105 protein-coding genes, 5 pseudogenes and 1 riboswitch (2 of these 111 only partly in view) are annotated in these 114,537 nt (G+C 68.7%); of the genes and pseudogenes, 60 read left to right on the top strand and 50 right to left on the bottom strand.

Translation table 11 applies throughout. The features are described from left to right. Together QM774_RS09755 and QM774_RS09750 are read right to left on the bottom strand one after the other, a co-directional pair. Positions 1–773 carry the 5' end (the start) of an SDR family oxidoreductase gene (locus QM774_RS09755; RefSeq protein ID WP_414975690.1) on the bottom strand. It extends 1,006 nt beyond the left edge of the window, so the window shows 773 of its 1,779 coding nt (coding positions 1–773); its start codon is at positions 771–773; its stop codon lies off the left edge, out of view. Positions 774–892: 119 nt separating this feature from the next. Continuing rightward, the gene (locus QM774_RS09750; protein WP_414975689.1) at positions 893–2,155 is read right to left on the bottom strand and encodes a pyridoxal phosphate-dependent aminotransferase; all 1,263 of its coding nucleotides are present in this window, start codon (positions 2,153–2,155) and stop codon (positions 893–895) included. A 55-nt stretch (positions 2,156–2,210) separates the two neighbouring features. On the opposite strand from QM774_RS09750, the gene QM774_RS09745 reads away from it, so the two are divergent. After that, on the top strand, positions 2,211–3,104 hold the full coding sequence (locus tag QM774_RS09745; RefSeq protein ID WP_414975688.1) for an exodeoxyribonuclease III: 894 nt from the start codon (positions 2,211–2,213) through the stop codon (positions 3,102–3,104). Here the strand turns inward: QM774_RS09745 and QM774_RS09740 are convergent. The 4 genes from QM774_RS09740 to QM774_RS09725 form a co-directional block, all read right to left on the bottom strand. Further along, positions 3,096–3,746: a DUF1361 domain-containing protein gene (locus QM774_RS09740; RefSeq protein ID WP_414975687.1), complete on the bottom strand. Its 651-nt coding sequence runs from the start codon at positions 3,744–3,746 to the stop codon at positions 3,096–3,098. The two genes, QM774_RS09745 and QM774_RS09740, sit on opposite strands and share 9 nt — an antisense overlap. Positions 3,747–3,768: 22 nt before the next feature. Next, positions 3,769–3,984 carry a hypothetical protein gene (locus QM774_RS09735; RefSeq protein ID WP_414975686.1) on the bottom strand — a complete coding sequence of 72 codons (216 nt, stop codon included), beginning with the start codon at positions 3,982–3,984 and terminating at the stop codon, positions 3,769–3,771. Positions 3,985–4,053: 69 nt separating this feature from the next. Then, positions 4,054–7,413, bottom strand: a complete 3,360-nt coding sequence (locus tag QM774_RS09730; protein WP_414975685.1) for a (Fe-S)-binding protein — start codon at positions 7,411–7,413, stop codon at positions 4,054–4,056. Positions 7,414–7,666: 253 nt separating this feature from the next. Then, positions 7,667–9,070, bottom strand: coding sequence for a WS/DGAT/MGAT family O-acyltransferase (locus QM774_RS09725; RefSeq protein WP_414975684.1), 1,404 nt, complete (start codon positions 9,068–9,070; stop codon positions 7,667–7,669). A 266-nt stretch (positions 9,071–9,336) separates the two neighbouring features. Here QM774_RS09725 and QM774_RS09720 point away from each other — a divergent pair, with 266 nt between their 5' ends. Further along, positions 9,337–10,878, top strand: coding sequence for a hypothetical protein (locus QM774_RS09720; protein ID WP_414975683.1), 1,542 nt, complete (start codon positions 9,337–9,339; stop codon positions 10,876–10,878). Between the two features lie 62 nt (positions 10,879–10,940). Here QM774_RS09720 and QM774_RS09715 read toward each other — a convergent pair whose 3' ends face one another. After that, positions 10,941–12,284, bottom strand: coding sequence for a hypothetical protein (locus QM774_RS09715; RefSeq protein ID WP_414975682.1), 1,344 nt, complete (start codon positions 12,282–12,284; stop codon positions 10,941–10,943). Positions 12,285–12,534: 250 nt separating this feature from the next. On the opposite strand from QM774_RS09715, the gene QM774_RS09710 reads away from it, so the two are divergent. Then, positions 12,535–13,155: a SanA/YdcF family protein gene (locus QM774_RS09710; protein ID WP_414975681.1), complete on the top strand. Its 621-nt coding sequence runs from the start codon at positions 12,535–12,537 to the stop codon at positions 13,153–13,155. Between the two features lie 13 nt (positions 13,156–13,168). On the opposite strand, the gene QM774_RS09705 is transcribed toward QM774_RS09710, so the two are convergent. From QM774_RS09705 to QM774_RS09680, 6 genes are all read right to left on the bottom strand, one after another. Further along, the gene (locus QM774_RS09705) at positions 13,169–14,389 is read right to left on the bottom strand and encodes an acyltransferase (RefSeq protein ID WP_414975680.1); all 1,221 of its coding nucleotides are present in this window, start codon (positions 14,387–14,389) and stop codon (positions 13,169–13,171) included. A 127-nt stretch (positions 14,390–14,516) separates the two neighbouring features. Continuing rightward, positions 14,517–16,673, bottom strand: a complete 2,157-nt coding sequence (locus QM774_RS09700) for an acyltransferase family protein (RefSeq protein ID WP_414975679.1) — start codon at positions 16,671–16,673, stop codon at positions 14,517–14,519. 100 nt (positions 16,674–16,773) lie between these two features. Continuing rightward, a complete protein-coding gene (locus QM774_RS09695) occupies positions 16,774–18,684 on the bottom strand; it encodes a DUF2339 domain-containing protein (RefSeq protein WP_414975678.1) in 1,911 nt (636 codons plus the stop codon). A gap of 102 nt (positions 18,685–18,786) precedes the next feature. Next, complete coding sequence (locus tag QM774_RS09690; protein WP_414975677.1) at positions 18,787–19,419, bottom strand: response regulator; 633 nt, start codon at positions 19,417–19,419, stop codon at positions 18,787–18,789. Positions 19,420–19,456: 37 nt separating this feature from the next. Continuing rightward, complete coding sequence (gene macS, locus QM774_RS09685) at positions 19,457–20,623, bottom strand: MacS family sensor histidine kinase (protein WP_414975676.1); 1,167 nt, start codon at positions 20,621–20,623, stop codon at positions 19,457–19,459. A gap of 4 nt (positions 20,624–20,627) precedes the next feature. Then, entirely contained in the window at positions 20,628–21,422 is a 795-nt protein-coding gene (locus QM774_RS09680; protein ID WP_414975675.1) for a crotonase/enoyl-CoA hydratase family protein, read from the bottom strand. A gap of 396 nt (positions 21,423–21,818) precedes the next feature. Between QM774_RS09680 and dnaK the strand changes: the two genes are divergently transcribed. The 4 genes from dnaK to QM774_RS09660 all read left to right on the top strand — a co-directional run bounded on the left by dnaK (position 21,819) and on the right by QM774_RS09660 (position 25,933). Next, entirely contained in the window at positions 21,819–23,669 is a 1,851-nt protein-coding gene (gene dnaK / locus QM774_RS09675; RefSeq protein WP_414975674.1) for a molecular chaperone DnaK, read from the top strand. Positions 23,670–23,755: 86 nt separating this feature from the next. Further along, positions 23,756–24,289, top strand: coding sequence for a nucleotide exchange factor GrpE (gene grpE / locus QM774_RS09670; protein ID WP_414976635.1), 534 nt, complete (start codon positions 23,756–23,758; stop codon positions 24,287–24,289). An 84-nt stretch (positions 24,290–24,373) separates the two neighbouring features. Next, a complete protein-coding gene (dnaJ, locus tag QM774_RS09665) occupies positions 24,374–25,534 on the top strand; it encodes a molecular chaperone DnaJ (RefSeq protein WP_414975673.1) in 1,161 nt (386 codons plus the stop codon). Between the two features lie 6 nt (positions 25,535–25,540). Then, positions 25,541–25,933, top strand: coding sequence for a heat shock protein transcriptional repressor HspR (locus QM774_RS09660; protein ID WP_414975672.1), 393 nt, complete (start codon positions 25,541–25,543; stop codon positions 25,931–25,933). Between the two features lie 159 nt (positions 25,934–26,092). Here QM774_RS09660 and QM774_RS09655 read toward each other — a convergent pair whose 3' ends face one another. Both QM774_RS09655 and QM774_RS09650 read right to left on the bottom strand, forming a co-directional pair. Beyond that, the gene (locus QM774_RS09655; protein ID WP_414976634.1) at positions 26,093–26,380 is read right to left on the bottom strand and encodes a GIY-YIG nuclease family protein; all 288 of its coding nucleotides are present in this window, start codon (positions 26,378–26,380) and stop codon (positions 26,093–26,095) included. 258 nt (positions 26,381–26,638) lie between these two features. Beyond that, on the bottom strand, positions 26,639–27,763 hold the full coding sequence (locus QM774_RS09650; RefSeq protein ID WP_414975671.1) for an amidohydrolase family protein: 1,125 nt from the start codon (positions 27,761–27,763) through the stop codon (positions 26,639–26,641). Between the two features lie 114 nt (positions 27,764–27,877). Here QM774_RS09650 and QM774_RS09645 point away from each other — a divergent pair, with 114 nt between their 5' ends. Beyond that, positions 27,878–29,038 carry an FAD-binding oxidoreductase gene (locus QM774_RS09645; protein WP_414975670.1) on the top strand — a complete coding sequence of 387 codons (1,161 nt, stop codon included), beginning with the start codon at positions 27,878–27,880 and terminating at the stop codon, positions 29,036–29,038. Positions 29,039–29,057: 19 nt separating this feature from the next. Here the strand turns inward: QM774_RS09645 and QM774_RS09640 are convergent, their stop codons facing one another. Then, complete coding sequence (locus QM774_RS09640; protein ID WP_414975669.1) at positions 29,058–30,791, bottom strand: acyl-CoA dehydrogenase family protein; 1,734 nt, start codon at positions 30,789–30,791, stop codon at positions 29,058–29,060. A 23-nt stretch (positions 30,792–30,814) separates the two neighbouring features. On the opposite strand from QM774_RS09640, the gene QM774_RS09635 reads away from it, so the two are divergent. Continuing rightward, positions 30,815–31,708: an oxygenase MpaB family protein gene (locus QM774_RS09635; protein WP_414975668.1), complete on the top strand. Its 894-nt coding sequence runs from the start codon at positions 30,815–30,817 to the stop codon at positions 31,706–31,708. Positions 31,709–31,812: 104 nt separating this feature from the next. Here the strand turns inward: QM774_RS09635 and QM774_RS09630 are convergent, their stop codons facing one another. From QM774_RS09630 to QM774_RS09615, 4 genes are read right to left on the bottom strand one after another with little or no spacing between them, the layout of a single operon-like run. Next, positions 31,813–32,934 carry an LLM class flavin-dependent oxidoreductase gene (locus QM774_RS09630; RefSeq protein WP_414975667.1) on the bottom strand — a complete coding sequence of 374 codons (1,122 nt, stop codon included), beginning with the start codon at positions 32,932–32,934 and terminating at the stop codon, positions 31,813–31,815. After that, on the bottom strand, positions 32,931–33,686 hold the full coding sequence (locus QM774_RS09625; RefSeq protein WP_414975666.1) for an ABC transporter ATP-binding protein: 756 nt from the start codon (positions 33,684–33,686) through the stop codon (positions 32,931–32,933). The genes QM774_RS09630 and QM774_RS09625 overlap by 4 nt, the downstream gene beginning before the upstream one ends. Next, a complete protein-coding gene (locus tag QM774_RS09620; protein ID WP_414975665.1) occupies positions 33,683–34,555 on the bottom strand; it encodes an ABC transporter permease in 873 nt (290 codons plus the stop codon). The genes QM774_RS09625 and QM774_RS09620 overlap by 4 nt, the downstream gene beginning before the upstream one ends. Beyond that, complete coding sequence (locus tag QM774_RS09615; RefSeq protein WP_414975664.1) at positions 34,552–35,559, bottom strand: ABC transporter substrate-binding protein; 1,008 nt, start codon at positions 35,557–35,559, stop codon at positions 34,552–34,554. Before QM774_RS09615 ends, QM774_RS09620 begins: the two co-directional genes overlap by 4 nt. Positions 35,560–35,744: 185 nt before the next feature. Here QM774_RS09615 and QM774_RS09610 point away from each other — a divergent pair, with 185 nt between their 5' ends. Next, positions 35,745–36,596: a sulfurtransferase gene (locus QM774_RS09610; RefSeq protein ID WP_414975663.1), complete on the top strand. Its 852-nt coding sequence runs from the start codon at positions 35,745–35,747 to the stop codon at positions 36,594–36,596. A gap of 81 nt (positions 36,597–36,677) precedes the next feature. On the opposite strand, the gene QM774_RS09605 is transcribed toward QM774_RS09610, so the two are convergent. Both QM774_RS09605 and ykgO read right to left on the bottom strand, forming a co-directional pair. Further along, positions 36,678–36,974 carry a hypothetical protein gene (locus tag QM774_RS09605; RefSeq protein WP_414975662.1) on the bottom strand — a complete coding sequence of 99 codons (297 nt, stop codon included), beginning with the start codon at positions 36,972–36,974 and terminating at the stop codon, positions 36,678–36,680. An 84-nt stretch (positions 36,975–37,058) separates the two neighbouring features. After that, entirely contained in the window at positions 37,059–37,181 is a 123-nt protein-coding gene (gene ykgO / locus QM774_RS09600) for a type B 50S ribosomal protein L36 (protein ID WP_414975661.1), read from the bottom strand. A gap of 150 nt (positions 37,182–37,331) precedes the next feature. Here ykgO and QM774_RS09595 point away from each other — a divergent pair, with 150 nt between their 5' ends. Beyond that, positions 37,332–39,380: a neutral/alkaline non-lysosomal ceramidase N-terminal domain-containing protein gene (locus QM774_RS09595; RefSeq protein ID WP_414975660.1), complete on the top strand. Its 2,049-nt coding sequence runs from the start codon at positions 37,332–37,334 to the stop codon at positions 39,378–39,380. Positions 39,381–39,394: 14 nt separating this feature from the next. After that, positions 39,395–40,609 carry an oxygenase MpaB family protein gene (locus tag QM774_RS09590; protein ID WP_414975659.1) on the top strand — a complete coding sequence of 405 codons (1,215 nt, stop codon included), beginning with the start codon at positions 39,395–39,397 and terminating at the stop codon, positions 40,607–40,609. 12 nt (positions 40,610–40,621) lie between these two features. Here QM774_RS09590 and QM774_RS09585 read toward each other — a convergent pair whose 3' ends face one another. The 3 genes and pseudogenes from QM774_RS09585 to QM774_RS09575 all read right to left on the bottom strand — a co-directional run bounded on the left by QM774_RS09585 (position 40,622) and on the right by QM774_RS09575 (position 42,579). Further along, positions 40,622–41,044: a hypothetical protein gene (locus tag QM774_RS09585; RefSeq protein ID WP_414975658.1), complete on the bottom strand. Its 423-nt coding sequence runs from the start codon at positions 41,042–41,044 to the stop codon at positions 40,622–40,624. Next, positions 41,041–41,692 (bottom strand): annotated as a pseudogene (locus QM774_RS09580) (SDR family oxidoreductase). The gene QM774_RS09585 and the pseudogene QM774_RS09580 overlap by 4 nt, the downstream one beginning before the upstream one ends. Before the next feature lie 26 nt (positions 41,693–41,718). Further along, positions 41,719–42,579 carry an LLM class flavin-dependent oxidoreductase gene (locus tag QM774_RS09575; protein WP_414975657.1) on the bottom strand — a complete coding sequence of 287 codons (861 nt, stop codon included), beginning with the start codon at positions 42,577–42,579 and terminating at the stop codon, positions 41,719–41,721. Positions 42,580–42,679: 100 nt separating this feature from the next. Here QM774_RS09575 and QM774_RS09570 point away from each other — a divergent pair, with 100 nt between their 5' ends. After that, complete coding sequence (locus tag QM774_RS09570) at positions 42,680–43,537, top strand: SDR family oxidoreductase (RefSeq protein WP_414975656.1); 858 nt, start codon at positions 42,680–42,682, stop codon at positions 43,535–43,537. 521 nt (positions 43,538–44,058) lie between these two features. Here QM774_RS09570 and QM774_RS09565 read toward each other — a convergent pair. Further along, positions 44,059–45,267 carry a glycoside hydrolase family 3 C-terminal domain-containing protein gene (locus tag QM774_RS09565; RefSeq protein ID WP_414975655.1) on the bottom strand — a complete coding sequence of 403 codons (1,209 nt, stop codon included), beginning with the start codon at positions 45,265–45,267 and terminating at the stop codon, positions 44,059–44,061. A 280-nt stretch (positions 45,268–45,547) separates the two neighbouring features. After that, positions 45,548–46,339: pseudogene (locus QM774_RS09560) on the bottom strand (glycoside hydrolase family 3 N-terminal domain-containing protein); the annotation flags it as partial. Positions 46,340–46,480: 141 nt separating this feature from the next. Here QM774_RS09560 and QM774_RS09555 point away from each other — a divergent pair. Together QM774_RS09555 and QM774_RS09550 are read left to right on the top strand one after the other, a co-directional pair. Further along, a complete protein-coding gene (locus QM774_RS09555) occupies positions 46,481–46,843 on the top strand; it encodes a hypothetical protein (protein ID WP_414975654.1) in 363 nt (120 codons plus the stop codon). Beyond that, positions 46,836–47,285, top strand: a complete 450-nt coding sequence (locus tag QM774_RS09550) for a hypothetical protein (protein WP_414975653.1) — start codon at positions 46,836–46,838, stop codon at positions 47,283–47,285. Before QM774_RS09555 ends, QM774_RS09550 begins: the two co-directional genes overlap by 8 nt. Positions 47,286–47,315: 30 nt before the next feature. On the opposite strand, the gene QM774_RS09545 is transcribed toward QM774_RS09550, so the two are convergent. From QM774_RS09545 to QM774_RS09525, 5 genes and pseudogenes are all read right to left on the bottom strand, one after another. After that, positions 47,316–47,996, bottom strand: coding sequence for a type 1 glutamine amidotransferase domain-containing protein (locus tag QM774_RS09545; RefSeq protein ID WP_414975652.1), 681 nt, complete (start codon positions 47,994–47,996; stop codon positions 47,316–47,318). Further along, entirely contained in the window at positions 47,993–48,601 is a 609-nt protein-coding gene (locus QM774_RS09540) for a TetR/AcrR family transcriptional regulator (protein WP_414975651.1), read from the bottom strand. The genes QM774_RS09545 and QM774_RS09540 overlap by 4 nt, the downstream gene beginning before the upstream one ends. Beyond that, positions 48,601–49,440, bottom strand: coding sequence for an SDR family NAD(P)-dependent oxidoreductase (locus QM774_RS09535; RefSeq protein ID WP_414975650.1), 840 nt, complete (start codon positions 49,438–49,440; stop codon positions 48,601–48,603). The genes QM774_RS09540 and QM774_RS09535 overlap by 1 nt, the downstream gene beginning before the upstream one ends. 44 nt (positions 49,441–49,484) lie before the next feature. Continuing rightward, the gene (locus tag QM774_RS09530; protein WP_414976633.1) at positions 49,485–50,285 is read right to left on the bottom strand and encodes an NAD(P)H-quinone oxidoreductase; all 801 of its coding nucleotides are present in this window, start codon (positions 50,283–50,285) and stop codon (positions 49,485–49,487) included. 129 nt (positions 50,286–50,414) lie between these two features. Continuing rightward, positions 50,415–50,624: pseudogene (locus tag QM774_RS09525) on the bottom strand (alcohol dehydrogenase catalytic domain-containing protein); the annotation flags it as partial. Between the two features lie 373 nt (positions 50,625–50,997). Between QM774_RS09525 and clpB the strand changes: the two are divergent. Further along, positions 50,998–53,556, top strand: coding sequence for an ATP-dependent chaperone ClpB (clpB, locus tag QM774_RS09520; protein WP_414975649.1), 2,559 nt, complete (start codon positions 50,998–51,000; stop codon positions 53,554–53,556). A gap of 154 nt (positions 53,557–53,710) precedes the next feature. Here clpB and QM774_RS09515 read toward each other — a convergent pair whose 3' ends face one another. Beyond that, entirely contained in the window at positions 53,711–54,652 is a 942-nt protein-coding gene (locus QM774_RS09515; protein ID WP_414975648.1) for an alpha/beta hydrolase, read from the bottom strand. Positions 54,653–54,801: 149 nt separating this feature from the next. On the opposite strand from QM774_RS09515, the gene QM774_RS09510 reads away from it, so the two are divergent. The 4 genes from QM774_RS09510 to QM774_RS09495 all read left to right on the top strand — a co-directional run bounded on the left by QM774_RS09510 (position 54,802) and on the right by QM774_RS09495 (position 59,558). After that, positions 54,802–55,182: a PPOX class F420-dependent oxidoreductase gene (locus QM774_RS09510; protein ID WP_414975647.1), complete on the top strand. Its 381-nt coding sequence runs from the start codon at positions 54,802–54,804 to the stop codon at positions 55,180–55,182. A 96-nt stretch (positions 55,183–55,278) separates the two neighbouring features. Further along, positions 55,279–57,114: an ABC transporter ATP-binding protein gene (locus tag QM774_RS09505; RefSeq protein WP_414975646.1), complete on the top strand. Its 1,836-nt coding sequence runs from the start codon at positions 55,279–55,281 to the stop codon at positions 57,112–57,114. Beyond that, complete coding sequence (locus tag QM774_RS09500) at positions 57,111–58,871, top strand: ABC transporter ATP-binding protein (protein WP_414975645.1); 1,761 nt, start codon at positions 57,111–57,113, stop codon at positions 58,869–58,871. The genes QM774_RS09505 and QM774_RS09500 overlap by 4 nt, the downstream gene beginning before the upstream one ends. Positions 58,872–58,895: 24 nt before the next feature. After that, positions 58,896–59,558: a TetR/AcrR family transcriptional regulator gene (locus QM774_RS09495; protein WP_414975644.1), complete on the top strand. Its 663-nt coding sequence runs from the start codon at positions 58,896–58,898 to the stop codon at positions 59,556–59,558. A gap of 90 nt (positions 59,559–59,648) precedes the next feature. On the opposite strand, the gene QM774_RS09490 is transcribed toward QM774_RS09495, so the two are convergent. Beyond that, entirely contained in the window at positions 59,649–60,968 is a 1,320-nt protein-coding gene (locus QM774_RS09490; RefSeq protein ID WP_414975643.1) for a hypothetical protein, read from the bottom strand. A gap of 138 nt (positions 60,969–61,106) precedes the next feature. After that, complete coding sequence (locus QM774_RS09485; RefSeq protein ID WP_414976632.1) at positions 61,107–62,330, bottom strand: M20 family metallopeptidase; 1,224 nt, start codon at positions 62,328–62,330, stop codon at positions 61,107–61,109. Positions 62,331–62,394: 64 nt separating this feature from the next. Between QM774_RS09485 and QM774_RS09480 the strand changes: the two genes are divergently transcribed. Genes QM774_RS09480 through QM774_RS09470 form a run of 3 tightly spaced genes read left to right on the top strand, consistent with a single transcriptional unit; the run spans position 62,395 to position 64,746 of the window. Then, positions 62,395–63,474, top strand: coding sequence for a hypothetical protein (locus tag QM774_RS09480; RefSeq protein ID WP_414975642.1), 1,080 nt, complete (start codon positions 62,395–62,397; stop codon positions 63,472–63,474). 14 nt (positions 63,475–63,488) lie between these two features. Beyond that, positions 63,489–64,043 carry an orotate phosphoribosyltransferase gene (gene pyrE / locus QM774_RS09475; protein WP_414975641.1) on the top strand — a complete coding sequence of 185 codons (555 nt, stop codon included), beginning with the start codon at positions 63,489–63,491 and terminating at the stop codon, positions 64,041–64,043. Between the two features lie 13 nt (positions 64,044–64,056). After that, a complete protein-coding gene (locus QM774_RS09470) occupies positions 64,057–64,746 on the top strand; it encodes a TrmH family RNA methyltransferase (protein WP_414975640.1) in 690 nt (229 codons plus the stop codon). Between the two features lie 19 nt (positions 64,747–64,765). Here the strand turns inward: QM774_RS09470 and QM774_RS09465 are convergent, their stop codons facing one another. From QM774_RS09465 to QM774_RS09445, 5 genes are all read right to left on the bottom strand, one after another. Further along, the gene (locus tag QM774_RS09465) at positions 64,766–64,936 is read right to left on the bottom strand and encodes a VOC family protein (RefSeq protein WP_414975639.1); all 171 of its coding nucleotides are present in this window, start codon (positions 64,934–64,936) and stop codon (positions 64,766–64,768) included. Positions 64,937–65,013: 77 nt separating this feature from the next. Continuing rightward, on the bottom strand, positions 65,014–65,667 hold the full coding sequence (locus QM774_RS09460; RefSeq protein ID WP_414975638.1) for a DUF305 domain-containing protein: 654 nt from the start codon (positions 65,665–65,667) through the stop codon (positions 65,014–65,016). Further along, on the bottom strand, positions 65,664–67,106 hold the full coding sequence (locus QM774_RS09455; protein WP_414975637.1) for an LVIVD repeat-containing protein: 1,443 nt from the start codon (positions 67,104–67,106) through the stop codon (positions 65,664–65,666). Before QM774_RS09455 ends, QM774_RS09460 begins: the two co-directional genes overlap by 4 nt. A 236-nt stretch (positions 67,107–67,342) precedes the next feature. Further along, complete coding sequence (locus tag QM774_RS09450; RefSeq protein ID WP_414975636.1) at positions 67,343–67,654, bottom strand: hypothetical protein; 312 nt, start codon at positions 67,652–67,654, stop codon at positions 67,343–67,345. Between the two features lie 69 nt (positions 67,655–67,723). Beyond that, the gene (locus QM774_RS09445) at positions 67,724–68,407 is read right to left on the bottom strand and encodes a DedA family protein (RefSeq protein ID WP_414976631.1); all 684 of its coding nucleotides are present in this window, start codon (positions 68,405–68,407) and stop codon (positions 67,724–67,726) included. Positions 68,408–68,568: 161 nt separating this feature from the next. Between QM774_RS09445 and fbaA the strand changes: the two genes are divergently transcribed. Continuing rightward, entirely contained in the window at positions 68,569–69,606 is a 1,038-nt protein-coding gene (gene fbaA / locus QM774_RS09440) for a class II fructose-bisphosphate aldolase (RefSeq protein WP_414975635.1), read from the top strand. 159 nt (positions 69,607–69,765) lie between these two features. On the opposite strand, the gene QM774_RS09435 is transcribed toward fbaA, so the two are convergent. Beyond that, a complete protein-coding gene (locus QM774_RS09435; protein WP_414975634.1) occupies positions 69,766–71,430 on the bottom strand; it encodes a hypothetical protein in 1,665 nt (554 codons plus the stop codon). A 122-nt stretch (positions 71,431–71,552) separates the two neighbouring features. Here QM774_RS09435 and QM774_RS09430 point away from each other — a divergent pair, with 122 nt between their 5' ends. Next, on the top strand, positions 71,553–71,993 hold the full coding sequence (locus QM774_RS09430; RefSeq protein ID WP_414975633.1) for a DUF3151 domain-containing protein: 441 nt from the start codon (positions 71,553–71,555) through the stop codon (positions 71,991–71,993). A 10-nt stretch (positions 71,994–72,003) separates the two neighbouring features. After that, complete coding sequence (locus tag QM774_RS09425) at positions 72,004–73,176, top strand: FUSC family protein (RefSeq protein WP_414975632.1); 1,173 nt, start codon at positions 72,004–72,006, stop codon at positions 73,174–73,176. Between the two features lie 101 nt (positions 73,177–73,277). Here QM774_RS09425 and map read toward each other — a convergent pair whose 3' ends face one another. Continuing rightward, entirely contained in the window at positions 73,278–74,045 is a 768-nt protein-coding gene (gene map, locus QM774_RS09420; protein ID WP_414975631.1) for a type I methionyl aminopeptidase, read from the bottom strand. 87 nt (positions 74,046–74,132) lie between these two features. Here map and QM774_RS09415 point away from each other — a divergent pair, with 87 nt between their 5' ends. The 3 genes from QM774_RS09415 to QM774_RS09405 all read left to right on the top strand — a co-directional run bounded on the left by QM774_RS09415 (position 74,133) and on the right by QM774_RS09405 (position 75,781). After that, the gene (locus tag QM774_RS09415; protein ID WP_414975630.1) at positions 74,133–74,399 is read left to right on the top strand and encodes a helix-turn-helix domain-containing protein; all 267 of its coding nucleotides are present in this window, start codon (positions 74,133–74,135) and stop codon (positions 74,397–74,399) included. A gap of 63 nt (positions 74,400–74,462) precedes the next feature. After that, positions 74,463–75,416, top strand: coding sequence for a cation diffusion facilitator family transporter (locus QM774_RS09410; protein ID WP_414975629.1), 954 nt, complete (start codon positions 74,463–74,465; stop codon positions 75,414–75,416). A gap of 23 nt (positions 75,417–75,439) precedes the next feature. Continuing rightward, positions 75,440–75,781 carry a hypothetical protein gene (locus QM774_RS09405; protein ID WP_414975628.1) on the top strand — a complete coding sequence of 114 codons (342 nt, stop codon included), beginning with the start codon at positions 75,440–75,442 and terminating at the stop codon, positions 75,779–75,781. Positions 75,782–75,925: 144 nt separating this feature from the next. Here the strand turns inward: QM774_RS09405 and QM774_RS09400 are convergent, their stop codons facing one another. Then, the gene (locus tag QM774_RS09400; RefSeq protein WP_414975627.1) at positions 75,926–76,726 is read right to left on the bottom strand and encodes a site-2 protease family protein; all 801 of its coding nucleotides are present in this window, start codon (positions 76,724–76,726) and stop codon (positions 75,926–75,928) included. Beyond that, a pseudogene (locus tag QM774_RS09395) lies at positions 76,723–77,413 on the bottom strand (hypothetical protein). Before QM774_RS09395 ends, QM774_RS09400 begins: the two are co-directional and overlap by 4 nt. A 62-nt stretch (positions 77,414–77,475) precedes the next feature. Here QM774_RS09395 and QM774_RS09390 point away from each other — a divergent pair. The 3 genes from QM774_RS09390 to purT are packed head-to-tail and all read left to right on the top strand — an operon-like array spanning position 77,476 to position 82,098. Further along, a complete protein-coding gene (locus tag QM774_RS09390) occupies positions 77,476–78,762 on the top strand; it encodes an adenylosuccinate synthase (RefSeq protein WP_414975626.1) in 1,287 nt (428 codons plus the stop codon). 8 nt (positions 78,763–78,770) lie between these two features. After that, entirely contained in the window at positions 78,771–80,381 is a 1,611-nt protein-coding gene (locus QM774_RS09385; RefSeq protein ID WP_414975625.1) for an adenylate/guanylate cyclase domain-containing protein, read from the top strand. Between the two features lie 10 nt (positions 80,382–80,391). Next, positions 80,392–82,098 (top strand): formate-dependent phosphoribosylglycinamide formyltransferase, encoded by a 1,707-nt coding sequence (gene purT, locus QM774_RS09380; protein WP_414975624.1) that lies wholly within the window; start codon positions 80,392–80,394, stop codon positions 82,096–82,098. A gap of 85 nt (positions 82,099–82,183) precedes the next feature. Here purT and QM774_RS09375 read toward each other — a convergent pair whose 3' ends face one another. Further along, positions 82,184–83,134: a type IV toxin-antitoxin system AbiEi family antitoxin domain-containing protein gene (locus QM774_RS09375; protein WP_414975623.1), complete on the bottom strand. Its 951-nt coding sequence runs from the start codon at positions 83,132–83,134 to the stop codon at positions 82,184–82,186. 277 nt (positions 83,135–83,411) lie between these two features. On the opposite strand from QM774_RS09375, the gene QM774_RS09370 reads away from it, so the two are divergent. The 4 genes from QM774_RS09370 to QM774_RS09355 all read left to right on the top strand — a co-directional run bounded on the left by QM774_RS09370 (position 83,412) and on the right by QM774_RS09355 (position 85,853). Next, a complete protein-coding gene (locus QM774_RS09370; RefSeq protein ID WP_414975622.1) occupies positions 83,412–83,945 on the top strand; it encodes a hypothetical protein in 534 nt (177 codons plus the stop codon). A 93-nt stretch (positions 83,946–84,038) separates the two neighbouring features. After that, complete coding sequence (locus tag QM774_RS09365; RefSeq protein WP_414975621.1) at positions 84,039–84,512, top strand: hypothetical protein; 474 nt, start codon at positions 84,039–84,041, stop codon at positions 84,510–84,512. A gap of 196 nt (positions 84,513–84,708) precedes the next feature. Continuing rightward, on the top strand, positions 84,709–85,173 hold the full coding sequence (locus QM774_RS09360; RefSeq protein WP_414975620.1) for a hypothetical protein: 465 nt from the start codon (positions 84,709–84,711) through the stop codon (positions 85,171–85,173). Between the two features lie 173 nt (positions 85,174–85,346). Further along, complete coding sequence (locus QM774_RS09355) at positions 85,347–85,853, top strand: hypothetical protein (RefSeq protein WP_414975619.1); 507 nt, start codon at positions 85,347–85,349, stop codon at positions 85,851–85,853. A 61-nt stretch (positions 85,854–85,914) separates the two neighbouring features. On the opposite strand, the gene QM774_RS09350 is transcribed toward QM774_RS09355, so the two are convergent. Continuing rightward, positions 85,915–87,297, bottom strand: coding sequence for an FAD-dependent oxidoreductase (locus QM774_RS09350; RefSeq protein ID WP_414975618.1), 1,383 nt, complete (start codon positions 87,295–87,297; stop codon positions 85,915–85,917). 204 nt (positions 87,298–87,501) lie between these two features. On the opposite strand from QM774_RS09350, the gene QM774_RS09345 reads away from it, so the two are divergent. The 3 genes from QM774_RS09345 to QM774_RS09335 are packed head-to-tail and all read left to right on the top strand — an operon-like array spanning position 87,502 to position 89,659. Continuing rightward, entirely contained in the window at positions 87,502–88,008 is a 507-nt protein-coding gene (locus QM774_RS09345; RefSeq protein WP_414975617.1) for a hypothetical protein, read from the top strand. Beyond that, a complete protein-coding gene (locus QM774_RS09340) occupies positions 88,005–88,418 on the top strand; it encodes a rhodanese-like domain-containing protein (protein WP_414975616.1) in 414 nt (137 codons plus the stop codon). The genes QM774_RS09345 and QM774_RS09340 overlap by 4 nt, the downstream gene beginning before the upstream one ends. A 20-nt stretch (positions 88,419–88,438) precedes the next feature. Continuing rightward, entirely contained in the window at positions 88,439–89,659 is a 1,221-nt protein-coding gene (locus QM774_RS09335; RefSeq protein ID WP_414975615.1) for an O-succinylhomoserine sulfhydrylase, read from the top strand. On the opposite strand, the gene QM774_RS09330 is transcribed toward QM774_RS09335, so the two are convergent. Further along, on the bottom strand, positions 89,577–90,869 hold the full coding sequence (locus QM774_RS09330) for an isochorismate synthase (protein ID WP_414975614.1): 1,293 nt from the start codon (positions 90,867–90,869) through the stop codon (positions 89,577–89,579). The two genes, QM774_RS09335 and QM774_RS09330, sit on opposite strands and share 83 nt — an antisense overlap. Before the next feature lie 114 nt (positions 90,870–90,983). Then, a riboswitch (SAM riboswitch) is annotated at positions 90,984–91,097 on the top strand. A 15-nt stretch (positions 91,098–91,112) separates the two neighbouring features. Here QM774_RS09330 and QM774_RS09325 point away from each other — a divergent pair. The 3 genes from QM774_RS09325 to QM774_RS09315 all read left to right on the top strand — a co-directional run bounded on the left by QM774_RS09325 (position 91,113) and on the right by QM774_RS09315 (position 94,675). Beyond that, positions 91,113–92,375 carry an aminotransferase class V-fold PLP-dependent enzyme gene (locus QM774_RS09325; protein ID WP_414975613.1) on the top strand — a complete coding sequence of 421 codons (1,263 nt, stop codon included), beginning with the start codon at positions 91,113–91,115 and terminating at the stop codon, positions 92,373–92,375. A gap of 126 nt (positions 92,376–92,501) precedes the next feature. Next, positions 92,502–92,975: a MarR family winged helix-turn-helix transcriptional regulator gene (locus tag QM774_RS09320; RefSeq protein WP_414975612.1), complete on the top strand. Its 474-nt coding sequence runs from the start codon at positions 92,502–92,504 to the stop codon at positions 92,973–92,975. Further along, on the top strand, positions 92,972–94,675 hold the full coding sequence (locus QM774_RS09315) for an MDR family MFS transporter (RefSeq protein ID WP_414975611.1): 1,704 nt from the start codon (positions 92,972–92,974) through the stop codon (positions 94,673–94,675). Before QM774_RS09320 ends, QM774_RS09315 begins: the two co-directional genes overlap by 4 nt. Positions 94,676–94,736: 61 nt before the next feature. Here the strand turns inward: QM774_RS09315 and QM774_RS09310 are convergent, their stop codons facing one another. Beyond that, positions 94,737–95,216, bottom strand: coding sequence for an inorganic diphosphatase (locus QM774_RS09310; protein ID WP_414975610.1), 480 nt, complete (start codon positions 95,214–95,216; stop codon positions 94,737–94,739). 106 nt (positions 95,217–95,322) lie between these two features. Here QM774_RS09310 and dacB point away from each other — a divergent pair, with 106 nt between their 5' ends. From dacB to QM774_RS09235, 15 genes and pseudogenes are all read left to right on the top strand, one after another. Continuing rightward, positions 95,323–96,714 carry a D-alanyl-D-alanine carboxypeptidase/D-alanyl-D-alanine-endopeptidase gene (gene dacB / locus QM774_RS09305; protein ID WP_414975609.1) on the top strand — a complete coding sequence of 464 codons (1,392 nt, stop codon included), beginning with the start codon at positions 95,323–95,325 and terminating at the stop codon, positions 96,712–96,714. Continuing rightward, positions 96,707–97,771, top strand: coding sequence for a zinc-dependent metalloprotease (locus QM774_RS09300; RefSeq protein WP_414975608.1), 1,065 nt, complete (start codon positions 96,707–96,709; stop codon positions 97,769–97,771). Before dacB ends, QM774_RS09300 begins: the two co-directional genes overlap by 8 nt. Further along, the gene (gene tilS, locus QM774_RS09295) at positions 97,750–98,766 is read left to right on the top strand and encodes a tRNA lysidine(34) synthetase TilS (protein ID WP_414975607.1); all 1,017 of its coding nucleotides are present in this window, start codon (positions 97,750–97,752) and stop codon (positions 98,764–98,766) included. The genes QM774_RS09300 and tilS overlap by 22 nt, the downstream gene beginning before the upstream one ends. A gap of 71 nt (positions 98,767–98,837) precedes the next feature. Next, positions 98,838–99,395 carry a hypoxanthine phosphoribosyltransferase gene (gene hpt / locus QM774_RS09290; protein ID WP_414975606.1) on the top strand — a complete coding sequence of 186 codons (558 nt, stop codon included), beginning with the start codon at positions 98,838–98,840 and terminating at the stop codon, positions 99,393–99,395. 70 nt (positions 99,396–99,465) lie between these two features. Next, positions 99,466–101,730, top strand: a complete 2,265-nt coding sequence (gene ftsH / locus QM774_RS09285) for an ATP-dependent zinc metalloprotease FtsH (protein WP_414975605.1) — start codon at positions 99,466–99,468, stop codon at positions 101,728–101,730. Between the two features lie 14 nt (positions 101,731–101,744). Then, positions 101,745–102,356, top strand: coding sequence for a GTP cyclohydrolase I FolE (gene folE / locus QM774_RS09280; protein ID WP_414975604.1), 612 nt, complete (start codon positions 101,745–101,747; stop codon positions 102,354–102,356). After that, positions 102,356–103,228, top strand: coding sequence for a dihydropteroate synthase (folP, locus tag QM774_RS09275; protein ID WP_414975603.1), 873 nt, complete (start codon positions 102,356–102,358; stop codon positions 103,226–103,228). Before folE ends, folP begins: the two co-directional genes overlap by 1 nt. Further along, on the top strand, positions 103,221–103,598 hold the full coding sequence (gene folB / locus QM774_RS09270) for a dihydroneopterin aldolase (protein WP_414975602.1): 378 nt from the start codon (positions 103,221–103,223) through the stop codon (positions 103,596–103,598). Before folP ends, folB begins: the two co-directional genes overlap by 8 nt. Beyond that, positions 103,595–104,104: a 2-amino-4-hydroxy-6-hydroxymethyldihydropteridine diphosphokinase gene (gene folK / locus QM774_RS09265; RefSeq protein ID WP_414975601.1), complete on the top strand. Its 510-nt coding sequence runs from the start codon at positions 103,595–103,597 to the stop codon at positions 104,102–104,104. Before folB ends, folK begins: the two co-directional genes overlap by 4 nt. After that, positions 104,101–104,643: a DUF3180 domain-containing protein gene (locus QM774_RS09260; RefSeq protein WP_414975600.1), complete on the top strand. Its 543-nt coding sequence runs from the start codon at positions 104,101–104,103 to the stop codon at positions 104,641–104,643. The genes folK and QM774_RS09260 overlap by 4 nt, the downstream gene beginning before the upstream one ends. Before the next feature lie 72 nt (positions 104,644–104,715). After that, positions 104,716–105,864, top strand: a complete 1,149-nt coding sequence (locus QM774_RS09255) for a DUF6779 domain-containing protein (protein ID WP_414975599.1) — start codon at positions 104,716–104,718, stop codon at positions 105,862–105,864. Positions 105,865–105,989: 125 nt separating this feature from the next. Next, entirely contained in the window at positions 105,990–106,871 is an 882-nt protein-coding gene (locus QM774_RS09250) for a Rossmann-like and DUF2520 domain-containing protein (protein ID WP_414975598.1), read from the top strand. Then, complete coding sequence (gene panC, locus QM774_RS09245; protein ID WP_414975597.1) at positions 106,868–107,857, top strand: pantoate--beta-alanine ligase; 990 nt, start codon at positions 106,868–106,870, stop codon at positions 107,855–107,857. Before QM774_RS09250 ends, panC begins: the two co-directional genes overlap by 4 nt. 15 nt (positions 107,858–107,872) lie before the next feature. After that, positions 107,873–108,283 (top strand): annotated as a pseudogene (gene panD, locus QM774_RS09240) (aspartate 1-decarboxylase); the annotation flags it as partial. Positions 108,284–108,405: 122 nt separating this feature from the next. Further along, positions 108,406–109,230, top strand: coding sequence for a type III pantothenate kinase (locus QM774_RS09235; protein WP_414975596.1), 825 nt, complete (start codon positions 108,406–108,408; stop codon positions 109,228–109,230). Between the two features lies 1 nt (position 109,231). On the opposite strand, the gene QM774_RS09230 is transcribed toward QM774_RS09235, so the two are convergent. Beyond that, positions 109,232–109,969: a hypothetical protein gene (locus QM774_RS09230; RefSeq protein ID WP_414975595.1), complete on the bottom strand. Its 738-nt coding sequence runs from the start codon at positions 109,967–109,969 to the stop codon at positions 109,232–109,234. A 183-nt stretch (positions 109,970–110,152) separates the two neighbouring features. Here QM774_RS09230 and QM774_RS09225 point away from each other — a divergent pair, with 183 nt between their 5' ends. Then, on the top strand, positions 110,153–110,560 hold the full coding sequence (locus QM774_RS09225) for a rhodanese-like domain-containing protein (protein ID WP_414975594.1): 408 nt from the start codon (positions 110,153–110,155) through the stop codon (positions 110,558–110,560). Between the two features lie 290 nt (positions 110,561–110,850). Beyond that, positions 110,851–112,368, top strand: a complete 1,518-nt coding sequence (lysS, locus tag QM774_RS09220) for a lysine--tRNA ligase (protein ID WP_414975593.1) — start codon at positions 110,851–110,853, stop codon at positions 112,366–112,368. Here lysS and QM774_RS09215 read toward each other — a convergent pair whose 3' ends face one another. Next, positions 112,369–113,355, bottom strand: coding sequence for an oxygenase MpaB family protein (locus tag QM774_RS09215; RefSeq protein WP_414975592.1), 987 nt, complete (start codon positions 113,353–113,355; stop codon positions 112,369–112,371). It lies immediately after the preceding gene. Positions 113,356–113,482: 127 nt separating this feature from the next. On the opposite strand from QM774_RS09215, the gene QM774_RS09210 reads away from it, so the two are divergent. Next, on the top strand, positions 113,483–114,537 hold the 5' portion of the coding sequence (locus QM774_RS09210; RefSeq protein ID WP_414975591.1) for an aldehyde dehydrogenase family protein. It continues 451 nt past the right edge of the window; 1,055 of the gene's 1,506 nt are visible here — the first part of the coding sequence; its start codon is at positions 113,483–113,485; its stop codon lies off the right edge, out of view.

Here is a 114,537-nt window from a genome sequence, read left to right as displayed (position 1 = left end):
CGCAGTGCGATGTCGGTCTCGTTGACGATCTCGAGCGTGGGCACGGTGGTCGGGTGCGGATCGGGGTGGGCCAGCTTCTCGCGGATGTTGGCGCTGTAGAAGCGCAGGCCCGACACCATGTCTTCGCGCAGGGTCGGCGAGAACGACACGTTCTCCCGCGGGGTGCCCTCGATGGCGTGCAGGAACTCGGTCCAGTTGCGCTCGGAACCGAAGGTGTTGAAGAACGCCTTCGGCAGCACCGGCAGCTGGAAGAAGGCGGTGTACGCCGACGACGCGGCCTGCGAGAGGGCGCGGCCCAGATTGCCGGGCGTCGGGTGGGCCACGTTCTTGCGGGCCCATTCACCGAGGTAGTCGAGGTTGGGGCCGGACACCGAGGTGAACGACGCGATGCGTTCGTCGGCCCCGGGGGTGGTGACGGCCTCCCAGGTCTGCACCGAGCCCCAGTCGTGCGCGACGACGTGGACGGGCTTGCCGCCGCCGACCGCGTCGATCACCGCGAACAGGTCGGCCGCGAGGTTCTCCAGGCGGTAGGCCTCGACGGCGTCGGGCCGGCTGCTTTCGCCGTAGCCGCGGGTGTCGTAGGAGATGACGCGGAAGCTCTCGCCCAGGGTGGGGGCGACGAGGTCCCAGAGGTGGTGGGTGTCGGGCCAGCCGTGCACCAGGACGACGGTCGGCTTCTTCTTCTCGGACCCGCCCAGTTCGAAGACGGCCAGCTCGATGTCACCGTTGGTGACCGTCGAGCGGTTCCACTGGGGCTGGTTCGGCTGCGGCACAGGATCTCCTCGGCTGACTACCCGACCGACCGTACCATCGAGCATTGGCATATACCAATGCCTGTTGGCACGATTTCGGAGGGTTCGGCCGGCGCCCCGGCCGCGCCGGGATCAGCCGGTCACTGCCGGTACGACGAGAGGAAGTTGCCGATCCGCTCGATCGCATCGGCCAGATCCGCAGCCCATGGCAGGGTGACGATCCGGAAGTGATGGGTGTCGGGCATGTTGAAGCCCGAACCCTGCGTCACCAGGATCTTCTCCTGCAGCAACAGATCCTGCACGAACTGCTCGTCGTTGTGGATCTCGTGAACCTCGGGATCGAGCTTCGGGAACGCGTACAGGGCGCCCATCGGCTTCACGCAGCTGACACCCGGGATCTCGTTCAGCTTCTCCCAGGCGGTCGTCCGCTGGTCGTACAGACGGCCGCCGGGCGCGACCAGCGCATCGATGCTCTGGTAGCCGCCGAGCGCCACCTGGATGGCGTGCTGGCCGGGCACGTTCGCACACAGTCGCGTCGACGCCAGCGTGTTGAGGCCCTCGATGAAGCCGGCCGCATGATCCTGCGGGCCGGTGATGACCACCCAGCCGGCACGGTAACCGCACACCCGGTACGCCTTCGACAGACCGTTGAAGGTGAGCACCAGCATGTCCGGCGCCAACTCCGCGATGCTCGTATGCCGCGCGTCGTCGTAGATGATCCGGTCGTAGATCTCGTCGGCCAGGATCAGCAGCGAATGCTTGCGCGCCAGCTCGACGAGCTGCTGCAGCACCTCACGCGAGTAGACGGCGCCCGTCGGATTGTTCGGGTTGATCACGACGATCGCCTTGGTGCGGTCGGTGATCTTGGACTCGATGTCCTCGATATCCGGATTCCAGTCGTTGGCCTCGTCGCACCGGTAGTGCACCGGGGTGCCGCCGGACAGGGCGGTCATCGCCGTCCACAGCGGGTAATCGGGGGCGGGGAGCAGCACCTCGTCGCCGACGTTGAGGAGAGCCTGCATGGTCATGGTGATGAGCTCGGAGACACCGTTGCCCAGCAAGACGTCGTCGACGTCGAAGTACGGGAAGTCCTCGATCATCTCGTAGCGGGTGACGATCGCGCGCCGCGCCGGAAGGATGCCGGCCGACTCGGAGTAGCCCTGCGAGTAGGGGAGGGCATGGATCATGTCGCGCATGATGACGTCCGGCGCCTCGAAACCGAAGATGGCCGGATTGCCGATGTTGAGCTTGAGGATGCGATGACCCTCGGCCTCCATGCGCGCGGCATGCTCGTGCACCGGCCCCCGGATCTCGTAGCAGACGTTCTTCAGCTTGTCGGACTGGTCCAGGGGTCGCAGATTCTGATTCAGATGCGATACATGCGGTCGGCTCACGGGATCCATTCTTCCAGCCGGGGGCAAATCGATTAGCGGGTATGGGGTGCGGCACAGTGGTGACATGCCTGACAGCGCGTTCACGGTGGCGTCGTTCAACGTCAACGGGATCCGCGCATCGCGGCGCCGTGGGTTCGACGAGTGGCTGGCGCGTCGCTCGCCGGACGTCGTCGGTCTTCAGGAACTGCGATGCGGGATCGGCGACGTCGGCGGCTTCGAGGGATACACCGCGGCGATCGACACCGGCACGATCCCCGGCCGCAACGGGGTGGCGCTACTGGCCCGGACGGCGCCGACGGCCGTGCGGTCCTGGGCGACCCATCCGCCGGTCGCGCGCGGCCTGGGGCGGTTCGCGCACGAGGGACGGTACATCGAGGTGGATCTGGCCGACCGGCCGGTCACGGTCGCCTGCCTGTATCTGCCGAAGGGCGGGCTTCCCGACCATCTGCAGCGTCCCGGATCGATGCGCGAGAAGCCGGACGGCGGGGCCAAGTTCGCGCGCAAGATGCGGTTCCTCGACGCTTTCGCCCGGGAACTCGACCGGAACCGGAAGGCGGCGCTGCGCGCGGGCCGCGAGTTCCTGCTCCTCGGTGACCTCAACATCGCGCATCTCGAACACGACGTCACCAACTGGCGGCCGGCCCGCAAGATGGAGGGCTTTCTGCCGGAGGAGCGTGACTGGTTCGGCTCGATCACCGGTCCGCGGCGCCTGGTGGACGTGGTGCGCGCCCTGCACGGCGATCGGCCGGGCCCGCTCACCTGGTGGAGTTGGGCGGGGGACTCGTTCAGCAAGGACGTCGGCTGGCGCGTCGACCATCAGCTCGCCACCCCGGCGCTGGCCCGCCGGGCGGTGTCGGTGACCGTCGACAAGGAACCTTCCCCGGACGCCCGCCTCTCCGACCACGCCCCGCTGATCGTCGAGTACACGCTTCCGAGGGAAGGTCCGGCCTCAGTCTGAGAGGGACTCGTAGGCCCAGACCGTGAGGTAGGCGAAGGCCAGGAAGACCGCGACCGCCAGGGCGACGCCGGTGGACTGCACGTGCGAGAAGGGGTCGCTGACCCAGTTCAGGGTCTCGGTCACCACCGCGTCGGGACGATGGAGGAGATCCCAGGAGTTCCAGCGCTGGAAACGGCCGATCACCACGCCGACCGCGCAGAGGGCGATGGACGCCGCGATGGTGGCCCAGCCGGCCCAGCGGCCGAATTCGATGGTCATCCGGCGATGCACCAGACGCATTGAGACCACTCCGAGCATGATCCCGGTCCAGGCGGCGAATCCGTACTGCAACACGTGGCGCCACAGGTCGTAGCCGTCGCGCAGATGAACGAGGTCGGTCACCAGGTACGGCGCGTTCGGCAGGAATGCGAGCCAGCCCAGCCCGAGCGGGATGAGCCAGAACCGTCCCTTCACTTCGGCGAAACCGACTGCGAAGACGAGTGGGATCCAGGCGAGGAACAGATTCCAGATGAGGAACCGGCTCGGATACGAGAGGGGTGCGGCCGGGTCGGTGATCCCGAGGATCACGGTCAGCACCGTGGACCCGGCGAGTGCCGCGAACAGGACGACCACCCGAGGATCGGTCAGACGGACGGCAGTCATCGGGTCACCCGCCGAAGCGGTCTCAGTCGATGAGCCCGCCGTCGGTCTCGACGGCACCGGCCTCCGCGACGGTCCCGAGGGCGTCCGGGCCGTCTTCGGTGGTGTCCTGCGACGGCTCGTTCTCCACCGAGGTGTCGGCGTCGAGGTGGGTGGCGGGCGAGACGCCGCCGTCGACCATCGCCTCGATACCCGGGTCGACGGCTTCGAGGTTCTCGGCGTTCTTCTTGTCTGCGCTCATACGGCAAATGGTAGTCGAACGACGACGGCCCCGGACTCGTGTCGAGTCCGGGGCCGTGACGTTTCGGGGCTACTTGCCGCCCGGCTTCATCTTGCCGGGCTTCATGCCGAAGCCCTTCGCCTTGCCTTCGGTCGCCTCGGTGGCGGCAGCGCCGGCGGAGGGCCCGGCGGGAGCGTCGGCCTGTACCGCGCCGGCCTCGGCGACCGCCTCGAGCACGCTGTCGGCGCTCTCCTCGGCATCCGCGGGAGGAGCGGTGTCCTCGGACGGGGTCTCCTCGATCGAGGCGGGTGCCTCGACGGGCTCGGCCGGCGTCGAAGGCGCGGCGGCACCGGGCTTCTTCAGCCCGCCGCCCGGCTTCTTGAGTCCGCCCTTCATACCGAAGCCTGCAGACTTCGCCTCCCGGGCCTCGGTGGTGGCCGGAGCCTCGACCATGCCTTCGATACCGGGGTCGACGGCCTCGAGCTCTTCGACGACGGATTCGGTGGCCGGTGCCGCCTCGGCGGCAGGTGCAGCCGGAGCGGCCGGTGCGGCGGCTCCCGGCTTCTTCAACCCGCCACCGGGCTTCTTGAGTCCGCCCTTCATACCGAAGCCTGCGGACTTCGCCTCAGTCGGCTCAGTGGCGGCCATCGGTGCGGCAGGCTCGGCGGGTGCGGCCTCGGCAGCGGCGGGCGCGGCGGCCGCCGGAGCGCCGGGCTTCTTCAGCCCGCCACCGGGCTTCTTGAGTCCGCCCTTCATGCCGAAGCCTGCGGACTTCGCCTCGGTCGCCGCGGTCGGTGCGGCCTCGGTGGCTTCGACGGCCTCGGCCGGCGCCGCCGATTCGGCGGGTGCCGCCGGAGCACTGGTGCCCGGGGTGGGGGCGCCGCCCGGCTTCTTGAGGCCGCCGGGCTTCTTGAGTCCGCCCTTCATGGCCAGACCACCGGAGGCCGGAGCCGCCGGAGCGGTTTCGGCGGCCGGCGAGGATGCCGGCGCACCGCCCGGCTTGAGTCCGCCCGGCTTCTTGAGTCCACCCTTCGGTGCACCCAGTCCGCCCGCGGCGGGAGCCTTCGGCGCGACGGTGGTCGCGGCGGCGGTGGCAGCGGCTGCGGCCGGAGCGGCGGCAGCGGCGACCGGTTCGGGTTCGGGTGCGGGGGCGAGCTCGGACTGGATCGGATGGGTCACGCCGCCGACACGCTTGGTGCCGCCCGGCTGGCCGCGCTTGACGCCCTCGAGAAGCATCTGAGCGACGTCGACGACCTCGATCTTGTCTTCCTGCTCGGTACCGGCGGTCTGCGCGGTCACGCCGTCGGTGAGCATGACGCGGCAGAACGGGCAGCCGGTGGCGATCTTCTTGGTCGGGCCGTCGGTGGGCTCCGGAGTGCCGGACAGGACGTTCAGCGCTTCGTCGACGCGGTCGACGTTGATGCGCTTACCGATCTGCTCCTCCATCCACATGCGGGCACCGCCGGCGCCGCAGCACATGGAACGCTCGCCGTGGCGAGGCATCTCGGTGAGCGTCGAACCCGACGACTCCATCAGCTCACGCGGGGCGTCGTAGACCTTGTTGTGGCGGCCCAGGTAGCAGGGATCGTGGTAGGTGACCGACTGGCCGCCGACCGGGGCCACCGGCACCAGACGCTTCTCCCGGACCAGGCGGTTCAGCAGCTGCGTGTGGTGGACCACCTCGTATTCGCCGCCCATCTGCGGGTACTCGTTGCCGAGGGCGTTGAAGCAGTGGGCACAGGTGACGACGATCTTCTTGCGCTGGTTGGGCGCGGTCGCGAACAGTTCGTCGAACTGCTCGATGTTCTGCTGAGCCAGCATCTGGAACAGGAACTCGTTGCCGGCACGACGAGCCGAGTCGCCGGTACAGGTCTCGCCCTCGCCCAGGACCAGGAAGTCGACGGCGGCGATGTCGAGCAGCTCGGCCACGGCCTTGGTGGTCTTCTTGGCGCGGTCCTCGAAGGCGCCGGCACAGCCGACCCAGAACAGGTATTCGTAGCCCTCGAAGGACTCGACGTCCTGGCCGTAGACGGGGATGTGGAAGTCCAGTTCACTGATCCATGCGGAACGCTGCTGCGAGGGCTGACCCCACGGGTTGCCCTTGTTCTCGAGGTTCTTGAACATGCCGGCTAGCTCGGTCGGGAAGTCCGACTCGATCAGCACCTGGTAGCGGCGCATGTCGACGAAGTGGTCGACGTGCTCGATGTCCACCGGGCACTGCTCGACGCAGGCGCCGCAGGTGGTGCAGCTCCAGAGTGCTTCGGCGTCGATGACGGCGCCGGAGTCGCCGGTCGACTCGCCGACCAGCGGACGCTCGGCTTCGGCCTTGGCGGCATCGGAGATCGCGGCGAGCTTGTCGTCCAGAACGTTGCCGTCCTTGTCGACGAGACCCACCTCGTCGCCGCCCATGTCTTTGCGGCCGCCGGCGATCAGGTACGGGGCCTTGGCCTGCGCGTGGTCGCGCAGCGACATGATCATCAGCTTCGGCGACAGCGGCTTACCGGTGTTCCAGGCGGGGCACTGGCTCTGGCAACGGCCGCACTCGGTGCAGGTGGTGAAGTCCAGCCAGCCCTTCCAGCTGAAGTCCTCGATCTTGCCGGCGCCGAAGGCGTCGTTGTCGGGGTCGGCGGTCTCCATGTCGAGGACCTTGCCGTTGGACTCCATCGGCTTGAGGGCGCCGAGAGCGACGGTGCCGTCGGACTCGCGCTTGAAGAAGATGTTGGGGAACGCGGCGAAGCGGTGCCAGGCCACACCCCAGTCGATGTTGCGGCCGACCACGAACAGCCAGATCATGCCGGACATCAGCTTCACGACGGCGGCGGCGGTGACCCAGTATTCGGAGCAGCCGGAGAACAGTTCGGCGAAGTAGTGGGTGAAGAACGACGTCCAGACGGGCGGGTTCTCGAGGCCTGCCGCGATCTTGAAGGTCTTCACGAAGATCATGCCGAGGCCCTCGATGAGGACGACGAGTTCGACGAAGTAGGCGGCGCCGAATCGCGAACCGGAGAAGCGCGAGAGGCGCTTGGGCAGACGCGGGTGGTTCAGCTGCCGGATGATGATCATCGTCGTGATGCCGATGACGGTGCCGAGGCCGAGGACCTCGTCGGCGAAGATGTAGATGTTCCAGGCGCCGATGATGGGCCAGTGGAACTCGGGATCGAAGATCTGACCGTAGGCCTCGAACCAGAAGATGGCGCCGATCAGGAAGCCGAACATCACCAGCCAGTGGGCCCATCCGACGGTGCGGAATTTGACCATGCGGGTGTGGCCGACGAACTCCTTCATCATGGTGACGAAGCGCTTCTCGGGGTGCGCGAAGCGGCTCGACTCGACCTTCTGACCTTGGGCGATGGCCCGGACCATGTCGAAGACGCCACCGAGGAACGATGCCCAGCAGACAAGGCTGATGAGTACGGCGATGATTCCGATGACAACCGTCGTGGTGTTCACGGGAAGTACCGGCCTTTCTTCGGGTCGTTACCACGACTCCGGCATGCGGCGCGTTCGTCGTATACCGGGGTCGATGACTTTCCTACGTACCGTAGTTGTTCACCCATGTCCTCCGCTGCCAAGGATTGCCTAACTTCCCTGGCCACGGCTGTCGCGGGCTGTCGTCCGACCTATGTTACTCGCGGGTAACTAGTGTGACCAGCGTGCGGCCTCAGATGTGGCCGTCGTCATCGGTCCGGCGACGATGTGACACTCAGGCCGACTCGGCGAGCGGAGCGATCTTCTCCAGCTCGGTCAGCGACTCTTCGAGGTAGTCGAGCATGCGCTGCAGATGCGGCAGCTGGGCGCGGGCCCCGATGATCCCGAAACTGGTCTTGCCCCCCACCGAGGTGATGGTGATGTTCATCGCCTGGCCGTCCATCGCGATCGACGCCGGATAGCAGCCGTCGAGGCGGGCCCCGTTCCAGTACAGCGGGCGATCGCCGCCCGGGACGCTGGAAATGATGACGTTGAACGCGTGCGGTGTGAGCCGCACGAAGCCTGGAATGGTGGCGAGCGCCAGCGGCCAGATGTTCGCGGCGCCGAGCGCCAGCTGCTGCAGCGGCGTCAGCCCGCGGACCACGGTCTTGGCCTCGGTGGTCGATGCCTGGATCTCTTTGAGCCGATCCTGCGGGGCGGCGACGTCGGTGGCGAGCCGGACGATCACTGCCGTGACCGCATTGTTCGAGGTGTCGCTTTCGGTGTGCAGGGACACCGGCACCATCGCGGTCAGCGAATCGTCGGGCAGGGCGTCGAGCAACTGCAGGTATTTGCGGAGCGCGCCGGACGACATGGCGACGATCACGTCGTTCACGGTCACGCCGTGACGCTTGGCGGCGGCGCGCAGACGGTCGGTCGGCCAGTCCTGCGCGGCGAAGCGTCGTGCGGAACCGATCGACACGTTCAGTGCGGTCCGCGGTGCCTGCTGCATGGGGGCCACGAAGTCGCGTTTGGTCAGCCCGTTGACGGCGACCTTCGCGGCGGCCGGGGCCATGCCGATCACCTCCTCGGCGGTCTTGGCGACACCGCCGAGGGTGTCGGTCACCTTCGACAGCAGTCCCTTCCTGGGCTCCTCGGTCCGGCGGCGCCGGCGCTTGAGTGCCGGATCCCAGAACGCTGTGCCCGACCGGTCGTCGGGGTCCGTCGACAGCATGCGCTGCAGCAGGCCGAGTGCGCTGACGCCGTCGACCACCGAGTGATGGATCTTGGTGTACACCGCGAGCCGGCCGTCGCTCAGACCCTCGATCACGTGGACCTCCCACATGGGACGTGACCGGTCGAGCAGGGCGCCGTGATTCAGCGAGACGTAACGGAGCAGGTCTTTGACCTCGCCCGGACGTGGCAGGACGATCCGCCGCACGTGGTAGTGGAAGTCGAAGTCGTCGTCGTGCTGCCAGGCGGCGTAGCCGACGAGGTTCGCCGGGCTCGCCGGATGCTTCAGGAACGTTTCGGTGACGCTGTCTTTGGCGGCGACGAGGCGCTGATAGAACTCTTGGGCCAGGTCGTCGGCGGTCTGTCCGTCGCGCGGGATGAAGAGTTGGAGGCCTCCGACGTGCATCGGTTGGTCGCGCGTCTCCACCATGAGAAACATCGACTCGGTCACCGGCATGTACTCCATCGCCCCTCCTCGAGGACCCGGCCGCCACCGTGCGACCCCCTGCCGAGATTGTGGCACAGCCCACAGTCGTCCGGACCCGGTGGTCGCCGGCGGGCCGCTTCCCGCCGTTCGCCTGCGCTTTCGAAAATATTTGCATCCGAAACGAGTCATTCGTTGTGATCCGTCTCACATGCGGCGTTAGTCTCTTTTCCGGGTGGGGAACCGGACTACAGAAGGACGCGCCGATGGCCACGTCAACCTCCCGAAAGAACCGCCGCCGCCAGAAGGTGGCCGCAGCCGTCGCCGCTGGTGCGGCCGGCGCCGTACTCGCCGGAACCCTGAGTGCTCCGCCCGCGAATGCGGAGGTGTCGATCCCGTTCATGGAGCACTGCGCTCCGGGTGGCTATGAACACGACAAGCTGGATGTCGGCCTTGCGGACGTCGAAGCGACAGCAGACTGCCGTGATGCACAGAAGTCGGTCATCGCCACGGCAGGCGACGCGGTTCTCAACCTGTTCGGAGTGAACCTGCCGGTCGGCTTGGCGACGATGAATACGGCATTCGCAACACCGGGCATCGGCTTCCCCTCCGGACTCGATCCGTTCATCGACGGCACGGCGACGATCAAGGGCACTGGCTACAACACGGCGCTGGTAGTTCTCGGCGGCGATGCGTCGGCAAAGTCGGACTACTTCATGGCGGGTGCGATCGCAGTCGCCAGTACCGGCGGCGTGGCCAAGGCGGACTCCCTCTTCGGTGGGTCGATCGCCACCGCCGTCAACAATCCGATCTTCGGCAACAAGAAGAACCAGGCGACAGCGAAAGCGCTGCCGATGGGTCTCGCGATCTCGAACTCGATGAGCGTCCTCCACCCCTACTCGACCTCGTCGACGGCGCTCATGGGCATCAGTAGCGCGAGCGCCTCCGTTGATGAATCGGTGAATGCCGTCTGTACCGCCGTATACGGAGAGGCGAGCGTCAAGGACGGAGACGCAAAGAACGTCAAGTCGTGCACCAGTGTTCTGTTCATCTTCCAGCAGTCGCAGCAGGGCAGCGACCCGGTGATCTACGCGATCAAGAACCCTCTGGACGTCGGATTGGTCTCGCCGTATGGCGACAACATTGCGGACCTCTTGTCGCAGCTCGGTGACCTCCTCGGCGGTGACGTGCTGCCGACACAGGTGATCGATCTTCTCGCGGGCAAGTTCGTTCCGGAGTTCAAGAGCGACATCGTGCGGATCAGCTTCGAGAACGGCACCCCGAAGATCGGGACCGACATTCCGGAGTGGCTGGGCGGCCTGTTCGGCAGCACGAACTCCAGTGGGAGCAACAGCCTGTTCGGCGGCAGCGGAATCCTCAGTGACCTGTCCGGCGGCGTCGATGACCTGACGGGCGGCCTGACCAGTGGGCTCGGTGGATTGCTGAACGGCACGCCCACGAGTGCCACCACGACGCTGGCGCGGAGTGCGGAGCCGACCTCGCAGGTGCTGGACACCCCGGTCGCGCTGAAGCCGACGGTCGTTCCCGACCAGAAGAGTGAGGGTCTTCCGCAGATCGAGGTCAAGCAGGGCGGTTCCAGTGGAACCTCCGGTCCGCCGGCCTCTGACACCCTCACCTCGGAGAATCCGATCGCTCCGACCGGCACCGACAGTGGTGGATCGACCGGGGGTGGCACGGAGACTCTCCCGACCACCGCGGCTACCGGTGGAGGGGATGTCGCCGGTGCGGGTGCGGGTGCTGACGACACCGCAGGACAGGCCTCAGCCGGTTCTGCCGCGGCCCAGCCCGACCTGACGTCGGCGGGCGTCGGCAGCTCCGCCGCCGAGTAGTCCATCGAAAGACGATCGTCCCGCTCCCCGGATGGGGAGCGGGACGATCGCATCGGTACCGACTACTCGGTGCTCAGCGACACCGCCGGAGCATCAGATGTCGCCGCGGGCGCCGGAGCGGACGGCGCCTCGATGACCGGAGCAGACGGGGCCGACACCGCCGGGGCGGGAGCCTCGACGGCCGGAGCGGGCTCGACGGGTGCCGGGGCGGGCGTGACCGCCGGGGCGCTCTCGACAGGAGCCGGAGCCGGAGCCGACGGCGCCGGAACGGCCGGCGACGAATCGATCGCCGGTGCCGGCGCAGACGTGGCCGGCGCCGAGACCGGACCGTTCGACGTGAGTGCGGAACTCGGCGAATCCGACGTGGCGGACGTGGCCGGCGCCGGCAGCACCGACGACGTCACCTCGGCGGCGGCCGGCGACGAACCGACCATCCGCAGACCCATCGCCGAGGTGAACGCGGACGCCTGGGTGGCGGCACCGTCGTTCGACTTCTGGCCACCGAACGGGCCGCCCAGCCACTCCGGAATGTCGGTCTCGATCTTCGGGGTGCCGTTCTGGAAGCTGATCCGCACGATGTCGCTCTCGAACTCGGGGATCAGCTTGACCTTCAGGATCTTGCTGATCGCGTCGGGCGCCCCGAAGGCGCCGGCGAGCGTGCCGAAGCCGTCGGCGTCGTCCTTGGTCAGGATGCTGTCCAGGCCGAGATCGAGCGGGTTCTTGATGGCGTAGACCACCGGGCCGTCGCCCTCCTGCGACTGCTGGAAGATGAACGCGACGCTGGTGCACGAGCTGACGTTCTTCGTCGCGCCGGTGTCGCTGTCGGTCGACGTGATCTTCGCGTCGGCGTACAGGGCGGAGCGCACCGTCTTGGCGCCGGTGTCGGGGAAGAAGAAGGCCATGGAGTCGCCGACGTTGGTGGCCTTCGCGAAGCCTCCGAACGCGGTGGTGGACGCCGAGGTCCCGGCGTCCGGGTCGTCGGCGTTGGTGGAGAACGCGAACCCGAGCGGCAGCGAGGTGGCGTCGACGGCACCGCCGAGGGTGACGGCGCTGGCGATGGAGCCGAAGGAGGCGTCCGCCTTCGCCGAGCTCGGCGAGCCGAAGCCGTAGGCGAGCGCGGCGCTGAGGTAGTCGTGGGCGTTCGCCGTGGCCTCGCCGCCGAGCGAGATGGCCGAGCCGAGCCCGCTGCCCTTGATGGTGGCGACGCCGTTGTCGGTCCAGTCGAGGACGCCGGCGCCGTTGAGGTCGGTGAGCTTGAGGCCGGGGTCCACGCCGAGCGCGGCGAGCACCTTGTCGAGCGCCTGCGCGATCACGGCCGGCTGTGCGTCGCTGCAGTCGGCTTTGACGTCCGGATTGTCGTCGGCGGTCGCCTGCCCGCCGGGGGTGCACCACGGGTCGGTGTTCATGAGCGGCGGAGTGGTTTCGGCGGCGTTCGCGGGGGCGGTGACGCCTCCGGCGAAGACGGCGGCTGCGGCGCCGGCGGAGACGAGTGCGGCGGCGGCTGGTCGAGATCAACGAGATTCTGTGGGCTTCTTTCGTTACATGTCACCCGTTCGGGGGACAGTGGACGTATTCTGAAAGTGCTCCGTGTCACATTGAGGGCTGGTACCTTACGCGCTTCCTCGAGCCTTGAGCCGCCCGGGATACCGTGGTCGCGTGACGACGCGACGACCCCTGACGCGACGACCTCTCCGCCTCCTGGTGGTGCTGGCGCTCTCGGCCCTCGGTCTGGTGGTCAGCGGGTCGTCGGTGTGGGCCGGCCTCGTCTCGCGCGGCAAGGTCGTCGCCGCCGATGCCGTCCCCGCGGGAGCGCCGCGCACGCTGATCGTTCTGGGCGCCAAATCCGAAGGCGGCCAGGCCGGGGTGTACCTGCGCAACCGCCTCGACGTGGCCGTCGACCTCTACCGCGCCGGGCGCCTCGACCGGATCGTCGACTCGGGCAACGACGCCGACGACGCCGGCAACGAAGTCCAGACCATGCGCGCCTACCTCACGCAGCGGGGGATACCGGGCGACATCATCGTCGACGACCCGATCGGACTGAACACCGCGGCCACCTGCCGCCGCGCCCGCAACGAGTTCGGGATCACCGCCGCGCTGATCGTCACCCAGGACTTCCACGTCGGACGGGCCGTCGGACTGTGCGAGGCCCGGGGGATCGAGACCCTGGGCGTCGTCGCGCCCTGCGACGGCTGCTCGACGCTCTCACTGCTCCGGAACCACCTGCGCGAAGGCCTGCTGTCCCGGCCGCGCGCGGTGCTGAACGCCTTCCTCTGACGAGGGAGCGGCGTCAGATCTGCCAGCGCCAGGGCAGGCGCGGCCGGCCCGTCCAGTAGACCGAACCGGGCATGCGGCGCAGGAACTCGACCAGCGCCAGCGATCCGGCGACCGTCAGCACGTAGACCATCGACGTGCCGAGCGGCTGAGGCAGATAGTGCAACAGCGTCGGATCGCCGTCGGTCTTCGGCCGCAGCAGGAACGTCAGAACCATGACGTGCACCAGGAACACCGGGAACGACCGGTTGGACGCGTAGGCGGCAGCCTTGGCGAACCTCGGCGAATACGGGCGCACATGCTCCGCCCAGTGACGTCCCATCGCGTAGATGGCGACCACCGCGGTGATCAGCCACGGCAGCAGCGACAGCGTGAAGGCGCTCGCGTTGCTGAACACGTTGCCGTGCACCATCGCCCCGTACAGGTACATGCCCACCGCGAAGGCGGCCGTCGCCGCGAACAGTGCGGCGACGGTCCGGCCCTTGCCGCGGATCCAGTCGTCCACCTGCTCCCGGTTGGCCGCCGCGACCGCGCCGAGCACGATGAAGAACTGATACGGCACGAAGGTGGCGTAGTAGTGCCACCACAGCCCCTGCCACGACGACGGCGGCGTCCAGTACGAGATCACCCAGTAGATGCCGACCTGTAGCACCAGACTCGCGCCGAGCAGCTTCAGATGATGTCCGCGGGTCTTGAGCACCACCAGGCGCAGCAGCGGGAACAGCAGGTACACCTGCAGCATCACCAGCAGGAAGTACAGATGGAAGGCCGCGGTGCCCCAACCGATGCGTTCGGCCAGTTCGTCCAGGCTCGACGGGATCTCCCGGAACCGTCCGTACGACCACATGCCGAGCACCATCCAGTAGATCGCCGACCAGACGATGTACGGAATGATCACCAGCTTCATCCGGCGGCGCCAGAACTGCGGTGCACTGAAGTCGTCGCGGTCCAGGTACTGGTAGGTCAGCACGTAGCCGGTGAGTGCGAAGAAGATGTATCGGGTCGCATGGAACAGCAGCGACGTCGCGTTCACGCCGATGTTGTTGAACTCGTCGGTGGTCTGCGTCAGGCAGTGGATGAAGATGACGAGCGCGAACGTCGTCGACCGGATGATGTCGACCTGATACAGGTACGGACGCTTGGCCTTCGGCGTCGTCTGCGGCGATGCGGTGGTGGCCGTCCCGGACCCCGAGGGTGCCGGCACAGCGCGTCGCGTGTCTTCTGCAGTGATCGTCATAACGTGCGGTCGAACGCCTGGAGATTCCGGCGTTTCAGGCGACCAGGCTAACAGGCATTCCTGTCAGGTCCCTGTGTGCGAGCTCCTGACCTGCTGGTTCGGTGATTTGACGTGTTCAGGGGCCCGGTCACCACCAGGAGGTCGTATGAGCCAGATCGCGGTCCATGAACGGTGCCAGGCTGCGGACGAACGCGGTGGTCAGATGGTGCCGGTCGTGCCACACCAGGATGTTGCCCACCACCGCCGGGCAGTAGTCGGCGGTGCACATGCCGTCGGAGTAGTCCAAGAACGTCATGTTCGGGTACTCGGGGACCAGGGCGTCGGTCGGGTCGACCGGCGACAACGCGTGATCGCGCTCCACACCGCACACCGTCGGCTTGCGGCCCGAGGCCACACAGTCCGGCGGGTCGAGCGGGGCGTCGGTGGCCCACGGGGTGTCGCGCACCGCGATCACCTTCTGGCCCTCGCTCCGCCAGCGATCGAAGACGTCCAGATAGCCCTTCGGCACCACGTCGCCGTCACCGTCGGTGTCCTTGGGGCGGGTGGCCGTGGTGAACACGTAGTCGGGACGGTCGGCCGCGATCCGGTCCATCACCCGCTGCACCCAGTCCTGGCATTCGGTCACCAGCCGGCCCTGATACTTGACCTGCGCCTCGGAACTCATCGCGCAGCCGGCCTTCATGTAGGTGGTCACCTTGAAGCCGCGCTGCTTGCCGATCATGTCCAGGGCGGTCATCCAGTGCTCGGAGTGCGAGCCGCCGGCCACCGCGATGGTCCGGGCGGCGTTCACATCGCCGAACACGCCGACCCGGATCGCCGGGTCGCCGAAGTTGCTGAAGAAGCCGCGGTGGTTGATCGGCCAGTCCTTGCGCGCCTGTTCGGGCGAGGGCACCGGGTCGATGTTCGGCACCGGGGCGTCCTCCAGGAACGCGCGCGCACCCGGGTACAGCTTCGGATCGAGGTTCGTGGTGTCGACGTTCATCCGTCCGGCGCGCACCTGCCAGCCGATGGCGCTGGCGGTGGTGAAGACGGTCAGCATCACCAGGATCGCGGTGAGGATGCGGTGGTACCGGCGGGAGAAGCCGTCGCCGCGGCCGGCCCGCAGCGGAGCCTCGATCCACCGTGTCGAGGCCCACGCGAGAAGCACCGACAGCGCCAGAATGACGGCGCCCTCCACGACGTTGGCGCCGTCTTTGAAACGCCATGCCAGGTAGAAGATCAGCAGCGGCCAGTGCCACAGGTACAGCGAGTAGGCGATGGAACCGAGCCACACGATCGCCGGATGGGCCAGCACGCGTCCGCCCGCACTGAGGCCGGCGCCGACGGCGTTCCGCGGCGCGGTGGCCGCCGACCCCACCCACATGATCAGGATGGTCGCGCCCACCGGCACGAACGCCGGGAACGCCGGATACGACGCGACGCCGTCGATCCAGATACCCGACGTCGCGATCAGCACGACACCCAGTGCGGTGAGCACGGTCCGCACCCGATCGGGCAGCGCCAGGCGCGGCATCCAGACGGCTGCCAGGCCGCCGAGCAGCGGTTCCCAGACGCGGGCGATGGTGTCGTAGTAGTTGAGCGGCTGGTTGACGCCGTGCCGGTAGTTCGCCCACGCGATCGACGCCAGGGTGACGGCCAGCAGCGACACCCCGACGATCCGGGTGATCACCGCGGGGTCGGCCAGCTGCGGCCGCCGGCGTGCGCCGAGTTTGATCAGGGCGCCCAACGTCAGCGCCGCCAGCAGGGTGACGACGAAGAACTGGCCCTGCATCGACATCGACCACAGGTGCTGCATCGGGCTGATGCCGGAGTCGGCGGCGCCGTACTCCTGGAAGCCCAGACCCAGGTGATAGTTCTGGTAGTACAGGGCCGAGGCGATCAGTTCCTGCCCGAGGTTCTGCCAGCGGGTGGTCGGCATGATCAGCCAGATCATCGCGGTGACGAACGCCAGCACCAGGAACAGCGCCGGAATCAGGCGCCGCAGCAGCCGGGACAACCGCGGCCACGGGTTGATCGCCTGCCGCCACGACACCTCGGGCGGCACGCTCCGGATCACATGCTTGAGAAGCGAAGCGACGAAGAAATAGCCCGACAGGGTCAGAAAGACGTCGACGCCGCCGGAGACCCGGCCGAACCAGACATGGAAGACGGCCACCAGGAAGATCGCGATGCCGCGCAGGCCGTCGAGGTCGAGCCGGTAACCCGAGGTGTTGCCTGTCGCCGCATCCTCGTTCGGAGTCGGCAGCGGCTGCTGCGACTCGTCCTGACGGGTAGGGGCGGGCACGGGACATCAGGCTAATGAGACGAACCCGACGATGCGAACCGTCACACGCCGAAGGCCGGCCCTCCCAGGAGGAGGACCGGCCCTCGGCCTCGGCGGCGCTCTATCGGGGAGCGTGCCCGGCGTACGGCACAGTGCGGTCAGCCGGGTCGGTGTCGTCGGGCAGCGACTGCGCGTAGGCGACGCCCAAACCCAGCAGCACCAGACCGGCCACGATGAACGCGACCACCCGGAACACGCCGTCCAGGGCGGCCAGGTCGAACAGGAACAGCTTGGCGACGGCCACGCCGATCACCACGAGTCCGGCGGTCAAGGCGACGGCGCGCGCAGAACCGCGGAGACGTCGCGCCCACAGCAGCGCGGTGGCGCCGGCGATCACGAAACCGATCGTCGCGAACATGTGACCGCCGCGGAAGCCGGCGTCGCCGCCGCCGGTGACCATCGCACCGAACGCCACACAGGCGACGTTGAACAACGCCAGCGACGCCAGCCCGGCGATCACGACGACCGGCGTGCGCGCCGACTCGTCCCTCTCGATCCACGTCCAGGCCAGTGCGACGAGCGCACCGATCGCCAGCAGCGCGGCGAAGAACACGGTGACCCGCATGCCCTCGCTGAGCGCGGCGGCGCGGAACAGCTGCTCGGTGGCCGGAGCCGCCAGAGCCAGCATGCCGGCGGCCGTGGTGACGGTGGCGGCGATCCGGGTCGCGTCGGTCAGGTCACCGGCGAAACGGACGGCGACGGCCAGAACCAGCGCCAGACCCAACAGACCCAGCATGGTGACGCCCGTGCCGTGACCGCCGATCGTGATCGCCGCGACCGCGGTGACCGCGGCGGCGGCGAACCAGACGGTGCGCTCGCCGGCCGTCAGCCAGGTGACGGCACGCCCGCCGACCGCCAGCACGGCGAAACCGGCGGCTGCCAGTCCGAGCCCGATCGCGGCGGTCGTCGATCCGAGGACCGTCTGCGACACGATCAGCGGGAACAGAGGCGCCACCGAGAAGATCGCGACCACCATCCGGTTCGCGCCGGTGCTGCTGCGCAGCAGCAGGACCGCCGACAACGGGGCCAGCAGGACGGCCGCCGCCACGGCGATCGCGAAGCGGGTGGCGTCGACGTCGCCGCCGAAACCGGCGCCGATGACCGGCGGCAACAGCACCATCGCGGTGGCAGCCGTGTTGATGGCATACATCGCCGGCCAGTCCCGGCCGTACTGCACCACGAGGGTGGCGGCGGCGTACACGAGAAGGAAGACGATCAGCGTCATGTCGAAGCCCGACGTGAGGATCGGTGCGAACACGATCAAAGCCACACCCACGGCCACACCGAGCGACTGGTTGTTCCACAGTCGTGCCACGGCCAGGCCCCCGGCGGCGATCAACGCCGTCAGGATCAGTGCGCCGATCACCGGCAGCCAGTGGTAGACGGTGGTGGCCGCCAGAACGTCGAACAGGGCGGCGGCCACACCGGTCGCCACCAACGCCGCGGCACCGGTACGACGCTCCGGCCGGGTACCGACGCGGACGCCGACACCGAACAGGATCGCCGCCAGCAGGCCGCCGCCGGTGACGCGGATCCCCGGGCTGAGCAGGCCGGCTTGGGCGGCCAGCACCAGAAGCAGAGCCACGCCGGTCAGCGTGACCGCCACGCCGGCGGCCGCCAGGACACGGCCGATCGTCTTCGCGCGATCCTGCGGAGACGCCGGAGTCGGTGGGCTGTACGGCGCACGGTACGGCGCCATCGGCGGCGCCTGCGTCGCGTAGTGCACCATCGGCTGCGGGGCCGGCGGAATCGGCTGCGGTGCCGGCGGCCGGACGGGACCGGCCGCAGCGGGTGCCGGCGCGGCGTTCGGGACCGGGGAAGAGGTGGCCGGCTCAGCAGTGAGCTCGGCGCGCAGGCCGGACACATCGGTCCGGACCTGCGCCAGGCGCGCGGTGACATCGGTCGAGATCTGCTCGAGGGCGTCGTCGATGCGCGCGAGAGCGACGGCGACCGGAGCGGTGTTTTCGTTCATGTCTCCATCCCATCGGGATCGGAGCGTGCGCGGATGCGCAGAACTACCTAGGTCATCACTCGGGCCACTACCCAGGTCGGCGTCCGGCCGTCGGGCGAGGCGCTAGGAGAGGCCGTTCTCCATCGCGTAGCGGGCCAGCTCGACCCGGTTGGCCAGCTGCAGCTTCCGCAGCGAGTTGCCGACATGGTTCTCGACGGTGCGCGGACTGATGTGCAGGCGCTCCGCGATCTGCTTGGACGGCAACCCCTTCGCGACATGGCGCAGCACCTCCGTCTCACGTTCCGTCAGCTGCGGGGTGTCGGGCTCGGGGTCGCGGGAGATCCGCCGGTACTCGCCCAGCACGAGCCCCGCCAGCCCCGGCGTGAAGACGGTCTTGCCGGCGGCGGTGTCGTTCACCGCCGCCACCAGCTCCTCCCGCCGCGCGCTCTTCACCAGATAGCCGGTGGCACCGGCCTTGACCGCCTCGAGGACGTCGTCGCGTTCATCGGATGCCGACAGGACCAGCACCTTCGACTCCGGCGACACCGTCAGCACGCCCGCCGTCGCCTGGGCGCCGGTGCCGTCCGGCAGATTCATGTCCATCAGCACCACGTCCGGGCGGTACGCCTTCGCCATGTCGGTGGCCTTCTTGACGGCGTCGGCGGTCGCGACCACGTCGAACCCCTCGTCGGTCAGGTCGCGGGCCACACCGTCGCGCCACATCGGGTGGTCGTCGACGACCATCACTCGGATCATTCGGGGTCCTTTCGACAAGCTCAAGGGGCGAACCAGGTCACGGGGCGGGAGCGGAGAGCGGCACGGTCAGTTCCCATTCTGTGCCCGCACCGGGCGCGGACTCCAGCTTCGCGGTGCCGCCGAGCGATTCGATCCGCCCGATGATCGACCGCGCGATGCCCAGACGGCCCTCGGCCGCCGCCTCGGGCAGGCGGCCCGAGGGGATGCCGGCGCCGTCGTCGCGGACGCTGAGCACCACTTCGTCGTCGAGGTCCTCCAGCAGCACGAAGCTGCGGGCACCGTCGCCGGCATGCCGGGCCGTGTTGTCCAGGATGTTGGCGACCGCCGCCAGGATCTCGGTGCCGACAGGGGTCGGCACGGTCACCGGATCGGCGGGCGCACTGACCGAGACGCGGTCGCCGGCCAGACCGCGCAGGGCGGCCGCCAGATCCGTGTCGTCGCCGTCGACGGCCGCGACCGGCCCGTCCGCGATCAGAGCGCGCAGGCGTCGTTCCTGACCGGCCGCCAAGTCGGCGAGCTCGGTCGTCGGGCCACCGATCTCGCGGCCGCGCCGGGAGATCAGCGCCAGGGTCTGCAAGACCCCGTCGTGCACCTCGCGGGCCAGCCGCTCCCGTTCACCGGCCTGGGCGGCCGCGGCGATGGCCGCACGCAGGCGGGCCTGCGTGAAGCGGGCGCGGGAGGCGCCGAGACCGACCGCGATCCCGGCCACGATCAACAGCAGGAGCGTCGCGTTCTGGCCGAAGTTGAGGATCAGCCGTTCCTTGACCGTCCAGCTCGTCAGACCGATCAGGGCACCGACCGCGCCACCGGCCACCGCCCCGCCGAGCAACGCCGCCGACAGGACGCTGTTCGATGCCCACAGCGTGGTCGGCCACGACTGGTTCGCCTGAATCCACGCATCGCTCGCCACCCATCGCGTCGACAGCATCATTCCCGCGAACACGACCACTTCCAGAGCGACGAACCACCAGCGCCGGCCGAAGCCCTCCAGATAGCCGACCGCCCACGTGATGTTCGCGACGGTCAGGACCGCGAACAGCGACCAGCCGACGGCCGGGTGCGTCAGGTCGTCGTTGACGGCGATCTGAAAGCCCAGGGCATAGAGGAAGGTGAGCAGCCGGAAGATCTGCGCCGCCCGCCAGAGCGGGCCGACAGGGTCGGTCTCGTCGACCCGTCCGCTCCTTGAGTCCGTCGCAAGGCGCATGCGTTCAGAACTGCCGCTGCGTGAACTGCGGCGGCTCCTTCGCGAGCCCGGCCTTGCGGGCGATCGCCGAGTTGCGTCCACGGAGCAGCCGCACCTGGAGTGCCTGCTCCACCGGGAACGACAGGCGTGAGCCGTTGTACCAGGTCTGCTCGAACAGACTCTTCGACGCGGCGACCGCATCGGGGGAGCGTTCCCGGATCTTCTCGATCAGTTCCTCGGCGGCCAGATCGGGGTTCGCCGAGATCCCGGTGACCAGGCCCCAATCGAGGGCCTTATCGGCGGTGAAGATCTCCCCGGTCATCGTCAGCCGCTTGGCGACGTCGATCCGGGTGAGCTGCGCGATACTCGCCGACAGCGACATGTCCGGGATCAGGCCCCACTTGGATTCCAGGATCGAGAAGTCCGCGTCGGTCGCGGCGAAACGGAAGTCGGCGCCCAGCGCGATCTGCAGACCGCCGCCGTAGCAGTGACCCTTGACGGTGGCGATCACCGGAACCGGCACACTGCGCCACGCCCAGCCGGCGGCCTGGAAGGCGTTGGCCGCGGTGCGCCGCTTGGGCACCAGGTTCTTCATGATGCGGGTGCGTTCCTGTCCGGCGGACGCGAAGTCCAGGCCGGAACAGAACGACGGTCCTTCGCCGGACAGGATGACCGCACGCAGGGAGCGGTCCTTCGCGGCCCGGTCGGCGGCGTCCGCCAGGTCGTCGATCATGTCGAGCGTCAGGGCGTTGTGCTTGTCGGGGCGGTTCAGCAGGACGTGCGCGACGCCGCCGACCACCCGGTATTCGATAGCGCTCATGCCGAAAAGGCTAGTAGTGCGCAGAGATCTTGCGTGGCCGACCGCCGAGGCCCGTCCGAAGTCGCCGCCCCCCGCGCACTACTGGGCCGTATAGCGGCGGCTGGCGTGTCACACCCGGTAACACACGGCAGCGGGCCCACCTGTGCGTGGAAGTGACTACCGTCACAGCAATATTCAGTCTGATCGGCTCAAGTTCGGGAACATCGGGGCGTTCTCGCGAGTTGAACCCATCGAGAAACCTGAGCGAGGAAGACTCAAGAGAGGTTGACGGAATGAAATCCGGAGACTAGAAGTTGAGTCGGAGGCGCTGAGGTTTCAGTGAGAACCGCACAGCAGACCACGAACTTCGTACGACCATCGGTTGCACCTCGCAGCCGGAAACTAGGAGGAACACATATGTCCCGTGCAGTCGGAATCGACCTCGGAACCACCAACTCCGTGGTGTCCGCCCTCGAGGGCGGCGAGCCCACTGTCATCGCGAACGCCGAAGGCGCTCGCACCACCCCGTCCGTCGTCGCGTTCGCGCGCAACGGCGAGGTCCTGGTGGGCCAGCCCGCCAAGAACCAGGCGGTCACCAACGTCGATCGCACCATCCGGTCCGTCAAGCGCCACATGGGCGAGGACTGGAACACCGAGATCGACGACAAGAAGTACACCCCGCAGGAGATCAGCGCCCGCACGCTGATGAAGCTGAAGCGCGACGCCGAGGCCTACCTGGGTGAAGACGTCACCGACGCGGTCATCACCGTGCCGGCCTACTTCAACGACGCACAGCGTCAGGCCACCAAGGAAGCCGGCCAGATCGCCGGCCTCAACGTCCTGCGCATCGTCAACGAGCCGACCGCCGCGGCCCTGGCCTACGGCCTGGACAAGGGCGAGAAGGAACAGACCATCCTGGTGTTCGACCTCGGTGGCGGCACCTTCGACGTCTCGCTGCTGGAGATCGGCGACGGCGTCGTCGAGGTCCGCGCCACCTCGGGCGACAACAACCTGGGCGGCGACGACTGGGATGAGCGGATCGTCGAATGGCTCGTCGACAAGTTCAAGGCCAGCTCGGGCATCGACCTGACCAAGGACAAGATGGCCATGCAGCGACTCCGCGAGGCCGCGGAGAAGGCGAAGATCGAACTCTCCGCCTCGCAGAGCACCAACATCAACCTGCCGTACATCACCGTGGACGCGGACAAGAACCCGCTGTTCCTCGATGAGACCCTGACCCGCAGCGAGTTCGAGAAGATCACCAGCGATCTCCTCGAGCGCACCCGGGCCCCGTTCCAGAGCGTCATCAAGGACGCCGGCATCTCCGTCGGCGACATCGATCACGTCGTTCTGGTCGGCGGTTCGACCCGCATGCCGGCCGTCACCGAGCTCGTCAAGGAGCTCACCGGCGGCCAGGAGCCGAACAAGGGCGTCAACCCGGACGAGGTCGTCGCCGTCGGCGCGGCCCTGCAGGCCGGCGTCCTGCGCGGCGAGGTCAAGGACGTGCTGCTGCTCGACGTCACCCCGCTGAGCCTCGGTATCGAGACCAAGGGCGGCGTCATGCACAAGCTGATCGAGCGCAACACCACCATCCCGACCAAGCGGTCGGAGACCTACACGACGGCCGAAGACAACCAGCCGTCCGTGCAGATCCAGGTGTACCAGGGTGAGCGTGAGATCGCGTCGCACAACAAGCTGCTCGGCAGCTTCGAGCTGGGCGGCATCGCTCCGGCACCGCAGGGTGTCCCGCAGATCGAGGTGACCTTCGACATCGACGCCAACGGCATCGTGCACGTCACCGCGAAGGACAAGGGCACCGGCAAGGAGAACAGCATCCGGATCCAGGACGGCTCGGGCCTCTCCAAGGAGGAGATCGACCGCATGGTGAAGGACGCCGAGGCTCACGCCGAAGAGGACCGCAAGCGTCGCGAGGAGGCCGAGACCCGTAACCAGGCGGAGTCGCTGGTCCACCAGACCGAGAAGGTGCTGAAGGAGAACGAGGACAAGGTTCCGTCCGACGTCGCCGACGGTGTCAAGAGTGCGGTCGAGGAGGCCAACGAGGCGCTGAAGGGCACCGACACGGCCGCCATCCGCGCCGCCATCGAGAAGCTGTCGGAGAAGTCGCAGGCCATGGGCCAGGCGATCTACGCCAACGCTTCGGCCGACGCCGACTCCGCCGCGGGTGACGCGTCCGGTGCCGACGACGACGTCGTCGACGCCGAGGTCGTGGACGATCCCGCCGACGAGGCCAAGGGTGATGACAAGTGACGGGTGCCCGGAGCGGAGCGAGCGGGCCCGGTAGCTCCGAACCCTTCGATCCGACGGTCGCCGGTGATCCCGGCACCGCGGACGAGATCCTCGACGCCGAGGTGGTCGAGCCGGAAGCCGACGAGGCTTCCGGCTCGGCCGGCGGCGAGGGCGGTGCCCCGGCCGAGGGTGACGCCCCGGCGGCCGGCGGTGACCCGCAGGTGACCGAGCTGACCGAGGCCCTGCAGCGGGAACGCGCGCAGTTCGCGAACTTCAAGCGCCGCAGCGCGGAGGAGCATCAGCAGGCGGCGGCCCTCGGCCGTCAGATCCTGGTGACCAAGCTCCTGCCGATCCTGGACGACCTCGACCGTGCCCGCGAGCACGGCGACCTGGAGGACGGACCGCTCAAGACGTTCGCCGACAAACTGGGCGACGTTCTCGCCGGCGAGCAGCTGGTGAAGTTCGCCGAGCCCGGCGACGCCTTCGATCCGGAACTCCACGAGGCCATCCAGAACGACGGCACCGGCGCCGAGCCGGTCCTGGGCCAGGTCTACCGGTCCGGCTACCGGCTCGGTGACAAGGTGATCCGCACCGCGATGGTGACGGTCACCGATCCCGCCCCGGCGGGAACCGACGAATGACGCGGGCGGGGCGGACCTTCGGGTCCGCCCCGCACCCCGCACGACACAAGACTTTCCACAGAAACGACAAGGAGGTGACGTCTAGTGGCGATTCAGCGTGAGTGGCTCGACCGAGACTTCTATGCCGACCTGGGCGTCGCTTCGGACGCGTCGGAACACGACATCAAGAAGGCCTACCGCAAGCTCGCGGCGCAGCTGCACCCGGACCGCAACCCCGGCGACACTGCCGCCGAGGAACGCTTCAAGCGGGTCTCCGAGGCGAACAGCGTGCTCTCGGATGCGACCAAGCGCAAGGAGTACGACGAGGCGCGCGCCATGATGGCCAGCGGCCGGTTCCGCGGCGGCGACCCGATGGGCGGCTTCGGTGGCGGCGGCGGCTTCAGCACCGGTGGCGGTGGCGGTGGCGGCTTCGACATCGGCGACCTGTTCGGCGACCTCTTCGGTGGTGGCGGCGGTGGCCGGGGACGGCAGCAGCCCCAGTACACGAGCCGTCCGCGGCGCGGCAACGACCTCGAGACCGAGACGACCCTCAACTTCCGGGACGCCGTCAAGGGCACCACGGTGCAGCTGCGGGTGACCAGCCCGTCGCCGTGCCAGAACTGTCACGGCAGCGGCGCCAAGCCCGGCACCAGCCCGCGCACCTGCACGTCGTGCAACGGCTCGGGATTCGTGTCCCGGAACCAGGGCCACTTCGGGTTCTCCGAGCCCTGCCACGACTGCCAGGGGACCGGCACCAAGATCGAGGACCCGTGCACCGACTGCCAGGGCTCCGGCATCCAGGTGCGGCCGCGGACCATCAACGTCCGCGTCCCGCAGGGTGTGGAGGACGGCCAGCGGATCCGGCTCGCCGGACAGGGCGAGGCCGGTCGCCGCGGAGCGCCGTCAGGCGACCTGTACGTGACCGTGCACGTCCGTCCCGACAAGGTGTTCACGCGCAGCGGCAACGACCTGAAGGTCCAGCTGCCGGCCAGCATCTCCGAACTGGTGCTGGGTGCGACGGTGTCGGTGCCGACCCTCGACGGCACGGTGGGTGTCAAGATCCCGCCGAACACGGCCGACGGCCGGACACTGCGACTGAAGGGCCGCGGTGTGCCGAAGCGTTCGGGCGGTGCCGGCGACCTGCTGGTGACGGTGAAGGTGGCGGTGCCGCCGAAGCTCGACGACAAGGCCGTCGACGCGATGAAGGCTTATGCCGAAGCCGAGAAGGCCGGCGGATTCGATCCGCGGGCCGGATGGGGACGGTGATGTCCGATGGCGACCGAACGCAAGAACACGGGTTCTGAGTCCGCCACCTTCATGATCTCGGTGGCGGCCGAACTCTCCGGCATGCACGCGCAGACCCTGCGCACCTACGACCGGCTCGGTCTGGTGACGCCGCAGCGCACCAGCGGCGGTGGACGCCGCTACTCCGAGCGGGACGTGCAGCGGCTGCGGGAGATTCAGCGGCTGTCCCAGGACGAGGGTGTGAACCTGGCCGGGATCAAACGGATCATCGAACTGTCCGACCAGGTGGACGAACTGACCCGCCAGGTGGAGGAGCTGTCCCGGCGTCTGTCGGGCGGCGCCCGCCGCGGCGACCTGGTTCCGGTGGAGCCGACCAACGCGGTCGTGCTCTGGCGTCCCCGCCAGCGCCGCCGCGACTGAACGAGACCGCTCGCCGCCGCTCGGCGAGCCTGTCGAAGCGAGCTGCGGGGGTCTCCTTTCGACAAGCTCAAGGAGCGTGAAGAGACTAGCTCAAGGAGCGTGAAGACTTGTTGCCGCTCCTTGAGCTTGTTGCCGCTCCTTGAGCCTGTCGAAAGGAACTCACGGTCCGTCGTCAGTCGCCTGGCGGTTGGCGGACAACCCGGGAAGCAGATCGAACCTTCCGTCGATCAGGGCGCGGCGCTTCGCCCGACTCCACCCATGAACCCGGCGTTCCCACTCCCACACTTCACGGATCGAGTCCGACTCCACCGAATACACGAGTGCCACGGGGAGCCGACCGGACGTGTACGCGCTCCCTGTGCCGCTCATGTGCTGATCGAGACGTGTGGAGAGATCCCACGTACTGCCCACGTAGTAGCTTCCGTCGGAGCATTCGAGGATGTACATGCACGGCATGTACCGAGCCTGGCCCGAGGAGCATGTGCCCGGCCGGAGTCGTGCACAGGGCCTGTCCCGGACTCCTGTGGTTGTCCACAGAAGTCCTCCGCTCGTCGAGCTTCCTTTCGACAAGCTCAAGGAGCGTGGGTCCATTCGTTGAGCGTGTTGTTTCCGCTCGTTGAGCTTGTCGAAGCGAGGTGGGGGTCTCCTTTCGACAGGCTCAAGGAGCGTTGGCGGCTCACGGAGCGTTAGGGAGACCGGGGAGCGTTAAGGAGCCGTTCGGTAGACGCGGCGGGCGTTGTCGGCGAAGAAACTCTTGAGCCAGTGATCGCCGCGCTCGGACAGCACATCGATCAAGGCGCCGACCATGGTGGCGACCGTGACGTTGTGGCGGTCCAGCGGAGAGTTCGAACCGAACATGATCCGGTCCGGTCCGAAACGATCGCCCACATACAGCAGCAGCGGGCCGATCATGTCGGCCAGGATCGCGCGGCCACCGATGTTGCCGCTGCGTTCCTCCCCGTAACCGAGCGCGTTGTTGGCGACCGCATCCGCCTTCACCACCACGTTCGGCCGGGTCGCCAGCATCGCCATGCGTTCACGCCACAGTCCCAGGATGTCGGCGCGGGCCGCCGCCGTCGACCCGGTCGACGAACCGACCGGACCGAACGCACCCGCCGGGAACCCCAGGCGGGTCAACACGATCGTCAACTCCGGGAACCGGCCCGCGAGCGCATGCACGTCGCCGAGCTGATGCGAATAGCAGAGCACCTCCAGAAGCAGATCCCGCTCGATCAACTGCTCGACGGCCTCATTCAGATTCGACGACTGCAATCCCGCCGCGTCGACGGTGAAATCGTGCACCAGCGGATCGGGGTGACGCCCCACCCGCACCCGGACCCCGCGGAGACGGCCGGCCGTCTCCGCCTCCAGGATCCGCTGCACGCCGAGACCAGGGACACGCGTGTCGCCGGCCACCACCAGACCACCCAGCTCCGGGTAGATCCCGCCGTACGGCAACGACGCCAGATACGCGTACTCGCGGAACTGTTCGGCGGCCACATCCTCGCTCGCACTGCGATGCCGCCACTGCGAGTCCACCGGAAGCACCGAGACCACCGGCACCCCGGCCACCTCGTCGAGCCCGGCCAGATCGTGGACGTAGTCGCGCAGCTCGTACCGCTTCTCGATCACATCGCGACCGACCACGCCGTACAGGCTCGGATCGATGGTGTACCTCGAGGCGAGACGGACCGCCGGCCCCGGCATGCGGCGCAGCACCGGTGCGGACAGCCGGCCCGCCTTGCGGACCGCCCACGAATCGCCGTGCGCGTCGTACAGATTCACGTGCGCGTCGACGATCCCGTCGATGAGACCCTCGAGTGTCGGCACCACCTCAGCCTGTCACAGGCATCGACGCATCGTCACGCACCGGCCGTCCGCGTCGCCGGAGAGGACTACGCTGGGACAGCGCTGTGAGCGCGTCGACGACAGAAGGAGAATCGGGTGACCACGAGCCGGCAACCCGTGCTGCACCGTCTTCGCGACCGGATCGACGCCAACTCGGACCTGTACGCGAGGAACGTCTTCGCGCGACTGTTCGCGGCCTCGCCCGGACTCCGCGACCACTTCCCGGTCGACATGACGCTGATGCGCGCCGGATTCCTCGACCTGCTCGACCACGTCCTGGAGGTCCTGCCCGGCGAGGACGGCCACACCGACCTCATCGAACTGCTCGCCCAGTACGGGCGTGACAACCGCAAGTACGGCTACACCGACGCCACCTACGACCAGCTGTGCCAGATCCTGATCACCGAATCGGCCGCCGTAATGGGGCCCGAGTGGACGGCGGAGGCCGCCGACACCGTCGGACAGGCCATGCTGCTGACCACCGGCGTCATGCGCGGTGCGGCGCAGAGCGTCGAAGGCCCGCCGACCTGGCAGGCGCAGGTGGTGCAGAAGTTCGCCATCAACCGCGACCGCGCCGTCATCCGCCTCAAAGCACTCGACGGACTGCCGGACTATCAGCCCGGCCAGTACGTGGAGACGATGATCCCGCAGTGCCCGAACGTGTGGCGCGACCTGTCGCCGGCGTTGCCGCCCAACGCGGCCGGCGAGATGGAGTTCCACGTCCGCGCGATCACCGGCGGCGAAGTGAGCCCGTTCATCGTCAAGGACACCCAGGTGGGTGACGTGTGGTCGTTCGCGCAGGCGCACGGAACACTGCATGTGGAACCCGAACGCCCGGTCCTGATGCTGGCGGGAGGCAGCGGGCTCGCACCGCTGCGCGCGCTCCTGCTGGAGATGGCGCACCGCGCCGACAGTCCCCCCACCCACCTCTACTACGGCGCGCGCTTTCCCGGCGAGCTGTACGACCTCGGCGCGCTGAGCCGGCTGGCCGCCACCAATCCGTGGCTGACGGTGACCGGTGTGGTGGACGAGACCGCCGATCCGTGGTGGGTGGACGGCGCCCCCGACCCGCGTCAGTGGGGTGTGCAGATTCTGGCCGGCCCGGTCGGCGACGTGGCCGCCGCCTCCGGTGACTGGCGTGGGCACCAGGTTCTGATCGCCGGCCCGCCCGGCATGATCGACGCGTCCACCCGGCGGCTCCTGGCCGCCGGCGTCCCGCCCGAGCAGATCCAGCACGACCCGGTGCACGACTACTGACGGCGGCCGTGCGCCCGGATCAGTGCCGGTCGAGGATCGCGGTCAGGTCCAGGCCGTCCGGCAGGGTGCCGTATTCGGCTCCGCGGTCGTCACCGAGACGTGCCGCGATGAACGCCTCCGACACGGCGGTCGGCGAGTAGCGGACCAGCGTCGACGCCTCCAAGGCCAGCGCCATAGATTCGGTGACGCGTCGTGCGCGGGCCTGCGCCTGATCGGGGGAGAGGCCGGCGAGCTCACCGAGGGTGCGGTGCAACCCGTCGAGGTGCCGGTCCAGCAGCGGGTGTGCTCCGCGGGCGCGGTTCACCTCGGCGTCGAATGCGGCGATCGACTCGGGTTCGCGGCTCATGGCGCGCAGCACGTCGAGGGCGATGACGTTGCCCGAACCCTCCCACACGGCCATCACCGGCTGTTCCCGGTAGCGCATGGCCAGCGGGAAGTCCTCGGTGTACCCGTTGCCGCCGAGGCATTCGAGCGCCTCGTAGGCGTGGTGGGGTCCCCGTTTGCAGATCCAGTACTTGGCGACGGCGGTGCCGAGCCGACGGAACGCCTTCTCGCTGTCGTCGGCGTCCTCGTCGTGCGCACGGGCCAGCCGCATGGCGGTCATGGTGGCCGCCTCCGACTCGAGGGCCAGATCGGCGAGCACCGACGTCATGGCCGGCTGATCGATCAAGGTGGCGCCGAACGCGGCGCGATGACGCGCGTGCCACAATGCCTCCGCGACGGCCTGGCGCATACCGGACGCGCTGCCCAGGACACAGTCGAGACGGGTCTGGGACACCATCTCGATGATGGTGCGCACGCCGCGCCCCGGCTCGCCGACCATCCATGCGACGGTGCCGTCGAGCTCGATCTCGCTGGACGCGTTCGACTTGTTTCCGAGCTTGTTCTTGAGCCGCTGGATACGGAACACGTTGCGGGTGCCGTCCGGCAGGACGCGCGGCAGCAGGAAACAGGAGAGACCCTCGCCGGACCCGTTCGCCGCGCCCTGCGCCTGAGCGAGCACCAGGAAGGCGTCGGACATCGGCGCCGAGCAGAACCACTTGTGTCCGGTCAGCAGGTATTCGGCGCCCGGGCCGCCGCGCCCGGCCGGTACGGCGATCGTCGTGTTGGCGCGGACGTCCGAGCCGCCCTGCTTCTCGGTCATCGACATCCCGAAGAGCGCCGACGACTTGGCGGGCTGATTCGGCCCGGCGGACAGGTCCGGCGAGTACTCGCGGCTCAGGGCACGCGGCACCCACTCGGCGGCCAGGTCGGGCTGCAGTTCGAGGGACGGGATCACCGCGTGCGTCATCGACACCGGGCAGGCGTGCCCCGGCTCGATCTGCCCGAACAGGCTGAAGGCGGCGGCCCGCACCACGTGTGACCCGGGCTGCGGATCGGACCAGCACCGGGTGTGCGAACCGTGTTTCACCGACTCGGCGATGATCCGGTGATAGCTCGGGTGGTACTCGACCTCGTCGATCCGGTTGCCCCACCGGTCGAGTGCATGCAGAACCGGGGTGATGGTGTTCGCCAGCTGGGCGTCGTGCTGATACTCGGCGGTGCCCACATAGGCGCCGATCTCGGTCAGCTCGTCGGTGGCCCAACCGCCCTCGAAGGCGGCGACCGCCTCGGTCAGCGGGATGTTGGAGGTGTACTCGTTGACGTCGACGCGCGGCGGGGCCTGATTGAGGACCTCGTGGGTGACGTGCGGGGAGGGCTTCACCGTGTCGCGGGAGGCGCCCGCTGACGTGTTCTGGCTCACATCGGTCATGCCGTCAGCGTACGCTCGGCGCCATGCTTCGCCGAGACCGGAACGCCTCGCTCGACCCGCGCACGGACTTCGAGCAGATCTATCGCAACGTCGCGTACCTGGACTTTCCGTGGGACTTCAACCAGTCGCTCAGCTTCGCCCTGTTCCGCACCTACGCGGTGCCCAGCATCGGGCGGCTGCTGTCGGCGACCCGCGGCTTCGACGACACCCAGAAGCGATACGACGACACCGCGCTGCTGCTGGAGAAGCCGCTGCTCGACGGCTTCTCCGACCCGGACTCGCGGATCGCGATCCGGCGCATCAATCAGATGCATCACGCCTACGACATCTCGAACGACGACATGCGGTACGTGCTCGCGACCTTCGTGGTGGTGCCCAAGCGGTGGATCGACGACTACGGCTGGCGTCGCCTCACCGACAAGGAGGTGACGGCGTCGGTCGCCTACTACCGGGAGCTGGCCCGGCACATGAACATCAAGGACGTGCCCGACACCTACGAGGGTTTCGCCGCGTTGATGGACTCGTACGAGGCCGAGCACTTCCCGGACCGCGCCGGCTTCGATCAGGAGTGCCGCCGGGTGGCCGACCTGACGCTGGATCTGCTGACGACGTTCTATCCGAGACCGGCGCGGCCTGCGGTTCGGCTGTTCTCCCGCGCATTGATGGATCCGCCGTTGCTCGCCGCATTCGGCTACGACGACCCTCCCGCGATCGTGCGTCGGTTGTCGGTGGCGGCGATGCGGGCGCGCGCTGCGTTCGTGCGGCTGCTGCCGCCGCGGCGACGGCCGACGACCTTCGAAGGATCGCGGCGGATGAAGACGTACCGTCCGGGTGCCATCGCGGTCGACTGCGTCGGCACGTTCCCGAAGCCCGGCGTGAACGGCTGCCCGGTCCGGCACCTCGAATCGGCGTCCTGACGACGACGCCCCAACGCCCTACTCCCCCGTATAGCGCGCTTCATCGTCGTGGAGGCGATGAGCGACGCTATACGGGGGAGTAGGGGCGGACCGGCAGCCGCGTCTCAGCTGGCGGAGACCTTCAGCCCCGAGGTCTCCGGCGCCGCGGGCCGATCGAAGAGGGGCTTGACGCCTTCGGCGAACCAGTACGCCTCCTCGATGTGGGGATTGCCGGACAGGACGAAGTGATCGATGCCGATGTCCCGGTACTGCTGGATGAGGTCGGCCACCTCGGCATGGCTGCCGACGATCGCGGTGCCCGCCCCCGGCCGGACGCGGCCGTAGCCGGCCCACAGACCCGGATACACCTCGAGATTGTCGGCGTCGGCAGACAGTGCGGCCTGGCGGCGCTGCCCCTCCGACTCGGCCTTGTTCATGAAGCCCCGCACGAACTCGACCACGTTCGGATCCATCCGGTCCAGCAGCTTGTGCGCCACCGCCCACGCCTCCTCGTGAGTGTCGCGGGTGATGACGTGCGCGCGGATGCCGAAGGTCAGCTCCCTCCCGTACTTCGCGGCACGGGCCTTCACGTCCTCGACGATCTCGGCGACCGCCGACGGCGGCTCGGTCCACGTCAGATAGGTGTCGACGGTGCGGGCCGCGGCTTCGCGGGCGGCCTCGCTGGCGCCGCCGAAGAAGACCTCCGGCACCGGGTTCGGCGGGGTGGCGACCACCGCGCCGGTCACGTCGTAGAACTCGCCCTTGTAGTCCTGCGGCACACCCGTCCAGGCGCCTTTGACGATCTCCACGAACTCGGCGGTCCGCCGATAGCGTTCGTCCTTGGACAGGTAGTCGCCGAAGCGGGCCTGCTCGGTGGCGTCGCCGCCGGTCACGATGTTCAAGGCGAGACGTCCGCCGGACAGCTCCTGGAACGCCGCCGCCTGCTGGGCGGCCAGCGTCGGGGTGATCAGGCCGGGACGGAACGCCACCAGGAACTTGAGGCGCTCGGTCTCCGGGATGAGGGCCGACGCCGCGATCCACGCGTCCAGGCAGGTGGTGCCGGTGGGCGTGAGCACCGCCTCGTAGCCGAGGGTGTCGGCGGTCTTGGCGAGCAGAGTCAGATACTTCAGGTCCGCGGTGCGATTGCCGACAGCCGCACCCTCCACGTTGGCGTTACTGGTGACGTCGCGGCTGTCGCCGGCGGTCGGCAGGAACCAGTGGAAGTGCGGAGCGTTCTGGGTGGTCATGAGAGTCCTTTCGACGAACCCGGGTGAGCGGACGTCGTTGCGGGGGTGCCCACGCCGAGATAGCCGAGCACCTGTTCGCGGAGGGCGACGAGCCGGCTGTCGTCCCGTTCCCGGGGACGGGGAACGTCGACGGTCAGGTCGTGGGCGATGCGACCGTCTTCGAGGACGAGCACGCGATCGGCGAGGACCACCGCCTCCTCCACGTCGTGGGTGACGAGCAGGGCGGCGAAGCCGTGCTCGGTCCACAGCCGGGTGAGAAGCGCATGCGCCTCGAGTCGGGTCAGCGCATCGAGGGCGCCGAACGGTTCGTCGAGCAGCAGCAGATCCGGTTCGCGCACCAGTGCGCGTGCCAGGGAGGCTCGCTGCGCCTCACCGCCGGACAACGTCAGCGGCCACGCGTCGACGCGGTGTTCGAGACCCACCTCGCCGAGCGCCTGCACCGCCAGAGCGTCGACGTCCTTGCGGGACGCACCCGGCCGGGACAGGTTCAGCGACACGTTGGCGCGGACCTTGCGCCACGGCAGCAGCCGCGGCTCCTGGAAGGCGACGGCACGGGATCCGTCGACCGAGAGCGTGCCCTGATAGCCGTCGTCGAGTCCGGCGACGATCCGCAGGAGCGTCGACTTGCCGGAGCCGGAGCGTCCGACGAGGGCGACGATCTCGCCGCGGTCGATGTCCAGATCGATGTCGTGGAGCACCTCCACGTCGCCGAACGAGCGGGAGACGCCTTGGGCGTGAACGATGCCGGTCATCGGGCCACCCTCCACCGCAGCAGGTACGACTCCAGGCCGCGCACGACGGTGTCGGACGCGAGTCCGAGGAACGCGTAGATCACCAGGCCGAGCACGATGATGTCGTTGCGCATGTAGGTGCGGGCGTTCATCACCAGGTAGCCGAGACCGGCGTCGGCGTTGATCTGCTCGGCGACGATCAGGGACAGCCAGGCGATCGACAGTGACAGCCGGAAGCCGGTGAACGCGCTCGGCAGAGCGCCGGGCAGGACCACGGTGCGGGCGAGCCCCAGACGGCCCAGGCCGAGGGATCGGCCGGCCTCGATCAGCTTCGGGTCCACGCCTTGGATTCCGGACACCAGGTTCAGATAGAGCGGGAACATGACGCCGAGCGCGATCAGGAAGATCTTCGGCTGCTCGCCGATACCGAACCAGACGACGAACAGGGGGATCAGTCCGAGGAACGGCACGGTGCGCAGCATCTGCAGCGGCGGGTCGATCGCCAGGTCGGCGACCTTGAAGAAGCCGACCAGCAGTCCGAGCACGAGGGCCACGGCGATGCCGAGCACCAGGCCGTAGGCCACCCGTTCCAGCGAGATCGGCAGGGCGGCCTTCAGGCTGCCGTCCTGCCAGGTCTCGCGTGCCGCGGAGATGACCTGCGACGGCGGTGACAGCTTGTCCTTCGGGATGACGCCGGTGCTCGACAGGATCTGCCAGATGATCAGCAGCGCGAACGGCGACAGCAGTCGCAGGAGTCCGCTGTAGCGGCCGGTCGGCAGGGAGAGGCGGTGCCGCTTGACGGCGGCGGGGACGGCGGCGGGTTCGCCCCGCCCCGCCGGCGACGCGGAGGTGTCGCCGACGGGGGAGGGACGGTCGAGAACGCTGGTCATGATCCGCTGATCTCGCTGTTGAAGCGGTCGTCGAAGAAGTCCTTGGCGACCGGCTTGGTCGGGATGACCCCGGCGTCGGCGAACAGATCGATCAGACCCTGCTGCTGACCGATGCTCTTGTCGTCGATGAGGGTGAGTTCACCGGCGGTGCCCTCGAAGGTCTCGCGGGCGACCGGCTCGGGGAGGGTGGTCAGCTTGCTGTACACCGGCACCCAGTCGTCCTCGTGGCCCTTCGCCCACTTCTGGGCGCGACCCAGGCGTCCGACGAAGTCCTTGAGCGCGGCGCTCTTGGCCGTGTCGCCGAGCGCCTTGTCCGACGCCAGGAAGTACACCTGCTGGGTGACCAGGCCGGTGCCGTCGCCGACCACGCGGGCGCCCTTCTGCTTGGCGAGCACCGCATACGGACTCCAGACGGCGAGCGCGTCGACCTGACCGGACTGGAACGCCGACAGGCCCTCGGTCGGATTCAGGTAGGTCTCCTGGATGTCGGACGGCTTCAGGCCGGCCTGCTTGAGCAGGGCCAGCACCAGGCCGTTGGAACTGGAGCCCTTGGTGAACGCGACCTTCTTGCCCTTGAGATCGGCGACCGTCTTGATCGGCGAGTCGGGGGCCACCAGCAGGTAGTCGTTCACCTTCGGGTAGGTCTCGACGCCGACGATCTTGATGGGCGAGTTCGCCGCCTGGGCGAACACCGCCGGCGGGGCACCGGTGCCGCCGATGTCGACCTTGCCGGCGGCCTCGGCCTCGAGCAGCGGGGGTCCGGCCTCGAACGACGCCCACTCGATCTTGTAGGGCACGTCCTTCAGTTCACCGGCGGCCTCGAGCAGCGACTGGGTGCCCTTCACCTGGTCGCCGACGATCAGGGTGGTGTTCTGGTCGAGCTTCGTCGAGCCGCCGGCGTCGTCGGTGGACGAGCACGCGGCGCCGGCGACCATCACGGCGGTGGCTGCCGCCAGAGAGATTCCGATCCGACCGATTCGTCGCTGCACTGCGCTGTTCCTCACTGCGCTCATCCTCCTGAGATGTCGTAGGCCGCCGGTTTCGGCGGGGCTCGCCAAGACTGTCCTCGGCGGCCGGGGCCGTCAACGGGGGTTGCGGTCACCCTGAGCGAAAAGGAAATCACTGCAGGTAGAGAGACTTTCTATTGCGATCACGATGGGCGCAATCACGGTGACCTATCCTCGGTGGCATGGAACGCGAGCAGGTGCTGATCACCGTCGACGAGCTGGTGGACGCGATGTTGTCTGACCGGCCTCCGGTGGTGCTCGACGTGCGCTGGCAGCTCGGTGACGACGCCGGACACGACCACTACCGTGACGGGCATCTGCCGGGGGCGGTGTTCGTCGACCTGGATGCCGAGCTCGCGGGGCCGCCCGGTGCGCCGCAGGGCCGTCATCCGCTGCCGGCCCTGGAGGACCTGCAGGACGCGGCCCGAGGCTGGGGCGTCGACGTCGGTGCTCCGGTGGTGGTCTACGACGACTGGAACTCGCTCGCCGCGGCCCGCGCATGGTGGCTGTTGCGGTGGGCCGGTCTCGACGACGTCCGCATCCTGGACGGCGGACTGTCGGCCTGGTCGGCGGCCGGCCTGCGTATCTCGTCCGGTGACGCGACCCCGCGGGTCGGGAACGTGGTGCTGTCCGGTGGCGGCATGCCGACGGTGACGATCGACGAGGTGGCGCAGGCGTCGAGCGGCGCAGGTTCGACGAGCGGGGCACTGCTCCTCGATGCCCGGACCGGTGAGCGCTACCGGGGCGAGACCGAACCGGTGGATCCGCGGCCCGGCCACATTCCCGGCGCCGTCAGTGCACCCACCACCGACAGCCTGACCGACGACGGCCGGTTCCGGCCGGCCGCGCAGCTGCGGGAACGGTTCGCCGCTCTCGGGGCCGGCGACGGCGAGGTGATCGCCTACTGCGGTTCCGGGGTCACGGCGTCACATCAGATCGCGGCGCTGGCGATCGCCGGGTACGAGGCGGCACTGTTCCCCGGCTCGTATTCGCAGTGGTCCAGCGATCCGGACCGGCCGGTCGAGACCGGTTGACCCGGCCCCGGATGCACGACACCCGCCGGAGGAGGTTCCTCGGCGGGTGTCGGGTGAGCGCCCCGATCGGGCGCGGTGAGGTCAGTGCTCGTCGTAGTGGTCGCCGTGGGCGGCGTGGCGGTGACCGTCGTGCATGTAGTCGACGTGATCGCCGTGGGTGACGGCCTCGTGGCCGCAGTCGTCGCCGTGCTCGTGGGTGTGGTCGGCGTGAACGGTGTGGCCGGTGGGCTCGCACTCGTCGTAGTGGCCGTTGTGCTCACGGTGCAGGTGGCCGTCGTGCACGTAGTCGACGTGGTCGTTGTGCGTGATGGCTTCGTGGCCGCAGTCGTCGCCGTGCTGGTGGGTATGGGGGGTGTGCTCGAGATGATCGTTGCTCATGGGGTCTCCTTCGACTAATCATGCATACATGCGCATGTACGAATGTATTGAGTGCGATAGACCTTGTCAACCCCCGGGGTGGATTCAGCCCTGGCGGCCCTTGAAGCGCGGGTTCTTCTTGTTGATCACGAATGTCCGCCCACGCCGGCGGACCACCTGGGAGCCCGGCTGCTTCTTGAGCGACTTGAGAGAGTTGCGAACCTTCACGATTCTCCTTTACTGAAAACGATTGGCAATAAAGCAGAGTAGCGCGGACTCGGAACAGATGGGAATCGCGGACTTAACACGTGAGACACCGGGACCGTGTTGACTGTCGTCTGACAAGGTCGAGGGTCACATCCAGGAGGTCGTCGCTCGATGACGCAGATCTCACGCCGCACACTGCTCCAGGCCGCCGCCGTCACCGCCGCCGGAGCCGGGGCGATGTCCGTCGCCGCCACCGCGGCCTCGCCGGCGACCGCGTCCCCGGGAGGAAGCGCGGGCTACCTCGTCGGCGCCGGCAAGGGCGACATGACCGGAGCCATCGCCGGCCAAGGAATGATGGGCTACTCCGACATGGACCAGGTGGCCGAGGGGCTGCTGCAACGCACGTGGGCGCGCGCCTTCATCATCGCCGACGCCGCCACCGGAACACGCGTCCTGTTCATCACCGCCGACATCGCCTGCGTGTTCACCTCGCACCACAATCGGCTGCTCGAAGAACTCGGCAAGCGCTACGGCGGCACGTACAACGAACACAACGTCAACCTCAACGCCACCCACAACCACAACTCGTGCGGCGGCACCTCCTGGGACTACGCGTACACACTCGCCGCCAAAGGACACCGCCACAACTCCTTCGAAGCCGAACTCGCCGGCCTCCTCGATGCGGTCACGCAGGCCCACGACAGCCTCGCACCCGGCACCGTCGAACTCGGACACTCCGAACTGCACAACGCGAGCGCCAACCGTTCGCTGCCGGCATTCCAGATGAACCCCGCGCACGACCGTGCGCACTTCCCCGAACACATCGACCCGCAGGTGACCGCGCTGCGCCTGCGGCAGGGCGGTGCGACGATCGGCGAGATCGTCTGGTTCGCGACCCATGGCACGTCGCTCACCGACGCCAACTTCCTCATCGGACCCGACAACAAGGGCTATGCCGCGTACCTCGCCGAGCAGCGCGAACCCGGCGTGGTGGTGGCGCACGCGCAGACCAACGCCGGCGACATGACGCCCAATCTGTGGCTGCGGAAGATGCACCCGGGCGGACCGACCGCGAACAACCGCACCAACCGGATCATGATCGGGCAGCGGCAGGACCGCGCCGGTCAGGCGGCGCTGTCCGCGGCGAGCACACTGTCCGGCGGCATCGACTGCGCCACCCGGTACCTGAACCTCGCGGACCTGCACATCGACGGCCACTACACACCCAACGGCAAGGCGGCCCGGACCACCCCGGCCATGATGGGCATGGCCGCCGCGGCCACGTCGATGGAGGACAACACCCGCAGCCAGCTCGCCATCCTGCACGAGGGCATGCGCAACGAACTGACCGTCGCCCTCGGCGCCACCGCCGTCCCTACCCCGGATCCGTGGATGGTCTACGCGCAGGCACCCAAGGCCGAGCTGTTCCCGCTCGGCATGCTGCCGCCCCGCTCGTGGATCGAGCAGACGCTCCCCATCCAGTTGATCCGCATCGGCGACCTCGTGCTGGCCGCCATGCCGTCCGAGGCGACGATCGTCGCCGGGCTGCGCATCCGCCGGACCGTCGCCGACGCCCTGAAGGTGCCCCTGGAGAACGTGCTGCTGCAGGGCTACTCGAACGGCTACAGCCAGTACACGACCACCCCCGAGGAGTACACCTCCCAGCAGTACGAGGGCGGCGAGACCCTGTTCGGCCGCTGGCAGCTGTGCGCCTACATGCAGGAGTTCGATGCGATGGCGCGCGCGATGGCGCGAGGCCGCCGCCGGCCGCTCGGCGCCCGCCCGGCAGACCGCGCCGATCTGCAACCGGACCTCCTCGGCACCCAGCCGGCCGACACCCCAATGCCGGGCAAACGATTCGGCCAGGTCGTCACCGCGGTGCCGGCCGAGGCCGCACCCGGATCCACGGTGTCCGTCGGCTTCTGCGGCGCCTACCCGACCAACCGGATCCGCCGCGGCGCCGCCACCAAGGGCTACTACGCCGTCGAACAGCAGACCTCCGGCGGATGGCAGGTCGCCTACGACGACGACCACGAATCCACCGAACTGACGTGGGAGCGCCCCGGCGGCAGTGCCTCCGCATCCAAAGTCACCGTTACCTGGCGGATTCCGCGGGACGCGTCGGGGCGCTACCGGATCCGCTACTACGGCGACGCCAAGTCGGGATCCGGACAGCTCACCGAGTTCAGTGGGAACTCGGGTGCGATCGAGGTCGGCTGAGCGACAGTAGAGGGATGGAACTGACCGTCGATCCCCGGCACCGCCGCCTTCGGGACCGGGTGAAGCGCCGCACCGGCGTCGACCTGATGCCCTCCGAGGAGGTCGCGGCCGCGTTCGCTCGTGGACACACGGCTGGGGATCCGGTCGCCGAACGCTTCGTCGCCGAGACCTATCACGGCCGGATGGGTGCCGACCGAGCCCGCGAACTGCTCGACGAGGCGCTGCGCGTCGGCATCGACAACGTGCCCGACGCCCCGGAATCCATGCGGGCCCTGTTCGCCGAGTTCGAGACCATCCCCGACTGGGTGGACCCGGAGCTGATCGAGAAGGGCGCCGCCGTCTGGCGCCGCTGGGGCTACAGCCTCGGCGCCGTCGGGAACGCCGGCACCATGGACACCTACACCGAGGGATCGCTGGCGGTGCCGTTGTCGCTGTCCGGCGGCTACGCCGGCAAGAGCGCACTGCACCGCTACCTGGAGACCACCCGCTGGTGGATGGAGGTGTGCCGACCGCACGCCGTCCTCACCCCGGGCTCGAAGGCTCGGGAGGTGTCGTTGAAGGTACGGGTGATGCACGTGTCGGTGCGGGCCCGCGTCGCCGAACATCCGGAATGGGACGCGCAGGCGCACGGCCTGCCGATCAGTCAGAGCGAGATGATGCTGACCCTTCTCGGCGGCAGCGTCGCGCCGGCGCTGGGCCTGTTCTCGCTCGGCTTCCTCACCTCGCCCGCCGAGATGCGTGCCGTCCTGCACTTCAACCGCTACCTCGGGCACCTCGTCGGCTGCCGGGTGGACGAGATGTACCCGGAGACCGTCGCCGACGGCATGCGCCTGCTCTACTACTTCGACGCCACCCGCAGATACGACTCCGGGCCGCTCGGACCCGAACTCGTCGAAGGCTTCGTGCCGTCCTTCGCTCCCGGTCCCGACGTGCGCGGGCTCGACCGCCTGCGCGCCCGGTTCCATCTGCACCTGCAGGCCGGCTACACGCGCCTGTTCATGCTGCCTTGGAACAGGCGCCGGTACCGGCTGCCGAGCGGGATCCCCGGAACACTGTTCCTGATCGCGCGGGCCCCACTCATCGTCGCCGTCGAGATCGTGCGCCGGATCTCCCCGGCGATCGACCGCCGGTGGCAGACGGAGTCGGTCCGCCGCTGGGAACGCTGGCACGCCTGGCACCTCGGACAGCGCGAGGAGGCGTTCGACGCCGCGAAGGCGTTACGGCGCTGACCTGACGGACCGTCAGCCGGTGACGGTGCGGGCCTCGGCGAGGAACCGGTGGATCTCGGTGAGGTCGGCTGCCGGAAAACAATGCGCCAGGAACTCGAGCGTCCACTCGTCGTAGGGGTCGGCCACCAGATCGTCGAAGCGGTCGCGTCGCACCGACAAGACCACGCCGGTCTCGTCGATGTACTCCTCGACGTAGTCGGAGATCGCGGCCGCCGCCGTCGCGTCGGTCCGCCACGGGAACCCGGCCTCGTCCCCGTCATGCAGTGTCACCGAGCGCGCGGGATCCTCCGCGGCGACGACGAGCGAACCGCCGTCCACCGTCACCTCGTCGTGGTTGCCGGTCAGCCGTGTCCCCACCCCGTAGGCGACGATCCGGCGGGCGGCGTCATGGAACTTCCCGGCCGTATCCCCGGGGCCGCGGGTGTCGGCGGTCATCGGATGGTGCGGCCGATGGCGACGTCGCCGTCGGTGAACGGAATGTCCTTGCCGACGGTCTTCGGCTTGGTCAGCACGTGCGCGGCCACCTTGGCCACGTTGCCGCGCGACGTGCCCGGGTTGTCCGGGGCGCGCACCGCGGTGCGATCGATCTTGCCGGACGCCTCATCGTCGGTCAGCCGGCCCGGCATCAGGATCGTCCAGTCCAGACCGCTGGCGCGCAGTTCGGCGTCGGCCGCCGCCTTCGCCTCGGCGTAGGCGTAGAACGGGTCGGTCGGCGCGACACCGTGATCGGGGCCGGCGCCCAGGTACGACACCATCACGAAACGCTTCACCCCGGCCTGCTCGGCGCCGTGGATCGCGTTGATCGCGGCCACCCGGTCGACGGCATCGGTGCGTGCTGGATTCCCGCCGCCGGCACCCGCGCTGAACACGATCGCGTCGGCGCCGCCGAACACGGCCGCCAGCTCGGGGACGCCGACGGATTCGATGTCCAGCAGCACCGGCTGGGCGCCGGCCTCCGCGACGTCGAACGCGTGGTCGGCGTCCCGGATGATCGCGCGGACGGTGTCGCCGCGATCGGACAGGATCTGCTCGAAGAAGGAGGGCCACCTTGCCGTGGCCACCGATGATCACGATCTCAGCCATGCCATCGACCGTACCGGGAACGACGGTCAGTGGTGGCCCGGCGACAGGCCGCGCGACGCCAGCGCCTCCAGGATCTTCACGTCACCCTTGTGGGGCTCGGTGCTGCGGGGCCAATGCGTGATGACGTCGGTGTACCCGAGTTCGGCGGCTCTACCGGTCAGCTCATCGAAGGCGTCGATGCTGCTCAACGCCTTCACCGGTGCGCTGTCGAGGTTCAGGTACGAGTCCGGCACGGCGTCGCGCGCCGTCCGGGTCATCAGGTCCCGCGCCCATTGCGCGTGATCGAACCAGGCGTCGAGCGTGTCGGCGTCGAACGCGCCCTGCGTCAGCCATCCGTCGCCGTGACGTGCGGCGAACCTGATCTGCCGCGGACCGTCGCCGGCGCAGACGAGCGGAAGGCGAGGACGGACCGGACCACCGACCAGACGCATGTCGCGTGCCGAGAAGTAGTCGCCGTCGAACGTCACATGATCCTCGGTGAGTGTCCGCGCGAGCAGGGTCACGAACTCCTGATATCGAGCCACCCGTTCGCCCACGCTCAGCGGCGGCTGCCCCAGGATTCCGTCGTCGGGTGTGCCGCCCACACCGAGACCCACGATCAGCCGGCCGTCGGACATGTCGACGAGGGTCTGCAACTCCCTCGACAACGCCACCGGGTGCCGGAAGTTCGGTGAGATGACGAAACTGCCGACCTTCAGCGTGGTGGTCGCCGCAGCCGCCGAGGTGAGGATCGGCAGACAGGAGAACCAGCGAGAGTCCGGCAGGCCGCCCCACACGAGATGGTCGTAGGTCCAGGCGTGATCGAAGCCCATCTGCTCGGCCTGCTGCCACAGCGGCTTCGCCGCCGCCCACGGCATGTCCGGAAGAATGCAGATTCCGTAGCGCATGGACTCGAGGCTAGTTCGCCGGCGGAATAGCCGGGCGTCCTCGCGCGTTGTTCCGCCCATCGCGTCCGCACCGAGCGGACCGGAGTCGAAAGGGAACCCCATGACCATCGCCTTCACCGGAGCCACCGGACATCTCGGGCAGCTCGTCGCCGACGCACTGCTGACCCGGGAGGAGGCGGGGAACATCGTGGCCCTCGCCCGCGATCCGCAGAAGGCGAGCGATCTGGCGGCCAAAGGCATCCAGGTTCGGGCGTTCGACTACGCGCAGCCCGACGGCCTGGCCGCCGCCCTCGACGGCGTCGACCGGCTGCTCCTGATCTCGGGCACCGAGTTCGGTCAGCGCGTGGCCCAGCATCAGGCCGTGATCGACGCCGCCACGCAGGCCGGCGTCGGCTTCCTCGCCTACACGAGTTTTCTGCACGCCGACGACGCGCCGCTGATCGCGGTGGCCCCCGAACACGTGGAGACCGAGAAGCTGCTGGCTGACGCCCCGTTCCCCGTCGCTCTGCTGCGCAACGGCTGGTACACCGAGAACTACGAGGATGCGGCCCGGCAGGCCGCCGAGAGCGGTGTGCTTCTCGGGGCCACCGGCGGCGGCCGCATCTCGTCGGCCGCCCGCCGGGACTACGCCGACGCCGCGGCGGCGGTGCTGACCGGTGACCCGACGGCCGCCACCTACGAGCTGGCCGGCGATCGGTCCTGGAGCCTCGACGATCTGGCTGCGGCGATCACGACGGCGTCCGGCACACCGGTGCAGGCGAAGGACGTGTCCGCCGACGAACTGCGGACGGCGCTCACCGGCGCGGGCCTGCCGGCCCCGCTGATCGACTTTCTGGTCGGCACCGATCAGGCCATCGCCGCCGGAGAACTCGAGGACCCGAACCCGGGTGAACTGTCGCGGCTGATCGGCCGCCCGACCACCCCGCTCAGTGAGACCGTCGCCGGCTGGTTCGCCTGACCCTTCCACGGCGGTGGCGAGCTTCCCGATGGTTGAGCCGGGCCGGACGGCCTGCTTCCCGATGGTTTCGACTCGACGCCTCGCCCTGGCGGGCTCGGTGTCGGCTCAACCGGCGAGGTGAAGGCCTTGTTGTCGTGGGCTCGGCTCGTTCGCCTGACTCTTCTGCGGTGGTTGCGCGCTTCTTCGGCGGTTGAGCCGGGTCGGCGACGGAGCGCAGCGACGACGGCGTCCCGTGTCGAAACCACCCGGGCGTCGTGACGGGGGGTTTCGACTCGACGTCTCGCCCTGGCGGGCTCGGTGTCGGCTCAACCGGCGAGGTGAAGGCCTTGTTGTCGTGGGCTCGGCTGGTTCGTCTGACTCTTCTGCGGTGGTTGCGCGCTTCTTCGGCGGTTGAGCCGGGTCGGCGACGGAGCGCAGCGACGACGGCGTCCCGTGTCGAAACCACCGCGGCGTTGTGATGGGGGTTTCGACTCGACGTCTCGCCCTGGCGGGCTCGGCGTCGGCTCGACCGGCGCGGGCGGTCAGCCGGCGTTGGCCTGATCGAGCAACTGCTGGATCTGCTCGGTGGAGATCGCGCCGTCGGACAGCTTCGCGGCGCGGCCGACCGGCGTCGGACCCACCATGGCGGTCAGGTCGGCGCCGATCGACTTGCCGGCGTCGCCGCCTCCGCCGCCCATCTTGGCGGTCAGCTGATCGATGAGCGGCTTGAACGCCTTCGCGCCGGCCGGATCGGCCATCACCTCGGTGACCGAGGAGTCCAGGGTGAGGGGCAGGCGCCGGGTCTCGTCGGCGGTGACGTCGACGGTGCCGGTCAGGCGAAGGTCACGGCTGGAGGCGCCGACCGCCACCGTGTAGGTGCCGCCTTCCACCACGTACTGGTGCAACCGGATGTCCCAGTAGGCCAGGTCGTCGCGGGAGATCGTCAGGGTGACCGGCACGGTGGCGCCCTTGGCGACCGCCACCTTCGTGAAACCCTTCAGCTCCCGCACCGGGCGGGTGACTGCGGAACCGTCGACCGACACGTAGGCCTGCACCACATCGATGCCGTCCCGGCCGCCGGTGTTGGTGACGTTGAGCTTCACCTCGATGCCGTCCTTGTTCTCCGACAGGGTCAGGTCCGAGTAGTCGAAGGTGGTGTAGGAGAGGCCGTGCCCGAACGGGAAGGCCACCTCGATGTCGCGGGCGTCGTACCAGCGGTAGCCGACGAACAGGCCCTCGCCGTAGGTGACGTGGCTGTGTTCGCCGGGGAAGTTCGTGTAGGCGGGGGAGTCCTGCAGCCGCAGCGGCACCGTCTCGGCGAGACGGCCGGACACGTCGACGTCGCCGAACAGGACGTCGGCCATGGCGGTGCCGACCGCCTGGCCGAGGAGGGCGGCGTCGAGGAGTGCGGGGGCGTCGATGACGGTCAGGTCGACGACGCCGCCGTGGCAGACCATCACGACGGTGTTCGGGTTGGCGTCCAGGACGCGCTTGGCGAGGTCCACCTGGTCGGCGGGCAGGTCGATGTTCGTGCGGTCGAAGCCTTCCGACTCCTGGCTGTCGCCCAGGCCGAGCACCAGCAGGACGGTGCCGGCCTTCTTCGCTGCCGCCACGGCCGCGTCGGCGGCCTTCTTGCCGGCCGGCATCGCCGGCGGAAGCGTCCGTCGAGTAGCCGTCCTCGAAGGACACCTTTCCGTCGGCGCGCGCGGTGATGGCGTCGAGGGGGACGTCCACCTTGGTGGGGAAGACATGCGAGGAACCGCCGCCCTGATAGCGCGGGGTCTTGGCGAGCTCGCCGATCACCAGCAGGTCGTCGGCCGGATCCAGCGGGAGCAGCGGTGCGGCGCCCTTCGCGGGAGCGTCGTTGCGGAGCAGGACGAGCGCCTCGGCGGCGGTCTCACGGGCGATGGCGTGGTGCGCGTCGACGTCGAACGTCGCGCTCTTGTCCGGTTCACCGGCCTTGGCGGCGAGGTCGAGCACCCGCTGCGCGGATTCGGCCAGCGCCTTCGGATCGAGGTCGCCGTTCTTGGCGGCCTCGGCGAGCAGCTTGTCGTCCGCCTCGCCCGGGAACGGCATCGTGAGGTCGGTGCCGGCGGCGACGGCGGCCACCCGGTCGGCGATGGCGCCCCAGTCGCTGACGACCAGTCCCTGGTAGCCCCAGTCGGTGCGGAGGATGTCGGTGAGCAGACCGCGGTCGGCGAACGTGTGGACGCCGTTGATGCGGTTGTAGGAGCACATGACGGTCCACGGCTGTGCCTGCTTCACCACATGCCGGAAGGCGCGGAGGTAGATCTCGTGGAGGGTGCGTTCGTCGACGTCCGACGAGATCCGCATCCGGTCGGTCTCCTGGTTGTTGGCGGCGAAGTGCTTGAGCGAGGCGCCGACGTTCTTGCTCTGCACGCTGTTGACCCACGAGGTCGCCAGTTCCGCGGTCAGCAGCGGATCTTCGGAGAAGAACTCGAAGTTGCGGCCGCCGAGCAGGGACCGCTTGATGTTGATGCCGGGGCCGAGGACGACGTCCACCTGCGCGGCGCGGGCCTCCTCGCCGTAGGCGCCGGACACCTTGGCGGCCAGGTCCGGGTTCCAGGTCTGGGCGAGTCCGACGGCCGGCGGGAAGCAGGTGGCGGGGTCGGACTGGGCGATGCCGAACGCGTCGGCGGCACCTTCCTGCTTGCGGAGGCCGTTGGGGCCGTCGCTCAGCAGGATCGATCGGGCCCCGCCGAGGGCTTTGGTGTTCCAGTAGGCGTCGCCACTGGTGAGTTTCGCCTGGTCTTCGATGCTCAAGCCTTCGGCGGTCGATTTCGGGGTGGACTGCTGCGACATGGGTGGCCTTTTTCGTAGGTCTGCGCGGGTGTGTTCCCTGACGGTAACGAGTGTGCGCCCAGACCGCTTGCCGTGCAGCGGAATCCGACATCGTCAGGCCCGCGCGCCGGGGTGCGTCGCGGGCAGTGAAACAATGCCGGTGTGGGAGTCCTGTTGATCGTCGTCTCGGTGTTCGCCGGGGTGATGGCCGCCGTCACGCTGCTGTACGTGGTGCGTGACGAGTTCCTGAGCTGGCCGGCCCTGTGGGGTCTGGCCGCGCTCGAGGTCGCGCTGATCGCGGTGGCCGTCGCCGAGATCGCGGCGCTGCTGACCTCGGGCCGGCACATCGCGTCCGGCGGCTTCATGGCCTACCTGCTCGGGGTGCTGGTCCTGGTGCCGGCCGGCACCGGCTGGGCGATCTTCGACCGCTCCCGGTGGGGTGTGGCCGCCATCGTCATCGCCTGCCTGGCGGTGCCGGTGATGCTCCTGCGCGTGCACAACATCTGGGAGGCCGGCGTTGCCTGACAAGAAGACCGATCGTTCGCCCGAACGCGACTCCGCGCCGAAGCGGACCGGTATCAACACCGGTCCGGGCCGGACCCTGGCCGCGCTGTACGCGCTGTTCGCGCTGGCGGCCACCGGGCGTTCCCTCGAACAGCTGATCGCGCACGCCTCCAAGGCGCCGCTCGCCTACAGCCTGTCGGCGCTCGCGGCCGTCGTGTACATCGTCGCGACCGTCTGCCTGGTCATGGGTGACCGGGCCCGCACCGCCGCCATCGCGTCGTGTTCGTTCGAGCTGGTCGGCGTGATCGTCGTCGGCATCCTCAGCTATGTGGCCACCGACCTGTTCCCGGACAAGACCGTCTGGTCGCATTTCGGGTCCGGCTACGGGTACCTGCCGCTGCTGCTGCCGATCCTGGGCCTCACCTGGCTGTTCTACGCCCGTCCCGGCCGCGAGCACATCTGAACTTCCACACCTGTCAGCGGCGTCCAGTTCTCAGAGCAGTTCGACGACCTTCTGGGCGGTCTTGCGGGCCGACGCCGGGTTCTGGCCGGTCACCAGGTTGCCGTCGACCACCACGTACGGCACGAACGGGACGAGCGCTTTCTTGTATTTCGCGCCGCGGTCCTTCGTGACCTGTTCGGCGTTGTAGGGGACGTCCTTATCGACGCCGGCCAGCGCTTCTTCACGCCACGAGAATCCGGTCATGTCGCGGTCGGCGATCAGATATGAGCCGTCGGACAGCGTCGTGTTCAACAGACCGCAGTAGCCGTGGCAGACCGAACTGACGACGCCGCCGCGCTCGAAGATCTCCCGGCTGATCCGTTGCAGGCCGCTCGAGTCGGGGAAGTCGTACATCACGGCGTGGCCGCCGGTGAAGAAGATCGCGTCGTAGTCGGCGGAGTCGACGGCGTCGGGTGCGACGGTCGATTGCAGGAGTTCCATCTTCGCCGGGTCGGCGTGCCACGCCTTGGCGGTCTTGTCGTAGTTGGGGAACTTCAGGGACCGCGGTTCGAGCGGCACCGCGCCACCGGCCGGACTGACCAGCGTCTGCGAGAAGCCGGCCTCGTCGAACACGTGCCAGGCGTGGGTCAGCTCCGACAGCCAGAGGCCGGTCGGGTGGGACGGATCGTCGTAGTGGGCGACGTTGGTGACGACGGTCAGGATGCGGGTCATCGCTGTTCTCCTCCGATCGGGGTGTGTGCGGGTGATGGGTGCAGCAGGGCGGTGACGGCGCCGCGGACGCGGCGGTCCACCTCCTCGGGGGAGGACGTGTCGAGTTTGCCGTCGAGATGCAGGAACGCCAGTCCGTGCACCAGCGACCAGGCGGCCAGCGCGGCCGCGTCCGGGTCCGCGTCCGGTGCGGTCCGCTGTGCGAGGGACCCGAGGTATCCGCGGATCCCGTCGACGGCGGCCACGCGGTCGGGGTTTCCGGCGTCGCAGCCTTCGGCGAACATCACCCGGAACAGTCCCGGGCGGGCCAGCGCGAAGCGCACGTAGGCGACGGCGAGGTCGGCGAGATCGTCGGCCGTCGACGGCTCGGCGTGGACGGCCAGCAGCGTCTGGGCGAGTTCGGCGTAGCCGACGGCGGCGACGGCCGACGCCAGGGCGTTCCGGTCGTCGAAATGCCGGTAGGGGGCGGCCGCCGAGACCCCGGCCTTGCGGGCGACGGCGCGCAGCGACAGATCCGATGCCGGGTCCTCGTCGAGCAGTTCCATCGCCGACCGGACCAGTGCGCTGGGCAGGTCGCCGTGGTGGTAGCGGGTGCTTTCGGCCGTCATCACAGACCGACCAGCTGCGCCGACCGGGTCCACAGGCCGTCGATCAGCGCGGGGTCGTGCGCCTGCCGGGATTCGCGGCCGTTCGGCTTGTGCCGCTCGAAGTAGACGCCGTTGACGGCCGGGTCGGCGCCCCGCTGTGCGAGAGAGATCAGCGGCTCGGCGCCCTTCTCCGGCGTGATGGTGGCGAACCGGCGCAGCGGTGTCCGGTAGGCGAGGCCCACGAAGAACGAGTCGCGCCCGAAACTGGAACCGACCGGGCCCGGGTGGACGGCGGCCGACACGATCCCGTCGTCGGCCCAGCGCTTCGCGATCCCGCGGGTGAACAGGATGTTCTCCAGTTTGGCGGTGCCGTAGCAACGGGTCTGGAAGGCGCGGCGGCGCGTCCAGTCCAGATCGTCGAGATCCACGTGACCGACCAGGTTCGCGATGCTCGACGTGTTCACCACCAGCGCGCCGTCATCGGCGGCGAGCGGCGGGTGCAGCAGATTGGTCAGCAGGAACGGCGACAGGTGGCCGATCTGAAAGTTCGGCTCGTGACCGTCGACGGTGCGGAGCTTGTTCGGCTCGAAGGTCCCGCCGGCGTTGTTCAGCAGTACGTCGATCCCGTCGACGTGGCGGGCGATCTGCTCGGCCAGGTCGCGGACGTCGTCGAGTTTCGCGAAATCGGCGGTGAACGCGGTCGCGCCGGTCGCCTGCGCGACCGCGTCGAGCTTGTCGGCGGACCGGCCGGTGATCACCAGGTTCACGTCGGCGCCGGCGAGGGCCCGGGCGGCGACAGCGCCGATCCCGTCACTGGCACCGGTGATCACGATGGTCTTGTTCGGGGCGGAAGTGTTCATGGCGGCTCTCCGATGGTCGGGTCAGGTGTTCGAGGGTAGGCCGGTCACGATGCCGGAGGCAGCAGAAGGATCTTGCCGACCACCGCCGAGGACTCCAGCAGTTCGTGGGCACGGGCCGCATCGGCGAGGGGCAGCCGGTCCGCGACGATCGGGGCGATGGCCCCGCGGGCGACCAGCGGCCACTCGTCGGCGGTCACGGCGGCCACGATCTCGGTTTTGGATCCCGGTCCGGTGACCGGACGGTTGCGGACGTTGAGGCCGATCACGCGGGCGCGTTTGCCGATCAGCGCACCGATGTTCGCCTCGCCGGTCGTGCCGCCCTGCATGCCGATGATCACCAGACGGCCCCCGACGGCGAGGGTCTCGATGTTCCGTGCCAGGTAGCTGCCGCCCATGATGTCCAGGATCACGTCGGCCTGGCCGGCGAGTTCGGCGGCGAAGTCCTGCTCCTTGTAGTTCACCACCACGTCGGCACCGAGTTCCCGGCACCGATCGCCCTTCTCCCCCGATCCGACGGTGACGGCGACCCGGGCGCCGAGTGCTTTGGCGACCTGGATCGCGTGCGTGCCGATCCCGCTGCCCCCGCCGTGCACCAGCAGTGTTTCGCCGGCCCGCAGACCTGCGTCCATGACGATCGTCGACCAGACGGTGCTCGCGACCTCGGGCAGCGCTGCCGCGTCGATCAGCGAGATGCCGTCGGGCACCGGCATCACCTGGGTCGCCGGCACGACGACGTACTCGGCGTAGCCGCCGCCGGCGATCAGAGCGCAGACCTCGTCTCCTTTCGACGGGTGGTTCCTGAGCTCGTGGCGGAGCTTGCGACGACACGAAGTCGAAGGGCTCAAGGAGCGTGGCGAGCCTTCCGACGGGGTCGCGGAGCGTGGCGATGCGGGTGCTTCGGTCTCCGCTCCTGGGGCCTGCCCTCCCGCTCCTTGAGCGCGTCCCTCCGCTCCTTGAGCTTGTCGAAAGGAGGCCCCGACGTCGACGATCGTGCCCGACACCTCAAGACCCATGATGTCGCTGATTCCGGGTGGCGGCGGGTAGAGGCCGCGCCGCTGCAGCAGGTCGGCGCGGTTGACGCCGGCGGCGGCCACCCGGATCAGGACCTCGTCGTCGGCGGGCGTCGGCGTCGGCACGGGGAAGAGGACGAGGTTCTTCTCGTCGTCCACGACGATCGCGGACATGGTGGCGGGCACGGTGCTCATGGAGGTCCTTTCGGCGGGAGGGGCCGGTACTCCTCGGGCTTGATGTAAGCGGTGTTAACACAAAGCTAGAATCCGAAGTATGCAGTGTCAACATTATCGCTGACGATGTGGCGCGGATCACTGCACAATGCCGGACTTAAGCGGAATGGACTCAAGTTTGGGGACGTTGGACTCTGTGACGAACTCAGATTGAGTCACATAGACTTAACTCTGACCTTTCGGCAAGCTCAAGGAGCGGGCAGGAAGCCGCAAGGAGCGGGGCCAAGCTCGAAGCGCGGGCCCGCTCAATCGGGCGCGCGTTCCGCGAGCGGGTGGAAGGGTCAGGGTCGCAACGACAGAGAGGTACGTGTAAGTGGACAGCTTCACTCCCACCACCAAGACGCAGGCCGCACTTCAGGCCGCCGTCCAAGACGCCGCCGCGGCCGGAAATCCGGACGTGCGGCCGGCGCACATCCTCGTCGCCCTCCTGGATCAGAAGGACGGCATCTCGGCGCCGCTGCTCAAAGCCGTCGGCGTCGACCCCAATCACATCAAGACCGAGGCCAAGGCGCTCGTCGCCAAAGCCCCCGTCGTCTCCAGCTCGAGCGCCCAGCCCCAGCTGAGCCGCGAGTCCATCGCCGCGATCACCACGGCGCAGAACCTCGCCACCGAACTCGGCGACGAATACGTCTCCACCGAACACCTCATGGTGGGGCTCGCCACCGGCGACTCGGATACCGCCAAGCTCCTGCAGAGCGAAGGCGCCACCCCCGAAGCGCTGCGCGAAGCCTTCCAAGCGGTGCGCGGTACCGCCCGCGTCACCTCCGAGAACCCGGAGGAGACCTACCAGTCGCTGGAGAAGTACTCCACCGACCTCACCAAGCGCGCCCGCGAAGGCGACCTGGATCCGGTGATCGGTCGTGACGCCGAGATCCGCCGCGTCGTGCAGGTGCTGTCGCGCCGCACCAAGAACAATCCGGTTCTCATCGGTGAGCCCGGCGTCGGCAAGACGGCCATCGTCGAAGGACTCGCCCAGCGCATCGTCGCCGGCGACGTCCCCGAGTCGCTGCGCGACAAGACCGTCATCTCCCTCGATCTGGGTTCGATGGTGGCCGGCGCCAAGTACCGCGGTGAGTTCGAGGAGCGGCTGAAGGCCGTCCTCGACGAGATCAAGGCCTCCGACGGCCAGATCATCACCTTCATCGACGAGCTGCACACCATCGTCGGCGCCGGTGCGACCGGCGACTCGGCGATGGACGCCGGCAACATGATCAAGCCGCTGCTCGCCCGCGGTGAGCTCCGCCTGGTCGGTGCCACCACGCTCGAGGAATACCGTCAGTACATCGAGAAGGACGCCGCCCTGGAGCGACGCTTCCAGCAGGTGTACGTCGGTGAGCCGTCCGTCGAAGACACCATCGGCATCCTGCGTGGCCTCAAGGAGCGCTACGAGGTGCACCACGGTGTGCGCATCACCGACTCGGCACTGGTCTCCGCGGCCACCCTGTCGGACCGCTACATCACCAACCGGTTCCTGCCGGACAAGGCCATCGACCTCGTCGACGAGGCCGCGTCGCGCCTGCGCATGGAGATCGACTCCCGCCCGGAGGAGATCGACGAGGTGGAACGCATCGTCCGGCGCCTGGAGGTGGAGGAACTCGCGCTCGAGAAGGAGACCGACGCCGCCTCCAAGGACCGCCTGGAGAAGCTGCGGGCCGAACTGGCCGACCAGCAGGAGAAGCTCAACGAGCTGACCGCGCGCTGGCAGTCCGAGAAGACCGCCGTCGATGCCATCCGTGACGTCAAGGAACAGCTGGAACAGCTGAAGGGTGAAGCCGATCGCGCCGAGCGCGACGGCGATCTGGGCCGTGCCGCCGAACTGCGGTACGGCAAGATCCCCGAGCTGGAGAAGGAGCTCGAGGCGGCCATCGACAAGAGCGGCACCGACCCCGACGAGGACCCGATGGTCCAGGAGGAGGTCGGCCCCGACGAGGTCGCGCAGGTCGTCTCCGCATGGACCGGCGTGCCTGCCGGCAAGATGCTCGAAGGCGAGACCGAGAAGCTTCTCCGCATGGAGGACGAGATCGGCAAGCGCGTCATCGGCCAGAAGCAGGCCGTGACCGCCGTGTCCGACGCGGTGCGTCGATCGCGGGCCGGCGTCGCCGACCCCAACCGTCCGCTGGGCTCGTTCCTGCTGCTGGGTCCGACCGGTACCGGTAAGACCGAGCTGGCCAAGGCGCTCGCCGAGTTCATGTTCGACGACGATCGCGCGATCATCCGGATCGACATGAGCGAGTACGGCGAGAAGCACAGCGTCGCACGACTCGTCGGCGCCCCTCCCGGCTACGTCGGCTACGAGGCCGGCGGTCAGCTGACCGAGGCGGTGCGTCGCCGCCCGTACTCGGTGGTGCTGTTCGACGAGGTCGAGAAGGCTCACCCGGACGTGTTCGACGTGCTCCTGCAGGTGCTCGACGAGGGTCGCCTCACCGACGGTCAGGGCCGCACGGTGGACTTCAAGAACACCATCCTGCTGTTGACGTCCAACCTGGGCGCCGGCGGCGACAAGGAACAGGTGATGGAGGCTGTGCGCAAGCACTTCAAGCCGGAGTTCATCAACCGCCTCGACGACGTCGTCATCTTCGACGCGCTGACGCCGGAACAGTTGGTGGCCATCGTCGACATCCAGCTGAACTACCTGGCTTCGCGCCTCGAACAGCGTCGCCTGACTCTCGACGTGACGCCGAAGGCCAAGGAATGGCTGGCCGAACGTGGCTTCGATCCGCTGTACGGCGCGCGACCGCTGCGCCGCCTGGTGCAGCAGGCCATCGGCGATCAGCTCGCCAAGGCGCTGCTGGCCGGCGACGTCAAAGACGGCGACACCGTCAAGGTGGACGTCGACAAGAACGGCGACGGCCTCAAAGTCGGCGCCAAGTAGATCGTGGACGACGAAAGTCCCCGCTCCTTCGGGAGCGGGGACTTTCGCGTTTCCTCCCGCTCGTTGAGCCTGTCGAAGCGAGTCGTCCTTTCGACAAGCTCAAGGAGCGTGGGGGCTCAAGGAGCGTGGTGGCGCGGGGCGTAGGGCCGTGGGCTTAGAGGGTGTTCTGGAAGAACGGGACGATCTCCTCGAGGGCACGCCCGGCACCGTTCGGCTGGTCGTACAGGTCGTAGTGCGAGGTGTCGTCGAGGACGGTGATCTTCTTGTCGGTCGACGCGGCCTTCTCGATGAAGGCGTGGGCGTCGTCGTAGGCGCCGAAAGCGCCCTTCTTGTCGCCGACGAACACGCGCACCGGCTGATCGAAGAACTCGGCGAACGCGAACGCGTCGAACACCAGGGCCGCCGAACCGTGGGCGACGTCGAAGTGGGCCTGACCGTGCTCGTTCTCGCCGCGGGCGGTGCAGTAGTAGTCGAACGCCTCGACGATGTCGATGTCGCCGATCTGCTTGGCCTGGTCCTCGGTGGCCGGCAGGAACTCGCTGATCGCATGGTCGGCGCCGGTCACCTCGGCGGTGCGCTGGGCCGCCACCTGCGTGAGCAGCTCGATCGCACCGCCCTGGGCGGCGGCGTTGTCGCGCATCATGCGGCCGTAGTTCACCGGGGTGACGCCGACGATCGCCTTGATCCGCTTCTCGCTCTGCCCGGCGGCCAGCACGTAGCCGCCGCCACCGCACACGCCGAGAGCGCCGATCCGGGCGTCGTCGACGTACGGCAGGGTCACCAGGTAGTCGGTCACCCGGCGGAAGTCCTCGACCCGCTGCGTCGGATCCTCGATCAGGCGGGGCTCGCCTCCCGAGGCGCCCTGGAAGCTGGCGTCGAAGGCGATCGCCACGAAGCCCTCCTCGGCGAGACGGGACGCGAACACGTTCCCCGACGTCTGCTCCTTGCAGCTGCCGATCGGGTGGGCACAGATGACGGCCGGGTACTGCACGGACTCGTCGAAGTCCGCGGGCAGGTACAGGTCGGCGGCGATGTCCCAGTACATGTCGGGATTGCGGAAGGTGATGTGCTTGATGGTGGTCGTCGCGGTGGTCACGCTGACTCCTTCGATCTGAGGTCCGGGTGGGCGCCGGGGCGGCGCCTCTCCTTTCCGGATGAGTCCAGATTTCCAGTGCTCTCTCGCGCGCGGCAGGACGAGTTCGTTCCTAGGAAGGATCCTTCCCAGTCGCCGCTACCGTGGAGACCATGAGTCACCCGACCGTCGCCCAGATCGCCGACGCCAAGTACGTCATGCTGACCACGTACCGCAAGGACGGGACGCCGGTCGCTTCGCCGCTGTGGGCGGTGCGCGACGGTGCGGACCTGGTGATGTGGACGGTCGCGGACTCGTGGAAGGTCAAGCGACTGCGCCGCGACAACCGGGTGCTGGTGCAGGCCTGCGACATGCGGGGGACCTCGACGAGAGGCCCGGTGGTCGCCGGCATCGGGCAGGTCACCGACGGTGCGGACGCGGCGCGGCTGATCGCGCGCAAGTACGGCGTGACCGGCCGGGTGACGGTGCTGGGCAGCCGTCTGCGCCGCGGCGCCAAGGGGACCGTGGGGATCCGGGTCCGCGACGTCGTCTGAATCCATGCGCTGATCGGCACTTGTGGCGGCGACGCCGTACCTTTAATCTGAATCCCATTCAGATTTAAGTATGGCAAGCCTTACAAAAGGAGCGTCATGACGACGACGGAACACGCGCCGACGACGGCCGCACCGTCCGAGCCCGCCACCGATCCACGGGCACAGCAGAAGGCGGACGCCAAGGCCCTCAAGGACCTGATGCGCCCGGTCTCCGGACGACTGATGATCGGCCGCCTCCTGGCGGTGATCTCCGGCATCCTCGCGGTGGTCCCGTACATCGCGCTGGTCAAGGTCGGCGACGTCCTGATCACCGCGGCACACGACCGCACCGCCGCCGACGGCGACGCAGTGCATCGCTGGATCACCATCCTGATCGCGGCGTTCACCGCACGCCTGTTCGTCTACTTCCTGGCATTGAGCATCACGCACTTCGCCGACATCGAACTCGGCCACCTCATCCGGCAGGACATGGTTCAGCGCTTCTCCACAGTCCCGCTCAACTGGTTCACGTCCACCAACTCGGGCCGTGTCCGCAAGGCCCTGCAGGACGACATCGGCACCATCCACCACCTGATCGCGCACCAGCCGGTCGACGGTACCCAGGCGGTCGTCATGCCGCTGGCCCTGATGGTCTACGCCTTCATCGTCGACTGGCGCCTCGGCCTCCTCACCATCGCGACCATCCCGTTCTATTTGCTCTCGACCGGGCTCGCCATGCGCGGCATGGGGGAGAAGACGGTGCAGATGGACCAGAAGCTGGGCGTCGTCTCGGCGCGCATGGTCGAGTTCGTCACCGGCATCACCGTCGTGAAGGCGTTCGGCCGCGTCGGCCGGGCGCACAACGCCTACCAGGAGTCCGCCAACGACTTCCAGGACTTCTACTACGCCTGGGTCAAGCCGCTCCTGAAGTCGAGCTCGATCGGGATGTCGCTGCTGTCGGTGCCGCTGATCCTGCTGATCAACCTGGGCGGCGGCACCTGGCTGGTGCACCGCGGCGACGTGACCGCGGCCGACGTCCTGGCGACCTCCCTCATCGCGCTGCTCCTGCCGTACGGCATCGAGGTGCTGATGAGCTCGCTGTGGTCGCAGCAGATGGCCGGGGCGTCCGCCCGCCGGATCATCGAGCTGCTCGACACCCCGGTCCTGACCGCCCCGGCGCCGGCCGCCGAGGCCGTCGACGCCCGGCCCCGGGGCCACGACGTGGACTTCGACCACGTCAGCTACTCCTACGGGGAGGGCGACGCCGCCGAACTCGCCCTCGACGACGTGTCGTTCACCCTGAAGGAGGGCACGGTCACCGCCCTGGTCGGGCCGTCCGGGTCGGGCAAGTCGACGATCGCGACGCTGCTGGCCCGATTCGACGATCCGCGATCCGGGCAGATCCGGCTGGGCGGGGTTCCGGTCGGCGACGTCGAGAACCTCTACTCGCATGTCGGGTTCGTGTTGCAGGACCCGCAGCTGCCGTCCATCTCGATCCGCGACAACATCACGCTGGGCCGGCCCGACGCCACCGACGACGACGTTCGCGAAGCCGCCCGTGCGGCCCGGGTGCTCGACGAGATCGAGGCCCTCCCGAACGGCTTCGACACCGTCTACGGCGCCGACACGGGACTGTCCGGCGGTCAGGCGCAGCGCATCGCGATCGCCCGCGCCGTCCTGGTCGATGCACCGGTGCTGATCCTCGACGAGGCGACCGCGCTCACCGACCCCGAGTCGCAGCACCAGATCCAGCAAGCCCTGAGTGATCTCTCCCGCGGCAAGACGGTGCTGCTGATCGCGCACCGGCCGGAAGTGATCAAGGGCGTCGACCAGATCGCCCTCGTCGACGGCGGCCGGGTGGTCGCCGCCGGCACCCACGACCAGCTGATGTCCCAGCCCGCCTACGCGAACCTCTGGGAATCGACCACCGCGACGCTTGGAGGCGACCGATGAACCTCCCCCTGATCGACATCATCCCGTGCCTGCGGCGCATGATCTCCAAGCCGGAAGACCTGGGGCCGGCGCTCGGCGCATCCGCCGCCAGCGGCCTCGTCGAAGGCCTGGCGCTGGCCGCGTTGCTGCCCGCGATCAGTTCCCTGGCATCCGGCGACGCCTACTGGGGCCTGCACACCGGCGGCTGGCTGATCGTGCTGGCCGTCCTCGCCGTCATCGGCTTCGTTCTGATCTACCTGCAGGAACGGCTCACCTACGACATCGCCCTGGACTTCCTCCATTCGATCCATCGGCTCGTCGGCGACCAGGTGTCCAAGCAGCCGCTCGGCTGGTTCGCGCGCCCGCTCGCCGGGCGGCTCTCGCGAATGGTGTCGACGGAGCTCATGCAGGCCGGTGAGATCTTCGCGCACATGATCGGCCCGCTCATCTCCCGGATGACGTCGGCGGTGGTCATCGTGATCGCCGCGTGGTTCTGGAATCCGCTGCTCGGTCTCGTGCTGACGATCGCCGCGCCGGTGTTCGTGCTCATCACACTCGCCTCGACCTACCTGATGCGTCGCGGCGCCGCCGTCCACGAACCGGAAGAGGTGGAGCTCGCCAACCGGATCGTCGAATACGCGCAGTGCCAGGGTGCGCTGCGGTCGTGCGGCCAGAGCGAGCATTTCGCGCCGCTCGACGACGCCCTGGAGAACACGCGCGCCGCCCGCAACAAGGCGATGTGGATCGAGACCGGCGGCATGGTGCTTTCGGGCGTGGTCACACAGGGTGTGATCGTCGTACTGATCTCGCTGACCGGATCGCTGGCGGTGTCCGGATCGCTGCAGCCGATTCCGGCTCTCGCGTTCATCGGCCTCGCCCTGCGCTTCACCTCCACGCTCTCCACCATCACCGAGACCGCGATGAGTCTGGAGTCGCGCCGGCCGCTGCTCGACGCCATCGACGAGGTGCTGACCGCGCAGCCGCTCCCCGAACCGTCGCAGCCGGCGACGCTGACCGCGCCGGGAACCGTCGACCTGGAGCACGTCACCTTCGCCTACGACGCCGACACTGCACCGGTCCTCGACGACGTGTCGCTCTCGGTGCCGGCCGGCACGATGGTCGCGCTCGTCGGGCCGTCCGGGTCGGGTAAGACCACCATCGCCCGCCTCGTCAGCCGCTTCTACGACGTCGACTCGGGCACCGTGAAGGTGGGCGGCGTGCCGGTGACCGAACAGACCACCGAACAGCTGATGGGGCAACTGTCCATGGTGTTCCAGGACGTCTACCTGTTCGACGACACCCTCGAGGCGAACGTCGCCGTCGGCCGTGAGGGCGCCACGCCGGAGGAGATCCGTGCCGCCGCCGATCTGGCCGGTGTCACCGAGATCGCCGACCGTCTGCCCGACGGCTGGGAGTCGAGGGTCGGGGAAGGCGGCAAGGCGCTGTCCGGCGGCGAGCGTCAGCGCGTCGCGATCGCCCGCGCCCTGCTCAAGCAGTCGCCGATCGTCCTGCTCGACGAGGCGACGTCGGCCCTCGACGTCGAGAACGAGGCGAACATCGTGGCCGCCGTCGAACAGCTGCGGAAGCAGGCGACGGTGCTGATCATCGCCCACCGGCTCGACACCATCGCGGCGGCCGACCAGATCATCGCGCTCGATGACGACGGCGGCGTCCAGGCCCAGGGCACGCACGAGGAGCTGCTCGCCCAGGGCGGCACCTATGCGCGGTTCTGGGATCGCCTGCACAGCGCCCAGGGGTGGGAGCTGACCGATGCGTGAGGGCGCCGGGACTAATCTGAACCGGTGAATGAATCGGTGCCGTCGGGATCCGCGGTGGCAGGCGGCCGCAAGGTGGGCCGCAAGCCCGCGTTCACGGCCGACGACGTGGTCGCGGCCGCGGTCGCCGAGGGCATCGACCGGTTCAAACTGTCGGCGGTCGCCGACCGCCTCGGTGTAGTGACGACCGCGATCTACCGGCTCTTCCCGTCCCGGGACGATCTGGTGCTCGCCTGCCTCGACCGGGCCGGCTCGACCATCGCGCTACCCGAACCCGGTATGCACTGGCGGGACACCCTGAAACTGTGGGGCGACCAGTGCTGGCAGGTGTGCGAGGAGTTTCCCGGGCTGGCACGCGTCCTGTACTCGAATCCGATCGCGCCGACCCGCATCGAGCACGTCTTCGACGCCTACTCCGACAACCTGTGCACGCAGGGGCGCACGGCGGGGCAGGCGATGTTCGCCCTCGACTTCGTCGGCGACACGGTGGTCGCCTCACATCTGGGTGTCGAGTCGATGCGATCGGTGCGCGAGGACGGCAGGAACGGCCTCGACGCGGTCAAGGACGCCGTCGGCGACGCTGACGTCTTCTACAGTCCCGCGGACTCGTGGACCGGGCGGACCATGGCCGACAAGAAAGTCGACTTCATCATCAGCGGCCTGGAACAGAACTGGCCCGAGTTCTACTAGACGGTCGCCGCCGGAAGTGTTGGATTCGTGTTCGCCACGAACACGAATCCAACACTCCCAGCGCACGCTCCTTGAGCTTGTCGAAAGGAGCTACTCCGTCACCGTGGACGTCACCGAACCCGCACTGTCGGCGCTGGTGGTAGCCGTGTCCGTGCCGGCGGCGGGTGCCGCCGGGGCCTCAGGAGCCGCTGCTACGGGCTCCGGAGCCGGTGCAGGAGCGCCCTGCGGTGCAGGCGCTGCAGGTGCAGACGCTGCGGGTGCTGCAGGCGCGGTCGGCACCGAGGTGCTCTGGAGCGTCGGAGCCGGCGCCGCCGGTGCTTCCTGGGTGGCCGCAGGTGCGGGGCCGGCCGCTTCGATCGGTGCCGCCGATCGGGCCGCCGAAGCACCCGAACCGGAGTCGACGTTCGCCGTGATCGCCGACTGAGGTGCGGCCACTCGGGCGTTCACATTCTGCGACGCGTTCACGCTGCCGAGGATGCTGTCGGTTCCCCACTCACCGACCTTGACGCCCGGGATCGGGGTCGTGAACTCGCCGAAATGGATCGACGGGATGATGCTGCCGATGCTGTCCAGCTTCGGGAAGCCGCTGAAGTCGACGCTCGGCAGGCCGAGGTAGTTGACGCTCCCGTTGAGCGGCCCGTCCTTGACGACGGGGAACAGGACGATCTTGCCGCCCAGCCAGCCGATCGCTACACCGCCGTCGAGCTTTCCGGGGTCTTTGGCGATCTGCTGGAACGCGTACGACGACGTCAGCTTGATCAGCTCCGGACCACCGAGCGTCAGGCGCGCGAAGTCCGAGGTCAGCAACTGGGACAGCGACCCTCCGTCGATGATCGTGTTGGCGATCTTCGAGGCGCTGATGCCATCGGTCAGAAGAGCCAGCGGGTTCGTGAGCGCAACCGAGACCTCGCTGCGGTCCTTGTTGTAGCCGGCGTCGAACAGGCCCAGGACGTTGAGGCAGGCGCCTTCGGTGGACGAGTTCGCGAAGGTCAGTGCGCCCAGGCAGGCGACCTGACCGGATGGAATATTGATGACGCCGGCGATCTTCATGTCGGTGGTGGCGACTGCGACGCCGAGCAATGAGAACGCTGTCGCGCTCTGGCCCTTGTCGGCGAAGGCCGCAGCGACACCCGGAAGCACGGCGATCGCGTTCGTGGTGCCGACCTCATTTTTGATGAGAGGCCAGAGAAGAGTGGAGCCTCCCGGCACCAGGTCGACGATGCCTTCGGGGTCGAGTGCGACGCCGAGTAGTTCACTCGTCGATTTCGCCAAGGCCGGGGTGGCTGCGAGCTGGGTTTCGGTGGGGCCGATCGCGACGGCGCCGGCGACAGCGGCGGAGGCGACGAGGGCGGTGGCGCCGACGGCGTACTTCTTCGGCCGCGGGCGGGCCGAGGTGAGAGCTGTGGACATTGAGGGGACTCCTTGCGGTTCTCGATCCTCCGCGGATCGGTGGTGAGGAAAGAATATGACCCGGATCACACGAATGTCGCGAAATGAGAGACACAAAGGGACTTTCGTCTCTTAGGGAAGGCTGCCCGTCGCCACAGGTCAGGGTGCGGACAGCAGTGCCACCGCGGCGCGCACATAGGCGCGGGCAGCCGTCGTGAGCTCGGCCAGGCTCACGGACTCGTCCGGCCGGTGGGCCTGACCGCTCAGATCTCCGGGACCCATCACCACTGTCGGCACCCCCAGATCGCGGCTGATGTACCCGCCGTCGCACGCGGCGGTCCAGCCGCCGACCGACGCGGACACACCCTCGTCGCCGAGGGCCGCCACGGTGGCCGCCACCAGCGGGTGATCGGCGGCCGTCACGAAACCGGGCAGCTCCATCTTCGGGGCCAGCTCGATCGACGCCCCGTCGCCGCAGATCCCGGACCCGTCGATCGTCGACCGCAGCTCATCGGCCACCGCGCCCACCGACTCGCCGGGCATGAGCCGTCGGTCCACGCCCAGGCGGCAGCCGGGCGCCACGATGTTGATCGCCTCGCCGCCCTCGATCGTTCCGACGTTCCAGGTGCCGTGACCGAGCAGCGGATCGCCGATCGTCGCCAGCCTCGTCTGGTCTTTCTCGAGCAGCGCGATCAGCTCGGCGGCCACGCCGATCGCGTTCACGCCGTCCGCCGGCCGGCCTGAATGGGCGGCCCGGCCGGTGATCGTGATGTCCCACTGCGAGGCTCCACGACAGCCGCGCACCACCTGCAGATTCGTCGGCTCCGCCACGATGCAGCCCCGGTACGACGGTCCGCCGGCCGGGCGCGACGACCACGCATCCACCAGGGCGCGGGCACCGGTGTTGGATTCCTCCTCGTCGACGGTGACGGCGAGCGTCACCGGGCCGGACAGAGCGATGCCGTGTTCGTTCGCGTGCGACAGGACCGCCAGCGCGGCGACCGCCGCGGCCACCCCGCCCTTCATATCGGCGGCGCCGCGCCCGATGATCAGGTCGCCGTCACGGCGCACCACGAAGGGGTCGGCCGTCCATCCGGGCCCCGGCGGCACCACGTCCGAATGGCCCAGAAGCAGCAGGCCCGGGCCGGCGCCGTCGCCGATGGTGGCGGTCAGATTCGGGCGGCCCGGCGCCGCCTCGTGCAGGTCCACCGAGAATCCGAGTTCACGGCACGCCCCGGCCAGAACGTCGACGGCGGCCTGCTCGGTGCCGCCCGGGTTCACGCTTGGTGCCTCGATGAGGGCGCACGTCAGCCGGTCGATCAACGACGCATCCACGGCGCCGGCGAGGGCGCCGGCGGCGTCTGCGGACGGTCGATTCACGATCGTGGCTCCTCGTTCTGCGGTGGGGTCCTCGGTGGCGCGGGCGTTCGATAGTAGGCTAGGCCCGATGACTACCGTCGTGTACTTCGTGCTCGCCGCCCTCGCACTGCTCGGTGCCGGCGTGCTGCTCTGGCTCGACCGTAACCGGTCCGAGCAGGTGCATCACCAGCGCGCCGTCTGGGGACAGACGCACGGATTCAAGTTCCGTGACTCGGACCGCAAGCTGCGGTCTGCGTTCCATCGTGCCGCCATGGACGTGCCCGACCACGTCGAGGCCCGTGATGTCGCCTACGGCGTCTACGAGGGTGCGGAGGCCGTCGTCTTCGACCTGGAGGAGACGGCGACCATCGTCGCCGTCCGCCGCCCGGCCGCATCGTCGGTGACTGTCGACCTGCGTCACGAAGACGTGCTGGCTCCGGCCGAGGACGATGTCGAACTGCTCGGAGCCATGGGCCCGCGCGTGATGTTCGCCAGCAACCTCGACGCCGCGCGTCGTGTCTGCGACCGCCGCATGGTGGCGCTCGCGACCAGCGCACCGTCGTACATCGAGGTGCTGTGGAATGAGGGCAACTGGGCCCTCGGCGCGATGCCGCCCACCACCGACGGCCAGGAACTGGATGTCGCGCTGGACGTGGTCCGCCGCTTCGCGGACCTGCTGCGTGTGCTGCCGCCGACCGTCGATCCGCAGGGTGCACCGGACCCGCGCGACCCGCACGGTCCGCACCGCCCGGAGCTGGCCGACAAGAAGACCGACTCGCTGCACGACGAGGCCCGCCGCCAGCGCCTGACCGGCGAGGCCCCCGCCGCACCCCAGTACGGTGTCCCGGGCCAGCCGGCACCGGCACCGCAGTTCGCCGACCCCGAGCCGTACGAGGCCGAGACCGCCTACGTGCCGCAGCAGGGTTCGCGCCTGGACGCCACCCCGCGTCGCGACGCCGCCCCGTTCGCCGAGGACGAGTACGCCGAGGAGTACGAGGACGTCGACTACGCCGAGGAGGACGGCTACGTCGAAGGCGGCTACGACCAGACCTATCCGCCGGCGCCGCCCGCACCGCAGCCGCCGCGTCCGGCACCGTTCCGCAACCCGGCGCCCCGAGGACCGCTCGATCCGCCGGACCTGCCGCCGCTGGATCCGCGCGGCCGCTGAAACAGGAGTGAGCGATGAACACGCCCGCCGTCGACGCCGACGATCTCGCCACCCTCGCCCGCCTGGTCACCGAACTCTCGGTGGTGCACGGCCGGGTGACGTTGTCGTCCGGCAAGGAGGCCGACTACTACGTCGACCTGCGCCGAGCCACACTGCACCATGAGGCCTCGCCGCTGATCGGTTCGCTGATGCGTCAGCTGACGGCCGATTGGGACTTCGACGCGGTCGGCGGACTGACGCTGGGCGCCGACCCGGTCGCCACCGCCATCATGCATGCCGACGGACGTCCCATCGACGCCTTCGTGGTGCGCAAGGCCGCCAAGGAACACGGCATGCAGCGACGCATCGAGGGCCCGGACATCGAGGGCCGCCGCGTCCTGATCGTGGAAGACACCTCCACCACCGGTGGCTCCCCGTCCGCGGCCGTGCAGGCCGCGCGGGAGATCGGCGCCGACGTGGTGGGCGTCGCGACCGTCGTGGACCGGGCGACCGGCGCCGACAAGGTGATCGGTGACCTGGGTGTGCCGTACCGGTCGCTGCTGGGCCTGGCCGATCTCGGCCTGGCGTAGAGCCACACCATTTGTGACTGACGACGAGGCGGCCGGCCCCACCGAGTGGCAGAGCGGTGTGGGGGAGCGTGCCGACCAGGACCGTGTGGGTGTGGGTCCGTGGCTGCAGGAGCACGGCGCCCCGCTGCCCGACGACCCCCGCTACGACCCGGAACTCCTCACCGACGGCGACCGCCGCAACGTGGTCGACGCCTACCGGTACTGGTCACGGGAGGCGATCGTCGCCGACCTCGACACCCGTCGCCACCGTTTCCACGTCGCGATCGAGAACTGGGCGCACGACGCCAACATCGGCACCGTGGTGCGCACCGCCAACGCGTTCCTGGCCGCCGAGGTGCACATCGTGGGGCGTCGCCGCTGGAACCGGCGCGGCGCCATGGTGACCGACCGCTACCAGCACATCCGCCACCACGACACCGTCGCCGCACTGCACGAGTGGGCGGCCGGGCAGGGGCTGACGGTGGTGGCCGTCGACAACACGCCGGGTGCGGTCCGGCTGGAGGAGACCGAACTGCCTCGCGACTGCGTGCTGCTGTTCGGGCAGGAGGGGCCGGGCGTGACCGCGGAGGCGGCGGCCGACGCCGACATGACGGTCTCCATCGCCCAGTTCGGATCGACCCGCAGCATGAACGCCGGGGTGGCCGCCGGCATCGTCATGCACGCCTGGATCAGCCGGCACGCCGACCTGCACGACGCCTGGTGACCGGCGGCCCCGGAAGCCGTCAGGTTGCCGGGACGCCGAGTTGCCAGGTCAGGACGAACCGATCGCCCACCCAGCCGAACGGGCCGAATCCGTAGTCGTCGAGCGGCATGAAGACGGTGCCGCCGTCGCCGAGCGCGGCAAAGATGCGCTGCAGTTCCTCGACTGATTCACAGTCGACCATGAGCGACACCGCATCGCGTCGGCGGCGGACTGTCCGCGCGACGGCTGAAAGGTGATGAACGGCACCGCGTGATTCATGGGCCGAGCCTAGCGCTGCTGGATGCCGCGCTCAGCGAGCATGACGCCGATCAGCCCGGTCTCCTTGGTCTGCGTGCTCATCATGCTCGACGCGGCCTGAGCGACCACGCCGTCGGGCACCTGGGCGAGGAAGTCCTGACACATCGCGACGCCCCCGTAGTGGTGCCGCTGCATCTGGATGAGGAAGTTGTTTTCGGCCTCCTGCGCCGGCAGTGAACCGAGCGCCGCCACCTCGTCGGGCGTCGACATGCCCGGCATGGCGTGGTCGCCGCCGTCGCCGTGATGGGTCTGTCCGGTGCCGGCGAACTTCGTCATCCACTCCATCGGGGCATCGTCGGACAACGGTTGGCCGTCCAGCTGCAGCCACCCCGACATCAGGCCGGTCTCGTACTGCTGCTCCTGCACGATCTGCCGTCCGAGAGTCCGGATGCGGTCGTCGATGCCGGGACGATCGATCATCCGGCCCATTTCGATGGCCTGCTGATGGTGGGCCAGCATGTCCTGGCTGAACCCGATCTCCACCGGATTCAGCGCAGGCTTCGACGATCCCGAGTCGCTGATCAGAGCCGGGCGCAGCATCATGCCGCCGATCACCGCGAACACCAGGACGGTGAGGGCTGCCGCCGCGGTGACGAGCTGCCGGCCGGTGAAACGCCGACTCACGAGCCGACGTGGGACTGCTGGTCGGCGGGCGGCGTGTACACGTCGTTCGTCAGCTGCAGCACCTGGTAGCCGTTGTCCGAGCAGCCGACGTACAGCTTGTCGCCACGCCATTCCGGCGGTGCGAAGCACCAGTCCGACGACAGATCGGCGAACATGCGGCCCGACCGCTGACTGATCGCCTGTGCCGGATCGAAGTCGCCCTGAGCGAGGGACTGCACGATGCCGGGCGCCGACAGGAACGGGATGCCGGTGAACGACGCCAGCGTGTGCGGCGAGTTCCAGAGGTCGAGATGCTTGTTGGTCTGCGCCGGCGGATTGTAGTACGCGATCTCCTTGACGTGCATCGGGTCCCGGACGTCGAAGACGCGGATACCCGACGAGATCCATCCGCAGGCCAGGGCCGTCGGATTGTCCGGCCGGTCGGCGGCACAGTAGTGCGACTCGTACGCGAACAGGCTTCCGCCCATGCTCGACGCCAGTTTGGCGTCCTCGTTCTGGGGCAGGTTGATCTCCAGCTTGAGCTCGTTGATCACCTTCGGCTTGTACGGGTTGTTGACGTCCACCACCTTGACGCCGCCGGAGCCGCCCTCGAGGGCGGTGAACAGGTAGTGGTTCTTGCCGTAGCTGACCGGAATGCTGTGCTGGGTGAACGCTCCGCTGGTCCAGTTGATCTCGGACAGCTTCCGCATGTGCGGGTTCGGCAGACGCTTCTGGATGGAGCTGACGTCCCAGACGCTGATGCCGCCGAAGTTGTGCGACAGATACAGGGTGTTTCCGTCGGCGCTCACCCCGATGCCGTGGTCTTCCAGCGCGGTCAGATTGTTGGTCAGCACGCGCGGGTGGGCGGGGTCGTCCAGGGAGACGGCGCTGATCACGCCGGGCGCGGTGCCCATCGCCCAGTAGGTCTTGCCGTCGGGGGAGAAGCCGCCCTCATGCGCGGTGATCGGCAACAGGTTCGACGGATTGTTCAGCAGTTTCGGGTGCGCGCAGTCGCTGACGTCGTAGACGCCCATCAGTCCGGCGCCGGTCAGCAGCGGTACCGCCATGCCGACCAGAAGCTTGCTGTTCCGGTTGGCCTTCAACGACTCCCAGGTGCCGCCGGAGAGCGCTGGGTCGTGCAGGGTGGCGGTCTTGCGCAGATGCGTCGGATCGGAGGCGTCGACGACGGCGACACCGGTGTCGGGGCCGACCATCGAGCCGGGGAACATGCTGCCCATGTAGCCGCAGTGGTCGTAGCTGGTGGACGTGATGCCGCCGCCGTGGCCTTGATACTGGCCGAGACGCTTCACATTGCAGTTGTAGCCGCGGGTGCTGCGGCCGGAGTCCCGGTCGCGGGCCGGGACGTCGCCCTGCATACCGGTCTCCGGTGACGATCCGGGACCGCAGTCGGCCTTGGCGATCGGCAGGCGCGGTGCTGCCGCGGCGGGGCCGGCGGTCATCGCCGCGGGCACCGCGGTGAGCGCGGCCGCGGCCAGGCAGAGTGCGACGAAATGCCGTGCACGACGGCGGGTGGACGAACGGAACGGTACGACGGACGACGTCGCCAGGAATCCCCGATCTCAGTGAAGCGGATCACAACGATGAAACGCTACCTCAGATCTGTGTCAATCGAGGACGGTTCGGAATCCTCCGACACGGTTCCGGCGTGCTGGATGCGTCGCAGACGCGACAGGGGTCAGGCCGCGGGAACGAGCCCGGAGGTGGGGATGTCGGCGGCCGTGCGGATCACGGCGCTCACCCGGCCCAGACGCTCCTCGACGCGCGCGATCGCGGCGGCCAGCTGGGCCGGATCGTCGGGGTCGGCGACCAGTGCGACGGTGTGTCCGGCGTTGCCGATCAGGAACGGGATCACTAGGCGATAGCCGGAGCTGACGACACCGATCGGCTGATCGGCGTCCGCGAGCGCGTGGGCGTAGTCGAGAACGGCCTGATCGTCGTCGAGCACGACCAGCTGAGCTTGCGGGGTACGGGTCTCGGTGTTCGTCATGACCTCAGCCTGGCCCCGGCGGATCAAGATATCCCCGGTGCCGGCTGTGGATCAGCTGTCAGTGACGGATCACTCGGTGCCGGCAGGGGCCTCGGCGCCCTTGTTGCGGCGGCGACGGATCGCCTCGAACACCATCGGCAGCACCGACACTAAGACGATCAGGATGAAGATCGGCTCGATCAGCTTCTGCACGATCTCGAACTGGCCCAGCCAGTAGCCGAGCAGCGTGATGCCCGCGCCCCACACGATCGCGCCCACCACGTTGTAGATGGTGAAGACCGAGAACTTCATGCGGGCCGAGCCGGCGACGATCGGCGCCAGGGTGCGCACGATCGGCACGAAGCGGGCCAGGAAGATGGTGATCGGGCCGTGCTTCTCGAAGAACTCGTGCGCCTCGTCGAGGTAACGCTGCTTCAGGAAGCGGGCATCCGGTCTGAACATCTCGACGCCGATGAAGCGACCGATCCAGTAGCCGATCTGACCGCCGATGATCGCGGCGATCGGCACCCCGATCAGCAGCGCCCACAGATTGAAGTGCGCGTCCGCCACCTGCTGCGCATGCTCGGTGGCCGTGTTGGCGGCGAGCAGACCCGCCACGAACAGCAGCGAGTCGCCCGGCAGCACCGGGAACAGGACGCCGGACTCGATGAGGACCACCAGCAGAAGTCCCCAGAACGCCCACGGACCGAACCAGCCGATCACGTTGAACGGATCGAGGATTCCGGGCAGGGCGACGACGTCGGTGTGGGCCATGGCCAAGTAGTTCACAGCCGAAAGGCTACCGGCGAGCCGCTGAGAACCGGCTGAGGGTGCCCGAATCGGATGAGCGGGTCGCCCACTTGCCATACTGTTCATGACCCTGTGAGACCCGTGCGAACCGCGCGTTCATCGAAGATCGGTTGGAGGACAACCAGATGCCCATCGCCACTCCCGAGCAGTACGCCGAGATGTTCACGAAGGCCAAGGAGGGCGGCTACGCCTTCCCGGCCATCAACTGCACCTCGTCGGAGACCGTCAACGCCGCCATCAAGGGCTTCGCCGACGCCGGCAGCGACGGCATCATCCAGTTCTCGACCGGCGGCGCCGAGTTCGCCTCCGGTCTCGGCGTCAAGGACATGGTGACCGGCGCGGTCGCACTCGCCGAGTTCGCGCACGTCATCGCCGACAAGTACGACGTCACCATCGCCCTGCACACCGACCACTGCCCGAAGGACAAGCTCGACACCTACGTCCGTCCGCTGCTGGCCATCTCGCAGGAGCGTGTCGACAACGGTCAGAACCCGCTGTTCCAGTCGCACATGTGGGACGGCTCGGCCATCCCGATCGACGAGAACCTGGAGATCGCCAAGGAACTCCTCGCCCTCGCCCACAAGGCGAAGATCATCCTCGAAGTGGAGATCGGTGTCGTGGGCGGCGAAGAGGACGGCGTCGAGGCCGAGATCAACGACAAGCTGTACACCTCCGTCGAAGACTTCGAGAAGACCGTGAAGGCCCTCGGCACCGGCGAGAACGGCCAGTACCTGCTGGCCGCCACCTTCGGCAACGTGCACGGCGTCTACAAGCCGGGCAACGTGAAGCTGAAGCCGTCGGTGCTGAACGACGGCCAGCAGGCCGCCGCCAAGCTCGCCGGCCTCGGTGACGGCGCCAAGCCGTTCGACTTCGTGTTCCACGGCGGCTCCGGCTCGGAGAAGAGTGAGATCGAGGAGTCGCTGAGCTACGGCGTCGTGAAGATGAACGTCGACACCGACACCCAGTACGCGTTCACCCGCCCGGTCGTCGGCCACATGTTCACCAACTACGACGGTGTCCTGAAGATCGACGGCGAGGTGGGCGACAAGAAGGTCTACGACCCGCGCAGCTACCTGAAGAAGGCGGAGGCCGGCATGTCTGCGCGCGTCGTCGAGGCCTGCAACGACCTCAAGTCGGCCGGCAAGTCCATCAGCGCTTCCTGAGCCCGCCGCTCCGGCTCCTACGCGCCTTGAGCTGTCCCCACGCTCCTTGAGCTTGTCGAAAGGAGTCCGCTCGCTTCGACAGGCTCAGCGAGCGAAGAAGCCCGGCAACCGAGTGAATCGGTTGCCGGGCTTCTCTCTTGCTCGGGGAGCGGCGGCCCGTCAGGGCTTGTCGCACACCTTCCACTTGCCGTCGACCTTGTGCAGGGTCAGCTGCGCGACCGTCGACTTGGACGCGTCGCCGGAATCCTTCACCTCGACGCCCACCTGCGCGGTGTCGCCGTTGACGTTCACGGCCTTGATGTCCGCGAACGAGAGCAGCTGGCCGCGGGCCTTCTGCGACTCGTAGGCCTTGCTGAAGTCCGCGTCGGAGACGCTCTGGTACTCCTTGTTCTTGTCACCGCAGGTGATGTCGCGGAGCGCGGCGAGATCGCCCTTCTCCATCGCGTTCTGGTAGTCCTTGGCAGCGCTGGCGGCCTTGCCCTGCGCCGAGTTGGCGGTCAGCAGCCACCACAGCAGGCCGGCGATCACCACGACGGCCAGCACGGCCAGCACGATCCACAGCCACTTGCGCCATCCGCGCTTCTTCTTCGGTGCGACCTCGGCACCGCCGACGGTCTGCGGTGCGGCCTTGTCCTTGCCGCGCAGCTTGTCGGCTTCGGCCTCGACCTTGTCCTTGACCTTGTCGGCGCCGGACTTGGTGGCGTCCTCCACCTTGTCGGCACCGGACTTGGCCTTGGCGCCGGCCGCGGCGGCCGCGCCCACGGCGGCGGCGGCAGCAGACTTGGCCTTCGGAATCTTGGTGGTCGGGACCTCGAGCTTCTCGGTCTTCGCGTCGCCCTCGACCGCGGTCTCGGTGTCGTCCTTGACGTCGGCCGCGGCATCCTCGGCCTCGTCGACGACATCGGTGCCGGCACCCTTGACCTCGAGCGGGGCGCTCTTGACCGAGGCCTCGGTCTCGGCGGCCAGCTTGGCCTGCTCGTCGGCGGCGGCCTTCGCATCAGCCTTCGCGTCGCCCTTGGCGTCCTTGCCCTTGGCGTCGTCGATCTTCTTCTCGACGTCGTCCTTCAGCTCGGTGGCCTTGGCCTCCACCTTGTCCTTGAGGGACTCGGCCTTCTCTTCGACCTTGTCCTTGGCCTCGGCGGCCTTCGCCTTGGCGGCGGCGGTCTTCGACGCGGTCTTCTTCGCGGCGGTGGTCTTCTTGGCGGTGGTCTTCTTCGCCGTGGTCTTCTTGGCCGCGGTCTTCTTCGCGGCCGTCTTCTTAGCCGCTGTCTTCTTGGCGGCGGCCTTCTTCGCGGGGGCCTTCTTGGCCGGCTTCGCGTCGTCGGCGTCATCGGCGGCGGCCTTCGCGGCGGCTCCGGCGGCAGCGGCTCCGGCGGCACCGGCGGCTGCGGCCTTGGCGGCCGTGCCCTTGCCGGTCGCGGCGTCGTCGTCCAGAGGCACGTCCTGCTCGCTGATGTCCGCGCGCTTCAGCGAGTCGGCGTCGGGGGCGTCGACGTCCGGGCGGGGAGCGGCGGCCTCGGCCTTGCCGTCACCGTCCAGCTCGACCACGGTTTCTTCGTTGATGTCGCCATCGGCGTCGGTCACTGCGTTCTCCGTCTTCTCGGAAGTGGTGGGAATCTTGAATGCTTTGGTGGGCGTCTCGGAGTCGCCGCCGCCGGGCGTCTGGCCCGGGTCCAGCTTGATCACCGAGGTCTCGTCGCCGGAATCGCCCGGAGTCTCCTCGACGGGAACGTTGCCGTCCCGACGGTCGCGGAAAGCGTCGACGACCTTCTTGACGGCGCCGGCCTTCTCGTTGGCGGGGGTGTCGTTGTCCGAAGTCGACATCGTGGGATAGATCCTGACGTGAGGTGGTTGTGGCGCCCGTCATCAGGCGCGCCCGTCAGAGTATCGAATTCCGCTGACCAGGGTGAAGCCGGGACGGCCAACCGGAGTGATTGAATGACAGGATGACTTCTTTCGGTGATCTGCTCGGCCCGCAGCCGACCCTGCTGACCGGAGACGACGAGGCGGAGGCCGATCTCCGCGACGGAGCGGATCCGGCGGCCGTCGCCTCCGAACATCCTTCCGCCTCCATCGCGTGGGCGTATCTGGCCGAGGCGGCGCTCGACGGAGTCGCCGCACCCGACCCCGATCTGTCGCGCGCGGTCGCCGGCTACGCCTACGCCCGCACCGGCTACCACCGCGGCCTCGATCAGCTGCGCCGCCACGGCTGGAAGGGCTACGGCCCGGTGCCGTGGAGCCACGAACCGAACCGGGGTTTCCTGCGCTGCGTCGGTGCACTGGCCCGCGCCGCGCAGCTCATCGGCGAAGAGGACGAATACGTGCGTTGCCTGGATCTGCTGAACGACAGCGATCCGCGCGCCGTCGCCGAACTCGGTCTGGACTGATCGCAACCCCATGCCGATCGACCCCGACCAGCGCCGCCTGGCGGCCGAGCGTCTCCGGGCCCGTCGCTCGTCGCTGATCAACCGGTTTCCGGCCGCGGTCCAGAAGCGGATCCGCCGGCTCGGCTTGTCGGCGCTGCCGATCCTGCAGTGCGCGATCGCGGCGGGCCTGGCCTGGTTCGTGGCGCACGACGTGCTGCACCACAACCGCCCGTTCTTCGCCCCGATCGCCGCGGTCATCTCGCTCGGCGTGGCCCTCAACAAGCGGTGGCGCCGCGCGATCGAGCTGGTCGGCGGCGTCATCATCGGCATCATCATCGGCGACGTCGTCGTCTCGCTGATCGGTTCGGGCGCGTGGCAGATCAGTGTGGTGGTGGCGATCGCGATGGCCGTCGCCGTGTTCGCCGACGGTGCCGTGCTGGCGGTCAATCAGGCGGCGTCCTCGGCGATCCTGGTCGCCACCCTCATTCCGCCGGGCGGATCGGCCACCTACGAGCGGGCCTTCGACGCCGTGATCGGTGGGGGTCTGGGCCTGCTGATCGCCGCGCTGATGCCGGTGAATCCGACTCTGCGCGCGCGGCGTGACGCCGCGGGTGTCCTGACCACGCTGCGCGACCTGTCCCGTGAACTGGCGGCGTCGTTGCGGTCGCAGGACGTCGAAGGCGTCGGCGACGTGCTCAAGGATGCCCGGGCCACGCAGGCGCACATCGACGCCATGCACAACGACATGCGCGCCGGCCGCGACGTGGCGGCGATGTCGCCGCTGTATTGGGGGCAGCGGCCCCGGTTGAAGCGGATCGCCGACGCAGGCGATCCGATCGACAACGCCATGCGCAACTTCCGCGTGTGTTCCCGCCGCGCCCGGGGTCTGACTCAGCGCGGCGTGCAGGTGGAGCCGGCGGTGATCAGCCTGATCGAGTCGCTGCCGGAGGGCTTCGACGTGCTGCGCGAGATGATGCTGGCCCCGCCCGGAGGCTATCCGGACGGCGCCGACGCGGCCCGGGTGCTGCGCTCGATCGTGCGGTCGGCCCGTCCCGCGGTGGCCGCGGCCCGGGAGGCCATCGCCGACGGCGGCGACATCTCCGAACTGGCCCTGCTCGTCGAGCTCCGATCGATCCTGGTCGACATGCTGATGGTGGCGGGCCTCAAGCGCGAGTCCGCGATCGCCCAGCTGCGTCTGGACTGAGTCGCCGCTCGCCGCTGTCCCAGGCTCCCCGGATAGGCGTCGTCGTCGCGCATACGCGCGCGAGCATCGCTATACGGGGGAGTAGGGCGGCGGGGGAACGGTCAGTCTTCGACGGTCAGGATCCGCGGTCCGTCGTCGGTGATCGCGACGGTGTGTTCGGAGTGCGCGCCGGGCTTGCCGTCGGCCAGCCGGAGCGTCCAGCCGTCCGGGTCGGTCACCAGCCGGTCGGTGCCCATGCCCCACCACGGTTCGATCGCCAAGGTCAGGCCGGCACGCAACGGCAACCCCTTTCCGGGCCGTCCGCGGTTGGGGATGTGCGGGTCGCCGTGCATCTCTCGCCCGATGCCGTGGCCGCCGAAATCGGTGTTCACCGGGTAGCCGTCCTGGCGTGCGACGGCCCCGATCGCGGCGGACACGTCGCCGAGCCGGTTGCCGGGCTTTGCTTGCGCGATAGCGGCGGCCAGGGCGCGGCGGGTGGAGTCGATCAGTGCGGTCACGTCCGGAGTCTGATCGCCCACCTGCACGGTGACGGCGGCGTCGGCCGCCCAGCCGTCGATGAGGACGGCGAAGTCACAGGTGAGGACGTCGCCGTCGGCGAGCGTGTAGTCGAACGGTTTGCCGTGCAGGACGGCGTCGTTGACCGAGAGGCAGATGACGTTGCGGAACGGTCCCTCGCCGAACGACGGAGCGTAGTCCCAGTAGCAGGACTGGGCGCCGCGCTCGGCGACCATGTCGCGCGCCCGCTGTTCGAGGTCGAGGAGGTTGACGCCCGGCTCGGCGCGCTCGGTCATCTCGCGCAGCACCGAGGCGACGAAGCGGCCGGTGACGGCCATCTTCTCGATCTCGGCGGGTGTCTTCAGTTCGATCATCGATGGTCCTCACATAACCGGCTCGGTATTCTAATACCGAAACAGTAACAGGAAATTCCGGTACAGAAATACCGCTACAATCGACGCATGGTTCGCGTGCCGCTCACCCCGGAACAGATCGCCGCCGGTTGCCGTCTCGGTGCCCTCATCCGGCACGCCAGGGCCGGCCGCGACCTGGAGTCGGTGGCCTCCGCGGCCGGAATCTCACCGGAGACGCTGCGGAAGATCGAGGTCGGACGGATCTCGACGCCGAGCTTCGGCACGGTCGTCGCCGTGTGCGGGGTTCTCGGGCTGTCGGTGATCGACGCCGCCGAGGTCTGGTCGGTGCCCGGCGACGAGCCTCTGGCGATGTAAACAGCCTGTGAGGTGACCCTCACCCTCTTGTCATCTATGCGCAGTCGCGCATAGATTCTTTCCATGGGCGAATCACACGGCCACGACGGTCACTCGCACGACGGCCACTCGCACGGCCCCACCGCCGCCGACCTGGCCGCCGGTGCGCAGCGCCGTATCTGGCCGATGGCGGTCGCCGTGGGACTCATCGGCGCCTACTTCGTGGTCGAGCTGGTCACCGGCTTCGCGATCGACTCGCTCGCACTGATCGCCGACGCCGGACACATGCTGACCGACGTCGTCGCGCTCGCCATGGGCCTGTCGGCACTGCTGCTCGCCCGGCACGGCCGCGTCACCGACGGCCGCAGCTTCGGCTGGTACCGCGCCGAAGTGTTCACCGCCGTCGTCAACGCCGTCCTGCTCATCGTCGTCGGCGTCTTCATCCTCTACGAGGCCGTCGAACGACTCCGGGACGGCGCCCCCGACGGCTCGGGCGGCACGATGATCGTGGTCGCGCTGATCGGCCTGCTGGTCAACCTGGTCGTCATGCTGCTGCTGCGCTCCGACGCCCAGGGGTCGATCGCGGTGCGCGGTGCCTACATGGAGGTCCTGGCCGACGCTCTCGGCAGTGTCGGCGTCCTGATCGCCGGCGTCGTCATGATGACCACCGGCTGGCCGTACGCCGACATCATCGTCGCCGTCGCCATCGCCCTCTGGGTGGTTCCGCGTGCGATCCGGCTGGCCCTCGACGCCCTCAAGATCCTCAACCAGCAGGCCCCCGACCACGTCGACCTCACCGAGCTGCGTGGCGACCTCGAATCGGTCCCCGGCGTCACCGACGTCCACGACCTGCACGTCTGGAGCCTGACCACCGGCATGGACGTCGCCACCGTGCACGTGGCCACCGACGAGCCCGACGAGTACGCGCGCGTCCTCGCCGACACCCGGCAGATCCTCACCGAGCACGGACTCGCGCACGCGACGGTCCAGGTGGATCCCGCCGGCGACGGAAAATGCTGCGAACCGCTGACCTGGTAGCCGGTGTGCGCGAGGATGGAACCATGAGCGATCTTCCCAACGTTTCCAAGGGCGAGGCCTCCTCGAGCCTGCCGTCCGACTTCCCGAGCGACATCCCCGTCGTCGGCACCCAGTTCATTCCGTGGACCGGGTCCGACGGCGGCAGCGGCGTGCAGGTGGCCGATGCCACCGCCACCAGCTTCGACGACGCGGTCACCAAGCTGACCGACGCGGGCTACACCGAGGTCAACTCCGACGGCAACGCCAAGTCGGAGGTGCGCATGGCGACCCTGGCCAACGACGCGCACGAGGTGAGCGTCGTCGGTGCGACCGTCGACGGTCAGGCACGTCTGACCTACACCGTCACCCAGCCGCAGAACCGCTAGCCTCCCGCCTCCGGTGCGCCCGACGGCGCACCCTTTTGTCCCTACTGCCCCGTATAGCGCTGCTCGTCGCGTATTTCGCAGCGACGAACGCTATACGGGGCAGTAGTGCGACGAAGGGGCGCGGGAAGGGGTGGGCAGCGGCGCTCAGCGCCAGAACAGGAACAGGTTCCAGCCCTGCCAGATGACGTCGGCGCCGACGCCGAACAGGCCGGCGATGTCGTAGAGGAGCCGGAAGAAGACGTCGTTGACCGCGGGGATCCAGATGACCGCGAACACGATCAGGAACCCGTACGGGGCGATCTTCGCGGCACTGCGGCGGGTCTCCGGAGACAGGTACGGCTCGATCGCGCCGTAGCCGTCGAAGCCGGGCATCGGGATGATGTTCAGCACCGCCGCGGTGATCTGCAGGAACCCGAGCATGGCCAGGGTCACCACCAGGTTCGACTGGTTGAATGCTTCCGTGTCCGGCTTCTCGATCAGGTGCACGACGATCAGCAGGATCGCGCCCAGCACCAGATTGGTGGCCGGTCCGGCGAGCGAGACCTTGGTGCGCTGCGCCTTGGTGAAGCCGGCCGTGTGCAGGTAGACCGCGCCGCCGGGAAAACCGATGCCGCCCATCAGGATGATCAGCAGCGGCAGCCCGATCGACAGTCCCGGATGGGTGTATTTGAGCGGGTTCAAGGTGAGGTAGCCGCTGGTCTCGACACCGCGGTCGCCGTACCGGAAGGCGGTGAAGGCGTGCGCGAACTCGTGCAGCGACAGCGACACCACCCAGCCCGACAGGACCAGCAGGACGGCGCCGCCGATCGCGGCCGCCGAACTCCGGTCGTCCCCGGTCCGCACCAGCAGGACCACGCCGACGGCGGCCGCGGCCACCAGGCCGAGGAACACCGGTCCGGGCCGGACCGATTTGAGGGCTTGCACGGCGGGGGTCGTGGCGGTCACGGGCGCACCAGCTTCCAGTCGAGGTGATGACGGTAGAAGGTGGAGCGTTTGACCACCCGGGCAGAAAGGACGCCTTCGCGTTCGACGACCAGGTTGGTGCCGCCGGTCTGCGCAGCGCGCCCCTTCGAGCCATCCTTTCGACGAGCTCCAGGATCGGGACAAGCTCAAGGATCGGGACGGGCTCAGGGCGCGGAGGGCGCCCTTCTCCAGTCGGGCACGGACGCCCGGTTCGTGGGGGAGCGGTTCGATCTCGACGCCACGCACCTCACCGTCGAACAGGCGCTCGGAGTCGACGTAGGTCTCGCCGTGCAGCTTGGCGCCACCGGAACCGAGATGCCGCGCACGGCCGACCAAGACCTCGGCGGCGTCGTCGCGGATCAACGGCAGCGTCTGCGCCTCGCCGTGCTCGGCGAGGGTGCGTGCCGCATCGCCGTGCGGCAGACCGTAGACCCGGGTCGCCCGCGTCGGTCCCGGTGCCGCGTACCCGATCTCGACGTCCAGGCGTTCGTGCCGCATCAGCACGCCCACCACCTTCGACAGGAAGACGTCCGGGTCCGCGTCGGGGGCGGAGCCGGGCGCGACGATCAGACGCGTCGTCGACGGGTCGGCGACGGCGGCCGTCACCGCGCGCGACAACGCGGCCGCTTCCGCGCCTGCGGGCGGTGGGACGATCACGGAGAATGGCACCGGATTAGGGTATATCCGGCTGCCACCCAGTAGGGTTGTGCCGAATAGGAGGAGCACCTGACATGGCTGCGATTGTGCTTATCGGCGCCCAATGGGGAGACGAGGGCAAGGGTAAGGCGACCGATCTCCTGGGAGAGAAGCTGCAATGGGTCGTCCGGTATCAGGGCGGCAACAACGCCGGCCACACGGTGGTCCTGCCGAACGGTGAGAGCTTCGCGCTCCATCTGATCCCGTCCGGCATCCTCACCCCCGGCGTCAACAACGTGATCGCGAACGGTGTCGTCGTCGATCCGAGTGTTCTGCTCAGCGAGCTGAAGGGTCTCGAGGACCGCGACGTCGACACCTCCAAGCTGTACATCTCCGCGGACGCGCACCTGCTGATGCCGTACCACGTGGCCATCGACAAGGTGACCGAGCGTTTTCTGGGCAACAGCAAGATCGGCACCACCGGCCGCGGCATCGGTCCCTGCTACCAGGACAAGATCGCCCGCGTCGGCGTGCGCGCCCAGGACGTCCTCGACGAGAAGATCCTCACCGAGAAGGTGGAGGCGGCACTCGAGATCAAGAACCAGATCCTCACCAAGATCTACAACCGCAACGGCCTGGATCCGCAGCAGGTGGTCGACGACACCCTGGAGCTGGCGGAAGGCTTCAAGCACCGCATCGGCGACACCCGGCTGATGCTCAACCGGGCGCTCGAACAGGGCGAGACCGTCCTCCTGGAAGGCTCGCAGGGCACGCTGCTGGACGTCGACCACGGCACCTACCCGTATGTGACGTCGTCGAATCCGACGGCCGGCGGCGCCTCGGTCGGCTCGGGCATCGGCCCCACCAAGATCACCACGGTGCTGGGCATCCTGAAGGCGTACACGACCCGTGTCGGTTCGGGGCCGTTCCCGACCGAGTTGCACGACAAGTGGGGTGAATACCTCGCGACCACCGGCGGCGAGGTGGGTGTCACCACCGGCCGCGCCCGTCGTTGCGGCTGGTTCGACGCCGTGATCGCGCGGTACGCGACCCGCGTCAACGGCATCACCGACTACTTCCTGACCAAGCTGGATGTGCTGTCGGGACTCGACGAAGTGCCGATCTGCGTCGCCTACGACGTCGACGGCACCCGATTCAACGAGATGCCGATGACGCAGACCGACTTCCATCACGCGCAGCCGGTGTACGAGACCATGCCGGGCTGGGACGAAGACATCTCCGGCGCCCGCACCTTCGAGGAGCTGCCGACCAAGGCGCAGGACTACATCCTGCGGCTGGAGGAACTGTCCGGCGCGTACATGTCGTGCATCGGTGTCGGCCCGGGCCGCGATCAGACGATCGTGCGACGCGAGATCGTGTGATCTGGGCCGTGTCGCCCCGGATCAGCAGGGACTACGGGTCGATCCTTCTGGGATCGGCGGACGAGAGCGGCACCAAGCTTCGCGTCCGGGTCCAGATCCTGCTGACCGGAGCTCTGGTGCTGGCCAACACGATCGGCATCGTCATCGCGGTCGCCCTCGGTGCGGTCGGCATTCCGGAACCCTCGTTCCTGCGCCGTGACCTGTGGGCGGTCAACTTCATCGCCATCCCGGTGTACGCGCTGGTCGCGCTGGTCGTCGGCGTCGCGCTCGGCACGATGATCGTGGTCCGTGCACTGCGCTGGTCCATCAACGATCAGGTGCCCACCGCCGCCGACGTCAAACGCACCCGGCGGGCGCTGCGGCGCCTGCTGATCCTGCAGTTCGCGCTGTGGACGGGTGGTGCCGCTCTCCTCTCGCTCCTGTACGGGCTGCACGACCCGAACCTGATCCTCAAAGTCATCCTGGTGACCGAGATGTCCGGGCTGGTGGTGGTCGCCATCTCCAGTCTGCTCACCGACATCCTGCTGCGGCCGGTGGCGGCGCGCATCCTGCAGGCCGGCTTCGGCTGGCGCGGCAGCTCGATGCGTTCGCGGGCCATCATGTCGTGGGTGGTGGGCACCGGGATCCCGCTGCTCGGGATCTTCCTGGTCGTCATCTTCGCCTACTTCAACTCCGAGACCTCCCGGCTGAGCATGTTCGTGTCGGTGACGGTGCTGACCGGGGTGGCCGCCGCGGTGGGGCTGCTGTCGGTGATCCTGTTCGCCTGGGGCATCACCGGACCGGTGCGCAGTGTCCGCACCGGTATGGCCAAGGTGCGTGAGGGCGACGTCGGACCGGACGTCGACCTGGTGGTCTACGACGCCTCCGAACTCGGGGAACTGCAGTTCGGCTTCAACAACATGGTGTCGAGCCTGCGCGAGCAGGAACGTCTCCGGGACCTCTTCGGCCGGCACGTCGGCCAGGACGTGGCCGCGGCCGCCATCAGCGGCGACGCCCGGCTGGGCGGTGCGGAGAAGACGGTCGCGGTCGTCTTCGTCGACGTCATCGGCTCCACCGAGATCGCCACCAAACGCACCCCGACCGAGGTGGTGGAACTGCTGAACCGGTTCTTCCAGGTGATCGTCGAGGCCACCGACCACAACCACGGCCTGGTCAACAAGTTCGAGGGCGACGCGGTGCTGTCCATCTTCGGCGCCCCCATCACCATCGACGATCCGGCGGGCGCCGCCCTGGCCGCCGCCCGCGAGATCGCCAACCGGCTCACCCTCGAGGTGCCCGAACTCAAGGCCGGGATCGGCGTCAGCTACGGCCCGGTGGTGGCCGGCAACGTCGGCGCCGAGGAGCGGTTCGAGTACACGGTGATCGGCGATCCGGTGAACGAGAGCGCCCGCATCTCCGAGCTCGCCAAGGCCGATCCGCGGCGGCCGTGGGCGTCCGAGCGGGCCGTGAAGGCGGCCGCCTCGTCGGAGGCCACCCGGTGGAAGAAGATGACCGCGCAGGTGCTGCGCGGCCGCGACGAGGAGACCACGCTGTACGCGGCGCGGATCATTCCGCACGCCCGGCCGGACGGGACCGCGGAGAAGCTCGACGACGGATCGCTGCAGCCCGTCGATCAGTAGACTGCGCGGAATGACGACAGATCCCGTCTCCGGCCCCGTCGACGTTCTCGGCACCCCGCTGTCTCCGACCTCGGTCAAGGTGATGCTGCTCGGGTCCGGTGAACTCGGCAAAGAGGTCACGATCGCCTTCCAGCGTCTCGGCGTCGAGGTGATCGCCGTCGACCGTTACGCGAACGCTCCGGCCCATCAGGTGGCGCACGCCGCCGAGGTGATCGACATGACCGATCCCGCCCAGGTCCGCGCCGTCATCGACAAGCACAAGCCGCGGTTCGTGCTGCCCGAGATCGAGGCCATCGCGACCGACGCGCTCGAAGAGGTGGAGGCCGAGGGGATCGCCGAAGTGATCCCGAGCGCCAAAGCCGTCTCGGCCACGTTGAACCGGGAACGGATCCGTCGCCTCGCCGACGAGGAGCTCGGACTGCCGACGTCGGCATACCTGTTCGCTGAATCGGAGGAGGAACTGCGGTCGGCGGCCTTCCGTGTCGGCTATCCGTGCGTGGTGAAGCCGATCATGTCGTCGTCGGGCAAGGGCCAGTCGGTGCTGCGCGGCGAGGACGATGTGGCGGCGGCCTGGGAGACCGCGATGACCGGCGGCCGCGTCAGCTCCGAACGGGTGATCGTGGAGAAGTTCATCGACTTCGACTACGAGATCACCCTGCTGACCGTGCGGGCCGTCGATCCGTCGACCGGTGAACTCGCCACCTACTTCTGTGAACCGATCGGGCACCGCCAGGAGAGCGGCGATTACGTGGAGAGCTGGCAGCCGCAGCCGATGAGCGAGGCCGCGTACGGTGCCGCCAAGTCGATCGCTGCGCGCATCGCCACCGCGATGGGCCGCGACGCCGAACCTTCCGACGGCACCGAACCTTCCGGCGGCACCGAACCTTCCGACGACTCCGAACCCGCCGACGGTTCCGAACGCTCCGACGGTTCAGAACGCTCCGACGGCTCCGAACGCTCCTTGAGCTCGTCGAAAGGAGACGGCGAACTCGCCGACGAGGCCGAGACCCCGGTCGACGTGAGCGGCCGTGGAATCTTCGGTGTGGAGCTGTTCGTCAAGGGTGACGAGGTGTTCTTCTCGGAGGTCAGTCCGCGTCCGCACGACACCGGTCTGGTCACCATGGCCACGCAGCGGCTCAGCGAGTTCGAGCTGCACGCCCGCGCCGTCCTCGGACTGCCGGTGACCGTCGACCTGCTTTCGCCCGGTGCGTCTGCGGTGATCTACGGGCAGCACGACGAGGAGGCGATCCGGTTCGCGGGGGTCGCCGCTGCTCTCGCCGATCCCGCCGTCGACCTGCGTCTGTTCGGTAAGCCGGAGAGTTTCGCCAAGCGCCGCATGGGGGTCGCGACGGCCACCGCCCGGGATATCGACACCGCGCGGCGTCACGCCACTCAGGCCGCGGCCCGCGTGGTGCCGTTGGGTGCCGACGACGAGGTGCCGGAGGTGTCTCTGCCGGAGCTCGACGCCCCGAAGACCGACAAGCATGCGGTGTCGCCGGCCCGGCCCGTGCCGCCGGGGGGTCGTGGTCCGCGTGGCCCGTTCCATCCCGGTCCGGTGCGTCCGCCGATGCCTCCGCAGGGCCCGCCGCCGGGTCCGGTGGGTCGTGGGCCGCGGCCGCCTATGCCGCCGCGGCCGGGTCCCGCGGGTCCGCCGCCCCCTCCGGGCGCAGGGGGTCCTGCCGGTCCGCGCCCGCAGGCGCCGCCGCCCCCGCGCTGACGCTTCGCCGCTCACTTCGTGTCCGCCTCCTCGGCTGGGCGAGCGGACACGAAGTCGGCAGGCAGCGACTCGCAACCGGCAGGCGTCAGGACGTCCGGACGCCGGCGTGAGTCATCCATCCGTGAAGCAGCGGGATCAGGCCGCCATTCTCCAGGACCCGCCACGTCCAGCGGACCACCTGGATGCCCGCACGACGGAACCGGTCCTCGCGCTCCTTCTCCCGGATCACCGCCTCGTGGGGCGATTCTCCGGGCCGGAGCACGCCCTTGTACTTGATGTGACCGTCGAATTCGCCGACCAGACGGCCATCCCAATCGAAGTCCGGTGACTGCTGGTGCCCTTCGAGGAAGTACTCGCGCTGCAACACCGCGGAGGGAAGGCCGGCCTCGATCATCTGGGCTCGGCTCCACGATTCGCCGACCGACGCGGAGAGACCGTCACCGTGTTCGACGGCCCGCCGTGCGATCCGCACCCCGGTCATCTGTCCACGGATCGCATCGTCGAGTTCGCTGTGCGTGACCCCTCTGCGCAGCGCGCCGTCGACGGCGGTGAGTGCCTGCGCGAAACCTCCGGCGCAAGCCACGTCGATCGCAGTGCGCAGCAGGCTCGTCACACGGACGCCATCGATCTCGACGATGTCGCGATCGGTCAGGTGACCGCAGTGCCGGTATCGGCCGGATTTGAGGGAGCTGCCGCCCCTCCCGTGCTTGATGACGTGCACGGCGGCATACGACGGTTTCAACAGCGGCAGGCCGTGCACCGCTGCCGCGGACTGGTGGCTGAGCGGTGCGTCGCCGGCGCGGGAAGACGTGGCACCCGCGATGCAGGTCAGCCGGTAGCGCTCGGCGCGGCCTTCGCTGGTGCGGGCGACGGCCGGTGGCTGGGCCGCCATGAAGACGCCACGGGTCAGACGGACCAGGTCGCCGGCGCGGACGGCGGCTGCGAGCTGGTCGTCGGAGATACCGACACGCAGGACGGCGTCGCGCCGGATCAGTCCGTGTCGATCGAGTGGGTAGTCGGTGATGGGTTGGCTCATCAATGCAGTACATCGTTGATGACCGTGGGTGGCCGGCGGCCGTGCACACGGTGTGTCCGGGTTGTCCACAGGCGGGTGTCGCCTCCTCGTTTCGAGTGCTCGCCCACTGGTTTCGGATGTGCCTGCTCGGCCGAGTAAGCACATCCGAAATGAGCGACACAGGTGTGACCAATGATGATGGTGAGGCTCAGCTTGCTTGTTTCGTGACATCGCTCGGTGGAAACATGGAACGAGTGCCTCGTCGGGGGTGCAGTCCATCTGTTTCAGGAGGAACCGAATGAACAAGAAGATCACGCGCTCGCTGGTCGTCGCGGCCACTGCCGGCGCCGTCGGTGCCGGCACTCTGCTGGCCGCCGCTCCGGCGCACGCCACCAACGCCGGCGACCTGTGGGTCAGTACCACCGTCGTGTGCCAGAAGACCAAGGACGCCAAGACCGGCAAGACCACCCAGACCACGCGTCGCCTGGTCTCGGTCGTCAACACCGGCGGCCGCACCCTCACCGGTGTCCGCGCCGGTCAGATCGGTGGCGCCGAGATCACTCCGCGCGCCGTCAAGGCCGACGCGTCGTACCGCACCAACGGTGTGACCGTCTCGTCGCGCAGCGGCATCAAGAAGACCGGTGTCCTGGGCGCCGGTGACAACTTCGTCATCTCGCAGAACGCGGCCGGCTGCCGCAACCCGGAGCCGTACGCCATCGTCGCGTACGCCACCGCCAAGCAGGGCGACGACCTTCTCAACCGCCCGAACCTGGCCACCGAGTCGGGTATCGCGCCGCGCGTCGTCACGGTGCTGCCGCATCAGTTCCGCTGATCGAACGGTTGTGACCGCCATCGGCGGGTGTCAGGATGGGCTGTGGCTCGAGGGTTCCCGGGTCACAGCCCATCTTCTTTGGGGGAGGAACCCATGAACAAGACCGTCTCTCGTTCGCTGCTGATCGCCGCATCCGCCGGCGTCGTCGGTGCCGGCACCGTTCTCGCCGCGGCTCCCGCGCACGCCGATACGCCGGGTGACCTGAAGGTGAGCGCTTCGGTGGTCTGCAAGGACAAGCAGGCCTATCGCGCGGTCGCCGTCCAGAACGTCGGAGGCACCAAGATCACCGGTGTTCGCGTGGGCACGGTGGCCGGACCGGAGATCACCGTTCCGCAGCTGGAGAAGAACAAGCCGGAGAAGGTCGGGAGTGTTCTGGTCGGCTCGACCGACGACATCGCGGCAGGAACGCTCGATCCGGGCCAGTCCGTGGTCGTCTCGGAGACCAGCGGCGGCTGCGACGCTCCGTACGCGATCGTCGGCTACGCCATCGGCGATCAGATCGACAACGTGTTCAGCGCGCCCAACGCCGACTTCGACTGGGGTATGGTCCCGCCGGCGCAGGGCTGATCGACTGAGCCCTCTCCACACGAGAGCGTTACGCAAACCTGAGCGGTTGCGTAACGCTCTCTGTGATTTGGACGATATACCTAACCGAGGACGCGCACACTGTGGGTTGTCCCAAAGGCAATGAGGGGGGAACCCTCGCGCCTACAACAGGCGACTTCCCGGGTCGGGATCGCTGGAAGAAACGAAAGGTTTGACTATGAAGAAGACCCTGACACGTGCCGCGGTCACCGTCGCCGCTGCGAGCGTCGTCGGCGCTGGCGCCATCGCCGCCGCTGCTCCCGCCCATGCGGGCACCCCGGGTGATCTGCAGATCATCGGTGGCGTCACCTGCACCTTCAAGCCCTGGGGCCCGAACTGGAACTCCGGCCCGGTGTGGCAGATGCACCGCTTCCTCGGTGTCACCAACCTCGGTGACGGCACCATGACCGGTGTGACCGTCTCCGAAATCGGTGGTGCCAACAAGTGGACCGCCGTCAAGGGCCAGAAGCCGGGTGTCCTGCCGGGCCACAAGACCTACATTGCCGTCAGCCAGACCTGGAAAGGCTGCTGGCCGGCCTCCATCTCCGGCTACACCATCGGCCAGCAGGTCGAGAACCCGTTCAACAACGCCGGTTACTGGCAGAACGTCGACACCAAGAAGTACCTCAACCCGAACAAATGATCTCGTTCTGAACGACTGAACGTCCGTCAGGGGCGGCGATCCGAGGGGTTCGCCGCCCCTGACGCATCTCTCGGTCAGGTCACGAATCGATGCTCATCGCTGTACAACCCCTGTGAGCAGGCACACACTGGGAATCGTCAGGGGGTCCGAGAGAGCGATCGAAAGGAACGGCCATGAGATTCAAGCGCATGGCGGTCGCCGCGAGTGCGGCCGCGCTGATCGGTGGTGGGGGAGCGCTTCAAACGGCGCCCGCCCACGCTGCCACTCCCGGTGACCTCGCCCTGTTCGGCGAAGTGACCTGCTATTGGAAGGGCTGGGGCCCCAACTGGGACAACCTGCCCGGCTGGCGGATGATCCGCAAACTGTCGGTCCGCAACATCGGCGGCAGCGACATGCACAACGTCTCCATCACCGAAGTCGCCGGTGCGAGCCGGCTGGTCAAGGTCGGCAGCCAGCCCGCCGGACTGCTGAAGGCGAACCAGTACTACTACCTCGTCAACACCACGGTGAAGGGCTGCTGGCCGTCGTCCATCTCGGGCTACACCATCGGCCAAGAGGTGGAGAACCCGATGAACAACTACGGCATCTGGTTCAACGTCAACCAGCAGAACGAACAGGGCCAGGGCAGCGACGTGACCCCGCCGGACGCCGACAAGAGCGGCACCGGAACACCCTCCTGATCGACCCTCTTACGAGGACGGTCCGCCACCCGATGGGTGACGGACCGTTTCTCGTGTCGGGTCAGGCCTTGTCGGGCTCCGACGCGGCCAGCATCTCCTCGCGGGACACGACCTTCTTGCGCTCGCGGCCCTCCTTCGCGCCCAGGCCACGCTCGTACTCGTCCAGGCGGTACCAGCCGTCCCACGTGGTGAACGGGATGTTGCGGGACTCGAGGAGCTCGATCACCGACTCCTCCGACGGGCTGTCCGGCACGTTCAGTGCCGAACCGGCCATGTCCTCCATGATGCATTCGACGGTCTCGTTGGCGTCGCCCTTGGTGTGGCCGATCAGGCCGACCGGGCCGCGCTTCACCCAGCCGGTCGTGTACAGACCGGTCAGATGCTTGCCGTCATCGAAGATCCGTCCGGCCTCGTTCGGGATGACACCGGCCTGACTGTCGAACGGGATGTCCGGCAGATTGTCCGACAGGTAGCCGACCGCGCGGTACACGGCGCCCACCTCCCAATCGGTGGTCTTACCGGTGCCCTTCACGTTGCCGGTGCCGTCCAGCTCGGTGCGCTCGGTACGCAGACCGACCACCTCGCCGTTCTCACCCAGAATCTCCACCGGGTTCTCGAAGAAGTGCAGGAACAGCTTGTGGATCGCACCCTGCTTCGGCTCGTGGATCGCGTAGTTCTCGATGATCGTCGCCACCTGATCGGTGATCTTCGACGTCCGCCGCGCGACAGCCGAACCCTCGTCGTACTCGATGTCCTCCGGATTCACCACCACCTCGATGTTCGGGGAGTGGTCGAGCTCCTTGAGCTCCAGCGGCGTGAACTTGGCCTGCGCCGGACCGCGACGGCCGAACACGTGCACCTCGACGGCCTTGTTCTTCTTCAGACCCTCGTAGACGTTGTCCGGGATCTCCGTCGGCAGCAGCTCGTCGCCGGTCTTCGCCAGCACGCGCGCCACATCCAGGGCGACGTTGCCGACACCCAGCACCGCCACCTTCTCCTGATCCAGCGGCCACTCACGCGGGAAATCCGGGTGGCCGTCGTACCAGGCGACGAACTCGGCGGCGCCGTAGCTGCGGTCCAGATCGATGCCCGGCAGCTCCAGGTTCCGGTCATCGGTGGCTCCGGTTGAGAACACTGCGGCGTCGTAGTGCTTCTTCAGATCGTCCAACGTGATGTCGGTGCCGTAGTCGATGTTGCCGAGCAGGCGCACCTGCGGCTTGTCGAGCACCTTGTGCAGGGCCGTGATGATGCCCTTGATCCGAGGATGGTCCGGTGCCACGCCGTACCGGATCAGACCGAACGGCGCCGGCAGACGCTCGTACAAGTCGATGCTGACGCCGCGCTCGGCGAGCTCATCGGACTTCATCAGCGCATCGGCGCAATAGATACCGGCAGGACCGGCACCGACGATGGCCACGCGCAGCGGGCGGCTGGTGTCACTCATAAGTTCTCAGTCGCTTCCTGAATTGACGACACAGGGATGCGTCCACGGTATGCGCTGCTGAGCCGGGCCGACAAATCCTGAACTGAGGGTTCCCTCACCCCGGCGATCGTGAGCAAAATTCTTGACGCTGCCGCCGCGATCTGTCACCACTGTCAGGGTGGACGGCCACCAGGACGTCCCGACAGCCCCGATACATTGGACCCCATGACCGACGACAAGACGCCCGACGAGCGTGTCGAAGACCTGATCGAACCCGACGGCCGCATCGACAACGATCCGGAACCGAAGACGTGGCGTGACGCCATGCCCTTCTTCCTCGCGTTCGGCTTCGTCGCGATCCTGGTCCTGGTGATCTCCCTGGTGGCGATCTTCTGGCCGCCCGCCGACCGCCTCAACGACTCGACGCTGGTGCAGCACGCCGTCAACGACCAATACACGGCCCGCAACTCGCTGGACTACAGCCAGTACCGCGCCAGCACCTGCGAGAAGGACCTGCAGGCCCCCGACTTCCCGACCGAGAAGCAGTTCGACGACGACAACCGCGCCGCCCGCAACTCGCAGGGCGCACTCGTCGTGCCGAAGATGGACGTCGACATCCAGGGCGACGTCGCACACGTGACCGTGCACGAACATCGCGACGACGCGTCCAAAGAGACCACCACCGACCTGACCGTGCGCAAGCAGGGCGACGAGTGGAAGGTCTGCAAGTGAGCTACGCCGGCGACGTGACCCCCAAGCAGGCCTGGGAGACGCTCAGCGACGACCCCAAGGCCGTCCTCGTCGACTGCCGGACCCGCGCCGAATGGAACTACGTCGGCGTGCCCGACGTGTCCTCGCTCGGCAAACAGACCGTGTTCATCGAGTGGATCGACTTCCCGAACGGCGCCCTCAACCCGCGGTTCGTCGACGAACTGCGGGCCGCCGGCGTCGACGACGATTCCCGCGTCTACTTCATCTGCCGCTCCGGCCAGCGCTCCATCGGCGCCGCCGAAGCGGCCACCGCCGCCGGCGTCGCCGAGGCCTACAACGTCCTCGACGGATTCGAAGGCGGTCTGGACGCCGACGGCCATCGCGGCGGCACCGGCTGGCGCGCCGAGAACCTGCCCTGGCGACAGTCCTAGAAGAAAGAAGTACCGAAGAAATGACCGATCAGCTGAAGGCACAGCGCACCGAGCTGCCCGACTGGGTGTCTCCGGAGACGATCGCGGTGCGTGGCGGGCTGATGCGGTCCGGGTTCTTCGAGACCTCCGAGGCGCTGTACCTGAACAGCGGCTACGTCTACGACACCGCCGAAGCCGCCGAACGGGCCTTCACCGGCGAAGACAACCGCTTCGTCTACACCCGCTACGGCAACCCGACCGTCGAGATGTTCTCCGAACGTCTCCGCCAGCTGGAAGGCACCGAGGCGGCGTTCCCGACCGCCAGCGGCATGGCCGCCGTGTTCGTCGCCCTGGGCGCACTCCTCAAGAACGGTGACCGGCTGGTCGCCTCCCGCAGCCTGTTCGGTTCGTGCTTCGTGATCTGCAACGAGATCCTGCCGGCGTGGGGTGTGGAGACCGTCTTCGTCGACGGCGAGGACCTCCAGCAGTGGGAGGAGGCGCTGTCGAAGCCGACCACCGCAGTCTTCTTCGAGACGCCGTCGAACCCGATGCAGACCCTCGTCGACGTCCAGAAGGTGTCGGCGATGGCCCACGCCGCCGGCGCGCAGGTGGTGCTCGACAACGTGTTCGCGACACCGCTGCTGCAGCGCGGCCTGGACCTGGGCGCCGACGTGATCGTGTACTCGGGCACCAAGCACATCGACGGCCAGGGCCGGGTGATGGGCGGCGCCGTGATGGGCACCGAGGAGTACATCGGCGGGCCGGTGCGCGAACTGATGCGCCACACCGGTCCGGCGCTCAGCCCGTTCAACGCCTGGGTGATGCTCAAAGGCCTGGAGACGCTGAAACTGCGCCTCGGACAGTCCGTGGAGAGTGCGCTGAAGATCGCCGAGTTCCTGGACGCCGATCCGCGTGTCGCCACCGCCATCTATCCGTTCCTGCCGTCGCACCCCCAGTACGACCTGGCGCGTGCGCAGATGTCCGGCGGCGGCACCGTCATCACCTTCGAACTGGGCGACCAGCCCGGCAAGAGCGGCAAGGAACGTGCCTTCGAGGTGCTCAACGGCCTGCAGGTGATCGACATCTCCAACAACCTCGGCGACTCCAAGAGCCTCATCACCCATCCGGCCACCACCACGCACCGCGCGATGGGTCCGGAGGGCCGTGCGGCCATCGGCCTCACCGACTCGATGGTCCGCCTGTCCGTCGGTCTCGAAGGCACCGACGACCTGATCCGCGACCTGGATCAGGCGCTCGGCTGACCCTCCGGCGATAGGCCGCCCGCACAGAAATGGCGAGGAGGGGCGTGCCGGGGGCTATCTGCCCCCGGACGGCGGCTGGGCGCCATTTTTTGACAGCAGGCGGCAGGCGGCAGGGCGACGCAGTCGGGGTGAGGGTCAGTCCAGACCCAGTGCGCGGCGGGCGGTGCGGAACTTGGTGGCCGTCTCGGCCACCTCGGCGTCCGGATCCGATCCGGCGACGATGCCGCCGCCGGCCCACGTGGTGACCGTGCGGTGGTCGGCGGCCAGTTCCAGGGCATCGGATGGACACCAGCCACTCGCCGTCGCCGTTCGCATCGCACCAGCCGACCGTGCCGGCATAGAAGTCGCGCGGCCCCTCCAGCTCGCTGATGAGGTCGGCGGCCGCGGCGGTCGGGGTGCCGCAGACGGCAGGGGTGGGGGAGAGCAGCGCCGCCAGGTCGAGCGCGGTCACGGAGTCGTCGGCCAGGATGCCGCGGATCGGGGTCGCCAAATGCCACAGCTCGCCGGTCGATTCGAGCGACGGCTCGGCCGGGGCGTCGAGTTCGGTACACAACGGGGCCAATCGGGTGCGCAGGTAGTTCACCACGAAGGCGTGCTCGCTGCGATCCTTCGGCGACTCCATCAGCCGGCGGCTCGTCGCCGCATCGGCGTCCGGATCGGCCAGGCGCGGCGCCGACCCGGCGTACGGGTGCGCGGTCACGACGTTCCCCTGCTTTCGGATCAGCAGTTCGGGGCTCGCACCGATCAGCCAGTGCCCGTCCCGGCCGGCCGGCGTCAAAGACACCCCGAACGCCGTCGCCTCCCGTCCGACGTGCAGGAACGACGACACCAGATCGGCCGGGTCGACGGCGCCGTCGAGAAGCAGTTCGGCTGTGCGGGCCAGCACCACCTTGTCGACGGTGCCCTCGTCGATCACCTTCAGGGCGCGCTCGACGCGGTCGCGGTGCTCCTCCGGGGTGGTCTCGGCGATCGTCTGCGCGGTGGCCGGACGGGGAGCGCGGGCCGGCGGCGCGGTCGCCGCGGGCGCCCATTCGGCGGGAGCGGTCAGTGCGGCGAGCCCACTCGTGTCGAAGCCCAAAGCGCCCGTCACCGCCGGCACCGAGCCGTCGGACAGGGCCTGGCGGGCCGCGTCGACGGACGTGAATCCGGCCGCGGAACCGGTGCCGATCTGCGCGGAGCCGTTCCGCGCGAGGATGAAGGTGGTCGCCACGAGCCCCAGGCTAGCAGCGGATTAGGTAAGCCTCATATGACCTTGTTCACGAGTAAGAACCGCCGTGCGCACAACCCTCGCCGCGGTCCACCGGATCGGGCAGCGTGGGACGCGGGTCACGAGTACCAGCGTCAAGCCCCGGCTCGCTGGTCGGCAACCCTCATCACGGTGGGGTGCTCCGGGTGACGACCCGGCCGCCGGCCGACCGGCCGACGGCAAGCGTGAAACACAAGGAGCCCTGCCATGACCGCCCTCGATGAGACCTGCCCCGCCGTCGGACCCCTGGCCGCCGTCGTCGGTGCCGACCAGACCGTCGCCACTCTCGGTGGGGAGACGGTCACCTACGCCAACCTCGACTACGCGGCCAGCGCGCCCGCGCTCACCGATGTGGCCGCCGAACTGGCCCGGGCTCTCGGCGAGTACTCGAGCGTCCACCGCGGCGCCGGACACCTGTCCCGGCTGACGACCGCACGCTACGAGAACGCCCGCGCCACCATCCGGAGGTTCGTCGGCGGACGGGCCGACGACGCCGTCGTCTTCACCCGCAACACCACCGACGCCACCAACCTGGCCGCGCACGTGCTCCCTTCGACAGGCTCAAGGAGCGGGGTGGACGCAGGTAGCGACCGGGAGGACGTGGTGGTGCTGGACATCGAGCACCACGCCAACCTGCTGCCGTGGGAGCGGACCGGGCGGGCGCGGATCGTCGAGTCCCGGGCGACGCTCGCTGAGACGCTCGACGCGGTGGAGACCGAACTGCTGCGCAAGCCGGCGGCTCTGCTCGCGATCACCGCGGCGTCCAACGTCACCGGCGAGGTGCTGCCGCTGCGCACACTGTCGGCGGTCGCCCACCGGCACGGCGCCCGGATCCTGGTCGACGGCGCCCAGTTGGTGGCTCACCGTCCGGTGTCGATCGCGTCGTACGGCATCGACTACCTGGTGTTCTCGGGCCACAAGGTGTACGCGCCGTTCGGCGCCGGTGTTCTGGTCGGCCGCCCGGACTGGCTGGATGCGACGACGCCGTACCTCGCCGGCGGGGGAGCGACCGCCGACGTCGACCTGGCCGGCGGTACGTCCTGGCACACCGGGCCCGCCCGGCATGAGGCCGGGACGCCCAACGTGCTCGGTGCGCTGGCCATCGCTGCGGCCGCCGAAGCCATCAAGGACCACGGCTACGAGCGCATCGGCTACCACGAACATCATCTGCTGACTCGCCTCGATGCCGGACTCGACGCCCTGCCGCACGTGCACCGGCTGCACATCTTCGACGACGTCGCCGATCGGGTCGGCATCGCCGGGTTCACCGTGGACGGTCACTCGCCGCGTGCGGTCGCCGAGTACCTCAACGACCGGCACGGCATCGGCGTGCGGGACGGCAAGTTCTGTGCGCATCCGCTGCTGCGCCGTCTCGGCCATCCTGATGGCGCGGTCCGGGTCAGCTTCGGTCTGGGCACCTCGTCGGGGGACATCGACCGGCTGCTCGCGGCCCTCGCAGAACTCGCCTGACCGTTCCCCTCCTTCGCGCAGCGGCCCCGCTTCGGGGCCGCTGTTTGCGTCCCTCGCGCACTCGGAGGCATACTTGTTCGGTGCAACTAGTTGCATGTAGCAAGCAAATCCTCGGAAGGAGGGACGATGCCGGTCCAAGACGCTCATCTGCTCGACGAGCTGTTCGTGGCACTCGGCAAGTACCTCCGCGTGCGGGAACGCGCCCTGACCAAGGCCGGGCACTACAACCGCGACACCGCCGACCCGGCGACCTTCCGGACCCTCATCGCTCTCAAACATCGCCCGATGCGGCTGAGCGAACTCGCCGAGGCGGTGTTCTCCGACCCGTCCACCGTCAGCCGCCAGGTGTCCCACCTCGTCGACGAGGGACTGGTCCGGCGGGAAGCCGACCCCGACGACGGGCGGGCCACCCGCCTCGTCGTCACCGAGGCCGGCTACACCAAACTCGCCGACCTCGTCGCCGTCCGTCGCCGCGTCGCGTCGGACATGCTGTCCGACTGGACCACCGACGACCTCGAGACCTTCGTCTCGCTCCTCAAACGATTCGTCACAGCCGCCGAATCCCAACTCCCGACCGCCATCGCAGAAGGTGAACGATGACCGACACCCCAGCCGCCGCCGAACGCGGCTTCCCCGACCTCACCCACCGCCAGATCCTGACGATCCTCGCGGGCCTGATGGCCGGCATGTTCCTGGCCGCACTCGATCAGACGATCGTGTCCACGGCCATCCGCACCATCGCCGACGACCTGCACGGCTACGACATGCAGGCGTGGGTGACCACCGCCTACCTGGTGACGTCGACGATCGTCACGCCGCTGTACGGCAAGCTGTCGGACATCTACGGCCGCAAGCCGTTCTTCCTGGCGGCCATCACCATCTTCATCGTCGGTTCGGCACTGTGCGCCTCGGCGACGTCGATGTACGAGCTGGCCGGCTACCGCGCATTCCAGGGTCTGGGTGCCGGCGGTCTGTTCACGCTGGCGCTGACCACCATCGGCGACATCGTGCCGCCGCGTGAACGCGCCAAGTACCAGGGCTACTTCCTGGCGGTGTTCGGCACCTCCAGCGTCCTGGGCCCGGTGCTCGGCGGCTTCTTCGCCGGCGCCAACTCGATCCTGGGCATCGCCGGCTGGCGCTGGGTGTTCCTGGTGAACGTCCCGATCGGCCTGCTCGCCCTCGGCCTGGTGTGGATGGTCCTCAACTACGACCAGCAGAAGCTGACCGGTCACCGCACCGACTACTGGGGCGCCCTGGCCGTCGCAGTCACCGTCGCACCCCTGCTGATCGTCGCCGAACAGGGCCGCGAATGGGGCTGGCTGTCGAGCAAGGCGTGGATCTGTTACGCCATCGGCGTGGTCGGTCTGATCGCCTTCATCCTGATCGAACGCATGATGGGCGACGAGGCGATCATCCCGCTCCGCATCTTCAAGAACCGTGTGTTCACGCAGGGCATCATCGTTTCGGTGATCGTCGGTGCCGTCATGTTCGGCGGCATCTCGATGCTGCCGCAGTACTTCCAGGTGATCCGCGGGTCGAGCCCGATGATGGCCGGCATCCTGATGCTCCCGATGGTGCTCGGCATGATGACGGCCTCGATCGTGTCCGGTCAGATGATCTCCCGCACCGGTCACTACAAGGTGTTCCCGATCGTCGGTTCGGTCATCCTGACGGCCACCGCGTTCGCGCTGCACTACATCGGCACCGACACCCCGCTGTGGGTGGTGCTGCTGCTGGCCGCCCTGCTCGGCATCGGTCTCGGTAACCTCATGCAGCCGCTCATGCTGGCCATGCAGAACGTGCTGCCCCTCAAGGACATGGGCATGTCGACGGGTACGGCCACCTTCTTCCGCCAGATCGGCGGCACCCTGGGTGTGGCGGTGTTCTTCTCCATGCTGTTCTCGCTGATGGGGCCGAACATCTCCAGCCACATGAAGTCGGCGTCCACCCAACCGGCGTTCCAGGCGGCCGTCGGCCAGGCGGCGCAGAGCACCGACCCGCAGGTCAAGGCGTTCGGCCAGGCGCTGGTCACCAGCGCGCAGACCGGTCAGCCGCCGGGGCCGGCCGTGTCGGGCGTCATGTCGGACACCTCCATCCTGGAGCGGATGCCCGACGATCTGTCGCGGCCGATCAAGGACGGCTTCTCGCAGTCCATGGATCACGTGTTCCTGGCGGTCTCGATCGTCTCGCTGCTCGCGATCATCGGCACCGTCACGTGGGCCGAGGTGCCGCTGCGCACCACGGCTCCGGCCGTCGAGGGCGTCGCGGTGGGCGGTCCCGACCCCGACGACGAGAAGTAGCCCGGATGCGCGAACGCCCCGACTCCCTGCGGAGTCGGGGCGTTCGCCTGTCTGCGGGCTCTTACGCCTTGTAGCGCTCGACGGCGGCCTGGGCCACCTTCTCGGCCTCGGCCTTGCCGACCCAACCGCCGGGCTGGACCTCCTTGCCGGGCTCCAGATCCTTGTAGTGCTCGAAGAAGTGCGCGATCGCGTCCAGCTCGAACTTGTCGACGTCGGTGACGTCCTGGACCTTGTCCCAGCGGGGGTCGCCGGCCGGCACGGCGAGCAGCTTGTCGTCGCCGCCGGCCTCGTCGGTCATCGTGTACATGCCGATGATGCGGGCCTTGACGATCACGCCCGGGAAGACCGACTCGGTCAGCAGGACCATCGCGTCCTGCGGATCGCCGTCCTCACCGAGGGTGTGGTCGATGTAGCCGTAGTCGGCCGGGTAGCCCATCGAGGTGTAGAGGTAACGGTCCAGGTACACCTTCCCGGTCTCGTGATCGACCTCGTACTTGTTGCGACCGCCCTTGGGGATCTCGACGGTGACCTCGAACTCCATGCTCTCTCCTGTTTCTGGCCGGCACGCGCCGGTTCGGGTGAGTATCGACCCACAACGATACTGTGGGAGCACTGGCCGAGTGAATCCGGAGGAAACCGAAGTGGCGGTGACGAATCAACCGGGCGCACCCACGCCCACGAAGAAGCGCACGCGACGCGTGCTGCTCGTGGCGTTGAGTGTGCTCCTGGTGGCCGGACTGGCGACCGGGGGCTGGTTCTGGTGGAGCACCCGGCCGGCGAAGGTGCCGGACGGCACGCCGCCGCAGCCGGCGGCGGTCACGGTGGCTCCGAAGTTCAAGCCGGTGTCGAACACCGCGCCGGTGCCCACCGACGACGGCATCGCCGCGCAGCTGGCGGAGGGCTTGAAGGATCCGGCGCTCGGCAAGCTGACCGGCGTCGTCTCCGATCCGGTCAGCGGGAAGACCCTGTGGACCCAGGATCCGGACACTCCGCGCACCCCGGCGTCCAACGCCAAGATCCTGACCGCGTCGGCGGTCCTGGAACAGATGCCCCACGACGCCCGCCTCACCACCAAGGTGGTGGCCGGTGACGATCCGGGCGAGGTGATCCTGGTCGGCGGCGGCGATCCCACCCTGTCCGGGCAGCCGAAGGGCACCCCGACCTTCTACACCGACGCCCCGCGGATCGCCGATCTCGCCGACCAGCTCAAGAAGGCCGGCGTCCAGGTCAGCTCCGTGAAGATCGCACCCAGCCAGGTCGACGGTCCCGATATGGCGAAGGCGTGGTCGTCCGACGACATCGAGGGCGGCGACATCGCTCCCATCCAGTCGCTGACCATCGACGGCGCCCGCGCCAAGGATCCGCTCGACGAGTTCTCGCCGCGCACCCCGACGCCCGCCGAGGATGCCGGCCGCGCCCTGGCCGACGCCCTCGACGTCCACAGCCCGGTCGAGGAGGCGAAGGTGCCGGCCGGCGCCAAGACCCTCGCGTCGGTCCGGTCGGCGATGCTCGAGACCCGCGTCGGCGACATGATGCGGTACAGCGACAACGTGCTCGCCGAATCGCTCGGCATCGAACTGTCGACGTCGATGGGCGGCCCGGCCTCCATCGAGGGCGGCGCCGACGCCGTCGTGAAGGTCCTGTCGCAGAAGGGTTTCAACACCTCCGGGGTGATCCTCAACGACTCGTCGGGACTGTCGGACACCGACAAGGTGCCGGCGACCCTGCTCGATCAGCTGGTGTCGGCGTCCGTCGACGGCAAGCATCCGGAACTGACGCCCATGCTCGACACCTTCCCGGTGGCCGGCGGCACCGGGACCCTGGCCGACCGTTTCGACAAGGACAACCCGGGCGCCGGCTGGGTCCGCGCCAAGACCGGAACGCTCACCGGTGTCAGCTCGCTGACCGGCATCGTGCAGGACGTCGACGGCCGTGTGCTGTCGTTCGCGCTCATGTCCGGTGGCACCTCGCCGGCCGACGCACGGCCGGCGATCGACGCGCTGGCCGGCGCGTTGCGGGAATGCGGCTGCCGTGGCTGACGACGAGAAGGACCGGCCGACCGCCAACATCGACTGGGCGTTGGCCTCGTCGCTGGGGCGGCGTCTGGCCCGTCCGGGCCCGAAGGTCACCCGGTACACGATGGAGCAGGCCCGCACCGAACTGGCCGATGCCGCGGTCCGTGCGGAGGGCCCGGTCCGCGACGTCACCCGGCTGGCCGACGGCCTGCCCGTGCCGGCGGCCCGGGTGCTGGATCGGTCCGGCTGGATCGAGGCGGCGGCCGCGTCGATGCCCGCCATGCTCGACGGCCGGGCCGGCGACGAGGGTTCCGGCGAGAAGGGCGGCACCGGCATCGCCGGCAAGCTGGCCGGCACCCAGGCCGCCGGGCTGCTCGCCTTCCTGTCCGGCGCCATCCTCGGCCAGTACGACCCGTTCTCCCCGGACCCGCAGACCGGCGAACCCGGTGTGCTGATGCTGGTGGCGCCGAACATCATCGGCGTGGAGCGCCAGATCCGCGCCGTACCGTCCGACTTCCGCCTGTGGGTGTGCCTGCACGAGGTGACGCATCGGGTGCAGTTCTCGGCCAACCCGTGGCTGTCGGGCTACATGCAGGACAACGTCGAACTGCTGACCGGCGGCGAGGGTGAGCCGATGACCGAGATGCTGTCCCGGATCACCGAGACGCTGCGCAGCGGCAAGCCGCGCGAGAACGGCATCCTCGGTCTCATGCAGTTGGTGCAGACCCCGGAGCAGGCCGATGCCTTCGATCGCATGCTCGCCCTCGGGACGCTTCTGGAGGGGCACGCCGATCACGTCATGGACGCCGTCGGCCCCGCGTACGTCCCGACCGTCGAATCCATCCGTGCCTCGTTCGAGCAGCGCCGCAACCGGCCGCAGAACCCGATCCAGCGCCTCATCCGGGCACTGATCGGCATGGACGCCAAGATGGCGCAGTACGTCCGCGGCAAGGCCTTCGTCGACGCGGTCGTCGGCCAGGTCGGCATGGACGCCTTCAACACGATCTGGACCGGTCCGCACACCATGCCGACGACGGCCGAGATCGCGGAGCCGGACGCATGGATCCAGCGGGTGCTCTGACCGGTTCGCCGGCCCAGAAGACGCTGATCGGCGCGGTGTCGTCGTTCGTCTCGTCACGCTCGGGCGGTGCGCGCTCCGCGCGCCTGCCGAACGGTGTCTGCGTCGCCCTGTCGGGCGGCCCCGATTCGCTGGCGCTGACGTTCGCCGCCGTCCGCGCCGGACTGGACGTCGAAGCCCTGATCGTCGATCACGGACTGCAGGACGGTTCGGCCGGCGTGGCCGCCACGGCTGCGGAGACGGCCCGGACCCTCGGCGCCCGCGCCCGCGTCCTGACCGTCCGGGTCGGCACCGAGGGAGGTCCGGAGGCGGCCGCCCGCACGGCCCGCTACGCCGCCCTCGACGCGGCCCGCGACGGCCGTCCGGTCCTGCTGGCGCACACCCTCGACGATCAGGCCGAAACCGTCCTGCTCGGGCTCGGCCGGGGCTCGGGCGGCCGATCCCTGTCGGGGATGGCCGCCTGGAACGAGCCGTGGGGGCGGCCGTTCCTCACCGTCCGGCGTTCGGACACCGTCGCCGTCTGCGACGAACTCGGTCTGCAGCCCTGGCACGACCCCCACAACGACGACCGCCGGTTCACGCGCGTCCGTGTTCGCCGGGAGGCGATGCCGGTGCTCGAGGACGTGCTCGGGCCCGGGGTCGCCGAGGCCCTCGCCCGCACCGCGGATCGGCTCCGCGCCGACTCCGATGCCCTCGACGACCTCGCCCGGGTGCTGCTCGATCAGGCCGCGTACCGCGACGGCTCGGCCGTAGTCGGCCTCGATGCCGAGATCCTGGGGGCGGCACCCGCCGCGCTGCGCACCCGGGCGCTGCGGCACTGGGTCCTCGGTGTCGCGGACGAGACCGGCGCCCGCACGCTCGCGCAACTCGACGCCCTCGTCACCGACTGGCGGGGACAGGGGCCGGTGGCCGTGGGCGGCGACGAACGCTCCCGCCTCGTGGTGGTGCGACGGGACGGACGGCTGATCCTCGACGAGGCGCCGCGGCGCGCGAGGTGACCGCCGTCGCACCGGCGGTCGAAGGCTTGCCTGGCTGGTAGCGACCGCCGCGCATATGACAAGCTAGGCGCGTGGCGCAGGGGTATTCCGAAGACATCGCATCCGTACTCGTCTCCGAGGAGCAGATCCGCAAGCGGACCGCCGAGATGGCTCAGGCCGCCGCGGACCGCTACAAGGACTCGCCCGACGACCTGCTGCTGATCGGCGTCCTCAAGGGTGCCGTCATGTTCATGTCGGACTTCGCCCGCGCCCTGCCGATCCCGAACCAGATGGAGTTCATGGCGGTCAGCAGCTACGGCTCGTCCTCCTCGTCGTCCGGGGTGGTCCGCATCCTCAAGGACCTGGACCGCGACATCGCCGACCGCGACGTGCTGATCGTCGAGGACATCATCGACTCGGGTCTCACCCTGTCGTGGCTGATGAAGAACCTCGCCACCCGCAACCCGCGATCGCTGGAGGTGGTCACCCTCCTGCGCAAGCCGGAAGCGGTGAAACTGCCGGTCGAGGTCGCCGACGTGGGCTTCGACATCGCCAACGAATTCGTCGTCGGCTACGGCCTCGACTACGCCGAGCGGTACCGCGATCTTCCCTACATCGGCACCCTGAAGCCCGAGGTCTACAGCTCCTGACCCCGGCGCACGGTTCGCCGAGAGGGAACACCGTGGGGCACTCACACGCAGGCGGGTAGCCTCGATGCCTGTGAACCGAAAGAAGCTGTTCCGGAACCTGGCCATCATCGCCGTGGTTCTGTTCGCCCTCTGGGGCTTCTCCGCCTTGCGCGCCGACGACCGGGAGTACACGCCCGTCGACACGTCGGTCGCCATGACGCAGCTGAACGACAAGAACGCCAAGTCCATCCAGATCGACGACCGTGAACAGCGGCTGCGGATCGAGACGAAGGACCCGGTGACCGTCGACGGCGCCAAGACCACCAAGATCACCGCGCAGTACCCGACCGGGGTGTCGTCGAAGGTGTTCGACGCGGCCGCCCAGACCGGCGCGCCCTACCAGACGAACATCACCAAGGACTCCGGCCTGCTGCAGTCCCTCATCGTGTTCGTGTTGCCGATGATCCTGCTGTTCGGCCTGTTCTTCTTCGTCATGAACCGCATGCAGGGCGGCGGCAAGGGCGGCGTGATGGGCTTCGGCAAGTCCAAGGCGAAGCAGCTGTCCAAAGACATGCCCAAGACCACGTTCGCCGACGTCGCCGGCGCCGACGAGGCCGTCGAGGAGCTCGACGAGATCCGCGACTTCCTGCAGAACCCGGCCCGCTACCAGGCGCTGGGCGCCAAGATCCCCAAGGGCGTGCTGCTGTACGGCCCGCCCGGCACCGGTAAGACGCTGCTGGCGCGCGCCGTGGCCGGCGAGGCCGGCGTGCCGTTCTTCACCATCTCCGGCTCGGACTTCGTCGAGATGTTCGTCGGTGTCGGCGCCTCCCGCGTCCGCGACCTGTTCGAACAGGCCAAGGAGAGCTCGCCCTGCATCATCTTCGTCGACGAGATCGACGCGGTCGGCCGCCAGCGCGGCGCCGGCCTCGGCGGCGGTCACGACGAGCGTGAGCAGACGCTGAACCAGCTGCTCGTCGAGATGGACGGCTTCGGTGAGCGTTCCGGCGTCATCGTCATGGCGGCCACCAACCGTCCCGACATCCTCGACCCCGCCCTGCTGCGTCCGGGCCGTTTCGACCGGCAGATCCCGGTCGGCAACCCGGACATCGCGGGCCGCCGCGCCATCCTGGCCGTGCACGCCAAGGGCAAGCCCCTCGCGCCCGACGTCGATCTGGACGGTCTGGCCAAGCGCACCCCGGGCATGTCCGGTGCCGACCTGGCCAACGTCATCAACGAGGCCGCGCTGCTCACCGCCCGCGAGAACAAGACCGTCATCACCGACGAGGCCCTCGAAGAGGCCGTCGATCGTGTGATCGGCGGTCCCCGCCGCAAGAGCCGCATCATCAGCGAGCACGAGAAGAAGGTGGTCGCCTACCACGAGTCCGGTCACACCCTGGCCGCGTGGGCGTCGCCCGATCTCGACCCGATCTACAAGGTCACCATCCTGGCCCGCGGGCGCACCGGTGGTCACGCGCTGGCCGTCCCCGAGCAGGACAAGGACATCATGACCCGCTCGGAGATGATCGCCCGTCTGGTGATGGCGATGGGTGGCCGCGCCGCCGAGGAACTCGTCTTCCACGAGCCCACCACCGGCGCCAGCTCGGACATCGATCAGGCCACCAAGATCGCCCGCGCGATGGTCACCGAGTACGGCATGAGCGGCAAGCTCGGCGCCGTCCGCTACGGCTCGGAACAGGGCGACCCGTTCCTGGGCCGCGGCATGGGCTCGGGCGGCTCGGACTACTCGGCCGGTGTGATGGCCGAGATCGATGAAGAGGTCCGCCGCCTGATCGACGCCAGCCACACCGAGGCCTGGCGGATCCTGGACCAGCACCGCGACAAGCTCGACGCTCTCGCCGGTGCACTCCTGGAGAAGGAGACCCTCGTCCGCAAGGATCTCGAGGAGATCCTCGGCGACGTCGACAAGCGTCCGCGGATGACCGAGTTCGACGACTTCGGTGAGCGCACCCCCAGCGATCTGCCGCCGATCAAGACGCCCGCCGAGATCGCCGAGGAAGCCGGTCTGACCGGCGGCGCGACCGGTTCGCTCGTCGATCCCGTCGAGTCCAGGGAGACCGCCGCCGAGAAGGCCGCCGCGGCCGAGGTCAACGACGGCACCCCCGTCGATCCGGCACCGCCGGCCGATCCGTTCGCGCAGGGCCAGCCCGGTGTTCCGGTCGAACACATCGACCCGGCCACCGGTGAACCCGTTCCCGGCCCGGCCCCCGCACCCGCCGGTGCGTCGCAGACCTGGCCCGACTACGGCGCCCCGCGCGACTGGCAGGCGCCCGGCTGGCCGCCGTCCGGCGGCACCGCTCCGGGCGGACCGGCTCAGCCCGACGACAAGAAGAACTGAGGGGAACGCAGCGCATGTCGCAGGAGACGTCCGACGAGAAGCTCGTCACCGCCGACGGTCGTGAGTTCGATCAGGCGCGGGCCGAGGCCGCCGTCCGCGAGCTGCTGATCGCGGTGGGCGAGGACCCCGATCGCGAAGGTCTGCGCCGCACCCCCGAACGCGTCGCCCGCGCGTACCGGGAGATGTTCGGCGGCCTGTACACCGACCCGGACGACGTTCTGGCCACCGTCTTCAACGAGGACCACCGGGAACTGGTGCTGGTCAAGGACATCCCGATGTACTCGACCTGCGAACACCATCTGGTGTCGTTCCACGGGGTGGCCCACGTCGGCTACATCCCCGGGGACACCGGTCAGGTGACCGGCCTGTCGAAGGTGGCGCGCGTGGTGGACCTGTACGCCCGACGCCCCCAGGTGCAGGAGCGTCTCACCAGCCAGATCGCCGACGCCCTGATGCGGCGCCTGCAGCCGCGCGGCGTGATCGTCGTGATCGAGGCCGAGCACCTGTGCATGGCGATGCGCGGCATCCGCAAGCCGGGCGCCAGCACCACCACGTCGGCGGTCCGCGGCATCTTCCAGACCAGTGCCGTCTCGCGCGGCGAGGCACTCGACCTGATCGCCCGCTGATGACCGGGGACGCCGGGCGCACCCTGGTGATGGGTGTCCTCAACGTCACCGCGGACTCCTTCTCCGACGGCGGTCGCTACCTGGAGGCCTCATCCGCCGCCGACCACGGCCGGGCGATGGCGGCCGCCGGTGCCGACATCGTCGACGTGGGCGGTGAATCCACCCGTCCGGGGGCGCACCGCGTGGATCCCGCGGTGGAAGCCGGCCGGGTGGTTCCGGTGATCGAGGCGCTGTCCGGCGACGGGATCGAGGTCTCCGTCGACACCATGCGTGCTTCGGTGGCCGCCGCCGCCATCGACGCCGGTGCCCGCTACGTCAACGACGTCTCCGGCGGGCGCGCCGACCCCGACATGGCCCGTGTGGTCGCCGATGCCGGTCTCCCGTGGATCCTCATGCATTGGCGGCCCGCCGCCGATGCCGACGGCGACCGGCACTTCACCCATCGCGTCGACGACGCCGGCGGCTACCGCGACGTGGTCGCCGAAGTGTCCGGCGAACTGCTCGGCCAGGTGGATGCGGCCGTCGCCGCGGGCGTCGACCCGGACCGGATCATCCTGGACCCGGGCCTGGGCTTCGCCAAGACCTCCGACCACAACTGGGCGCTGCTGCACGCGCTCCCCACCCTGGTGGGCCTCGGCTTCCCGATCCTCGTCGGCGCGTCGCGCAAGCGGTTCCTCGGTTCGCTGCTGGCCGACGGCGACGGCGATCGCCCCGCCGATCAGCGGGACGTCGCGACCGCGGCGATCTCGGCACTCGCCGCCGCCCAGGGTGCCTGGGGGGTACGCGTGCACGACGTCGCCGCCAGCCGCGACGCGGTCGCCGTGGCGGCGGCCTGGACCGCCGGCGGAGCACGAGGAGCACAGCATGGCTGACCGGATCGAACTGCGCGGCCTGAAGGTCCGCGGCAACCACGGGGTGTTCGACCACGAGAAGGCCGACGGCCAGGACTTCCTCATCGACATCGTGCTGTGGCTGGACCTGCGTCCGGCGGCCGTCAGCGACGACCTCGCCGACACCGTCGACTACGGCGCCCTGGCGCAGCGTGCCCACGACATCGTCGCCGGACCGTCCCGCGATCTCATCGAGACGGTCGGCGCCGAGATCGCCGACGACATCATGACCGACCCTCGGATCTCCGCCTGCGAGGTGACCGTCCACAAGCCGGGCGCCCCGATCCCGCTCACCTTCGACGACGTCGCCGTGGTGACGCGGCGATCCAAGAAGGGCGGGCCGACCCGGTGACCGTCACCCGCGCCGTGCTGTCCGCGGGCTCCAACATCGGGGACAGCCGCGGCCACCTGCGCAGCGTCGTCGAGGCGCTCGACGGCCAGGCCGTCGCGGTGTCGGACGTGTACACCACCGCACCTTGGGGCGGTGTGGACCAGGACGACTTCGCGAACGTCACGATCATCGCCGAGGCCGACCGCACCCCGGAGCAGTGGCTCGAGTTCTGCCGGGAGCGCGAGACGGCCGCCGACCGGGTGCGGGAGGTCCGCTGGGGCCCGCGCACCCTGGACGTCGACGTCGTCACCGTCGACGTCGACGGCGAGCCCGTGGTCTCCGGCGACCCCGACCTGACACTCCCGCATCCGCGGGCCGCGCAGCGCGCCTTCGTCCTGGTGCCGTGGCTGCAGATCGATCCGGATGCACGGCTGTGGACCGCCGACGGGGTGCGGCCGGTGGCCGAACTCGTCGCCGCACTGCCCGCATCGGAGACCGCCGGCGTCCACCGGGGTGATCCGCTGTGAGCTACGCACCGAATCCGTTGCCGCAGAAGCCGAACGGTGAGAAGCGGCTGGGCCCGACCACGGTGCGCGATCTGATCGCGATCGCCGTCGTCGCGGGCCTGGGCGGCTGGATCCTCATCCGCTACAACTACGGGTCGTTCCCGTCGCTGCCATGGCCGGCCGGCCTGACGTTCTACGTGCTGGCCGCACTCGAAGTGGTGATCGCGTTCCTGGTCCGGTCCAAGGTGTCCGACGGCAAGGTCGGTCCGGGTCCCGGACAACTGCATCCGATCAACGTGGCCCGGTCGCTCGCGCTGGCGAAAGCGTCGTCCATCCTCGGGGCGATCGCCCTCGGCGGCTGGCTGGGCATGCTCGTCTTCCTGCTCAGCCGGCGTTACCTGGAGGCGGCGACCGCGGACCTCCCCGGAGCGATCGTCGGTGCCGTCGGCGGACTGCTGCTGGCCGCTGCGGCGCTCTGGCTCGAGTACTGTTGCCGGGCGCCCGACGATCCCGATCCCGACCAATCCGACGCCTCCCCGGCCGCCGCCGATCCGGTCTGAGTGGGAATCCTGATACGCCTGATTCTGGGGTGAATCCTCAAGTTCAGGTAGAGAGCAGGTAAGTTGTCACCCATGACCAGCACCGACACGAGTGGCCGGGCGAGCCGCCGTACCGCGCGCCGCAGCGCTGCGCAGGATCCGGCCGCCCCGACCGCCCAGGCCGCGCCGCCGGCGACGTCGCCGCGCCGTCCTGCGTCGACCCCGCAGATCATGCTGGGTGTCTTCATCCTGCTGGCGCTGATCGCCAGCGTGCTGATGGTGGTCGGCAAGAACTTCTCGATCACCGCCACCCTCGCCGTCATCGCCGCCCTGTGGGCGGCGGTCATCGGCGCGATCCTGGTGGCCCGCTACCGGCGCCAGGCCGAGCTCGCCGAGACCCGCAGCAAGGATCTGCGGCTGGTCTACGAACTGCAGCTCGAACGTGAGATCGCCGCCCGCCGCCAGTACGAGTCGCAGGTGGAGAACGCCATCCGCGCCGAGGTACGCGAGGAACAGAACGAAGAGTTCGAAGCCCTCAAGGCGCAGGTCCTGGCGCTGCGGGCCAGTCTGGAGCAGATGCTCGGCAACCCGCTGCCGGAGGTTCCGCTGGCGCTGCAGCCCGAGCGCCGCCGTGAACTCGGCTCCGGCCTGAGCGGTGCGAACTACGCCGGATCCGGTTACACCGCCGCCACCGACGACCGGGTGGCCGCCGACCTCGACTTCGCCAGCACCGCCCCGCCGGCCGATCCCGGCCGGCATGCCCCGGCACCGGAGGCCGCGCCGGAACCGGACCGTCCCACGCCGGTCGAGATGACCGACATCATCCCGGTCACCGAGGACGACACCGAATACGCCGAGGTCGAATACGAGCAGCCCGCCGAACGCCACGACGAGCAGCCGTACCAGCCTCACTACGAGCAGCCCCAGTACCAGCCGCCGCAGCCGTCCTATGAGCAGCCGGTCTACGAGCAGCCGCAGTACGAGCAGACCGCCTACCCGTCGGCGCAGTACCCGCAGTCCGACGCGCCGACCGGTGGATTCGCCGCGCAGGCCTACGACGCCAACAGCTACCAGCCGCCGGTGCCGCCGATCCCGGACGTGCCGCCTATGCCGCAACGCCCCGGCGCCGCAGCCGACGACGACGAGGGCCAGCACGCGCACGGCACCTCCGCCGCCGACCTGATCCGGCGTCTGCGTCAGGACGCGAACACCCGCACCGACATCCACCCGCCGGTCGACTAGAAGCGGCGCCGAACCGGTGATGCCGGTCACACGGCGTAGCGGGCCGGTGAACCGGCGAACTATTCTTTCCAGGTACGTCCGGTACCCGATCGAACTCGGGACTGGAACGGAAAATGGAGGCTCCGGTGAACGCGCCGATCACACCCCCGCGCCTGAAAGTCGGCATCGTGTCCGCCGGGCGGGTGGGCACCGCGCTGGGTGAAGCACTCACCCGCGCCGGTCATCAGGTGGTCGCCGTGCACGCCGTGTCCGACGCCTCCCGCGACCGCGCACAGCGCCGTCTCCCGAGCGCCCGGATCGCCACCGTGCCCCAGGTCGTCTCCGCGAGCGACCTGATCGTGCTGGCCGTCCCCGACACCGAACTGGCCGCCGTCGCCGAGACCGTCGCCCGCTCGGTGAGGCCCGGCCAGATGGTCGCCCACACCGCCGGCTCCCAGGGTGTCGGCGTGCTCGCACCGATCGCCGAGACCGGGGCCATGGTGCTCGCACTCCATCCCGCCATGACCTTCGTCGGCACCGGCGAGGACACCGAACGGTTGTCGTCGTCGTGCTTCGGCATCACCGCCGCCGACGGGATCGGCGAGGCCGTCGCCACCTCGCTCGTCGAAGAGATGGGCGGCACCCCCGTCCTCATCGCCGAAGGCGACCGCACCCTGTACCACGCCGCCCTCGCGCACGGCGCCAACAATCTGATCGCCCTCATCAGCGATGCGGTCACCGCCCTGGACGCGGCCATCGCCGACGACCGCGTCACCCCCGGGCTCGCCCAGGAGATCCTCGGCCCGCTGGTGCGCGCCTCCCTCGACAATGTTCTCGCCATGGGGCCGGCCGCCCTGACCGGCCCGGTGGCCCGTGACGACGTCGCCGCCGTCGCCCGCCACCTCGAGGCGCTGCAGGGTCTGCCCGACCCGGGCATCGCCGGCGCCTACCGCACCCTCGCCGGCCGAGCCGCCGTCCAGTCCCACGCATCGCAGGCGATGCTCGACCTCTGTGAGGTGACCGCATGACCGACGTGACCGACGTGACCGACGCCCGGCCGTACACCCCCGGGCAGCTGACCGTCCACCGTGACCCGGCCGCGCTGAACCGGGTCAGCAAGGCGCTGCGCGCCACCGGGAAACGCGTCGCGCTGGTCCCGACCATGGGCGCCCTGCACGACGGCCACCTCCAACTGGTCCGCACCGCCAAACAGACCGGCAACACCGTGGTGATCGTGTCGATCTTCGTCAACCCGCTGCAGTTCGCGGCCGGCGAAGACCTCGACGCCTACCCGCGCACCTTCGACGAGGACTGCGCCAAGCTCCGCGAGCTGGGCGTCGAACTGGTCTTCGCCCCAACCGTCAGCGCCATGTATCCGCACGGGCCGCGCACCACCGTGCAGCCCGGTCCCGCCGGTGTCGGCCTCGAAGCCGCCTCCCGGCCCACGCATTTCTCCGGCATGCTGACCGTCGTCAACAAGCTGCTCAACATCGCCGCGCCGCACGCCGCCTACTTCGGCGAGAAGGACTATCAGCAGCTGGTCCTGATCAACCAGATGGTGCAGGACTTCGACATGGACGTCGAGATCTACGGCGTGCCGATCGTGCGGGAAGCCGACGGCCTGGCCATGAGCTCACGCAACGTGTACCTGAGCCCGCAGGAACGAGAACTGGCGACCACGTTGTCGGCCGCACTGCTCGCCGGCGGCCATGCCGGTCCCGGCGGCAAGGACGCCATCCTCGCCGCGGCGCGCGCCGTGCTCGACACCCAGCCCGACATCGCCGTCGACTACCTCGAACTGCGCGACCGCAATCTCGGCGACGCCCCCGAACAGGGCGACGGGCGGTTGCTGGTCGCCGCCAAACTCGGCTCCACGCGACTCCTCGACAACGTCGGGGTCGTGATCGGCGAACCGGAGGATCTGGCCGACCACGACCCGGACGCGGGGAATGTCGATCAGCTCGCCGACGTTCTATTCAACGACAGCCCGGACCCCGCACAGGGCCGGGACTGAAGAGAGGGAAACACCATGTTCCGCACCATGATGACGTCCAAGATCCACCGCGCCACGGTGACGCAGGCCGACCTGCACTACGTCGGCTCGGTGACCGTCGACCAGGATCTGCTCGACGCCGCCGGCCTCCTCGAAGGCGAGCAGGTCGCGATCGTCGACATCGACAACGGCAACCGCCTGGAGACCTACACGATCGCCGGCGAGCGCGGCTCGGGCATCCTCAGCATCAACGGTGCCGCCGCCCACCTCGTCAAGCCCGGCGACCTCGTCATCATCATCGGCTACTCGATGCTCGACGCCGAGGAGCTCAAGACCTACTCCCCGAAGGTCGTCTTCGTCGACGAGAACAACAAGCAGGTCAGTCTCACCGACGATCCCGCCGACGTCCCCGCCGACTCCGGCCTGAAGGATCCGCGCAAGCCGGAGACCGGTCACACGCACGCGTCCGGCCATCACCATGAGCCGCTGCCCGACTACGACCCCGACGAGATGACCGCCGAAGAGCTCCTGGCGCTGGCCGACCGTCACGCCCGGCCCCGCTGGTACACATGCTGCTGACGATCGACGTCGGCAACACGAACATCCATCTCGGGGTGTTCGCGGGTTCCGGCGATCACGCGAAGCTGGTCCGCGACTGGCGTATCCACACCCAGCCCAATCTGACGGCGGACGAACTCGCGCTCACCATCCGCGGTCTGCTCGGCGACGACCTCGACACCGTCACCGCCGTCGCGGCGAGTTCCACCGTGCCGTCCCTGCTGCGTGAACTGCGTGTCATGCTGCCGCGCTACTTCGGCGACGGCGACGGCGACCGAACGGGCCGGTCGGACACGAGCCCCCACGTGCTGCTCGAGCCGGGTGTGCGGACCGGCGTCCCGCTCCTCGTCGACAACCCCAAGGAAGTCGGCACCGACCGGGTCGCCAACGCGGTCGCCGCCGGCGGCCAGTTCCCCGGCAAACCGGTGATCGTCGTGGCCTTCGGCACCGCCACCGTCGTCGACGCGATCTCCGCGAAAGGCGAATTCCTGGGCGGCGCCATCGCCCCCGGCGTGCACCTGGGCGTCGAAGCCCTGTCCGAACACACCGTGACCGTCCGCAAGGTCGAACTGCGCGCGCCGCGCAGCGTCGTCGGCAAGAACACCCTGGAGGCTCTGCAGTCCGGGATCCTGTTCGGTTTCGCCGACCAGGTGGACGGACTCGTCGACAGGATCCGCGAAGAGGTTCCCGAGTTCGACGACGCCGTCGTCGTGGCCACCGGCTACCTCGCCCCGCTGATGCTCGACGAATGCGAGACCATCACCGAACACCGGCCCGAGCTCACCCTCGACGGTCTGCGTCGCGTCTACGAGCGCGTCAAAGCCGGCAAGCGCTGATTCAGCGGAACGCGCGGACCCCGGCGATCACGTTGCAGGCGGCCGGCCCGTCGGCGTAGCCCTTCTCGAAAGCGGCCTTCCGCTCCGGACCCGTGCCGTGCAGCGTGTCCGCGGGGCTGCCGATGTCGGCGAAGAGGGCGCTCGCCTCACCGTGCGCCGCAGCCGGGAGATCGCCGGTGCCGATCAAGTACCTGATTCCGACGCCGGACCAGCAGTCCGACGACAACTCCATCGGCTTCTGCCGGCCGCTGTCGCCGGTGAGTGACGGAATCACCACGTCGACCCCGCGGGCCTCCTGCATGCCGTGCCCCGACTCGTGGATCAGCACGGCGGTGGCCGCCACGTCGTCGGTGAACAGACGTTCCTTATCGGTGCGGGGAAGGATGAACGTCGTCCGGTCGCAGTGGTGTGCACCCAGAGCCAGGATCGGCGGCAGATCGGCGTAGCCGCAGAACGGCGAACCGACACCCGGCCCGGACGGCCAGGCGAGGCCCGACGGCGCCGGGGGAGCGATCACCGTCTCCCGCACCACCCCCTGCGCCTTGCGTGACCGCAGGAACGTCTCGGTGAGGGCGGCCCCGCACCGCACGGTGTCGGTGAAGCCCGCCTTGCCGCAGGCGGTCTTCGACGGGGAGACCGGTGTGGTGCCGAACGGGGCGGCCTGTGCGGGTGCGGCCGGCGCGGCGCCGGCCACGACGGCCGCGGTGGACAGGGCCGCGGCGAGAGCATGGCGTTTCATGCGGCCGACGGTAGACCGGATTAAACCCACCCGTGCGCGGAATTGTCGGAGTCCGCCGGAGTCTCTGGCAGAATCGTCGTCGTGATCAAGAGCTGTCAGGAGTGTTGTCCGGCCTGAGCCGCCCCCGCGGCCGGCCCCTTCGACGACCCCCGCTCCCTGCCGATCACTGCTAGAGGACTTCCGATGACCCTCGCCATCGACGCACCCGTCACCATCACTTCCGCTCCCGCACCGCTGTCGGTGCCGACCGCCGACTACCGCCGCGCCGTCGATGCCGGCGCCCGCCTGGTCGACCTGCGGGACCCGGCCGACCGCCGCCGCGGCGGAGCGCTGCTCGGTGCGCTCGCCGTCGGCCTCAACGAGGCCCTCGACGCCCTCACCCCGGGTCAACCGGCCGCCCTGCGGTCGGCGATCCCCGACGCCCAGTGGCTGCTCATCAGCGAAGACGGTCACGACGCCGAGCAACTGGCCTGGCATCTGCAGGCCCGTGGTGTGCACGGCGCCCGATTCGTCATCGGTGGGCACCGTGCGCTCCGTGCCGCCGGGGTCGGCGGCACCGTCACCGGGGTCTCCCCAGACCTGTTCGCCTGATCCTGCCTCCCGCTCGTTCCGTTGAGCCCGTCGCCTCACGCTCGTTGAGCCTGTCGAAGCGAGCTCCTTTCGACAAGCTCAAGGAGCGTGGGGAAGCTGAGCTCCTTTCGACAAGCTCAAGGAGCGTGGGGAAGCTGAGCTCCTTTCGACAAGCTCAAGGAGCGGGATGCGGCCTCAAGGAGCGTGGGGGAGCCGAGCTTGTTTCGACAAGCTCAAGGAGCGGGACGCGGCCTCACGGAGCGTGGGACGGGCGGTGAACCCGTGGTCGGGGTGCCGTAATCTTGTTGACCGTGAGTGACCAGGCCGCACAGACCGACGACCAGACCCCCGAACAGCTGCGCATCCGGCGGGAGAAGCGGGAACGCATCCTGTCCGAGGGACGCGAGGCGTACCCGGTCGGCGTCGAGCGCACCACCTCGCTCAAGGAACTGCGCGAGAAGTACGGCCATCTGGAAGCCGGCGACGAGACCGGGGACGTGGTCGGTGTGGCCGGCCGCGTCATTTTCCTGCGCAACAAGGGCAAGCTCTGCTTCGCCACCCTTCAGGAGGGTGACGGCACCCAGCTGCAGGCCATGGTCAGCTTCAACGGCGTCGGTGAAGAGGCCCTCGGCCGGTGGAAGGCCGACGTCGACCTCGGCGACATCGTGTTCGTGCACGGTCAGGTGATCTGCTCGCGCACCGGGGAACTCTCGGTGATGGCCGACTCGTGGGAGATGGCGTCCAAGGCGCTGCGCCCGCTGCCCGTCGCCCACAAGGAGATGAACGAGGAGTCGCGGGTCCGTCAGCGCTACGTCGACCTCATCGTCCGGCCGGAGGCCCGCGAGATCGCCCGCACCCGTGTCGCGGTGATGGCCGAGCTCCGCACGTTCCTCACCGACCGCGGCTTCCTCGAGGTCGAGACCCCGATGCTGCAGACGCTGCACGGCGGCGCCGCGGCACGCCCCTTCGTCACCCACTCGAACGCCTTCGACATGGATCTGTACCTGCGTATCGCGCCGGAGCTGTTCCTCAAGCGCTGCGTGGTCGGCGGCATCGACAAGGTGTTCGAGGTCAACCGCAACTTCCGTAACGAGGGCGCCGACTCCACGCACTCGCCCGAGTTCGCCATGCTCGAGACCTACGAGGCCTACGGCGACTACAACGACGCCGCGGTCATGATCCGCGAACTGGTGCAGTCGGTGGCGATGGGGGCGCTCGGCACCCTCACCCCGACCATGCCCGACGGCTCCACCTACGACCTGTCGGGAGAGTGGACCACCCTCGAGATGTATCCGTCGTTGTCGCAGGCCCTCGGCCGGGAGATCGTGCCCGTCGAGACGTCGGTCGACGAGCTGCTGGCCATCGCCGACGAGGTGGGGCTGGAAGTCCCCAAGGACAAGGGCTACGGCCACGGCAAGCTGGTCGAGGAACTGTGGGAGCACATGGTCGGGGAGAAGCTGGACCAGCCGGTGTTCGTCCGCGATTTCCCGGTCGAGACCTCACCGCTGGTGCGTGCGCACCGCAGCGTTCCGGGCGTCGTGGAGAAGTGGGACCTGTACGTTCGCGGTTTCGAGCTGGCCACCGGCTACTCCGAGCTCGTCGATCCGGTGATCCAGCGTGAGCGGTTCGTCGACCAGGCGCGCCTGGCCGCCGCCGGTGACGACGAGGCCATGGTGCTCGACGAAGAGTTCCTCGCCGCCATGGAGTACGCGATGCCTCCGACCGCCGGCACCGGCATGGGCATCGATCGGCTGCTGATGGCGCTCACCGGCCTCGGCATCCGCGAGACGGTGCTGTTCCCGCTGGTGAAGCCCCGCCTCGACGGCTGATCAGCGGGCCGACCGGCGGGCCGCTCGTCGGACCGCGGACGGCTCCCCCTTGTCGTGGGCGGTGAAATCCCGGAGCTCGCGTCGGCGCATCGCGCGGATCACCCGCTCATGGGCACGGGCGTGATAGGCGAGCGGTGAATAGGTGACGCGCTCCGGCAACACCCGCAGCGCGAATCGGTACAGCCTGAACAGGCGCTCCAGATAGCGCTCGTCGCCGTCGGTCCACTCCACGCCGAGGATTCCGCGAACCCGCTCGTCCATGGCGCCGAACGTCAGCGCATGCGTGAACCGGCTCAACGGCCGGTCGAGACGCCGGATGGCGGCCAGTGCCGGCCCGCGCGGAATCCACGACGGCAGGCCCCCGAGATCGGCCTTCGACACCGCGGCGGTGGGGGCCGCGAGGCGGTCCAGGTTCTCGACGAGCGCCGGATGGGCGATCAGCACCTCGTCGACCATGTGTCGGTAGTAGTCGTCGAACTCGGCGCGCGACGTGGGATAGCCGCGCTCGGGGACCTGCGTGATGCGGGCCAGGCGGACGTTGTCCGCGAAGATCTCGTCGAGTTCGGCGTCGGTCAGCGCGCGCCCCAGGAACAGTGGGGCCACCCGGACCGTCGTGGCGTAGGCGGTGGCGATCACCCAGCCGTAGGCGGACGGATCGAGGGCACTGATGTGCTTGCCGGCCTGATCGCCCGTCTCGGCCGTCATCTGCAACGGCCGGTGCATGCGACGCAGCCAGTAGCCCTGCTCGATGGCGGCTTTGCCGCCGTAACTCCATTGCTGGGTGGCGTCGAACGACCGGATCGCCCGGCCGGCGGGATCGCGGTCGGCCACCGAATACCGGTCGGTGACATCGCCGATCACCGGGTGCATGCCCTGCATGATGAAGGCGGCCCCGACGGCGGGCAGGAACATCCACTGCCCGGCCAGCCGTCCGGTGAGGCCGAGCGGGTCGATCAGATCGGGGATCGGCTGCACCCAGTCGGTCACGCTGCGACTCCTCTGCCGTCGGATTCTTCCCCTGTGACGCAGGTCTCCACTGGGGTAGGATCCAGTGTAAGAGACAAACTACGAAACTTGTCTCGATCATCATCCGTTGAACAGTGGAGGGTCATCCATGACCAAGCCGGCAGACGTATCCGTGCGGGCGGGCGACAAGGTGTCGTCCGAATCGCACACCCTGAGCGAACTGCTCGAGATCCAGAAGGCCGCCTTCCTGCGCGACGGCATTCCGGACGCCAAGACCCGGATCGACCGGATCAACCGCCTCGGCCAGATGCTGCTCGACAACGCCGATGAGATCACCGCCGCACTGGACGCCGACTTCGGCACCCGCCCGCGAGAACTCTCCATCGCCGCCGACGTCGCCGGCTGCATGATCGACCTCACCCATCAGCGTCGTCACGCGGCGGAATGGATGAAGGAGACGAACGTCTCCAAGGTGCAGGGACTGCTCGGCTTCAAGCAGCGTCTTCGTCACGACCCCCTCGGTGTCGTCGGCATCATGGGTCCCTGGAACTTCCCGCTGCAGCTGACGATCGTCCCCGCCGGTTCGGCGTTCGCCGCCGGCAACCGCGTCCTGATGCGTCCGTCGTCGATCACCGCCAAGACCACCGACGTCCTGGCCCGCGTGGCCCCGGACTACTTCTCCATCGAGGAATTCGCCGTGGTCACCAGCAAGCACGGCGGCGGCGCCGACTTCGCGAAGCTGCCCGTCGACCACATGTTCTTCACCGGATCGCCGGAGGTGGGCGCGTCGGTCGCGGCCGAGGCCGCCAAGAATCTCGTTCCGGTCACCCTCGAGCTGGGCGGCAAGAACCCGGCCATCGTGGACGTCGACGCCGACATCAGCGCCGCCGCCACGTTCCTCGCCGACGCTCGCATGGTCAACGGTGGCCAGGTGTGCCTGTGCCCCGACTATGTGTTCGTGCCGGAGAGCAAGGTCGGCGAGTTCACCGACAAGGTGATCGCCCGCTGGGCCGATAACTTCCCGACGATCCTGAAGAACACCCAGTACACGTCGACCATCAACGACAAGAACTACGAGCGGATCGTCGGACTGATCGACGATGCCGTCGACCTCGGGGCCACCAAGCATCAGGTGATCCCGGCCGGCGAGCAGCTGCCGGACGCCACTGCCCGCAAGATCCCTCCGACCTTGCTGACCGGCGT

Origin of the sequence: Gordonia sp. (in: high G+C Gram-positive bacteria), assembly GCF_047600565.1 — a bacterium.
In the GTDB taxonomy this organism is placed as follows: Bacteria; Actinomycetota; Actinomycetes; order Mycobacteriales; family Mycobacteriaceae; genus Gordonia.
Note: the sequence above shows the minus strand (reverse complement) of the source record. Positions and strands in the feature narration are given on the sequence as shown.

Excerpts from the sequence above, each read along its gene's own strand:
- QM774_RS09750 (WP_414975689.1), bottom strand. The coding sequence starts at position 2,155 with ATGGATCCCGTGAGCCGACCGCATGTATCGCATCTGAATCAGAATCTG.
- QM774_RS09745 (WP_414975688.1), top strand. The coding sequence starts at position 2,211 with ATGCCTGACAGCGCGTTCACGGTGGCGTCGTTCAACGTCAACGGGATC.
- QM774_RS09740 (WP_414975687.1), bottom strand. The coding sequence starts at position 3,746 with ATGACTGCCGTCCGTCTGACCGATCCTCGGGTGGTCGTCCTGTTCGCG.
- QM774_RS09735 (WP_414975686.1), bottom strand. The coding sequence starts at position 3,984 with ATGAGCGCAGACAAGAAGAACGCCGAGAACCTCGAAGCCGTCGACCCG.
- QM774_RS09725 (WP_414975684.1), bottom strand. The coding sequence starts at position 9,070 with ATGGAGTACATGCCGGTGACCGAGTCGATGTTTCTCATGGTGGAGACG.
- QM774_RS09715 (WP_414975682.1), bottom strand. The coding sequence starts at position 12,284 with ATGAACACCGACCCGTGGTGCACCCCCGGCGGGCAGGCGACCGCCGAC.
- QM774_RS09705 (WP_414975680.1), bottom strand. The coding sequence starts at position 14,389 with ATGACGATCACTGCAGAAGACACGCGACGCGCTGTGCCGGCACCCTCG.
- QM774_RS09695 (WP_414975678.1), bottom strand. The coding sequence starts at position 18,684 with ATGAACGAAAACACCGCTCCGGTCGCCGTCGCTCTCGCGCGCATCGAC.
- QM774_RS09690 (WP_414975677.1), bottom strand. The coding sequence starts at position 19,419 with ATGATCCGAGTGATGGTCGTCGACGACCACCCGATGTGGCGCGACGGT.
- macS (WP_414975676.1), bottom strand. The coding sequence starts at position 20,623 with ATGCGCCTTGCGACGGACTCAAGGAGCGGACGGGTCGACGAGACCGAC.
- QM774_RS09680 (WP_414975675.1), bottom strand. The coding sequence starts at position 21,422 with ATGAGCGCTATCGAATACCGGGTGGTCGGCGGCGTCGCGCACGTCCTG.
- dnaK (WP_414975674.1), top strand. The coding sequence starts at position 21,819 with ATGTCCCGTGCAGTCGGAATCGACCTCGGAACCACCAACTCCGTGGTG.
- QM774_RS09660 (WP_414975672.1), top strand. The coding sequence starts at position 25,541 with ATGGCGACCGAACGCAAGAACACGGGTTCTGAGTCCGCCACCTTCATG.
- QM774_RS09655 (WP_414976634.1), bottom strand. The coding sequence starts at position 26,380 with ATGTACATCCTCGAATGCTCCGACGGAAGCTACTACGTGGGCAGTACG.
- QM774_RS09640 (WP_414975669.1), bottom strand. The coding sequence starts at position 30,791 with ATGACCGATGTGAGCCAGAACACGTCAGCGGGCGCCTCCCGCGACACG.
- QM774_RS09635 (WP_414975668.1), top strand. The coding sequence starts at position 30,815 with ATGCTTCGCCGAGACCGGAACGCCTCGCTCGACCCGCGCACGGACTTC.
- QM774_RS09630 (WP_414975667.1), bottom strand. The coding sequence starts at position 32,934 with ATGACCACCCAGAACGCTCCGCACTTCCACTGGTTCCTGCCGACCGCC.
- QM774_RS09625 (WP_414975666.1), bottom strand. The coding sequence starts at position 33,686 with ATGACCGGCATCGTTCACGCCCAAGGCGTCTCCCGCTCGTTCGGCGAC.
- QM774_RS09620 (WP_414975665.1), bottom strand. The coding sequence starts at position 34,555 with ATGACCAGCGTTCTCGACCGTCCCTCCCCCGTCGGCGACACCTCCGCG.
- QM774_RS09610 (WP_414975663.1), top strand. The coding sequence starts at position 35,745 with ATGGAACGCGAGCAGGTGCTGATCACCGTCGACGAGCTGGTGGACGCG.
- QM774_RS09605 (WP_414975662.1), bottom strand. The coding sequence starts at position 36,974 with ATGAGCAACGATCATCTCGAGCACACCCCCCATACCCACCAGCACGGC.
- QM774_RS09595 (WP_414975660.1), top strand. The coding sequence starts at position 37,332 with ATGACGCAGATCTCACGCCGCACACTGCTCCAGGCCGCCGCCGTCACC.
- QM774_RS09590 (WP_414975659.1), top strand. The coding sequence starts at position 39,395 with ATGGAACTGACCGTCGATCCCCGGCACCGCCGCCTTCGGGACCGGGTG.
- QM774_RS09585 (WP_414975658.1), bottom strand. The coding sequence starts at position 41,044 with ATGACCGCCGACACCCGCGGCCCCGGGGATACGGCCGGGAAGTTCCAT.
- QM774_RS09575 (WP_414975657.1), bottom strand. The coding sequence starts at position 42,579 with ATGCGCTACGGAATCTGCATTCTTCCGGACATGCCGTGGGCGGCGGCG.
- QM774_RS09570 (WP_414975656.1), top strand. The coding sequence starts at position 42,680 with ATGACCATCGCCTTCACCGGAGCCACCGGACATCTCGGGCAGCTCGTC.
- QM774_RS09565 (WP_414975655.1), bottom strand. The coding sequence starts at position 45,267 with ATGTCTTCCCCACCAAGGTGGACGTCCCCCTCGACGCCATCACCGCGC.
- QM774_RS09545 (WP_414975652.1), bottom strand. The coding sequence starts at position 47,996 with ATGACCCGCATCCTGACCGTCGTCACCAACGTCGCCCACTACGACGAT.
- QM774_RS09540 (WP_414975651.1), bottom strand. The coding sequence starts at position 48,601 with ATGACGGCCGAAAGCACCCGCTACCACCACGGCGACCTGCCCAGCGCA.
- QM774_RS09535 (WP_414975650.1), bottom strand. The coding sequence starts at position 49,440 with ATGAACACTTCCGCCCCGAACAAGACCATCGTGATCACCGGTGCCAGT.
- QM774_RS09510 (WP_414975647.1), top strand. The coding sequence starts at position 54,802 with ATGAGTCACCCGACCGTCGCCCAGATCGCCGACGCCAAGTACGTCATG.
- QM774_RS09505 (WP_414975646.1), top strand. The coding sequence starts at position 55,279 with ATGACGACGACGGAACACGCGCCGACGACGGCCGCACCGTCCGAGCCC.
- QM774_RS09500 (WP_414975645.1), top strand. The coding sequence starts at position 57,111 with ATGAACCTCCCCCTGATCGACATCATCCCGTGCCTGCGGCGCATGATC.
- QM774_RS09490 (WP_414975643.1), bottom strand. The coding sequence starts at position 60,968 with ATGTCCACAGCTCTCACCTCGGCCCGCCCGCGGCCGAAGAAGTACGCC.
- QM774_RS09480 (WP_414975642.1), top strand. The coding sequence starts at position 62,395 with ATGACTACCGTCGTGTACTTCGTGCTCGCCGCCCTCGCACTGCTCGGT.
- pyrE (WP_414975641.1), top strand. The coding sequence starts at position 63,489 with ATGAACACGCCCGCCGTCGACGCCGACGATCTCGCCACCCTCGCCCGC.
- QM774_RS09455 (WP_414975637.1), bottom strand. The coding sequence starts at position 67,106 with ATGACCGCCGGCCCCGCCGCGGCAGCACCGCGCCTGCCGATCGCCAAG.
- QM774_RS09450 (WP_414975636.1), bottom strand. The coding sequence starts at position 67,654 with ATGACGAACACCGAGACCCGTACCCCGCAAGCTCAGCTGGTCGTGCTC.
- QM774_RS09445 (WP_414976631.1), bottom strand. The coding sequence starts at position 68,407 with ATGGCCCACACCGACGTCGTCGCCCTGCCCGGAATCCTCGATCCGTTC.
- fbaA (WP_414975635.1), top strand. The coding sequence starts at position 68,569 with ATGCCCATCGCCACTCCCGAGCAGTACGCCGAGATGTTCACGAAGGCC.
- QM774_RS09435 (WP_414975634.1), bottom strand. The coding sequence starts at position 71,430 with ATGTCGACTTCGGACAACGACACCCCCGCCAACGAGAAGGCCGGCGCC.
- QM774_RS09430 (WP_414975633.1), top strand. The coding sequence starts at position 71,553 with ATGACTTCTTTCGGTGATCTGCTCGGCCCGCAGCCGACCCTGCTGACC.
- QM774_RS09425 (WP_414975632.1), top strand. The coding sequence starts at position 72,004 with ATGCCGATCGACCCCGACCAGCGCCGCCTGGCGGCCGAGCGTCTCCGG.
- map (WP_414975631.1), bottom strand. The coding sequence starts at position 74,045 with ATGATCGAACTGAAGACACCCGCCGAGATCGAGAAGATGGCCGTCACC.
- QM774_RS09415 (WP_414975630.1), top strand. The coding sequence starts at position 74,133 with ATGGTTCGCGTGCCGCTCACCCCGGAACAGATCGCCGCCGGTTGCCGT.
- QM774_RS09410 (WP_414975629.1), top strand. The coding sequence starts at position 74,463 with ATGGGCGAATCACACGGCCACGACGGTCACTCGCACGACGGCCACTCG.
- QM774_RS09405 (WP_414975628.1), top strand. The coding sequence starts at position 75,440 with ATGAGCGATCTTCCCAACGTTTCCAAGGGCGAGGCCTCCTCGAGCCTG.
- QM774_RS09390 (WP_414975626.1), top strand. The coding sequence starts at position 77,476 with ATGGCTGCGATTGTGCTTATCGGCGCCCAATGGGGAGACGAGGGCAAG.
- purT (WP_414975624.1), top strand. The coding sequence starts at position 80,392 with ATGACGACAGATCCCGTCTCCGGCCCCGTCGACGTTCTCGGCACCCCG.
- QM774_RS09375 (WP_414975623.1), bottom strand. The coding sequence starts at position 83,134 with ATGAGCCAACCCATCACCGACTACCCACTCGATCGACACGGACTGATC.
- QM774_RS09370 (WP_414975622.1), top strand. The coding sequence starts at position 83,412 with ATGAACAAGAAGATCACGCGCTCGCTGGTCGTCGCGGCCACTGCCGGC.
- QM774_RS09365 (WP_414975621.1), top strand. The coding sequence starts at position 84,039 with ATGAACAAGACCGTCTCTCGTTCGCTGCTGATCGCCGCATCCGCCGGC.
- QM774_RS09360 (WP_414975620.1), top strand. The coding sequence starts at position 84,709 with ATGAAGAAGACCCTGACACGTGCCGCGGTCACCGTCGCCGCTGCGAGC.
- QM774_RS09355 (WP_414975619.1), top strand. The coding sequence starts at position 85,347 with ATGAGATTCAAGCGCATGGCGGTCGCCGCGAGTGCGGCCGCGCTGATC.
- QM774_RS09350 (WP_414975618.1), bottom strand. The coding sequence starts at position 87,297 with ATGAGTGACACCAGCCGCCCGCTGCGCGTGGCCATCGTCGGTGCCGGT.
- QM774_RS09345 (WP_414975617.1), top strand. The coding sequence starts at position 87,502 with ATGACCGACGACAAGACGCCCGACGAGCGTGTCGAAGACCTGATCGAA.
- QM774_RS09335 (WP_414975615.1), top strand. The coding sequence starts at position 88,439 with ATGACCGATCAGCTGAAGGCACAGCGCACCGAGCTGCCCGACTGGGTG.
- QM774_RS09325 (WP_414975613.1), top strand. The coding sequence starts at position 91,113 with ATGACCGCCCTCGATGAGACCTGCCCCGCCGTCGGACCCCTGGCCGCC.
- QM774_RS09320 (WP_414975612.1), top strand. The coding sequence starts at position 92,502 with ATGCCGGTCCAAGACGCTCATCTGCTCGACGAGCTGTTCGTGGCACTC.
- QM774_RS09315 (WP_414975611.1), top strand. The coding sequence starts at position 92,972 with ATGACCGACACCCCAGCCGCCGCCGAACGCGGCTTCCCCGACCTCACC.
- QM774_RS09310 (WP_414975610.1), bottom strand. The coding sequence starts at position 95,216 with ATGGAGTTCGAGGTCACCGTCGAGATCCCCAAGGGCGGTCGCAACAAG.
- tilS (WP_414975607.1), top strand. The coding sequence starts at position 97,750 with ATGGATCCAGCGGGTGCTCTGACCGGTTCGCCGGCCCAGAAGACGCTG.
- folE (WP_414975604.1), top strand. The coding sequence starts at position 101,745 with ATGTCGCAGGAGACGTCCGACGAGAAGCTCGTCACCGCCGACGGTCGT.
- folP (WP_414975603.1), top strand. The coding sequence starts at position 102,356 with ATGACCGGGGACGCCGGGCGCACCCTGGTGATGGGTGTCCTCAACGTC.
- folB (WP_414975602.1), top strand. The coding sequence starts at position 103,221 with ATGGCTGACCGGATCGAACTGCGCGGCCTGAAGGTCCGCGGCAACCAC.
- QM774_RS09255 (WP_414975599.1), top strand. The coding sequence starts at position 104,716 with ATGACCAGCACCGACACGAGTGGCCGGGCGAGCCGCCGTACCGCGCGC.
- panC (WP_414975597.1), top strand. The coding sequence starts at position 106,868 with ATGACCGACGTGACCGACGTGACCGACGCCCGGCCGTACACCCCCGGG.
- QM774_RS09235 (WP_414975596.1), top strand. The coding sequence starts at position 108,406 with ATGCTGCTGACGATCGACGTCGGCAACACGAACATCCATCTCGGGGTG.
- QM774_RS09230 (WP_414975595.1), bottom strand. The coding sequence starts at position 109,969 with ATGAAACGCCATGCTCTCGCCGCGGCCCTGTCCACCGCGGCCGTCGTG.
- QM774_RS09225 (WP_414975594.1), top strand. The coding sequence starts at position 110,153 with ATGACCCTCGCCATCGACGCACCCGTCACCATCACTTCCGCTCCCGCA.